Here is a 115343-nt window from a genome sequence, read left to right as displayed (position 1 = left end):
GTGTCCATAAATTTCTTAACCTCTGAGCTAACTTGAGAAAACATCGGCAAGAATGAAAGACCAAGCATTGGAATCAAACCATAAACCTGAGCCTGCGTTTGTGTCTCTGAAATAGCTCCAATTACTAGATTTAAGAGAATTGTACATAATGCTACCAGAGAAGCTACTACAAGGTATACAGGATAATCTTTTGCGAAATCCACTTCAACCATAATAGGGAAGGAAATAACTGAAGCCAAGGCAAAGATTACAGGATAAAACAACACGGAAACAAGATATTCTCCACGGCGAACTCCGCTTAAAATAAGTGTTTTAAAAATTCTTTTTTCTTTTTCCTCTGCAATAGAGTTTGAAATCATTGACCCAGAAGAAAATGAGAATGCCATTGTTAAAGAGCTATACAATAGTACTTTCCCTTGAGTGCCATCTGTATTCATAAAATTTTGGAAGAGTAGAACCAGAAAGAATGGGAATACTACCTGTACCAAAGTGTTTTTGTTTGTTAACAATACTTGTGTCCTCAACCAGATAAGGGCTAAAATTCTCTTAAACATCTAATTTTTCTCCTGTCAATTTAATAAAAATATCTTCTAAAGTTGGTTCACATGAGTGAATCGTCATCATTTTTTTATAATCTTCTTGCTGCAAGTCTTCAAAGCGCACTACCTTTTTAGTAGAATCACTATAAGTTACTGCAACCTTCTTTTCCGTGTTGTATTTTTGGATAATTTCGCTTGGGCTTCCTTGTTCAATAAGATCACCTTTATTCAAAAGAGCAAGGTTATCACATAATAAAGTCGCCTCATTCATATCATGAGTAGTTAAGAAAATGGTTGTTCCTCTTTCCTTTAACTCCTGTAGTAATTTGTGAATCTTCTTTGAGGTGGTGGGATCTAACCCACTTGTAGGTTCATCTAAAAATAGAACTTTAGGGTAATTGATTAAAGCACGAGCTAAAAGCATTCGTTGACGCATTCCTGTAGAAAGTTTCTCAGCTGGAGTGTCTTTACTATCATACAGACCAACTTGTTTTAGAATTTCTTCAATTCGAGATTTTGAAACTCCGTATAGTCTTGCAAATAGCAACAAGTTATTGTACAAACTTAATTTTTCGTAATAACCACTTGTGTCACCTACTAAACCTAACTCTTCAAAATCTGACGGAAGTAATTTTTGAGAATCTTTCCCTAATAATTCTGTCTTTCCGCTGTTAGCCTGTAGCTGTCCTGTAAGAATATTGATCATTGTTGTCTTCCCTGAACCAGATGGACCTAGGAATCCAAAAATTTCTCCTTCGTTTATTGAAAAACTAATTTGATTTAAAGCAATATTATCTCCAAATCGCTTTGTAACTCTTTCTACATTAATCATTTTATTACCTCTTTCTAATGATAAATTGTGTTTTAGAAACTTCACTCACTCCCATCGGTTATGTCAACAACTCTAATTCTAGGTTTTAAGTTGGAGTCCATTTTGATTTCTCTCATTTCATTTGGAAGTAAGAGAACTAATTTTAGTAGCTTCTCATCAAGTGTTACTTTACATAGGCGTCTGCTATCTAGACTATTTTTGATAATCAGATAGTCCTTTTTGACAAATTTTTCATCCATATAATAGTCAATTGTTTTTACCATATTTTCCTCCCGCCTGCTAATCTACATCCCTTTTAAATAGTAATGTTTCTAGCATTGCGCTCTTCTTAACTTATTTACAATAACAGTATATCCCTTATGAGAGTAAAAAAACAGGACATTTATGTCCACTGACATTTATGTCCTGTTTTTAAATTGAAATTATGGAAAATCCTTATTTTTTTCTTCTATTACTCTATCCCTAAATGATTTATCATTTAATAATTCCGATCCGTTTATTGCTTTATTATAGTAGTCCAAAGCAAGATCTTTATTCTGATTAGTATGAATATAATATTTGGCTTCAAAAAAATCTACTGTAGGTAGTAAAGCAAAATCTTGTATTTCATCTATTATTTCTCGTACAGCACTTAGCGTTTGGGGCATTAAATCATAATATTCAATATTAAAGTGATATAAAACAATTGATACAATAACCCTTTGAATCAAATGAATATTGTTGGCATCAGAGAAATTAGTTTGCTCCAAAATGTTAGAATAGATATTTTCAAATACATTATCAATTGGCTTGGCATTCAAAGTACACTTTAAGAAATACAAGTGTAAAATTAATAAATCATTAGTATCATAATTTGTTTTTAAAAGTAACTGCTCAAAATACTCCTCAATCAATCCCTCTCCAAATTCGGCATTTTCAGAAACATATACATCATCAATAGCTTGTAGAACCTCAACTGCTACTTGCTCATCTTCAGGCAGTTGGTCATAAAAGCTTTCCTGAATTTCTTCAAAGATAGCCTCACGTTGGCGGATTTTTTCTTCATCTCCATGAATAGATTGACGAATCAATTTTGTTTTTAGTTTTAAATACTCTTTAGGAACAATTAACAATCCTTCGTCAATTAACTGAGATATTGGAACTCCCAATACTTTGGCTATATAGTCTAGTTTCGCTAAACTGGGCAAGTTATTTCCAGTTTCAATTCGACCCAACTGACGAACAGTAAGTTCTTTTTCATCTCCACAAAAGGCCTCTCTACTCAATCCTTTTTCAGTCCGTAAGGTACGAATCCGTTTTCCTATTTCTAAATTACTCATATCATCCTCTTTATTGAATATTGAAATTCTTTAACTAACCGTTTAATTCTTGTTTAATATCCTTTTTACACATCAGGTAAGTCTTTTCTTAGTTCCTCTATCACTCGATTTTTAAAATTCATGTCATTCAAAAATTCTGCCCCATTGATAGCTTTTTCATAGTATTGCAGGGCTTTTTCTTTATCTTTTTCTCCGTATAAGTAATATTTTGCTTCAATGAAGTCTACAGTTGGTTTTAAACTAGTATCTCCGATGTCAATCATAATTTCTCTTAACATACTCAATATTTCAGGTATAAATTCATGATAAGCGATGTCAAGCTGATAAAGTACTAAACCTATTAGTACCCTTTGAAGCAAGTGAATATAGTTTGTATCATCATAATTTGTTTGAGATACAATATTTAGACAAACTTTGTTTAAAGTTACTTCATCTCGTTCTGCTTTAACCGCTAAAGATAAGAAATACAAGTACAATAGTAGTAGATCATTTGTCGAATATTCTGTTCGCAGCATTGTTTGCTCAAAATACTCTTCAATTAAACCTTCCCCAAATTCAGCGTTTTCAGAAACATACACATCATCAATGGCTTGTAGGACTTCAACTGCTACTTGCTCATCTTCAGGAAGTTGGTCATAAAAACGTTCCTGAATGTCTTCAAAGATAGCTTCACGTTGGTGGATTTTTTCTTCATCTCCATGAATAGATTGACGAATCAATTTCGTTTTTAGTTTTAAATACTCTTTAGGAACAATTAGTAAGCCTTCATCAATTAACTGAGACATCGGAACCCCTAACACTTCAGCTATATAGTCCAGTTTCGCTAAACTGGGCAAATTATTTCCAGTTTCAATTCGACCCAACTGACGAACAGTAAGTTCTTTTTCATCTCCACAAAAGGCTTCCCTACTCAGTCCTTTTCCAGTCCGTAAGGTACGAATCCGTTTCCCGATTTCTAAATTTTTCATCTTATTCCTCTGTAAATAGTCTTTTGCACATAAAAATAAAAGTACTTATGCTATTTATTATCATCTATTATTTCAAATATATTAACTTCTTCCTGAAAAAGCTACTTAGACTGCTTATCAGCCACCTCCACAATAAACAAAGAGATTTTTACATATCAGGAAACTCTTCTTTCATCTCCTCTATCACTCGATTTTTGAAATTCATATCATTAAAAAATTCTGCCCCATTGATAGCTTTTTCATAGTATTGTAGGGCTTTTTCTTTATTTTTTTCTCCATATAAGTAATATTTAGCCTCAAAGTAGTCTACCGTTGGTTTTAAGTTTGAATCTTGAATTTCCATCATAATTTCTCTTAGAAAACTAAAAATGACAGAGATATCTTCGTAGTATTCGTTCCTCATTTGATACAACAGTATTGCAATTAATACTCTTTGTAGTAGATGCATGTAAGTGTTATCTGAACAGTCAATTATGGTCACGATATTATTTCTTACTTTTTTAAAAATTTCATCATGTCGTTTGAAACTAATAGCACTTGATAAAAAATATAAATATAAGATCAATAAATCATTTACAGAATACTCCGTTTGTAGCAAAGTTTGATTGAAATATTCCTCAATCAAGCCCTCTCCAAATTCGGCATTTTCAGAAACATATACATCATCAATAGCTTGTAGAACCTCAACTGCTACTTGCTCATCTTCAGGCAGTTGGTCATAAAAGCTTTCCTGAATTTCTTCAAAGATAGCCTCACGTTGGCGGATTTTTTCTTCATCTCCATGAATAGATTGACGAATCAATTTTGTTTTTAGTTTTAAATACTCTTTAGGAACAATTAACAATCCTTCGTCAATTAACTGAGATATTGGAACTCCCAATACTTTGGCTATATAGTCTAGTTTCGCTAAGCTGGGCAAGTTATTTCCTGTTTCAATTCGACCCAACTGACGAACAGTAAGATGCTTTTCATCTCCACAAAAGGCTTCTCTACTCAGTCCTTTTTCAGTTCGTAAGGTGCGAATTCGTTTCCCTATTTCCAAATTACTCATAATGACCTCTTTAAATTCTAATTTGATAGTCAAACAACTACTTGTATACGTTTCCATTTTAACACACTTTCCTACAATTTTCAGAAAAAATAATTATAAGGAATAGTTTTAAGCCACTACCCTATATAAGTGACCCATTTCAATAAAGTATCTGAGGTCTATTTCTACTCAAGTATTCAAAAAAAGCGAATTTCAATCGAAATTCGCTTTTTTACAAAATGTATTCGTATAAATCTTGTATCTTAGTTCAAGTGCCAGATATCTTCGTTGTACTGAGCGATTGTACGGTCAGAAGAGAAGAATCCTGCTTTAGAAATGTTAACGATGACTTTATCCAACCATGCGTCACGGTCTTCGTAATCAGCCAACATTTGCTCTTTGACTTTGATGTAATCTTCTAAGTCAAGAAGAGTCATGAACCAGTCTTTGTTGATCAATTCATTGTAAAGACGTTCCAAGCGCTCTTTGTTTCCAGCTGCAAGAACTGCATCGCTAACGATGAAGTCAACCAATGGTTTGATAGCTTCACGAGCGTAGAATTCGCTTGATTTGTAAGCTGCTTTTGCGTAAAGGTCGATAACAGTTTCTGAATCTTCACCGAAGATGTAGATGTTCTCGTCGCCAACCAACTCAGCGATTTCCACATTAGCTCCGTCCATAGTTCCAAGAGTCAAAGCTCCGTTCAACATGAATTTCATGTTACCAGTACCTGAAGCCTCTTTAGAAGCAAGTGAGATTTGTTCTGAGATATCACATGCTGGGATAAGGAAGCTTGCTGCAGTAACGTTGTAGTTTTCAACCATAACTACTTGCAAGTGTGGAGCTACTGCTGGATCGTTAGCAATCACTTCTGACATGCAAAGGATCAAGTGGATAATGTCTTGAGCAATTGTGTAGGCTGGAGCTGCTTTACCACCAAAGAAGATTGTAATTGGGCGAGCAGGGATGTTACCAGCTTTGATGTCAAGGTATTTGTGGATAACGTACAAAGCGTTCATTTGTTGGCGTTTGTACTCGTGAAGACGTTTGATTTGGATGTCAAAGATAGAGTTTGGATTGATTTCCACACCTTGGTGTTCTTTCAAGTGACGAGCCAATTTACGTTTGTTGTGAGCCTTGATGCTTTCCAATTTTTCTTTGACAGCTGCTTTGTCTTCATAAGACAAAAGTTTTTCAAGCTCATCTGCTTCATGGTGCCAACCATCTCCAAGAATCTCATCCAAGTAGTGAGACAAGCTTGGGTTAGCATGCATGAGCCAACGACGGAAAGTGATACCGTTTGTTTTGTTGTTGAATTTTTCTGGGTAAAGGTCGTAGAAGGCTTTCAACTCAGAGTTCTTCAAGATTTCAGTGTGAAGTGCTGCTACCCCGTTAACGCTGTATCCGTAGTGGATATCCATGTGAGCCATGTGAACACGTCCGCTCTCGTCAATAATTTGAACAGCTGGATCTTTGTATTCTGCTTTCACGCGACGGTCCAATTCTTCGATGATTGGTACCAAGTGAGGAACCACTTCTTGCAAGAATTCAAGAGGCCATTTTTCAAGGGCTTCAGCAAGAATTGTGTGGTTAGTGTAGGCAGTCATGCTACGAACGATTGAGATTGCTTCGTCAAGCTCGATACCACGAGCAGTCAAAAGACGGATCAACTCAGGGATAACCATTGATGGGTGAGTATCGTTGATTTGTACAACTGCGTAGTCAGCAAGGTCATGCAAGTTGCTTCCTTTTTCGATTGCTTCTTCGATGATCAATTGCGCACCGTTTGAAACCATGAAGTATTGTTGGAAGATACGGAGCAATTCACCTTGACGGTCACTATCATCTGGGTAAAGGAAAAGAGTCAAGTTGCGAGCGATATCTGTCTTGTCAAAGTTGATACCGTCTTTAATGATTGAAGAATCAACAGAATCCAAGTCAAACAAACGCAAGCGGTTCTTAGTTTCTGTCTTGTAACCAGGTACATCGATATCGTAAAGAGTTGATGTCAATGTGAAGTGAGCAAATGGCACTTGGTAGCTACGGTTTGAGCGAACCAACCAGTTTTGCTCTGTCAACCATGCATTTGGAATTGTTTCTTGTTGGTTGTTTTTAAGAACTTGTTGGAAAAGACCATAGTGGTAGTTAAGACCAACACCGTCACCGTTCAAACCAAGAGTAGCAATTGAGTCGATAAAGCAGGCAGCCAAACGTCCTAAACCACCATTACCAAGAGATGGTTCCAATTCAACTTCTTCTACTTCGATTAGGTCTTTACCTGCAGCAGCAAGTTCTTTTTTAACATCGTCGTAAAGACCAAGGTTGATCAAGTTGTTTGACAAAAGTTTACCAATCAAGAACTCAGCTGAGATGTAGTAAACTTTTTTCTTACCAGTATTAACTGGTTTTTTGCTACTTGCAAGCTTGCTGTAGTTAAGAAGAGCAAGGTAAAGCTCTTCATTGCTACATTCTGCAATGGTTTTATTGTAACGATTTTGTACAAATTCTTGTAGTGATAACATGTTTAAGGTGTCTCCTGATATTGTATTATTTCTTTAATTCTACCAAATTTTCATTGATTCGGCGATAAATTGTCGTCAAGTCAAGCAAAGTTTCTTCGACAGCTGGTGTCAATTGATCTTCAGTCATACGCCAAGACCAGTTTCCACCAAGGGTAGATGGGAAGTTCATACGAGCTGCCTCATCCAATTCTAGCAAATCTTGCATAGTTGCAATTGCCATGAAGCTAACTGATGAAAAGACTGTACGAAGCATAGCATGTGGCACTGTTTCGTATTCTTTGCGGTTAGTGTAGCGAGCCATGTATTCACGAGTCGCATCATCGATCTCGTTACGGTACCAACCAAGGACCGTATTGTTATCGTGTGTTCCTGTGTACATAACTGAGTTAGCAGGTGCCAAGTGTGGGCTATCGATGCTTTCGTCTTCTGGGTTGAAGGCAAATTGAAGAATCTTCATTCCTGGGAAGCCAGTACGTTCACGCAATTCGATAACTTCGTCTGTCATGAAACCAAGATCTTCTGCGATGATGTTTAACTCACCAAGTTCTTCCTTAACGGCTGCAAAAAGCTTGTAGCCAGGACCTTTCACCCACTCACCAGGTGCTGCTGTATCGGAACCAGCAGGGATTTCCCAGTAAGATTCGAAGCCACGGAAGTGGTCGATACGAACGATATCGTAGATTTTGAAGCTTTCACGCAAGCGTTCAATCCACCATTTGTAGCCGTCTTTGTCCATTGCTTCCCAGTCATAGATTGGGTTACCCCAAAGCTGACCAGTTGCAGAAAACTCATCTGGTGGGCATCCTGCGATGCAAGTCGCCTTACCGTTGACATCTGTCTTGAAGAGATGTGGATTTGCCCACATATCGCTTGAATCTTCCGCTACGTAGATTGGCATGTCCCCAACGATTTCAATATGGTTATCGTTAGCGTAGGCTTTCAATTTCAACCATTGTTGGAAGAAGAAGTATTGAGTCACACGGTGGTAAACCAACTTGTCTGACAATTGCTCACGATAGCTTTCAAGTGCTGAAGCTTTACGAGCACGAGCATCTGCATCTGGCCATTCAGTCCAAGCAAGATTGTCAAAATGCTCTTTGATGGCCATATACTCTGCAAAGAGTTCAAGCCATGATTGGTTGTCTTGAGCAAATTTTTCAAAATCTTTAACATCTCCTACTTCCAAGAAACGTTTTACCGCTTTTTCTAAAAGAGGACGACGTGCATAGTAGATTTTAGCATAGTCAACTTCAGACGCATCGCTACCAAAGTCAACTCCTTCAAGGTCACTTGCTTGCAACAAACCTTGTTCCACCAAGATATCCAAATCGATAAAATGAGTGTTTCCTGCGAAGGCTGAGAAAGACTGGTAAGGAGAGTCTCCGTAACTAGTTGTTCCTAATGGAAGGATTTGCCAGTAACGTTGTTTTGTGCGAACCAAGAAATCAACGAAGTCGTAAGCACTTTTACCAAATGATCCGATTCCGTATGCTCCTGGAAGAGAAGAAATGTGCATCAACACACCACTTTGACGTTTTTTCATAATAAGCACCTCATGTGTTTATAGTTAGATATTACATTTTTACGAACGCAAACGTTTGCGCTATTATTAGTATATCTCATTTTTTTGATAAATGCAAGCGGTTTTAAAAAACTTTTTTGATTATTTTTTTAAAAGTTTTTCTTCATACTTGTATATATATTCTTTATAAAAAAATAAAATCCTCTAGATAATTTCTCTTACTCCATCTAAAAAAACAGTAAACCTATTTTCCATATATGGACCAAGCAATCGTTTTCTCTCTATTTGAATTATTCATAGGAGGAAAATATTTTATAATCTTTCTTCTATTATATAGCGTTTAAGCGTTTACCTTTCTGCCAAATTTTTTAAAATTTTTTCAAAAAAATGCTTGCAACCGTTTTCTATTTGTGTTATACTAGTGCCATAAAGGAAAACGTTTGCGTTTCCTCATTATAAAATTTGTTATTCTTTAGGAGGAATACACTATGTCATCTAAATTCATGAAGAGCGCTGCTGTGCTTGGAACTGCTACACTTGCTAGCTTGCTTTTGGTAGCTTGCGGAAGCAAAACTGCTGATAAGCCTGCTGATTCTGGTTCATCTGAAGCGAAAGAAATCACTTTCTACGTTGAAGATCAATATAAAGCATTTGCTGAATCAGCTGCAAAAGCTTACGAAAAAGAAGCTGGCGTAAAAGTGACTATCAAAACCGGAGACCAAATGGGTGGTCTTGACAACCTTTCTCTAGATAACCAATCTGGTAAAGCTGCTGATGTTATGATGGCACCATACGACCGTGTAGGTAGCCTTGGTACTGACGGACAACTTTCAGAAGTGAAATTGAGCGACGGCGCTAAAACAGATGATAAAACTAAATCTCTTGTAACAGCTGCTAACGGTAAAGTTTACGGTGCTCCTGCCGTTATCGAGTCACTTGTTATGTACTACAACAAAGACTTGGTAAAAGAAGCTCCAAAAACATTTGCTGACTTGGAAAACCTTGCTAAAGATAGCAAATACGCATTCGCTGGAGAAGATGGAAAAACTTCTGCTTTCCTAGCTGACTGGACAAACTTCTACTTTGCATACGGACTTCTTGCTGGTAACGGCGGTTACGTATTCGGACAAAACGGTAAAGACGCTAAAGACATCGGTCTTGCAAACGACGGCGCTATCAAAGGTGTAGAATACGCTAAATCTTGGTATGAAAAATGGCCTAAAGGTATGCAAGATACTGAAGGAGCTGGAAACCTAATCCAAACTCAATTCCAAGAAGGTAAAACAGCTGCTATCATCGATGGACCTTGGAAAGCTAAAGCCTTCAAAGACGCTAAAGTAAACTACGGTGTTGCAACTATCCCAACTCTTCCAAACGGAAAAGACTACGCAGCATTCGGTGGTGGTAAAGCTTGGATCATCCCATCAAGCACTAAGAACCTTGAAGCTGCTCAAAAATTTGTAGACTTCCTTGTTTCAACTGAAGAACAAAAAGCCTTCTACGATGCAACTAACGAAATCCCAGCTAACACTGAAGCTCGTTCATACGCTGAAGGTAAAAACGATGAGTTGACAACAGCTGTTATCAAACAGTTCAAGAACGCTCAACCAATGCCAAATATCTCTCAAATGTCAGCTGTTTGGGACCCAGCTAAAACAATGTTGTTTGAAGCTGTAAGCGGTAAGAAAGATGCTAAAACTGCTGCTAACGATGCTGTAACATTGATCAAAGAAACAATCAAACAAAAATTTGGTGAATAAAAAATTTGTTCAAGGGGGGTGGAAATCAAATCCCCCTTTGAATTTATCAACAAAAACACAAATAGTTTAGGTTTTATCTAGAAACCAGTATCCTATGAAAGGAGTTATTATGGAAAAGCAACAACCTAGTAAAGCAGCACTGCTGTCTATCATTCCTGGGTTAGGACAGATTTACAATAAACAAAAAGCCAAAGGTTTTATCTTCCTTGGTGTAACCATCGTATTTGTCCTTTATTTCCTAGTACTTGCAGCCCCTGAATTGAGCAATCTCATCACTCTTGGTGACAAACCAGGTCGTGACAATTCCCTCTTTATGCTGATTCGTGGTGCCTTCCATTTAATCTTTGTAGTTGTTTATGTACTCTTTTATTTCGCAAATATCAAAGATGCACATACAACTGCCAAACACATTAATAATGGTATTCCAGTAGCACTTACCTTTAAAGAAATGGTCAAAGGAATCTATGAAAATGGTTTCCCTTACCTCTTGATCATTCCATCTTACATTGCCATGACTTTTGCGATTATCTTCCCAGTTATCGTAACCTTGATGATCGCCTTTACCAACTACGACTTCCAACACTTGCCACCAAACAAATTGTTGGACTGGGTTGGTTTGACCAACTTTACAAACATTTGGAGCTTGAGTACCTTCCGTTCTGCCTTTGGTTCTGTTCTTTCTTGGACTATCATTTGGGCTTTATCTGCCTCAACTTTACAGATCGTGATTGGTATCTTCACAGCCATCATTGCTAACCAACCATTTATCAAAGGAAAACGTATCTTTGGTGTTATTTTCCTTCTTCCTTGGGCTGTCCCAGCCTTCATCACTATCTTGACATTCTCAAATATGTTTAACGATAGTGTTGGTGCTATCAACACTCAAGTCTTGCCGATCTTTGCTAAATTCCTTCCTTTCCTTGATGGGGCTCTTATTCCTTGGAAAACAGACCCTACTTGGACAAAGGTTGCCTTGATTATGATGCAAGGTTGGCTTGGATTCCCATACATCTACGTTTTGACTTTGGGTATCTTACAATCTATTCCTAACGACCTTTACGAAGCAGCTTATATTGACGGTGCCAATGCTTGGCAAAAATTCCGCAACATCACTTTCCCAATGATCTTGGCTGTTGCGGCACCTACTTTGATTAGCCAATACACCTTCAACTTTAACAACTTCTCTATCATGTACCTCTTCAATGGTGGAGGACCTGGTAGTGTCGGAGGGGGAGCTGGTTCAACCGATATCTTGATCTCATGGATCTACCGTTTGACAACAGGTACATCTCCTCAATACTCAATGGCGGCAGCTGTTACCTTGATTATCTCTATCATTGTCATCTCAATCTCTATGATCGCATTCAAGAAACTACACGCATTTGATATGGAGGATGTCTAAGATGAATAACTCAATTAAACTCAAACGTAGACTGACTCAAACCCTTACTTACCTCTACTTAATTGGCCTATCAATCGTGATTATCTATCCACTTTTGATTACCATCATGTCAGCCTTTAAAGCAGGTAACGTCTCAGCCTTTAAACTAGATACTAATATCGACCTCAATTTTGATAACTTTAAAGGCCTCTTCACTGAAACCTTGTACGGTACTTGGTACCTCAACACTTTGATTATCGCCTTAATTACTATGGCTGTTCAAACAAGTATTATCGTACTTGCTGGTTATGCTTATAGCCGTTACAATTTCTTGGCTCGTAAACAAAGTTTGGTCTTCTTCTTGATTATCCAAATGGTGCCAACAATGGCCGCTTTGACAGCCTTCTTCGTTATGGCACTTATGTTGAACGCCCTTAACCACAGCTGGTTCCTCATCTTCCTCTACGTTGGTGGTGGTATCCCGATGAATGCTTGGCTCATGAAGGGCTACTTCGATACAGTGCCAATGTCTCTAGACGAATCTGCAAAACTAGACGGTGCAGGACACTTCCGCCGCTTCTGGCAAATTGTTCTTCCACTTGTTCGCCCAATGGTTGCCGTACAAGCTCTCTGGGCCTTCATGGGACCTTTTGGAGACTACATCCTCTCTAGTTTCTTGCTTCGTGAGAAAGAATACTTTACTGTTGCCGTAGGTCTCCAAACCTTCGTTAGCAATGTGAAAAACATGAAGATTGCCTACTTCTCAGCAGGTGCTATCCTCATCGCCCTTCCAATCTGTATTCTCTTCTTCTTCCTACAAAAGAACTTTGTTTCAGGACTTACAAGTGGTGGCGACAAGGGATAATCTATCCCTGCCACCCTTTTCTTATTGCTACAAAATATATACCAACAACAAGCAATTTACCCCCTAGACTTGAAATAAAGCACATTTCTCTATATAATAATACTCATATAGAAAACACCTTTTAGAAAGATACAAATGCTTCCATATCCATTTTCATATTTTTCAAGTATTTGGGGATTTCGTAAGCCCCTGTCCAAACGTTTCGGACTCAACTGGTTTCAACTGCTCTTTACCAGTATCTTCCTTATCAGCTTGTCTATGGTACCCATTGCTATTCAAAACAGCTCACAGGAGACTTATCCGCTAGAAACCTTTATCGATAATGTCTATGAACCTCTGACGGATAAGGTTGTCCAGGATTTCTCTGAGCATGCTAAAATTATTGATGGTAAGTTAACTTATACAGGAACAGCTAGTCAAGCGCCTTCTGTTGTGATTGGTCCAAGTCAAAGTAAGGAATTACCGAAGGACTTGCAACTGCATTTCGATACAAAAGAACTGGTCATCAGCAAGGAAAGTAAAGAACTGACCCGTATCTCTTACCAAGCCATTCAGACTGAGAGTTTCAAAAGCAAGGACAGCTTGACCCAAGCAATTTCTAAAGGCTGGTACCAACAAAATCGTGTCTATATCAGTCTCTTCCTAGTTCTCGGTGCGAGCTTCCTCTTTGGTTTGAATTTCTTCATTGTATCTCTAGGAGCTAGTCTTCTCCTTTATATCACTAAGAAATCACGCCTCTTTTCATTTAGGACCTTTAAAGAGTGCTACCATTTTATCTTGAACTGTTTAGGATTACCAACTCTGATTACGCTTATTTTGGGCTTATTTGGCCAAAATATGACAACCCTCATCACTGTACAAAACATTCTTTTTGTTCTATATCTGGTCACTATTTTTTATAAAACACATTTCCGTGATCCAGGTTACCATAAATAGGAGATTTTTATGCCCGTTACGATTAAAGATGTGGCCAAGGCTGCTGGTGTTTCACCTTCAACCGTAACCCGTGTTATTCAAAATAAATCAACCATTAGCGACGAAACAAAAAAACGCGTTCGCAAGGCTATGAAGGAGCTCAATTACCACCCCAACCTCAATGCCCGTAGCTTGGTAAGTAGCTATACTCAAGTTATCGGCTTGGTGCTTCCTGACGACTCAGATGCCTTCTATCAAAATCCTTTCTTCCCATCTGTCCTCCGTGGTATTGCCCAAGTCGCCTCTGAAAATCACTACGCCATTCAGATTGCGACAGGTAAAGATGCCAAAGAGCGTCTTAAAGCTATTTCTCAGATGGTCTATGGTAAGCGTGTAGATGGTTTGATTTTCCTTTATGCTGAAGAGGAAGATCCCCTGGTCAAACTGGTGGCTGATGAACAGTTCCCCTTCCTCATTCTAGGAAAATCCATTTCACCCTTTATCCCTCTTGTCGATAATGACAATGTCCAAGCTGGTTTTGATGCAACCGAATATTTCATCAAAAAAGGATGCAAACGAATTGCCTTTATCGGAGGTTCTAAGAAACTCTTCGTTACACAAGACCGTCTAACTGGTTACGAATCCGCGCTCAAGCAATACCAACTGCCTCTTGATGGCAATCTGACCTACTTTGCAAATGAATTTCTAGAGGAAAAAGGATATCAGTTTAGCCAACTCCTCTTTCAGCATGACCCACAAATCGATGCTGTCATCACAACCGATAGCCTCCTAGCTGAAGGGGTCTGTGACTATATCGACCAACACCAGCTAAATGTACCGATTCTCAGCTTTGACTCTGTAAACCCAAAGCTCAACTTGGCAGCCTATGTCGATATCAATAGCTTGGAACTTGGTCGTGTTTCCCTTGAAACCATCCTCCAGATTATCAACGATGCTAAAAGTAATAAACAAATTTGTTACCGTCAGTTAATCGCCCACAAAATTATTGAAAAATAAAAACCAGCTCGAGCTGGTTTTTTTGGTCACTAATTATCAGTTTCAACGAATCGTCCCAGAATATGAACATTCTCCGATACAGAGACAAAGGCGCTTGGATCCACCTGTTTCATAATCTGTTTAAATTCATTAAACTCTGCACGTGTAATGACAGTAATTAAAACTGCCTTTCTTTCGTGATTATAGGTTCCTTCTGCATCGTGGATCATAGTTGCTCCGCGATGCAATTTTTTATGGATTTTTTCAATGACCTTGTCTGGATGATTGGTCACAATCATAGCCTGCATCCGTTTTTGCTTGGTAAAGACTGCGTCTGTCACACGGCTAGAGACAAAGATGGTAATCATAGAGTAGAGAGCGTATTTCCAACCAAAGGTCAAACCAGCTATCAGCATGATAGTCCCATTTACCAAGAAAGAAATACTACCGACATTCTTACCCGTTTTCTTGCGAATGGTCAGACTGACGATATCCGTTCCTCCACTGGAGATATTGTTGCGAAGAGCAAAACCAATCCCCAAGCCCATGACAACACCACCAAAAAGGGCATTGATAATGGGATCCTCCGTCAAAGTCGCCACAGGGACAAACTGGATAAAGAAGGAACTCATGGATACCGTGATAAAGGTAAAGACCGTGAATTTATGTCCAATCTGATACCAGGCCAAGACCATCAAAGGAAAATTAATAGCGTAGAAAGCCAATGAAATTGGAATATGAAAACCAAACCAGTGATTACTCAAGGCAGAGATAATCTGTGCCAGACCTGTCGCACCACTCGAATACACATGTCCTGGTTGGAAAAAGAAATTGACCGCTACTGCTGATAAAAATCCATAGACCAGAGAGGCCGAAATCTTCTCATCATATTTTTCGCGAGAGATGCTTTGTAAGACACGTAAAATTTTTATCTGATAAGCAAAGCGACGCAGATAATAGCGCCACCGCTTAATTCGTTTTGCTTGTTTCATCTTCTTCTACTTGTAAGCTGAGTTCCTCTAGTTGTTTGAGAGCTACTGTTGAAGGAGCTTGTGTCATTGGGTCAGTTGCCTTATTGTTTTTAGGGAAAGCAATGACTTCACGGATGTTTTCTTCTCCTGCAAGCAACATGACAAAACGATCAAGACCGATAGCCAAACCACCGTGTGGTGGGAAACCATAGTCCATGGCTTCAAGAAGGAAGCCAAACTGGTCATTTGCTTCTTCGGCTGAGAAACCAAGAGCCTTGAACATGCGTTCTTGAAGGTCTTTTTGATTGATACGAAGGCTACCACCACCAAGCTCATAACCGTTCAAGACGATATCGTAAGCAATGGCACGAACCTTAGCCAAATCACCTTCTAATTCGTGAGCAGTTTCTTCCTGTGGAAGTGTGAATGGATGGTGGGCGCTCATGTAGCGGCCTTCTTCTTCAGACCATTCAAACATTGGCCAGTCAACCACCCAAAGGAAGTTGAATTTATCGCTATCAATCAAACCAAGCTCTTTGGCAATACGTCCACGAAGGGCACCAAGAGTTGCATTGGCTACCTCAAGCGTATCCGCCACAAAGAGAACCAAGTCCTTATCCTCAAGCGCAAGTGCTGCTGTCAATTCTGCTTGGATGCCAGTCAAGAACTTGGCAACTGGTCCGTTTAATTCTCCATCAACCACCTTGACCCAAGCAAGGCCTTTAGCACCGTACTGTTTGGCTACTTCTGTCATCTTGTCGATGTCTTTACGTGAATAGTTGTCCGCAGCTCCTTTGACCACAATGGCTTTTACAGCAGGTGCTTCTGAAAAGACTTTAAAGTCTACACCTTTGACCACTTCTGTCAAGTCCTGAAGCAACATGTCAAAACGGGTATCTGGCTTGTCAGAACCGTAAAAAGCCATAGCGTCATCGTATTTCATACGAGGGAATGGAAGCGTCACTTCAAAGCCTTTGGTTTCTTTCATCACGCGCGCAATCAAACCTTCTGTGATATCTTGGATTTCTTGCTCAGTAAGGAAAGACGTTTCCAAGTCGACCTGGGTAAACTCAGGCTGACGGTCACCACGCAAGTCCTCATCACGGAAACATTTGACGATTTGATAATAACGGTCAAAACCAGCATTCATCAAGAGCTGTTTCGTGATTTGCGGACTTTGAGGAAGCGCGTAAAAATGCCCTTTATTAACACGAGACGGTACCAAATAGTCACGCGCCCCTTCAGGCGTTGACTTAGAAAGGAATGGTGTCTCCACGTCGATAAACTCCAACTCATCCAAGTAGTTACGAATAGAGTGGGTCACCTTGGCACGAAGTTTCAGATTTTCCAACATTTCTGGACGACGAAGGTCAAGGTAACGGTAACGCAAACGTGTATCGTCATTGGCCTCAATCCCATCTTTAATCTCAAATGGTGTTGTCTTAGCTGTATTAAGCACTGTCAGAGCTGTTACGTTTAGCTCAACTGCACCAGTTGGCAACTTATCATTGGCTTGCTCACGCGCAGCGACCTGTCCAGTCACCTCGATAACAAATTCGCTACGAAGGCTTTCAGCTGTTGCCATGACCTCTGCAGATACTTTTTCAGGGTTGATAACCAACTGCATGATTCCTTCACGGTCACGAAGATCTATAAAAATCAAACCACCAAGGTCACGACGACGACCTACCCATCCTTTCAAGGTTATTTCTTGTCCGATGTGTTCCTCACGAACACGACCAGCATACATACTACGTTTCATTGTTTCTCTCCTCTTTTATTCTGTTACTATTTTACCATAAAAGCGCAGGCTCTTCATTAAAATCAGCAGAAAAGTTTACCTGTCTTTAAAAATCAAATGAAGGCTCTAAAAATTAGCGCCCATACAAAAATCCGATGAACTTCACCGGACTCTTTTATTTTGAATTTTTGCCTGCTTTACGCTTTTCAGCGATTTCGGCTGCCTTTCTCGGCAAGACGATTTCCGTTGTGTAAGCTGTCCCAAAACGCCAGATACCGGCAATAGGGGCAAAGACCACTGCTAGATGGCTGTAGAAGAAATCTCCCTTAAAGGCATAAGCTAGCGCTCCAATAATGAAAAATAGAACGACTGCTTGAATCACTGCTAATAAAATTACTCGTTTCATGTGACCTCCTGACTCTATTATAGCATGAGAATCATCAAAAAGCCGACTAAATTATTCAAAGCGTGGAGAGAAATACTGTAGATCAGACCTTTTCGGCTTACATAAGCCAAGCCCAAGCTAAAACCAAGACTAGCATAAACTAAAAACTGTTGCAAAGTTCCTGGAGAATGAATCAAGGCAAACAGAACACTGGATACCAGAAGAAAAATCAGAGTTTGTTTACTATTGTCCTGCTTAGGAAAGAGATAGCGTGCTAACATCCCTCTAAAGATGAGTTCTTCCGTCAAAGGAGCAAAAATATTAATAGCAAAGAATGAGAAAAGTGGCTGAGCCAAGGTCAGGTCTGTCGCTGTTTGCTGATTTACCGAAGGATTATCGGGCAGGAAGAATTGAACGACAAGAGATAAGAACCAAACCAAGGCAGGGAGCCAAATAAATCGGTTAAAACCACTCTTCTCAATATGGACAGGAGCTTTCTGGTACCATTTATAAATGACGTACACATATACTCCAGCCAAGGCCACATAAAGCAAGGTAGTAGCATAGGGTGAAGCGCCTAGATTCAAAGCTTCTACAGCCCCACTCTGAACGGTACCATAGATAAACACAAAGGATAGAAGGGCTAGAAAAAACCAGCCAAAGTTTTTAAGTAATTTCATAAAGATCTCCTATTTAAAATAGCGTTTCACCATAGGTAACTGCATCACATTGATATAAACATGGATGACTCCGACAAGCAAGAAGGCTAGTAACTGAATCTCTCCTGTCAAGAAAGAAATGATAATAAGAAAAACATATAAGGCTGGTAAGACATATTGGTTTAATTGGAATAAAATTCGAAAACTCTGTTCCAAATTAGCCTGGCGCTCCCCTTCATCATAGGAATTTATATAGTCCAAGACATCCTTTGGTGTAGAGAAAAGAGCCAAATCAAACTGACGCACAATCGCAATTGTTTTAAAAAGAGATTTTTGAGCGATTAAGGATAGCACAAAGACTAAGAAAGAGAGGGAAAATGTTTGGTGGTCTGTATGCAATATAACCACTTCATTTAATGAGAGAAAAATAGACAATGAAATTGCTACGCTTGCAATATTAAAAGCAATGGTTCCAAACTCTAGATTCCGATACATCTGCACATAATAGGTTTCATTCAGATCATCATCCATTTCCTCTTGATACAAGGAATGAAATTTTCTGCTTTTCTTTAGGAAATTGAAAGTCAAAAAAAGAATAATGACGGCTAGTAGTAAACTGATAGCTGATAGCCATGGTATCAAGGGTTTTACATCTAACATAATTCCGTTGGATTCGGCATCTGCCTTAAACATCCCTACAAACATGCCCAAGAAACCTCCCAAGACAATAGACATCAAAAATAACAATCCACCTTTCTTTTTCTTTTTCATATTCATTCTCCTTTTTCACTTGCTAAATTGTTTGCTTTCTTTTCAATCCAGTCAACAACTGGGATAAGAGCAAAGTAGGCCCAGATAAATTGGTCGCTGTAATAGAGATCAAACCATCCTAGATTTGTTCCAATTAGTAGACACACGCTGACTAATAAAGCTATGGCAACTACATAATAAATCACTTTATACTTGTTCATCACTCGTCCTCCTCCAAGCGAAATACCGATTCGACTGTTTCGTTGAAAATCTGAGATATTTTCAAGGCAATCACAACGGACGGGGTGTATTCGTCCCGTTCTAATAGGCTGATAGTCTGTCTGGAAACCTCTGCTAGCTTGGCTAGTTCGGTTTGATTGAGGCCATCGCGAGCCCGCAGCTCTTTTAGACGATTTTTTAGTTGCATGTTACACACCTACTTTCCGTCAAATTCAACAGTTTGGATATCCTCAATGCGTTGTAGTTTGAATTTTTCTTTTCCTTTTTTATTAACACGACGTAGCTTGACCCATTCCTCATCTACATCTACAACTTCCCAGTTGTCTGTTCCAAAAACTTGTCCAACGATTGTCGGTGTTTTCCCAATCAATTCTTTTAAAATTCTTGACATTTCTTTATTTCCTTTCTGTTTTTGCTCAATTCTTTTGATTTTATTCTCTAGTTTCTTGACCTTTTGGGAATGGTAGATATAATACATAATCACAAGAGGTACAAATCCTAATGCCCACATAATCGTTCCTTTCTCCTTTTCTCTTAACTTGCTTATATTGTAACACATCTTTTTCTTTTTGACAAGCATATTTGTCAAAAAGTTTATGATTTTTGTCATTTTGCAAAAGAAAAAGGTCAGGAGTAGGTTCCTGACTAATTTTTCTACTATTAATACTCTTCGAAAATCAAATTCAAACCACGTCAGCTTCACCTTGCCGTACTCAAGTACAGCCTGCGGCTAGCTTTCTAGTTTGCTCTTTGATTTTCATTGAGTATAAAATCCTAGTTTTTCAAAAATTTCTGAGAAGTTTTGGCTGATTGTCTCAAGTGACACTTGCACTTCTTCTCGTGTTTGATTATTCTTGACCGTCACTTGTCCGCTTTCGACTTCACTCTCTCCTAGGGTGATAAGGGTCTTAGCAGCAAAGACATCGGCTGACTTGAACTGAGCTTTGAGCTTACGGTTGAGGTAATCACGCTCTGCTTTGAAACCTTGTTGGCGAAGAGCTTGTACTAGTTCTAGAGCTTTGACATTTGCTCCATCACCCAAGACTGCGATATAAACATCTAGAGCGTTTTCGATAGGGAGGGCCACACCTTGCTTTTCAAGAATGAGAAGCAAACGCTCTACACCGAGTCCAAAACCAAATCCAGCAGTTTCAGGGCCACCAAAGTAAGCAACCAAACCATCGTAGCGACCACCCGCACAGACTGTCAAGTCATTGCCCTCAATCTCTGTGATAAACTCGAAAATGGTGTGGTTGTAGTAGTCCAGACCACGCACCATATTAGTATCGATGATGTAGTCTACTCCAAGATTTTCCAACATCTGACGCACAGCATCAAAATGAGCTTGACTTTCTTCATCAAGGAAGTCCAAGATAGAAGGCGCATTCTCGACTGCTACCTTGTCTTCTTTTTCTTTAGAGTCCAAGACACGAAGAGGATTTTCCTCCAAACGACGTTGGCTATCCTTAGACAAGGTCTCCTTGAGCGGTGTCAAATAGTCAATCAAGGCTTGACGGTAGGCTGCACGGCTCTCAGTATTTCCAAGAGTGTTAAGATGCAATTTGACACCTTGGATGCCGATTTCTTTCAAGAAATGGGCTGCCATAGCAATCGTTTCCACATCGGTAGCTGGATTACTAGAGCCAAAGCACTCAACACCAATCTGGTGGAACTGGCGCAAACGCCCTGCCTGTGGACGCTCATAGCGGAACATAGGGCCCATGTAGTAGAACTTACTTGGCTTTTGCACTTCTGGAGCGAAGAGTTTATTTTCCACATAAGAACGGACAACTGGCGCAGTTCCTTCTGGACGGAGGGTGATATGACGGTCACCCTTGTCATAGAAGTCGTACATTTCCTTGGTTACGATATCCGTTGTATCTCCGACAGAGCGACTGATAACCTCGTAATGCTCGAAAATAGGCGTACGCACTTCCGCATAGTTATAGCGCTTGAAAATCTCACGGGCAAAGCCCTCAACATACTGCCACTTGGCAGACTCAGCAGGCAAGATATCCTGCGTTCCTTTTGGTTTTTGTAATTTCATAGGGAGTCCTCTTTAAACTTAATAGTCTTATTTTACCATAAATAAAGGGATTAAAACAGTAAGAAAAAAATTAGGATTTAGATATCATTTTTGAGATTAATAACTGTCAAAAGAATAGCTAGCAAGGAAAGACCAACAAATAGCATCCAAGTCAACTGTATATTCCATACAGCTACAAGTGAAAAACAGGCTGTTCCCACAGGTATGGATAAGGTAAACAATAAACCTAAAAAATTACTGGTACGAGCTAGAACCTCTGGAGCTAGATTTTTCAGGAGCATGGCACTAATCTTTGGTTGAACTTTACCAGACACATACAGAGTTGAACAGAGAAATAGTAAACCAAGTACGACTTGATTGAATACATTAGCTAGACCAACTAGACTGAGTCCTACGGTCACCCACATCATCAATCTAGGCAAGGACTGCTTCCCAAAATAATCATTGCCTGTAAGGCTACTGATGATGATTGCTAACAAAGCACAGAATTGACTGATAAATAATGCCTCTGTGTAAGAAAAGTCCAAAAGAGAATGGCTCAAAAAGAAGATGTTATAGATGCTTCCTAAAGCGCCACCCAAGGCATTGATAAGCAAGACAGCAAAGATCATGAATCCAAAGTTTTTCTGTCCACCTTTAAGAAAAACGAGACGTAAATTTCGATAAATCGTTAGGAACTGCTCTTTGATCGGAAGCTTCTCATTTTTTAGAATTTCACCATCAGCAGATGACATTGACAGGCTCAATTTGCTTTTTCCTAAAAAGAGGATGACGGCTGATACTAGGAAGAAACAGGCATTGATTCCCGCAACGAGGGAAAAATTGTTGACCGATAGACCTAAGAGCCAGACTCCAAAAGCTTGACCACCAATAGCTGAAATATAGGTGATAAACTGGTTAAAAGAATAAGCCTCCATCAGATCGTCTTCAGCTACTTTTTCCTTAATGAGAGGCATGCGCAAGCCACCTGCAAAATCACTGATGACATCACTAATGACATTGATTAAACACAGGCTAGAAAAGGCAAAGAGACTAGCTTGCTGGACAACTAGGGCTGCCAGAAAAAATAAAACCGCCTGAAACAAACCGCTATAAACCATCCATTGGACCTTGGCCCTCGTGTAATCTGCCCGAATCCCTACAAAAACTGTAAAGAGAGTCGGAAGAATCATGACAATATTCGCCATAGCAACCGCAAAAGAGGCTTGTGGCAAGGTCGATGCATAAACGATAAATACCAGGTTAAAAATTGAAGCACCAAAAGCATTGAAGAATCGTGACAAAGTCAAGAGACGATAAGCTTGATTTCTGAACAATAGTTTCATAGGTAATCTCCCTTCTTGTTCGAAGTTTTATGTGAAGTATGACTATAGTATAGCACTTAGAAATTTTAGAGGAAAAACTTTTGAATATATGCAACAAATAAAATGAGCAAAAAGAAACGAGAGAATTTCTCCAGTGACACGAGAGAGCCCAACAATTCTATCACTTAAAATTTCAAATTATTTTCTTAGTTTGCAGATATTCAACAATCGGTCGTTTTTCTATAGTATTCGGCAGATTTATTACAGCCAAGCATCTCAAAAATACGGACAGCATCCTCCATCTTTTTCTGACCTTCCTTGACTCTACCTTGCTTGCTATCAAGGAGACCTTCCGCCCACAAATAGACCGTTCGGAAATAGGTTTCATTTTCATTGTAGAAATGCTCTTCGATAACACGTTTAAAATAAGAGGCATTGGTAAATTCTTCACACTCAATGCTGGCTAAAAAGCCATTCAATAGTATAGTGTGAAACAGGTTTCGATTGCCAGACATTTCCATTAGAAAATCAGATTTACGTACCATTTCTCTAACATACCTAGTGAAAAGAGAAACAGATAGAAATGGTGAACTGACTGAAAATAAATTGAGTTCATAGATTCCCCAGATCTCGGTAGAAAACAAATAATCATGAAGGACTTTCCCTTCCTCTGCCGTTAACTCTACGCTTTCATCCATACTCTTCATATAAGACTTGATAAGAATGGCATTTAGAATATGTTTCTGTTTGTTTTGAGAATGGGCATGCTTTTGATACTCCCTGCGATACAAGTCCTCAAGCGGAGCTATGTTCTTTGGATCCAAGACATCTATGATTTCTTTTCTCAACTCAGAATCTGTATCATACTGGAAACCTCTCGCAAGAAAGAGGATTTCCTCCACACTGGCAGATATATTTTCTAGGGCAAATAGAAACTTTTCCACCGAAAGCTCACTCTGACCAGTTTCAAATCGGGACAACATAGACGGCGAAAATTGTCCCCCAGTTGCTTGTCTCAGCGAGATATTTCTTGACTCTCGTAATTGTCTAAAGACTTTTCCAATCTGCTCCATAGGCTTCCCCTTGATTCCGTATTTTCTTCATTTTATCATATTTTTCAGAAAATTCATCAAAAACTTGCCAAATTGTCAGAATTATGAGAAAATAGAGGATATTTATCACGTGGAGGGACTGTAATGAGAGAGGATATCAAAATCAATGACCGTGCTTTGGCCTTACAAGACCAAATTATCGAAAAACTAGAGAAGGTTTTTGATACAGATGTGGAATTGGATGTTTACAATCTAGGGTTGATTTATGAAATCAATCTGGATGAAACAGGTCTCTGTAAGATTGTCATGACCTTCACCGATACTGCCTGCGATTGTGCCGAAAGCCTGCCTATCGAAATCGTGGCAGGTCTCAAACAAATCGAGGGTATCGAAGATGTCAAGGTTGAAGTTACCTGGTCACCTGCTTGGAAAATCACACGAATCAGTCGCTACGGCCGTATTGCCCTTGGACTACCACCTCGTTAAGCAGGAAAATTACTTTTGAAGATGAAAAGAAGCAAGCCGAAGTTGGCTTGCTTTTTGAGTTTATTTTTTACCTGACTTGTCCATATTCCAGAAGTCTGTCACGGCTCCGCGTGAAGCAGATGATACGATGTGGGCATATTTACCAAGAACACCACGGCTGTAAAGTGGTGGCAAGGTTGTTTCTGCCTTGCGTTTTTCAAGTTCTTCTTCCGATACAGCCATAGAAATTTCTTTGGTATCTTGGTCAACTGTAACGATATCGCCTGTACGAAGATAGGCAATTGGTCCACCATCCTGAGCTTCAGGAGCGATATGTCCAACAACGAGACCATAAGTACCACCAGAGAAACGTCCGTCTGTCAAGAGTGCAACCTTGTCTCCTTGACCTTTACCAACAATCATTGATGAAAGTGACAGCATCTCAGGCATACCAGGACCACCCTTAGGTCCAACGAAACGAACAACGACTACATCGCCATCAACGATTTCATCTGTCAAAACGGCCTGAATCGCATCTTCTTCTGAGTCAAAGACCTTAGCCGGTCCAACGTGACGACGCACTTTAACACCTGATACCTTGGCAACTGCACCGTCAGGAGCGAGGTTTCCGTTTAAGATAATAAGCGGACCATCCGCACGTTTTGGATTTTCAAGTGGCATGATGACTTTTTGACCTGGGGTGAGGTCTGCAAAGTCAGCTAAGTTCTCAGCAACAGTCTTACCAGTACATGTGATGCGGTCTCCATGAAGGAAACCATTTGCCAAGAGATATCTCATAACCGCAGGCACACCACCGACTTCGTAGAGGTCTTGGAAGACATACTGACCAGATGGTTTCAAGTCAGCCAAGTGAGGCACACGCTCTTGGATCGTATTGAAGTCCTCAAGTGACAAGTCAACATTGGCAGCATGGGCAATGGCAAGCAAGTGAAGAGTGGCATTTGTAGAACCACCGAGAGCCATAGTTACAGTAATGGCATCTTCAAAGGCTTCACGAGTCAAGATATCTGATGGCTTGAGACCAAGTTCCAACATCTTAACAACAGCACGTCCTGCTGCTTCGATATCTTCTTTCTTGTCAGCTGATTCAGCTGGGTGCGAGGATGAACCTGGCAAACTCATACCGAGAACTTCGATAGCAGTCGCCATGGTATTAGCAGTGTACATACCACCACAGCCACCAGGGCCAGGGCAGGCATTACATTCGAGACGTTTCACGTCCTCAGCCGTCATGTCACCGTGGTTCCATTTCCCGATACCCTCAAAAACAGAAACCAAGTCAATATCTTTGCCATCAAGATTTCCCGGTGCAATGGTTCCACCATAGGCGAAAATAGCTGGAATATCCATATTAGCAATGGCAATCATAGAACCCGGCATGTTCTTGTCACAGCCACCGATAGCGACGAAGGCATCCACGTTGTGACCACCCATAGCCGCCTCGATTGAGTCCGCAATGATATCACGAGATGTCAAAGAGAAGCGCATACCAGGCGTTCCCATGGCAATCCCGTCCGCTACAGTGATAGTCCCAAATTGTACAGGCCAAGCACCTGCCGATTTGATACCTTCTTTGGCTAATTTCCCAAAATCATGCAAGTGAATGTTACATGGTGTATTTTCCGCCCAAGTCGAAATAACCCCTACAATCGGTGTTTCAAAGTCCTTATCTGTCATACCAGTCGCACGAAGCATGGCACGGTTTGGTGATTTAACCATGCTGTCATAAATGCTACTGCGGTGACGTTTATCTAATTCAGTCATCTTATCCCTCCCATTTCAGTTTTTACTATTATAGCACATTTTAAAAGCAATGAACAGAAGAAAATTCTTGAATTTTCAGAAAATTCTATATACATCTGAAATATTTAAAATTAAAAACAACAAAGCGGATCAGGGCACTTTCTGATGACCAGAATATGCTTTTTAATCCGCTTGCTTTAAATAACGTAATGTAATTTTTACAGAAATTCTTTCAGATAAGTGTATTTAACATCTATCTTGCATTATAAAACTCTAGAACCTTCTCTTTTATATTCGATTCACTCAAACCATACTCATTAAGAAGATAATCCATTTTCCCTACTTGACCAAATTTTTCTTGAACACCCATCCGATGAATTTTTGTTATTCCATCATCAGAGAATAATTCACATAAAGCACTGCCGATTCCACCTATCTGATTGTGGTTTTCTACAGTAAATACAGTTTTTCCACTTAACATTGTTTTTATCTGTTCTGGTATTGGTTTGATTCTAAATAAATCTATGACACCTACTGAATAACCTAATTTAGACAGTTCATCCGCAACTCGAATACTTGGAGCAACCATTATTCCAGAAGCAACTATTACAACATCTTCACCATGTCTTAACTCAATATAACCTTTAGAAAAATCTTCTCCACCTTGATATACAGCCTCTGGAGCTTTTCTAATTGTTCGAATATATTTTAGTCCTTTTAAGTCTAATGTCTGATTCAAGATTTCACGAAATTGGATATCATCAGTTGCTTCGAAAATGATTGATTTAGGAATTAAACGTAACAATCCAATTTCTTCAAATGGCATATGTGTCCCACCATTCATTTCCGCAGTTACTCCTGCATCTGACCCAATCACAGTGGCATCCAATTGTGCGTATCCAAGAGAAATAAATAATTGATCAAATACTCTTCGTGAAGCAAAAGGGCCAAATGTATGAAGATAAGGTCTAAAACCCTGAATAGATAAACCTGCTGCAAGGCCTACCATTTCTGCTTCCATAATCCCAACATTCACATAACGGTCTCCAAAGTCCTTTTCAAGATTATTAGTAGCCATCGAACTTGACAAATCTGCTTCTAAAACTACTATATCAGAATAACTTTGGTTAGCCTCTAGAAGGAAATCTCTATACACATGTCGTAATTCTTTCGTACTTCTCATCATTCTGTTTCCTCCAATTCCTGACTTAATCTTTCTACAACTGAAGTTAACATTTGTCTCTCCTCTACAGTAGGGCGGAGATGATGATTGGATTTCATTTCTTCCAGCTCTTGAACCCCCTGACCTTTAATAGTATCTAATACAATACACTTAGGTGATGAATTATTTGACTGTTTTAATTGAACAATCCCTTCATAAATTTCTCTAATATCTGAACCATTGACCCTAATGGATTCAAATCCAAATGCTGAGAATTTTTCTACAAAATCTCCTGGATTACAAATATCCTTTGTAAAACCATCTAATTGTTTTTTGTTATCGTCTACAAATACAATTAAATTAGATAACTGTTGATGAGAAGCAAACTGTATAGCCTCCCAACATTGTCCCTCATTTAACTCACCATCTCCAACAATGGCATATGTATAAAAGGGACTTTTTCTTATTCTCTGACCATATGCAAGTCCGGTTGCGACACTAATTCCTTGTCCTAGGGAGCCAGTTGTCATATCTATGCCCGGCGTTAGATTTCTATCAGGATGAGACGGTAATTTGGTTCCATTTGTATTTAAAGAATATAAGAATTCTTTGTCAAAGAAACCATTCAAATAGAGTGTGCTGTACAAAGCTGGTCCAGCATGACCCTTGGATAAAACAAAATAATCTCTATCTCGTGATGCAAATATTTCTGGAGTCATTGGCATTATTTCACCATAAAGCACCGCTAAAACTTCTACTATAGACAGACTCCCTCCATAATGGCCGAATCCAAGATGATTCAATGTTCTAAGAGTATTTAATCGGATTTTCGTTGCAAATTTTCTTAACTCATCTTCTCTATTTTCACTTAAAATCATCCCTTATTCCTCCTTTGCAGATGGCTTTTTAATAAAGGATACTCCAAACATAACTGTTAGAATAAGAACAAGACCAATAATAATGCCTGCTTGTGAGCCAAATTGATTCAACATTCCTAAAACAATTCCTGATAGACCAAAATCTGCATCTGAGAAAGTTGATCCTTGGAAACCAAGTCCTCCCAAAACTGGCATTAAAAAGACTGGAAGAAAACTGATTAAAATACCTTGTAAAAATGCTCCAATAGTGGCTCCTCGAACACCACCAGATGCATTCCCAATGACACCTGCAGTCGCTCCACAGAAGAAATGAGGCACAACGCCTGGTAAGATAACAACTGTTCCTGAAGCAATCATAATTGCCATACTTACTAAACCACCAACAAAACTAGAGATAAATCCAATTAGAACTGCATTAGGTGCATAAGTATAAACAATCGGACAATCCAAAGCAGGTTTTGAATTAGGTACAAGACGCTCTGAAATACCTTTAAAGGCTGGAACAATTTCACCTAAAATAAGGCGAACACCTGCTAAAATAACAAATACCCCTGCTGCAAATTGACCTGCTAATTGTAAAGCATAAACTAGACCACTTGTACCACTACTGATTTCTTTTTCTATATATTCTGACCCTGCAAAGATAGCTACAATAATGTAGATAACTGCCATGGATAAAGTAATACTAACAGTACTATCACGTAAAAAAGCTAAACTCTTTGGAAATTTAATGTCCTCTGTTGATTTTGATTTGTCACCGATAAGGCTACCAGTAAAACCACTCAACCAATATCCCAAAGAACTGAAATGACCTAAAGCCACCTTGTCATTTCCAGTTAATTGAACCATATATTTTTGCACAAATGCTGGGGAAATACTCATAATAATACCGAGTGCTAATCCTCCTAGTAAGATAAGAGGCAAACTTGTAAAGCCAGCAACTGATAAAATGACCGCAATCATACACGCCATATATAGAGTGTGGTGCCCTGTTAAAAAGATATATTTGAATCGAGTAAAACGAGCGATTAAGATATTGAATACCATACCTGCAAACATAATCATTGCAGTAGCTGAGCCATATGTCGTTAAAGCTACAGCTACAATTGCTTCATTATTCGGAACAACTCCAGATAAATGAAAAGCATGTTCAAACATGGTACCAAATGGATTTAAAGAATTTTGTACAATTCCTGCACCACCAGATACAACTAAGAAACCAACAAATGTCTTAATTCCACCTTTAATAATATCAGGTAATTTCTTCTTCTGAAGAACTAATCCTAAGATTGCAATTAAAGCCACTAAAATAGCTGGTGTACTAACAATATCCAATATGAACTTCATCATGACGCTAGCCTCCTATATAAGTCCTTTCTCTTCACAAATTTTAGTAATTAATTCTCGTAGTTCGTCCATATCAATAATACTATTTAAGATACGAACATCTCCAAGATGACTAGCTGAATCAGCTAGATCACGACCAACAATCCAAATATCAGCTGCATTTGGATCTGCTCCACCTAAATCATAGTGTTCAACTTCTACATCTGAAACATTCAAATCACTCAATACAGATTCAATATTCATCTGTACCATAAAACTTGAACCTAATCCTGAACCACAAGCTGTACCAATTTTTAACATTATCTAATCCTCCTGTTTAATTATCATTTCAATGTCATCATAGTTTTTTGATGATATTAAAGTTTGAACATGATTTTTATCTCTTAAAATTGTTGTTAAATGTGACAAAGCCTTTAAATGACTCTCATTATCAATGGCTGCAATACAAATCAACAATCTTACCTCTTGTTCTGGATCATCCAATAAATAAATCGGTTCTTCCAAAACTAACATTGACATTCCTATTTCATTCACACCTTCATCTGGTCGAGCGTGAGGAATTGCTACTCCCTTCCCTAAATTAATAAAAGGCCCAAACTCTTCTACTTTTTGAATCATTGCCTCAGGGTAGTTCTCAGTTATCTTATGTTGATCCAAAAGCGGTTTAGCTGCTAAACAAATTGCCTCCTTCCATCCTAATTTTTTCGAACTAACCTGATAAGTTTCTTTTGTAATTAATTCTTCTAACAATGGTAACACTTCCTTTCTGTTCATTTCTTGATAGAGATACCTCTTTAATGCTAATTTTAACTCTAATTCTTGTGTGATTATACTATATCGTCTTACTATGCTAATTATCTGATTAAGCTCAATATCTCGATAACCTGTATCTGGGAAATCTTTTGATACCAATTCAACTAACTGCGTTGTTTGTTCTTCCGTCATCATAACAGAAACTAGATAATTTGGCTTCTCTGTTTCCACCTTTATAGTAGAAAAAACCATATCATAGTCACTACTAGTTTTCGCCTGTAAATCATCAATCTTTGAGGTTCCTATAAACTCAATTTGAGGAAATAATGCTAATAGATTCTCTTTTAACATCAATGAAGAACTAATCCCATTAGGACAGATAATTACTGCTTTATAACATTTTTGAGGCAAAGTATCTGCTTTCTTTAAATAACCTCCAAAATGGATAACAAAATATGCTGTTTCACTATCAGGTATGGGCTTGTCAATAGCGTCCATCAAGGGAGTCAAAGAATCTTTTACTAGTTCAAATAAATCAGGATAATGTTCTTTAACATGCAACACATATTCATTTGAACTAGGTAAGCCGAACTTTAATCTATAGTAAGCCGGTATAAGGTGGCGGCGAAGATTTTCTCTCAATACTTCCCTTTGTTTAAAATGTAACAAAGAAATATCTTCCATTCTACTTATAATAGCCTCTGTTAATTGATTAAAGTAAACCGGAGCAACATCTACTTCACCTTCAAAGCAACTTGATAATAAAACTGTGATATAGCGATAATCATCCTCTGAAAACACCGTATCTATAATTCCCAAATCAACCACTGTATCCAATAAAATAGTCGTTATATCTTGAATAGTAGGAGATACTAATGTCTCTGAAAGATATACTCTTTCAACATCTCTTTGATACCTACATATAATGAATACTAAACCGAAAAGGCAAACTTTTAATTGATTAACAATAGGTACTATCTGTAGCTTTTCATAATAATCTTTAACCACCTGATCAATCAAATCATAAGTTAATGAATAGCCCCAACTGGATAAAACATAATCCAAACCCCAAATCCCTATGGAGGATTCCAGCAACTCACTAACCATTTGAAAAGCTAAACGATGCTTATTCCACTCTGAACCGTGTAAAGTATAACCTTTTGCTCTACTGTACCCTAGCTCCAAATCATTATCTAACATAATCTTTCTTAATGATTGAATATCAGATAAGGTTGTATTCTTACTTACTTTCAAAAAGTCTTGGTAATGATTATTCGATATAAAATCTAATCGGCAAAAAGTGTAAAGATAGATTAATGCTAAGCGAGTCGACTTTGGTAAAACCAATTCATCCGACTTAATAATATCTGTCAAAGACTGCTTCGTACGATTTGATAAACTATAGCGACCTTGTTTTTTATCCAGTACTATCCCTTTATTAGCTAGATAAGGCACTAAATAATCTATTCCTTCTTTGACTTCCTTTATAGGTAAGCTCACCTTAACAGATAATTCATATAATGATAGCTCACAATGATCCATCAAAGTCATCAAAATAACTAGTGCTCTATAATCAAACATTTCTCTTCCTTTCTAACTACAATTATAGTGTAAAAGTTATAAGAATAAAAGAGTATTTCAGCACAATATAATCTCACCTCCTACAAGTAATTATTGGGCTGAAACTTTTTAGTAATTATTTTTCTACTGTTTCTTGACGTTATAAATTAAAGTGATATCATTTAGATATCAATTAATAGGAATGGTTGAAATCGCCCTGGAACGTCTCAATGAAGGGGAATTGGTAGAGCTTGATGAAGAACGAAAAGCTGCCATGGTTTCAAATCTCCTAGTCGTTCTCTGTGGCAATCATGATGCACAACCAATTGTCAACACAGGAAGTCTTTACTAAAGATGGCTGAAGCTAAAAAAAGCAGATTCCCCTTCGACTCTCAACAAAGTTATACGCTGCACTTGCATCATGGGCAGAAGACGACTTTCGTTCAGTCAATGGGCAAATCGAATATCTCCTCACAGAATGTGTCAAACAACGGAAGAAAGACGGAAAATACGTATCAGAAACCATTGACGAACCATTTGAGATTGATATTTAAGACCTTCTCCTGTCTGCTAGGTCAGACAGGAGAATTTTTTCATCTTTTTTTGTCAAGTAACTTTACTTTACAAAAAAAATGTGTTATCCTAGTATGGTTGATGAAAATCAGTAGATTGAATCGAATATAAATACCTAAAGGAGAAAGCAAAATGGCAGTACCTGCACGTCGCACCTCAAAAGCGAAGAAAAACAAACGTCGTACACACTACAAAGTAACAGCTCCATCTGTAAACTTTGACGAAACTACTGGAGATTACTCACGTTCTCACCGTGTATCACTTAAAGGATACTACAAAGGACGTAAAATCGCTAAAGCTGCATCAGCTGAATAATAGAAGGGAGATACTATGCGCGTAAATATTACACTTGAACACAAAGAATCTGGTGAACGCTTGTACCTTACTTCTAAAAACAAACGTAACACTCCAGACCGTCTTCAATTGAAGAAATACTCACCAAAACTTCGCAAACACGTTGTGTTTACAGAAGTTAAGTAAGCATTCAATACGAATCAATACAGAAGAAAAACGCATTCAAGCGTTTTTTCTTTTTGTTAACTACCTTATATTTCAATTCAAACTCTACTTAACCGATGTCATCATTTTTCACCTGTATTATATATGATGTATAAAATAGTTTTTTCATCATTTAACCTGTAAAATGGGGATTGGTGACACGGGTTCTAATTTCAGTGAAATGGATTCAAACTACAAACACACTCTGAGGAAATATCAAAACAAAAGCTTGAAATATCGGGGCTTATGTGTTAGAATGAAAACATAAAGGGAAAACAATGCTTCTAGCATATGTAACTAAAAAAGCCCCACCGTGCCACCGATGGGGTTTTTTGCTACCCTCTTAAGGTGTTAAAAGCTACTTGCTACGTTTCTTTATCCATAGCTTGAAAAGCTCAGATAGTACGTTAACAAGTAACGGAGCTAGAAAAAGGGAAAGTAACTCTAGCATATATAACACCTCCCTTCCTTAAAGTGAGGGGGCCAAAATATTATATCATACCAGATTTATATCATCAACATCGTGTCATTCTTTGAATAGATAGACTTAGATACACAAATAACCTTACTAGCAAATCTCTAAGCAAACCCAGCAATCAACGTTTTAAGACAAAGCAAAAAGCCCACTGTTGTAGGCTTTCTGTAAGATATTTCTTAAAATTAAAGCATCTTGTTGTAGAATTCAACGACAAGTGCTTCGTTGATTTCTGGGTTGATTTCGTCGCGTTCTGGCAAGCGAGTCAATGAACCTTCCAATTTTTCAGCGTCGAATGATACGAATGCTGGACGTCCAAGAGTAGCTTCTACTGCTTCAAGGATAGCTGGAACTTTCAATGATTTTTCACGAACTGAGATCACTTGACCTGGAGTTACACTGTATGATGGGATATCAACACGTTTTCCGTCAACAAGGATGTGACCGTGGTTTACGAATTGACGAGCTTGACGACGAGTAGTCGCAAGACCAAGACGGTAAACAACGTTATCCAAACGACGCTCCAAAAGAAGCATGAAGTTGAAACCTAGGATTCCGCCTTTGATTTTTGTAGCTTGTACGAACAAGTTACGGAATTGTTTTTCACCTACACCGTAAGTGAAACGAAGTTTTTGTTTTTCAGCCAATTGCAAACCGTATTCTGACAATTTAGAACGGTTGTTTGGTCCGTGTTGTCCTGGTACGTAGTTACGACGTGCCAATTCTTTACCTGTACCTGTAAGTGAAAGGCCAAGGCGACGAGCTTGTTTCCAAGATGGTCCTGTATAACGTGACATGTGAATGTCCTCCTGATATAAATAATATTTCGGTGGAAATAGTCACTTAGAAAGCCCTGATTCGTGCAGATGCCCTTCGCCTAAACAGCCAAGGTTACTTATCACAAGACACCTGTTGACGAGCTTCATGCTTTCCTGCTGATATTTCACACAAAATCCATTCTACCATGAATGGCTAGATTTGTAAAGGGGTTTTATCCTTTATTTTCATTGCCAGAGAGGTTAAGAACGAGAGTAAAGGTGCTTCCGAGGCCGTACTGGCTGGTAACTGTGATTTCTCCACCCAATTGATGGGCCAATTCACGCGCAATCGCAAGGCCTAAGCCATGACCACCTGTTTTCATATTGCGCGAAGTTTCGACACGATAAAGGCGTTTGAAAATATTCTCCAAGTCCTCTGGTGCAATGCCCTGCCCCTCATCGGTCACACTGATTGAAAGCTGGTTCTTCTCCAGTTTAGCTACCACCTCCAGCTTAGTTCCTGGAGACGAGTATTTAAAAGCGTTATTAACCAGATTCACCAAAATACGAGAAAGCTTAGCATAATCTCCCTCAATCCGGGCAGACTCTGGGATTACCTGCAAATGGACATCTCGCTCCTCCTGCTCAATCAAGAACTGAAACTCACTCATACACTCAATCAAGAGCTGATCCAGAAAAATACTGTCTTTACTAGTCTTCTCCGCCTGATTTCTAGCTGTGTTTAGGGTCAAAAAATTCAACTCTTCAACCAGTTTATTGAGTCTTTCTGTCTGGCGTCCAATGGTTGCTAGATAATGGGCTTGTTCTCCCTCCTTGATAACCCCGTCCAAAATCCCTTCTACCGTCGCTTGGATCGAAGTGATAGGGGTCTTGATATCATGCGACAGCTGGGCAATCATCAAGCCCTTTTCTCGTTCGCTTTCTTCTAATGAATCAAAGGTGGCCTGCAAATCATGGGACATTTCATTGAAAGCTTGGCCTAATTGCTGAAACTCCATAGGACCTTGAACCTCCAGATTTGAAGGGAAATCCTTGTCCGCCACCCGCTTGGCATGTTCCTTGAGTTTGCCCAATGATGTAAAGACAGGCGATAGGAGAAAGAGACTAATCCCAGCACCGACAAAACTAGCTATGAGAGTCATGCCAATCAGGAAATAAATCTCACTTTCTTCAATTAACATGCGCTGGATAGCCCAAAAAACCACGATAATTGTTAGGAGTGTTGAAATGATATACCCCACTAAAATATAACTTTTTAATTTCATTAACTACCTCGTGCTTTCTCAATTTTGTAGCCCAAGCCCCAGACAGTTTTGATGGTAGGCGTTTCTGAACTGGCATGTTTAGCCAACTCCTGTCGAAGAGCATGAATATGAACATTCAAGGTATTGGTATCATCTACGTAGTCTTCTTGCCAGACCTTTTCATAGAGGTCTGTCTTAGAGAAAACCCGCTCTGGATTACTAGCTAAAAGCCATAGGAGTTCGAAGGATTTGACTGTCAAATCAAGCGCCACATCTCCGACTTGGACCTCATGGCTACCGTGATTCATCCGTAAATCCCCGAGACTGACAACCTCTGTCTCACCTCCACGATGAAGGCGACGCAAGATATTGTGGACACGCAAAACCAGCTCACGTGGGCTAAAGGGTTTGGCAATAAAGTCATCTGCCCCTAAACTCAGGCCATAAATCTTGTCCTGCTCACTGGTCTTAGCCGTGATAAAGAGAAAAGGCTGATCTGGAGATTGATACTGGACCTCACTAATCAAGTCATAACCATCCATCCGAGGCATCATGATATCTGTAATAATCAAATCAATCGGTTTTCGCTTGAAGATTTCCAAGGCCTCTACTCCATCATGAGCCACCAAAACCTGATACCCTGCCTGAACCAGATAGCGTTGATGAATATCTGTGATTTCTACCTCGTCGTCAACGAGTAAAATTGTCTTTCCCATCTGTCTCTCCTTTGAAAAAAACAGTGCTATACCACAATAGTATAACACTATTTTAATCGCTTTACGAACATTCTAATCGCTATCTGGATTTTTCAAATCCTAGATAGAAAGTCTGTAGCTAGACTAGTCATTTTCCTCTTTTTTAGCTTTCAAACCGAGGCTACCTAACAGTCCAGCCAAAGCGAGTCCAAAGAATCCAAGAGTAGCCATTGATGTTTGGGCTTCACCAGTATATGGAAGCATGTCTTTTTGGTCTTTCATTTGATCAGCCATCATTGGACTTGACACCTTGTTAGTAGATGCCATCTTGCCTTCATCAGACATTTTGCTTGAGGCTGCTGGAGCTGGAGCTTGATCTTGTTTCATGCTTGGTGTTGCCATAGGCTGGCTAGCATTCATGGTTTTATCCTGCTCTTTGTTAGGCATCATCTTATCCTGGCTAGTAGCTGGCATTTGAGATTTCATCTCATCTTGATTGACACTTGGCATTTGAGCGTTCATCTTAGACGCATCTTGATGACTATTCATCATTGGAGTCGGCATAGCTGAACCATTAGAAGATGGGACGAAGCCTGATTGCATAGGAGTAAGAGACTGATGTCCATTCAAGTTTACTGTCAAATCCTTAGTCGCTACGAGATTGCTCAAGTCTGCCTTGCCGTCTTTCGCACCGTACACCTTGATAGTTGCTTTATAGCTTTGAGTGCCGTTTTGTTTCAAGAGGTCAAGTAAGTCTTTGTCTGATTTGCCTTGAGTGCCAGCCAAATCCACTTCATAGAAGTAGAGGCCTTTGCCCAATTTCTCTACTGGTGGAAGAGCTGGATTTTTAGCTGAACCATTGTCTGACCATGGAGCCTTGTCTGAGGCTTTCAAGATAAGGCGAGTCAACATACCATCACCAGCGAAGAATTCATATGGAATAACTTGGTTAACACCTGCTGTGAATGGACCAGGGAAATTGGCTTTGTCTAAGTAAGTGGCTGGGACATCCACTGTATCTTTGGTATTGTCAGCCACACCTTTTTGCACTTCAGCTGGAGTAGTCAAGCCATTCAAGTTTACTGTCAAATCCTTAGTCGCTACAAGGTTGCTCAAGTCTGCCTTGCCGTCCTTCGCACCGTACACTTTGATAGTTGCCTTGTAACTTTGAGTACCGTTTTGTTTTAACAAATCAAGTAGCTCTTTGTCAGATTTGCCTTGAGTACCTGCCAAATCTACTTCATAGAAGTAGAGGCCTTTGCCCAATTTTTCTACTGGTGGGAGAGCTGGATTTTTAGCTGAGCCGTTGTCTGACCATGGAGCCTTATCTGAGGCTTTCAAGATAAGGCGAGTTAACATGCCATCACCAGCGAAGAATTCGTATGGAATAACTTGGTTGACACCAGCTGTGAATGGACCAGGGAAGTTGGCTTTATCCAAGTATGTAGCTGGAACGTCTACTGTGTCTTTGGTATTGTCAGCCACGCCTTTTTGAACTTCGGCTGGAGTAGTTAAGCCATTCAAGTTCACTGTCAAATCTTTAGTCGCTACGAGATTGCTCAAATCTGCCTTGCCATCTTTTGCACCATATACTTTGATAGTAGCTTTATAGCTTTGAGTGCCGTTTTGTTTCAAGAGATCAAGAAGTTCTTTGTCAGATTTGCCTTGAGTACCTGCCAAGTCTACTTCATAGAAGTAGAGACCTTTGCCCAAGTTTTCTACTGGTGGGAGGGCAGGATTTTTAGCTGAACCATTATCTGACCATGGAGCCTTGTCAGAAGCTTTCAAAATCAAACGAGTTAACATACCATCACCAGCGAAGAATTCATATGGGATAACTTGGTTGACACCAGCTGTGAATGGGCCTGGGAAGTTGGCTTTATCCAGATAAGAAGCTGGGACGTCTACTGTGTCTTTGGTATTGTCAGCCACGCCTTTTTGCACTTCAGCTGGGGTGGTTGCTGGTTGAGCCTCACTTGCTTCACGGTCTTGTCCAGAGACTGCAGGAGCAGGTTTAACCGCATCTTCTGTTTCTTTCTTAGATTCTGGTTTTGCTTGCCCTTCTTCTTTTGGTGCTACTACTTGGTCTTTAGCAGCCACATCCGCTTTCTCTGGAGAGCTTGTAGTATCCAAGCTTGCTTTGGATGCTGAGTCTGCCTGTTCTGAAGGAAGAGCTGTATCGACTGCTTTCTTGAGAACCTCTGCTGGTAAGTCGCTCCTTTCACTCACCGAAGCTGCATCTGGTACGACTTGAGCAGGGGTTGGATTGACTACATCGGCACGCACAGAACTTGGTTGCCCAACTAGGACAAAGAAGCCACTGGCAACAACAACTGAGGCGACACCGACACTAAGACGGTGAATAGACCAACGAGTATATCTTTGATTTGGATTGAATTTCATAGGATTCTCCTTAGAGTTTTTCTTTATTTGATGATTCTAGTATAATCTCCTAAAATTAAAAAGGATTAAGAAAAAGTTAAAATTTTTCTTAAATCCCTCTTATAAAATACTTATATTAACTTTTTTACAAATTTAATTCTGCCAAGTCATCTAGATACTGGTTGTTAATGACCGCCAAGATATAGGCATCTGCTTTCAAGAGGTCATTAGGACCAAACTGGACATCCAGTTGTGAATTTTCTTGCTCACGAAATCCTAGGACATTGAGATTGTATTTGCCACGTAGATCTAGCTGGCTCAGGCTTTGACCTGCCCAAACACTCGGAATTTTCATCTCCACGATAGACACATTTTTATCCAGCTGAAAGACATCAACATTGTTATGAAAGAGAATGGTCTGCGCTAGGGACTGGCCCATTTCATACTCAGGTGAGATAACTGAGTCGGCACCGATTTTTTCCAGTACCTTCTTGGCTGTCTGGCTTTTGACCTTAGCAATAACCCTCGGCACACCCAAACTCTTACAATGCATCACTGCAAGCACACTCGACTCCAGATTTTCCCCTGTTGCCACTACAACCGTATCACAGGTATCAATACCTGCAGTTCTGAGGAGTTCCTCATCTGTGATATCACCCACAACTCCACGCGCCAAAACTGGCTCAAATTGATTGATGTGCTCGGCGTGGTCATCAATAGCAATGATATTCATATCTTGCTTGGCGAGGGCCGTCAGGACACTACTCCCAAAAATCCCCAAGCCTAAAATTCCAATCGTACGATCTGACATCGTTCTTCCTTTCTTATCCAATACTAATATCTGCTTTCATATACTGAATCAAATCTTTCTTATCAGGCTGGTAATCCGCTAGACTAACCAGCAAGGTCAAGGGACCGATACGGCCGATAAACATAAGCAACATGACAATGCTGAGGGCTAGCTTGCCCAATTCTGGTGTCAGATTTGCCGTTACCCCAACTGTCGCAAGAGCTGAAATGGTCTCAAACATGAGGTAGATAAATCGCGGTGTTCCTTCCGCTGTAATCCCCAGCAACATCAAGCCCAACAAGAAGGTCATCAAAAAGATAATGAAGACACTAAATGATTTTTGGACTGTTCGAGCCTCAATGGTTCTCTGCGCAACATTGGCATGAGGCAAGCCCAGCAATTCACTACGCGCAAAGACCAACAAGACGAAGAAGGTCGTAATCTTGAGCCCCCCAGCCGTCCCTCCAGGCGCCCCACCCAGAAACATCTGTAGGATATAGATGAATAAGGTCACAGGCCGAGCTTGAGTGTAATCAATAGAAGCAAAGCCAGCCGTTCTCATGCTAACGGTTTGGAAAAAGCTAACCAGCACTTTCTCTGGGACGCTGAGATTGCCAATGGTTCCAGGATTGTGCCACTCTGTAAAGAGCGTAGATACTGTCCCAAACAACAAAATCCCTGCGGTCAAGAAGAGGACCAGCTTGGTATGGAAACGCAGACGGCGTTTTTTCTTCTTGCCTAGCTGGGTTGCCAAGTCAAACCAGACCATAAAACCCAGACCACCCGTGATAATCAAACCAGCAATGACCAGATTGATTAAAGGATCCGTCTGGAAAGTCACTAAACTGCTACTGCCGAAATTATCAAAACCAGCATTACAAAAGGCTGAAATAGCTAAAAAGATAGAGGTAAAAATGCCTCGTCCCCAGCCGAATTCAGGAATAAAACGGAAACTTAGCAGGAGAGCACCCAAGCCCTCCACCAGAAAAGTCGTCAAAAAGATAGACCGCATAAAGGCCTTCAGTGACCGAGTCTCTCCGTAACTAAAACTCTCCTGAATGGTTTCACGGCTACGAAGACTGAGTTTTTGCTTCCCCTGAATATAAAAGACCCCGATAAAGGTCATGAGCCCCAGACCACCAATCTGGATCAAGAGCATACAAATCAGCTGGCCCCAGACATTATAGGTGGTGGCCACTGGTTGCGTAAAAAGTCCCGTCACACAGACCATGGAAACCGTCGTAAAAAGATGGTCAAAATAAGTGGCCTGCGAATCACTCGCCTGGACAAAAGGCAAACTCAAAAGGAGAGAGCCTATAAAAATAACTCCAGCAAAACTTAAAAAAATGCGACGAGCAGGCGAAAGTCCGCCAAAGATCCTTTCAAGTTTTTTCACAAATAATTTGAATAACATACATCCATTGTACCATAAAAAGAAGGATAGGAGTTAGATATGAAAGGCTATCTCAAGGCAGAGCTCCAAGGCCTTATCGAAAGCTTCTGAACCCCAGTCACGACTGTCATACTGGTCCAAGTCGGCTAGAGAGTCCGCTGTAAACAACAACTCTCCCCAGAGAACACCACGCAATTGAGCTACTGCCGCAAGCGTAGAACACTCCATCTCCACAACAGCACAGCCTTCCTTCTTGCGATAAGCCACCTTTTCAGCCGTTTCTCGGTAAAAGCCATCTGTAGACCAGGTCATGACTTCTTCATAAGGAATCCCTCTGTCTTCCAAAACTCGCTCAATGGCAGCAATAGCCTCTGGCTGAATTTCCATATAACGAGAAGGCGCCACATAATGGTAACTAGCCCCTTCATCTCGCAGAGCCCGAACTGGAACTAGAAAGGCATTTTCCTCTATATCAGCTAGCACACCACAGGTACCAGTGGAAATAATCTGCTCCACACCGTAACCAATCAACCAATCCATAAACTGGGCTGCTGGGGCAGAACCAACAGGAGCCTGAGCCAGACAAATTTCCTCGCCCTTGTAGTTCACGACATAGACTGGATAAGTCTTGGTGGCAGAAACGAATTCGCCAACACAATCCGCCCCTACTTCCTGAGCATAGCGGTCAATCTCCTCACCTAAAAAAGCATAGACACACTTCTTGGGCAAATGCAAATCCAGTTTCTCATGATCGGGCATGATGACCGCCTGAGGATTATCATCAAACTCTAAAATGGGAATCGCATGTTTCTGAATCATAACCCACCTCCTCTGATTTTGTACTATTGTATCAAAAGATGACAGAGTGTCAAGGAGGAAGATGAGGAACTGAGGAGAAAAAAGCATCCCACTTACGAAATGATTCTAAATTGATCAATGAAGCAGACTTGCTAAGAGAGAGTAGGTAAATATGGGCTGGGTAAAAGATGATGAAACCTACAAAAAAGAAACAACTTCCGCTGTTCCTTTTTACTTCTATTTAACAGATATCTCCTTAATCACGCGCGCAGGATTGCCAGCTAGGACAACGTTGTCGCCAAAGGACTTGGTGATTACAGCCCCTGCTCCAGCAACAACATTATTCCCCAGTGTTACTCCAGGAAGGACAATGACACCTCCTCCAGCCCAGAAATTATCTCCGATGGTAATAGGCTTTCCGTACTCGATACCTGAATTACGTTCCTGTGGATCCAGTGGATGGAGTGGGGTTAAAAACTGACAGTTAGGACCGATCATAGCATTGTCCCCAATACGAATCGGACAAACATCCAGCATGGTCAAGTTCCAGTTAGAGTAAAAATTTTCCCCTAGATGGATGTTGACACCGTAGTCCACCATCAAGCGAGTGTTGATATAAAGATTTTCCCCGGTCGAGCCAAACCAAGTCTTGATGATTTCGGCTCCCTTCAAGGGGTCCTCTTCCTTGTTAAAGGCAGCCTGTTTTTGGCGAGAAGCCTGAGCTAAGGCTCTCAGTTCTGGGTCTGATGGACGGTAAAACTCTCCTGCTATCATTTTCTGGTATTCGCTAGTCATTGTATTCTTCTCCTTATTCCCTACTATCATATCAAAATTTCTACATATCTGACTAGGATAATGGATACTTTCTACAGTTTATGCTCTGATTGTCATCACATCCTATCTAAACGAACACGAGTCACAATTCCATCTGGGTCTGTGATTTCCAACTGGCTAGATGTGATCCACTTGATTGGTGCATCAACTTCTTGTGCTCGTTGCACAATCGTTAACAGTTCTTCTTTACTAGAAACTTCAATGACATAATAGGCTAAGCCTGGAAGACCTTGCTTACGCGGAGCCAGCCCTTTTCCTCCCCATTCATTGACTGCCAAATGATGATGATAGTCCCCAGCTGCAATCCAACTAGCACTAGGTACACTGAATTTATCTTCTAGTCCTAACACCTTTTGATAAAACTGGCTGGACTTTCGACTATCCTTGACGGAAAGATGGATATGCCCCATTCTCGTACCCTCTGCTAGGATAAAAGGCTCTACCCTTTCTCCCAACTCATAGATATCCTGTGCCGCAAGGGCCTCAGTCACTCCTATAATGCGTCCATCTTCTCGAATATCCCAGTCCTCTACAGGCTTATCACGGTAAATTTCAATTCCGTTCCCTTCTAAATCTTCCAGATAGATTGCTTCACTGTAACCATGGTCTGCACCGCCGACTAAAGGAATCTGTAAATCTGTCAGGTGTTTCAAGACATCCGCCAAAGCCTTTCGTGTCGGCAAGAGAATAGCCAGATGGTAAAGACCATAATGTTCCCTTACTTCTCCGCTCTCTTGTGCTTGAATCAAGTGTACCAAGGCTTTTCCACCAATTCCTAGAATAACCTCTGTCTCCGTTTGAGATAAGATTTCTAAACCAATAATTTGCTGATAAAAGGCTGTTTGACTCCTCAAATCCTTTACATTTAAAACTGCCTCTGCTAAATAAATCTTACTATTGTATGCGTAGGTCATAAACGATTCTCCTTTTATTGTAATTATTGTTGTTACAACTATTATATAACTTCCATCAAGAAAGTCAAGCCAGACAACTTGAAGTCTCTATTCTAACAAGAAAGAGGTCAATGTTCGCCATCAACCTCTTTCTTATCATTCATTCTTTTTGCTAGTAAGACGGATAACTTACCTCTCACTCGACATATTCGGCCTAGTTTACCCATTCACCATTACCATTTACATGGTAACCATCTGGTGTTGTTGTGCTCACAGCCAAGGCTCCTGAGCCATATGCATAATACCAGTATTGGCCAACTTTAAACCAACCTGTCTTCATGATACCAGACTCATCAAGGTAGTACCAGATTCCATTTTCTTTGAGCCAGCCTGTTTTCATAGCTCCTGAGCCATCAAAGTAGAACCATCTGCTACCATCTGTCCCCCAGCCTGTAAACATAGCACCTGAACTGCTCAAGTAATACCAACTACCATCAACTTTAACAAATCCAGTCTGCATGACACCTAAATCATCCAAGTAGTACCATTTACCACCTGTTTTCACCCAGCCTGTCTTCAAATCGCCTGATTCATAAAAATACCAGTTACCGCCTGATTGTACCCAACCTGATTGGTCTGAACTAGAAGTTCTAAATTCTTTCAGTGCTTTTTCTACAACTGTTGCTTTACTTTTAACTGTCGACAAATTAGATGCAGTCACTTCTGCATACTGAATAGCAGGACCATAACTACCTACTAACTCTTCCGAAGTAGCAGCATCACCAAAAGTCTGGGCAATAGTTACTACTCTGTGTGGATTATTTGGATTTTTAAAGGCAGCAATTCCCATGTAGGTAAATTTAGGATTAATCAAAGACTCATAGTGACCAGATCCACCATTTGCTGAACCACCTGACTTTTTCTTCACGTAGTCTGCTTTTTCAGCACGCCATTCTTCAAGTGCTTTTAAGAAACCATCATAATTCCATCCCAAGTTTTCTCCCAGTACACTATTTCCAGATGGATAGGCACTCCAGATTTCTTTATTTGAAAGACGCTCATGCTTCATAGTAACAGAAGATTCCGTAGCTCTGGCAAACGCTGCCTTTTCTAGGTCAGTAGACCATTTGATAGGAACATACTTATCTACCAAACCTTCTTCAGCCGCTTCTTTACGGATAGCATTGATTGCATCTAAAATACTTTGTTTATGAGGAGTTAAAAATTCTCCTTTGATTCCTACCAAAACATTGCCGCTAGCAGGGTTAAGCACTTCTGAGCTCAAGACATTTTCATTTTTACCATCAGCAGATTGTGTCGCTACCAATCTGTCATTCGCAAAAACATCATTTGTCAAAACTGCTCCAGCCAAAGTCAAAGCTAAGGCGCTAGCAAATACAATTTTCTTCATCTGATTTCTCCTTTTGTCATTTGAATAGTATCTTGACAGACACTTTTCGATACTTGATTATATCATATTTTTCTACTACTTGTCTGTTTCTACTAATGCTATTCTATTAAAAACTCATCACTATTCTGCAAGAGTAGAAGCTTTCATTCTTTTATTTCACAACAAGCTCATAACGTGTCTTACTTGTGAAGTTTTGACCTGCTTTGAGAATGACTTGGTCTTTTAGGTCACTGTGAATGGCATCTGGTAAGGCCTGTGCTTCAAGGGAAATCCCATTGTGCTGTACCATTGGCTGACCTCCTATGATGACACTCTCATCCACAAAGTTTGCTGTGTAAACCACAAAACATGGAGCCTCTGTCTTGAAAAGCAAGAAGCGGCCTGAATTTTGGTCATAAAGGAAACCAGCATTGTCATGACCTGCAGGAAGAGCAAATGGATGATCCAAACCAGATACCAGCTGGATTTGCTCATCTTCCTCTACAAAGATATCCTTCAACAAAGCACCATTGTAGATGTGTTTGACCACATCACGATTTGAATCTGGAGTTTTTGCAGGAACACCGTCAGGAGCGATTGGATAAATGCCCTCTGTGTTTAGTTGGAAGACATGACGGTCAATTGTCTGCGTGAAATCCCCAGACAAGTTGAAATAGCTATGGTTGGTTGGATTGACCAGCGTATCCTGATCTGTCGTCACCTTGTAGCTGATTTCATAAGCACCAGTGTCTTCCAAGTGGTAGCTAATCCAAATCTTGAGATTACCAGGAAATCCTCCTGTCCCATCTGTACGCTCTGTATAGAGGGTCAAGCCATGATCGCTCACTTCAACTAGTTCAAACAAGCTAGAATCCCAACCTGTTGAGCCACTGTGGTTGCAGTTGCTAGCATTATTGACTTCAAGGTCATAGGTCTTACCATTGAGCTCAAAGGTCGCACCTGCAATACGGCCTGCCACAGGACCTACGCTAGCTCCATGCTTAGGACTATTGCCTACATAGCTATCAAAGTCATCAAAACCCAAGATAACATTGGCAAAATTTCCAGCCTTGTCAGGGGTGACATAACGCAAGATGGTCGCACCATAAGTCATGACCTCAAGCTGGTAACCACCGTCCGTCTCAAATCGATAGGCCAAGACATCCTTGCCCTCAGCATTTCCAAATACACGCTCTGTGTATGCTTTCATTCTCTTCTCCTTTTACTATTTCTTTCAAGCAAACAAACCATAGAAAGCCTACTGACAATCTATGGTTTATCTGATAATTTACAAACCCTCTTGTCAAGAATTCATAAACACTGTCTTATACTCAATGAAAATCAAAGAGCAAACTAGGAAGCTAGCCGCAGGTTGCTCAAAGCACCGCTTTGAGGTTGTGTATAGAACTGACGAAGTCAGCTCAAAACACTGTTTTGAGGTTGCAGATAAAACTGACGAAGTCCGTAACATCTATACGGCAAGGCGACACTAGCATGGTTTGAAGAGATTTTCGAAGAGTATTACTTTTGATATTCGTGGATGATCACACCTTGTACCACACGGTTTACTGTACCTGTAGGAGACGGTGTATCTGGTTTATTTTCTACCTTGAGTGAAGTCAATAGGGCAAAAAGTTGGGCATAAACGATGTATGGGAAGACACGGTAAATATCATTCAAGACACCGCCACAACCAAGGGCCACTTCTTTGACATTTTCAAGACCAAAGGCTTGATCGCTCAAAAGCACGACACGACGAGCAATCTGGTCTCCAGCAACTTCACGAACCAAGTCCAAGTCGTACTTGCGAGTGTAGTCTGTCGTTGTACCAAAAATCAAAACAACTGTATCTTCGTTGATAAGAGATTTTGGACCGTGACGGAAGCCGACTGGGCTTTCATACATGGTCGCCACTTGACCAGCTGTCAATTCCAAAATCTTGAGCTGAGCTTCATGAGCAAGTCCAAAGTAAGGACCCGCACCAAGGTAGATGACTCGGTTAAAGTCTAGGTCAACAAGCTCTTTGACATCTTCTGCATTGTCTAGGACTTTACGAGCAAGACTAGACACAACTTCAAAACGTTCAGCTTTCACAGCAAATTCTGTAGGATCAAAGACCAAGAGAGCTGTCAACATCATAGACGTAAAGCTAGAAGTCATGGCAAATCCAGCATCATTGGAAGCAGCTGGTTGCAAAAGCAAGAGATTGCGGTCATCATCGTGGGCTTGAAGAGCCAATTTCCCGTCCGCTGCACAAGTAATCGTCACTTGGTAAAGCTCATCCACCAAGGCCTTGGCCAAATCAACAGTCGCCACACTTTCAGGTGAATTTCCACTACGAGCAAAAGATACAAGGACAGTCGCCACATCTTTTTTCAAATAAGTTTCTGGATTGGCAACGATATCTGTTGTCGCAATGGCATTGAAATTCCATTTGCGTTCGTCATAGACTTCCTTAAAGTAAGGTACCAAGGTATCTCCCACATAAGCAGAAGTCCCAGCACCTGTCAAGATAACCTTGATATAGTCATGTTTATCAGCAATCCCTTGCAGGAAGGCTGCAATTTCTTCACGTTGTACTTGATAAGATTCAAAAGCTTCTTTCCATACATCAGGCTGTTGGTAGATTTCACGTGTAGTGATTTCTGCACCCAATTCGAGCAAATCTTCTTTTGTATAATGTAGCATTGAGTTCCTCTTTTTCTATCAAATATGGGAATGGGAGTAAGCCCCATTCCCATGTATATTCTATATAAGATGCTCTAACGATTTTAATGTTGTCACATCGTATACTCAATGAAAATCAAAGAGCAAACTAGGAAACTAGCCGCAGGCTGTACTTGAGTACGGCAAGGCAACGTTGACGTGGTTTGAATTTGATTTTCGAAGAGTATTATTCATCTTCGTCATCATCGAAATCCGCTAACAGGTCATTAACTTTCACAATGCTTTCTGCAGCACGGCTCCTATAGTCCGCATCTGCTCCTGTAAGGCTCGCATTGATAAATTCAATCACCATTGGAAGATTCATCCCTGCGTAAAGGTCAATATCACGACCTTCCATAATCAAACGGCTTACCACGTTACATGGTGTTCCACCGAGAAGATCCGCAAAGACTAGGAAATCATCCAATCCTTCAATAGCTGCTTCAAATTTTGCAGTAAATTCTTCTGGACCGTCTTCTGGAAGAAGAGCCACTGCATGAATATTGTCTTGTGGACCCATGATCATTTCAGTGCTACCTTTAAGTTCTTCACAGAAGCGACCATGACTCACCAAAATTAGTGATTTTACCATAAAGCTTATTTAGCTCCCATTCCAAGTGCAAAGTGACCAAAGGCAGAAAGAGCCAAAGCAAGTACGATAATAATACCAATAGCTTTAGTAGAGTTCATACCTTTCTTACCGAGCAACCAGAAGATAAAGGCCGTAAAGATTGCTGGAAGCAAGCGTGGGAAGATTTGGTTCAAGATGTCTTGGAAGTCAATCATCTTCTCACCGATTGCCCATTTGTAAGAAATTTCAAAGTTGATCATTGTTGCTACAAGAGCACCCATCATGAAGACACCAAGTACAGATGCAGCGTCAATCAAAGCTGTCAAGGTACTTTGCATGTTGTTGATAAGGTTAACCCCTTCTTTGTAAGCAAATTCCAACTGTTTCCAACGGAAGATGTCATAAGCAACTGCAACTGCGATCCAAAGGAAGATACCCCAAGGTTGGCCAGCAATAGCCATAGTTGCTGCGATTGATCCCATGATCGCAGGTACAAGTGAACCAAAGATAGTATCTCCAAGAGGAGCGAATGGTCCCATCAAACCTGTCTTGATACCGTTAACGGCATCTTTTGAACCTACACCATCTTTTTCTTCCATGGCAAGGTCAAAACCAGCGATAATGGTGTGGAAGAATGGTGAAGTATTGAAGAATTGAGTATGAACTTTCATCATTTCTTTCAATTCAGGAGTTCCATCCCCATACATTTTACGCAATTGAGGCAAAATCATGTAAAGGTAACCAGAAGCTTGCATACGTTCGTAGTTCCAACCCAATTGGAAAGTAAACAAGCTACGTTTATTGATTTGATTAAAATCTTCTTTTGTAAGTTTGTAATTAGAATTCGTCATCTTCGATTTCCCCACTTTCTGATGGTGTAGAAGGTGCTACCACAGCTACTTTTTGGCTATTTTTGAAGTGAAGCACTGCAAGGAAGATACCTACGATAGAGATACCAATCATAGACAATCCTTTGAAGTTGTTCACGAAACCAATTTTTTCAGCAACATCTTTAGGTAGAGTACCTACGATACCAGCAACAGCGCCACCAAGACCTGTTACATATGAGTAAAGAACAGTCAACATAGCTGTTAAACCGAATCCCATAGCAAGGTAGTGAAGGTTACGTTTAACTGGAAGGTAACGAAGCAAGATTGCAAATCCAAGACCTGGGAGCATACGACCTGCAAGTGTCAAACCATCTGCAACCCATTGGTATTCTTTAACGAAGTCTACAACTGATTGTACAAAGGCACCACCAAAGGCAAGCGCGAAGAAGACTGGAAGGGCACGAGATAAAGCCCAAGGAATCGCACCAAGCAAGTAGTTGCGTTCAATACCTTTATAATCAAAGCGTTCGATTGCTGCATCCACACGGTGAGCGAAGAAAGTAGTTGTCATACGACCAAGAACGTCGAAGTAAGTCAAGAGAGCTGCTACTGGCACAGCGATTGTTGTAATCGCAAGTGCTGTATCGATACCTTGCGAAACAGAGAAAGCTGTCGCAAGAACCGCACCAGAAGTTGCGTCGATACGAGAAGCACCACCGAAGGTACCAACCCCAAGAACGAATAATTGCAAGTTACCACCGATAAGTAGACCAGTAGTCACATCTCCCATGATTAAACCAGTAATGAAACCAGCAAATACAGGGGAACCTGCAGATGAAACGATCGTCAACTCATCACAGATTTGATAAGCTGAGTACAAAGTGAGAAGTAAAATTTGCCACCATTGTATCATAACAATGACCTCCTAAAAATTTTTTCCTATTTTAATAAGCTCAAAAAGTCTGAAACTGGATCATTTGGAACCATTTGAGCAGTAAGTTTAACACCTTTTTCTGCCAGTTTGTGGAAATCTTCCACATCCTTGTCCACTACGTTGATAGAACGTGTGATGGAACGAGTTTCTGGTGTTTGAGACATATTCCCAACATTAAGGGTTTCAAGTGGTACACCTGCTTCTACCAAACCAAGGAAGCGGTCTGGCTTACGAGCCACGATAAAGAGACGTTGGCTATCGTATTTTCCAGCAAGAATATTGGCTGCCGCTTTCTCAATTGGCAAAATACTCAATTTTACACCTGGTGGTGTCGCTAGTTTCAAACCACTCTTTTCAACGTCGTTGTTGACAACTTCGTCGTCTACAACCATAATACGTGAAACATTTAGTTTTCCAGCCCAAAGATTGGCTACTTGTCCGTGGATCAAACGTCCATCGATACGGCATCCTACAATTGTCATAAGTTTTCCCCCTTTATGTGTTTTAGTGTAGGTTTACGAGTTAAATGAATCTCTTCTTTATATTCACCTTCTGTTTCAAAGATAATGATGCGGTTGGTACCTTCCTTGAGATAACTATGAGGAATATAAAGCGAGAGGGTTGGGCCGACGTTCCAAAAACGTCCTAGATTCTGCCCATTGACAAAGGCAACTCCCTTACCAAACTCAGACAAGTCTAGGTAAGTATCTTTTGGCTCTTGGACTGTAAAGTCATAAGCGTAAAAGGCTGGTTGTCCTTGAGTCCATCCTTTTGAAAAATCAATTTTCTCAGGATTGTCTAGTGGGAGTGGATAGTGCTTCCAATTAAGTAAGAAGTGTAAATCCTTACAAACTCCTGTCCGAATTCCCTTACGTTGCGTATCAGCTAAGAACTTATGTCCATAGTTGACACGGCCCATATTTTCAATCAAGATGTCAAGTTGTGAAGCACCTTTTCGATTACCTTGACAGTAGATATCTTCTCCTATCTCTGTCTGGTATTGAGTGGCAATCCGTTGACCATCTACAAAGAGTTGAGCACGGTCACGTCCATCGATGATACGAAGACGTTCCTCTTCTGCATCCCAACTTGCCTCAGTACGATAGAGTAGATAGCCATAACTTTGTCCCAACTCCTCCATCTTTTGAGGATAGAGGCTTTCTATCGGACTAGATAAGCTATCCAATGTTTCAAATAAGGAAACTTTCTCAGCAAGTGGAATAGCGTCCACTTTCATGCTTTCCTTATAGAGTGGTTCCAACTGCGGATACTCTGGGAAGTGTGTCGCCATCATCTTCTTGACCGCCAGATATTTGGCAGTTGGATTTCCTTCTTCATCCAGAAGGGCATCGTAATCATAAGATGTAACTTGTGGCAGGTCCAAAGTCCCTCGAGCCGAGCAACCATTCATGAAACCAAAGTTTGTACCACCATGGAACATGTAGAGATTGATGGAACCTTGCTCCAATACCTCACGAACTGCATCTGCCAATTCTTTTGGATCCCTTGTGATAATCGGCTCTTTCCAACGATTGAACCAACCATCCCAGAACTCCATACACATGAGAGGCCATTTTTTGCCATGCTCATCAAAGAATTCCTGCATCTGTGAAAAGTTATATGGAGCCTTAGAACCAAAGTTCCCTGTTACAAAGAGATCATCTTCGATTAAAGTTCCAGCTTTCAGAGTAGCTCGCCATGGACCATCTGATGTAAAGAGGGGACAGGTTACGCCACGCTCTTCCATCAACTGTCGAATTGCTCTCAGGTAAGCCTTATCTTCTCCATAAGAACCATACTCATTTTCAACCTGCATCATGAGAATATTGCCACCATTGTCCAACAAATGTGGAACCAACCGTGACAAGAGTTGGTCATAGTAGCGACCGACAGCCTCAATATAGGCTGGGTCAGATGAACGAATCCTCATGTCTTTGGTTAAGAGCCAAGCTGGTAAGCCTCCGAATTCCCATTCTGCACAGATAAAGGGAGACGGACGAACTATAGCATATAGACCCAAATCTTGTGCTATCTGGAGAAATCTCTCCAAATCCTGAGCCCCTTCAAAGTGAAACTCACCTTCACGAGGCTCATGTAAATTCCAAGCTACATAAGTCTCTACAGTATTAAAACCAAGAGCCTTCAAATTATAGAGCGAATGATACCAATCTTCTGGAGGAACCCTAAAATAATGAATGGCGCCAGATAAAATCTTAAATGATTTTCCATCGAGATAAAAATCATCCCGTATCTCAAATCGTGTCATATTCTTACCTTCTGACAATTAAAGTTTACGCTTTCATTCGTTGATATAGTAAATATATCTCAATATCTTACATTTGTCAATAGGCTTTCACAATTTTTTTCATTTTTAACTAACTTTTACACAAAAAACTTATAAAAGTCTCTAATTTATAACAATGTATACTTTAAAAACCATGTATAAAAATGTATGTTTTTCTATTAATTTCGATGTAAATTAACCTTATACCCTATTATTCTAATTTTTTTATTCAAAACTCTACTATTCTTTTCAATTTTATGGTAAAATTTTTAGTGGAAAAGGAAAATCGAGGTGAAAATATGGCAATTCCAAAGTATCAATATATTAAAGATGAGTTGAAGAACAAAATCATTTCTGGTCAATTTGCCAGTGGAGATAAATTCTACACTGAAGCAGAATTGATTGCAATGTATGATGTGAGTTCTATAACCGTTGTCCGCGCCTTAAACGACCTTGCCAAAGATGGCTATATTGTCCGTCAACAAGGAAAGGGTACATTCGTTTCACGCGCACGCAAACATAAACTCGTAGAGTTTTCAGATGTAGAAGTTTTTGAAACTAAAGATGATAAAGTTACTGTCCTTTCTATTGAACGTGGCAACAAATTAAACTACTTAGAAAAACTTGGACTACGTGGTGATCAGTTCTACTACAAGATTGAACGTATACGCGAAACGAATGGTGTCGTATACATCTACCACACATCTTACATTCCAGAACAATACATCAACGCAAATTATCCAAATCTTGAATATTATAGCTCTATCTATAACCGTTTCAAATTGGATTACCACATTCATATGAATGATGAACATTTTGAAGAAATCAATGAAATAGCATTTCCAACTCCAGAACATGCGGCTTCGGTCCTAGGGGTCGATGAGCAATTTCCAACCGTTTTACAAACCAAGACTACTAAGTTAGAGTCTACTGGTCAGGTTCTCGCATACAGCGAAACATATAAACGAGCGGATTACTACAAGATTAAATTCATTTCATGTGACCGTGATCATTAAGAAGAAATCCTGAGCCTTGCTTGGGCTTTTTCTATGCTTGTTGGATGACATTAAAAATGTATTTTCTATATGTAAGTTAAGATAGATTAAATTTGTTGAAATTTTACTAAAATATTGGTAATCTTTTTTATCAAAAAGCTTTAATAAACAAAAAAATCGAAGTTCTTCTACTCCAGTAAATAGAGTAATAGAACCTCGATTTTATTTTAATTATCCTAAACCAAGACGTTCAAAGATATCATCCACTCGTTTAGTGTAATAAACTGGGTTGAAAATTTCATCGATTTCTTCTTGTGTGAGACGTGATGTTACTTCTGGATCTGCCTCAAGAAGTGGCTTAAAGTCTACTTGGTTGTCCCAAGAGTAGGCTGTTTTTGGTTGTACCAGGTCATAGGCTTGCTCACGGGTCATTCCTTTTTCAATCAAGGTCAACATGGCACGTTGGCTAAAGATAAGACCAAAAGTAGAATTCATGTTGCGGATCATGTTTTCTGGGAAGACTGTCAAGTTCTTAACGATGTTTCCGAAACGGTTGAGCATGTAGTCAATCAAAATAGTCGTATCTGGTGTGATGATACGCTCAGCTGATGAATGGGAAATGTCTCGTTCATGCCAGAGAGCGACGTTCTCATAGGCCGTAATCATGTGACCACGGATGACACGCGCCAGACCTGTCATGTTCTCAGAACCGATTGGGTTGCGTTTGTGAGGCATTGCTGAAGACCCTTTTTGTCCTTTGGCAAAGAATTCTTCCACTTCGCGTTGTTCTGATTTTTGCAAACCACGAATCTCAGTCGCCATACGTTCGATTGAAGTCGCGATGCTAGCAAGAACCGCAAAGTACTCAGCATGAAGGTCACGAGGAAGGACCTGTGTAGAGATTTCCTGAGCACGGATACCCAATTTGTCGCAGACGTATTTTTCAACAAATGGTGGAATATTAGCAAAGTTCCCAACCGCACCAGAAATCTTACCAGCTTCCACACCAGCAGCCGCATGCTCGAAACGCTCGATATTACGCTTCATTTCGCTATACCAAGTTGCCAATTTAAGACCAAAAGTTGTCGGTTCAGCGTGCACACCGTGGGTACGCCCCATCATGATAGTGAACTTGTGTTCTTTCGCTTTGTCAGCGATGATGTTGGTGAAGTTTTCAAGATCCTTACGGATGATGTCGTTGGCTTGTTTGTAAAGGTAACCGTAGGCAGTATCGACTACGTCAGTAGAAGTCAAACCATAGTGAACCCACTTACGCTCTTCACCAAGAGTTTCAGAAACCGCACGCGTGAAGGCAACCACATCGTGACGAGTCTCCTGCTCAATCTCCAAAATACGGTCGATGTCAAAGTCCGCTTTCTCACGAATCAAAGCCACATCTTCCTTAGGGATTTCCCCCAACTCAGCCCATGCCTCGTCAGCCAAGATTTCCACCTCAAGCCAAGCACGGTATTTATTTTCTTCACTCCAAATATTCGCCATCTCAGGGCGAGAGTAACGGTTGATCATGTTGTTAATTTTTCCTTTCTTCTTAAGCTGTTGGGAATAAGCTATCTAGGTAATCCAAGATTTCTACTCAAACTCCCCTTTTCCAATACACACAGATGGATAATGAGAAAGTGTATTCAAATCAATATCTAATGGCAAATCATAAATTGCTAAATAGTTTTCAGGGTATCGTGCAGCTAGTTCTTCATATTTAGCTTGCACCTTATCTTGGTCAGCACTAGCAAACAAGACTTCAACAACTGCTCCAGTCTTATCTTTTTCTACAAAAGCATTAACAATAATTTGTATCATAGGCTTGTCCTAAAAATCAATCCCTTTCCCAAACTCCTCAACTTCATCTGGCACATCACTAAACAAAGTCACATGTCCCATCTTGCGGTTGTGCTTTGCTTCTATTTTACCATACATGTGGAGGTGGGCGCTTGGATTTTCTGTCACATATGTTTCAGCAGCTTCGACGTGTTGACCGAGAACGTTGAGCATGACAGCTGGCGCATGTAGTTTAATGGCTGGCAATGGTGCTCCTAGAACTCCTAAAATGTGGGTATCAAACTGAGAAAAGTCGCAGGCTTCGATTGAGTAATGCCCTGAGTTGTGTGGACGTGGCGCAATTTCATTGACAATGATGTCGTCAGCTGTCGCAAACATTTCCACACAGAGGGTTCCAGACAACTTGAGTTGTTCTGCGATTCGCACTGCCATTGTTTTGGCTTTCTCAGCTAGATTATCAGAAATGCGAGCTGGCACGATGGTCTTAGACAGGATATTGTTGCGGTGAATATTTTCCTGAACTGGGAAAACCGTAACGTCCTTGCCGTTACCAGACACGATGACAGAAATTTCAAGGTCAAAGTTGACGAATTCTTCCAAGACGCAGTCGGCTGAGTCGGCTAGTACATAGGCTTCTTCCAAGTCTGCTTCTGAACGAATGACCTTTTGCCCATGCCCATCGTAGCCACCTGTTGCAGTCTTGAGGACATAGTTTTTCGATAGGTCCATATCTGCCAAATCTTGACTTGAGATCACAACCTTGTAAGGTGCCACAGTGACTTGAGCCTTATTTGAGAGAAAGTCCTTTTCAAAGATGCGATTTTGGGAGATGCGAAGCAGGTCAGTTCCTTGAGGAAGTTGTCCATCCTTGATAACCGCATCCAGACCGTCAGCATCGACATTTTCAAACTCATAAGTGAGAACATCACATCGATCTGCCAACTGACGGAGGGCATCTACATCGTTATATGGTGCCACGATGATCTCCGCCACGCGAGAGGCCGGGCAATCCGCCGCAGGATCCAGCGCGATAACCTTGTGCCCCATGTAGATAGCAGAAATGGCCATCATCTGCCCCAGCTGACCACCACCGATAATTCCGATTGTTTTAGATGAGCTCATTTGTAGACTCCTCTGCAATTTTTCCTTGTTCTTCTGTGAAATCTGCCAAAGCTGTCGCGATAGCCTGATCTTCTACTGAGAGGAGACGGAGGGCAAAGAGGGCGGCGTTGGTCGCCCCTGCTTCACCGATAGCCATTGTCGCTACAGGCACACCGCCAGGCATCTGTACGATAGAGTAGAGCGAGTCCACGCCACTAAGAGCACGTGATTTAACTGGTACACCAATGACTGGAAGAGTTGTTTTGGCAGCTACCATTCCTGGCAAGTGGGCTGCGCCTCCAGCACCTGCGATGATGACCTTGATACCACGACTACGCGCTTCTTCGGCATGCTTGAACATGAGGTCTGGTGTGCGGTGGGCAGATACAACCTTCTTTTCGTAAGCCACACCGAAACGGTCTAGGACTTCTGTTGTTTTTTGCATGGTTGCCCAATCGGATTTTGAGCCCATGATAATGGAAATAATTGGTTTAGTCATAATTTTTCCTTTTTTCTTCTTTTTTGATAATGGTCTTAGGTGGTGGGGACGGAAGCAAACCTTCGGTTTCATTCCTAAAATTTGAGCCTAAGGTCTCAAATTTTCCCTAGATCAGAACAGATACTGTTCTGGTCTTTTCACCACGACGACCATTATCGTGTTTGGCGACTGCGTCGCTTTTTCTTATATCTTTACTTAATTGCCTTGCTTCCGATATCTGCTCGGTAGAAAAGTCCTTCTATTTTTTGTTTGGATAGTTCTTGGTAGATGGTGTCTTGGGCTTCTTTGACGGCATCTGCTGTGGTGACGAGCATATAAACACGTCCGCCGTTTGATAGCAGTGCTCTGCTATTTTCCGCAAACTTAGATCCGGCATAGTAGGTGATGATGTCGCCATCGGTTTTGGCTGGAAGCTTGACACCTTTCTCATAATCCAGTGGGTAGCCCTTGGATGCGACAACCACACCCAGAGTCACACCCTTGTCCGTCCATGTGATCTTCGGCTCCTTGCCATCGAGAATATCCGTAATATTTTGTGCAAAGTCAGACGTCAGACGAGGCAAGATAATTTGCGTTTCGGGATCTCCGAAACGAGCGTTAAACTCGATAACCTTAGGTCCATCAGCTGTCAAGATAAGCCCTGCATAAAGAACACCAAGATAGGGGCGCCCTTCCTGGATCATGCCCTCAAGGACTGGCTTGACAATAGTCTCAACCGCTGTATCTATTACACTCTGTGGCAAGTGAGGAACTGGTGCATATGCTCCCATACCTCCCGTGTTAGGACCCTTATCGTCATCGTAGGCACGTTTGTGGTCCTGAGCCGTTGGCATGATGTAGAATTTGTCTCCATTGACAAAAGCAAAGAGAGAGAACTCTTCTCCGTCGAGGAATTCCTCGATAACTACACGCGCACCTGAGTCACCAAATTTATTGTCCAAAAGCATCTCGTGAGCTGCTTCGACTGCTTGCTCAACCGTCTCCGCAACGACGACACCTTTCCCAAGTGCCAAACCATCTGCCTTGACTACGATAGGCGCACCCTGTTTTTCGATATAGGCCTTGGCTTCCCCGAAATCTGAGAATGTGGCATAGGCTGCTGTCGGAACGCCGTATTTGACCATGATTTCCTTAGCAAAATCCTTGGACCACTCCAGCTCCGCTGCAGCCCTAGTCGGACCAAAGGCCTTGAGTCCAGCTTGGTTAAAATCATCCACAATTCCAGCAGCAAGGGCATCATCTGGACCGATGAAGGTCCAAGCAATATCGTTGACCTTTGCAAATTCAATCAATGCAGAATGTTCGGAAATAGAGATATCTACCAATTCCAGACCATCTAGAGTCATCCCGTCATTCCCAGGAGCCACAAAGACTTGTTCAACGTCTTTTGATTCAAGCAACTTCTTAGCAATCGCATGTTCACGACCACCCGAACCGACAACTAACAGCTTCATTCCTCAACCTCTTTTGCGAATTATTTAATAATATTATATCACAAACATTCGTTTTAATCTAATTATATCTACAAGTAGAAAAATACAACATAGAGTAAACTTACTGAAGCTAGTTCATTTTTTAAATCTTTAAACACTTAATGAGGCTGGGACAAAAAAAATTTTGACTTTAGAATAGATTTAGTATAAATTACACTTTGTTATGCTTTATAAATGTTGATTCTGTAGTATTTTTAGAATTTACATATTAAATAAAATAGATTAAACTTTACTCCAAGTGGACAAAAAGGAGTACAAATTTCATGGTGATGAGTTCAGTAGGCAAGTAAGAAGTACCATTTAGATACTTTTTATTTTACTCTATTCATCTTGTAGATTAAGGTTGTATATTTACTTTAGTTAAAAATTATTAAAAAGCATTAACTAATGTATATATAACTGTGGTATAATTAGGGTAGTGTTTAACAATATTTTAAACATAAATATAAAACAGGAGTCTTTTTATGAATAAAAAGAAAATTGAGAAATTTGCTAACTATTTTAGTGATATTTTCTCTTTTAGGTTTTTGGTTTGCTCATATAATAGAAAGCAATAGTAAGCAAGAATATGCTAAAGATACGGAACGTGTTACTAAGTTAGTTGAAACACTAGAAAATGACACAGAAAATATTAAACCAAATATAACGCTAGAGGAAGCTTTGAAGCTTGTTTCTGATGATAGTGAATTGTCATCTGTTAAAAAGGAAATTAAACACCTAAAAGATACACATCCAACCGATTATGAGGTAAAATTTGGTAACTTGTCTTACCGTGTAGATGAAGTGGAATTGAAACTTAATAAACAAATCGAAAAGATTAAAGAAGAAAAGGAGAGACAAGAACAAGAAGAACGGGAAAAACAGAAAAAAATCTAATGAAGAAAACAGAAAAGTAGATTTAGATGCTTTCTATAATGCAATTCAAGAGGGTGTAGATAAAGTAAATACACAATTAGGAGCAAATATGCTTGAAATGGAAAAAACATCTGTAACACCTGGCATCAGAATCATTCTCACAGAAAATAATGCTTCGTATTCAAATAAAGAACTTAGAGCAATTATCAGTGCGCTAAACAAATCTTTATATAAAATTGCTAAATCCCACGGAGTAAATAGCCCTATATTCTATTACACACTCAGCGATGAAGAAGTCGCTGTGAATCGTTATATAATGGCTCCTGATGAAGTTAAGTTTTCTGGAATATTAAAGTAGTAAATTGATAAGAACAGTAGAAATTTTTACTTTTGTAATTACAACAATTATTAGGGTTCTTCTAACAGGTTCCCCTATATAAGAGATAACACATTTTTAAGGTAATAGATAAGCACTGGATACTTAGATTCAGTGCTTTCTTTTTTATTTTTATTTTTTAATCGACTTCTTCAATAAAGAAAAATAATTCTCATTCCTTATCTGAATAATGTAACCTATAATCCTCACAATATACAAAAAGTACAGATAATTTCTAATCGCCCGACCTACAGATTACTATTAAAAATCACTTCGAGAGAGACTCTAATAATTTTAAGCATGATGAAATAGTAATAGATACTAAAGTAACTATATATGGTTGGATAGATTTAGTATAAATTACACTTTAGTACTTTTTATCACTAACTATCTTGGCTTAATTCAAGTATTTCCATCACCTTATGAACAATCATCTTATGCTGTGGGTGTTTCTGAATCTTCAATAATAGTTCCATCATCTCTGTATCTTGTGCCACAGAATAAGGTAAGAAAAAATCACTCAATGGAACTTCCAAAGCATCAACAATCTTCACAAAAGTTTCCAAAGAGATATTTCTGTGGTTATTCTCTATCTGACTGATATAAGGAACACTTAGATTTGTTCTTTCTGCTAATTCTTGCTGTGTAATCTTCTTTGAAACTCGTAAATCTCGTATCTGATTACTTATAGTTTCTAATATATCATCCATTCCTTCACCCTCTATGTTAAATCTACTATCTATCTTATAGATTAAACAATCAGGTTTACATTCTCTATAGTTTAATATTTGTTAAAAATATATTCTATTGTTAAAGTTTGTGTGATATAATTATAACTATTAGGAAATATTTCTTTTATTTCATTAAATAAAGTTAAATATCAGGAGGATATATATGCTTAAAAAACTTAAGGAATTAAGCAAAGAACAAAAGATTATAGGTATTATTGTACTATTGCTTATCCTCATTTTGTTCTTCACACTATTAACTAGCGGTAGCACTAAACACTCACAAGTTCAAACTAAGGCTAATGATTCTGTCAAACAGTCTTCACAAGTTAAACAGTCTAGTTCTTCTTCCTCTACTTCATCATCTAGTAGTGAAACTAGCTCTAAAATAGAGAAATGGTCTCCAACTGGACATATAGCCGTAGATGCTTATCTAAATACACCACAAATTAAAATCATACTGCGAGCTAAAGCACTGAGAGAGGTAGCACACAAACTCTCTAACACAGATAAACTCTACGAAGTTGAAGCTGAGGTAATTGGGATTGAAGAAAAAGATGAATACCGTGAGTACAACATAACAGGTAAGAAGCTTCTTATCCGTACACCTGAATCACTAGCTGTGAAAATGAATGAACTTATGGTCTATACAGGAAATACAGTATCTATAGAAAAATATGATTCAATCGGTAAAGGCTCTTTAGTAATCAGTGAAGTAAGAAAAACAGAGAAAGCACAAGAAGAGGAAAAAGCAAGTATTGAAGCCTCTAAATCAAAAGAGGAGGAAAGGAAAGCATCTTCACGAGAAAAAGAACAAGAGCAAGCTTCATCTCACACTACAACTACTCCTACACAATCGTCTACACCTGCTCCACAATCAAATTTAAGACCGTTCAAAAACTGTAAGGAAGCACGAAAAGCAGGACGTGTAAATATACCTGCTAGTGACCCCCAATACGGTCCATGGTTAGATAGAGACAAAGACGGATACGGATGCGATGAATAGTAAAAAAGTTCTTATTCTACTTTCACTACTACTTATTATCATTGTCACATTCACAGCATACTTAACCACTCTGCCACAAACAGACTACCAGATAGCTGTAAATAGACTTCAAAAGATAAGTTTAGAGGCTGTGGAACAAAAAATACAACATCAAGAAAGTTTTACCTATACACAGGGAGAGAGAGTTGCCCATATTGTCAAGAATTTGTTCCAAAGCTTGCGGAAGCAGTAGATAAAACTGGGACAACTGTGTATTACTTGGATAGTGAGAATATGGATAAGACTAGTTGGAATAACTTCAAAACAACTGTAGGATTCAAAACAATCCCCAATCTCACTTACTTCACAAATGGTACAGTATACGACATATTACCGAAAGCAAGTCAAGCTAGTGTTGAAGTGGTTGAATCATTTATAAGAAAGGAATAAATAATGAATACATACAAAATACTTAAGGACAATATTGAAACGATATATCTAGGTAAGGCTGATGGTAGTCTCCTAGAGATAGAAAGAAAATACTTTGATTTCCTCCCAGAGGTTGGAGAAGAGGTGGAAGTCTTTGGTACTGATGGAAACTACATCATTACTAGGAAACTTACAACAAATTCAAATAATCCAAATAATACTAAAACGTTGAAAATATGGGGATGGATTTGCACAACAACTTCTCTACTATTTCTCCCTTTTATTTTTGGAGTAATAGGTATTGTTTTAGGATATCTCATCAGAAGCAGAGGTGATAAAGAACAAGGAACTGTTATAATGATTTGTGCAACTGGTGCTATGATTTTTGGAATGTGGTTAGGAATCATTGTATGGGGGAGTATATAAATAATGAATAAAGGAAAAATTATTAAAATAATTGAAGATACTGCTTACATAGGTTATGAAGATGGAAGTTTAAAGGAAATTGCCATTAAATCTTGTGACTTTGAACCTACAATAGGGGATTATGTAGAGGTTTATGGTGATATTGTTATAAGGGTTGAAGATAGTAAGGAAAGTACCACAGTAAAAAAGCATAAATCTAGAAAAAGTAAGATAAAACCTATTTTAATAGCTCTTGTAGTTATTGTTTTGTCAATTAGTGCATATTTTATAATGAATCAAATAACTACATCACAGAATACCTCTAGTTCTTCTAAGTCCTCTACGTCTTCATCTAAGAGTAGTTCTAGCTCTTCATCTCAAGAAAGTAGCTCTAGTTCTACAAAATCTTCGATATCAGGACTTGTTCCTAAGTCTTTATTAACAATCGACGATGAAGAAAGGATGGATAAGCAGAAATATACCTCGTCATTTGACTATGATAAATGGATTCATGATGAATTACCTCGCTATATGAAAATACGAGTTAGTGGGGAAGCTGTACAAGTAAAAGATTCAGAGGATAAAGGTACTGTAATACAAATTGTTTCAAATGAATTAGGTTCAGGATATGGGGAACCTATTGCTGTTTTTATTCCTAACGGTTACTTATCAAGAGTCATAGTAGAAGGTGATAAATTAGTGTTGTATGGAAAAACTTATGGAGTTCTGCAGACTACAAAAGATAATTCTGTAATACTACGACCATTTATGATTGCTTATCTGCATGAAACAGACAATTAGGAGAAGTTATGAAACGGTCTTCAAAGCCACAAAAACACTACCTCTTATGATTGCCTATATGTATGAAAACTAATACTACATGAAAAAGAAAATATATAACCAAATTATTCACATTTCAGATACACATGTTATCATTCGACTCCACACAAATGAGACTCTAAATGTTCCTATAAATGAGTTAACTTTTCATCCTAAAGTAAATGATATTGTTGAAGTTTATCAAAATCAGAATCACGTAGTAGTTTGTCCTCTACCACAGAGCAACAAGCTTTGGATTCTTATAACCTCAATTACACTTCTAATTCTTATTGTTATAGGAACTACTTTTTTACTCTTTAGACAGCCAGATAGGAATATAGAAACAGCAGATAATCAATCTTCACAACAAAGCTCCTCTACTACTTCTAGTTCCTCTGCACCATCCAGCTCTTCTTCCAGCATATCTACCACAAGTTCTAGTTCAACTGAAGATAGTATAATAGATACGACAGCCGAAGAACTTCGAGATATGGAGAATGATGGTAGATTAAAGACTGGTCAACTATACCGCTTCACAGCAGAACTAACACGCCAAAAGTTTTGGGAAGCATACGTAGGACATTTTAAAGCTCTAGAAACATACCATACTATTTGGGTAAAAGCTAGTAATGCTCCTATGACTGGTGTACAAGTACAAATTAAGAAATCTATGATTGAGGGATGGCAAGAAGGAGCAACCGTTACTTTCACAGTCAAAATCATGGAAGACTCTGAAAAATTTCAATTCTGGGTTGCTACTGATGCCACACTTATCACGACTCCCACAGAAGAAAAGCACACAGAAACTGAGCCACTAAAACTTGACTCACAGGCTATTTTACAAGGAGACTACTCAAGTATAGCTGGTACGTGGAGAAACGGATTTGGAGAAGAAATAGCATTTGATAAAAGTGGTTTAGTAAATGGTGAAATAATTACAATTCCAACGATTGGGAACCAAGGTGTCATCAGTTTTAGTATGAGATTAGATTCGGTAAAAGGTGGCATCATGATTTACCCGCCTAAATCTACTATCATTACTAGGAGTGGTGACAGTTCGGATAAAAACCAAATTAGAATTATGGTCATAAAAGATGCACCCCGCTCTAGTAAAGAAGCTTACTATTACGTAGGTAAATAAATCGTTCTTACTTACAGTAGTAACCTGTAAGCACTTGATTATATAACGTATGCAAAATCCCTGCAATTACTCATTGCAGGGATTTTGTATATCCGTTACATCACATGAATCTCTTTCAGACAATTCCACATTACTAACATATTTTTGATATAGAGAGTTAATCGCTGAATAGCTAAATTCACATACATTCATTCCTATTCTATTTTTTAATCGACCCTTAGAAATCCCATTATCACGCGCATTATTAATCACAAACACAAATAGATAAATTGATACAATTGTACAGTAAAAACTGATAGCTGAATCAAGTCAACACTACAAAAACATGAAATCCTATAATGTAAAACATCTTTAAATAGCTATTTTTATTCTCTAATTTATCTCATAAGCATACGCCTTTATGCCGTGAAAGCAAATTGACAGTAAGTAGGCGCAAAGTACTCTAAGAACGTCTCAGACGAAAGGCTTTAATTTTTCGGATGGACAGTTCATTTGTTGTAGGAATTCTATACGATAAATTCTTATACTTGGTAAATGAAATAAAAAAGCGAACAAGAAAAAATTCTGATTGTCAGAAAACTATCTTTGTTCGCTTTTTATATTTAAGGCTAGACTTTTGTCCCAAGCTCATTAAGTGCGGAATATCTCTAAAGTATGTAGCCATGTTTTATATCTACCAGACATAGGAAATCTGATTTATTCGTTTCATTTTTATATCAATTACATCAAAACACTCTGGTGTGAATATAGCTAAATTGAAACCTTCTAGATTCATAACACTACGGAATTCAATTCCTTGAAAGGCATATTGTTCAGGATATTCTTCTGAGACTATAGATCTGACAAAATCAGCTATATATTGAGTTGGGAGATAATCTAAAACATCATCAGACTTTCTCATTACTCTCCCCATCTCATAATCAATTTGTTTTAGATGCTTTTTATTAATTGCCAACTCAGCAATGTCATCAATAATCCCATCTTGAAAGGGACTAATTTCATTGATTTTTTTAAAATCAATAACTGTTATAGGAGACTTTAATTCAAAAGTTCCAATGCAGACATGGTCATATAAACCTGTTCTAGTTTCATGTAATGCTGTTTTTTCTGTATCACCCAAATATAACGTCACAATCCCTCTTGCATTCGCTCTTCCATCAGCAGATTTACCTTTAGGGGGTGCACCTATTTCTTTCGGCTCAAATTGTTTTCCATCTTTTGCAATTCTACATCTAAAGAATTGTTCTCCTCCTGAATAAGTCTTTTGGATAGCTTCACAATACTTTGCTAAAATACCTTTATTAATCTGGTTAGAATGAAAACGATTATTATATTTAATATCTTCAACAAAACATTCCCAACCCTTACTGAATAACGAATGCTCCTGTAAATAGATAGGATCATACATTTTATCTACTCCAACAGGTGAGTTTAACAAGTTTGGAATTTCTTCAAACAGTTCTTTACAAATTTCTGAAAGCATTTGATAAACCTTATACTCATCATTAGTAGTAAATATGTTCCAATTTGTTGCTACTTCAGTTTTTAATAGCGTCTCTTGACCAGATTGGAAATTTTCTATTTTTTCTATTGGAGAAAAAATAGAAATAAATGAACTAAAATAATCAATTAAATAATTATCTTTCTGCGTATCATAAACAAAGTCATTCGCATTATTACATAAATCACAGCTAGACTGTCTTCTAGCTATGACTACTTGAGATTTAAGAATTTCATCTGCAAAGCATTTTTGACAAAACTTCATTAACTATCTGTCTCCATTTATTTGATCAAGATATTTACCAACCAATTCAATATGATGCATCATGGTTAATTTTTTAATGGTGCCAAGCCCTGGATATGTTTTGGTATCGGACAATCGTTGAAACTCTTTGATCGCCATTGTCTGTGATATTTTACCTTCTTCAATAGCATTGATTAACTTTTCGAGAGCCTCCTCAAACTTACCCGCTTGGTTTCTCTGCTTTTCATTTGTATTAGATACAAAATGATGAATTCTTAAATCTTGTTTTTCGTTAAAATAAACGATATGAATAGCTATAGCAGTGGGGGCAAATCCTGAATCACTGTAGCTCTCGCCAACAATAGAGTAATCCGAAAACCCCTTATACCCATCCTTTAAAAAATATTTATGATCTTCTGAGAAAAATTCATCTGTTTTTTTAGCATAATCTACATTTCTTGGCGCTTTCTTAAATCTGTCACTAATTTTAACTTTGCTCCCGCTAACCTCTCTGTTTAACTTACTGTCTTCCCCAATAATATTGTAGGCTGTTAGTTCTGTATTATAATTATCTTCGTATCCATTTAAATCATCAGGATCTTTACATATTGTGATTTGCTTACTCATGTCATCATTCTGCTTGAAATTATCAGCTTTTTGATAATCTGTGCTCATCAGTGAGGCAAAGTACAAATGCTCACTCTGCTCAATCACTTTGTCTAAGCGGCTTGCTCGATTTTTTTCGTTTTTGCTGTATTCCTCATTAAAGAACCCTACTGCTGGATTCATGATGAGGGCACACGGTTGCTTCTTCGTTGCAAATGCTTCCAAAGTACTGACCAGAGTTGGGGATAATCTCACTGGTTCAATAATTGGAATAACATTGTTGCTTAACTTATTATTTTCTAATAACTCTCTGAGCGCTATTAATTCATATTGCCGACCTCTTAGGTATGGAAAATACATACTTTGCTCCTCCTATTTTTGTAAAAATTGTGCAAGTGCATCATAATCCTTTGGTTTAAAGTTCATGAAATACACCAAAAACTTGAGTTCATATGGGACCGCCGCAAACAATTCTTTATTGATTGGATTTCTTTTTTTCAGTTCAATTAAAAAATCTGAATAAAATTGTTCTAGTCGAATATCTTCAGTTAGTTGCCTACAAACATCGTAATAATCGAATTGAGAGACCTGAGGTAAAGAACCAAAATGCTTCTCAATAATACTTTCATATTCGCGTTTCCGAAGAATACTGAAAATGACATCTCTATCTAAATCATTATTGTATTCCTTGGGTTCCATCACTGTTTTAATTTTTACGTTTTTTTGTAAAATATATAAACCAATAGGTTTATTAATCTCATCAATTTTTCTTTTCGCCATTTCTATGTTCTTTTCGTATGTCAAAATGGCAACATGGTTAAAAGCTTTATAATATTCATTGATTTGGTTTTCAAGTCTGTCAAAATTGTCTAATTCTGTTTTTATTTCATACACAACCGCCTTTCCGTTGATTAAAATAAAATCTGGTTTTGCTCGACCGACAGGTATCTCTGTTAAAGCTGTTGTAGTATTGACACTATGTATTCCTAATAAACGTTTATTTAAAAGAGTATTCTTATAGAAGTATTCGTTCCGATACGACCGAGATAGTTTATTATAAACATTTTGAATAGTGGACAAATTATTTTCTAATTTATAATGTTGCGAAACACGCTCAAAAACTGAATCTTTTTTATTTTGTACGAGATTTTTGATAGTATTTCTGGAAAAAAATCTATTTATTAAATAATTTTTTTAATTTCCAAATCAATCCCCTCCTTGATTGCGCTCTGCTAACATCATTATATCAAAAATATTTACTTCTAACATAGTTTATCATAACTTTATTTATTACCTTGCTGATAAAATTATGATGTTTTCTAATTTACAAATAAATTCGCTTCTCGTAATCTTTTTATTAATCTATTATTTCATTTCAAAAAAAGGAAAGAAACTGTTTTCTTCCCTTTTGTTTCTTAATGTCTAAAATGTCTCACTCCTGTGAAGACCATAGTCAAGCCGTATTTGTCAGCAGCTTCGATGGATTCCTGATCACGGACCGATCCACCTGGCTGTATAATAGCCTTAATACCTGCTTTGGCGATTTCTTCCACATTATCCGCAAATGGGAAGAAGGCATCCGAAGCAAGCACAGCGCTGTCAAGACGGTCTTTAGCTTGGTCAATAGCGATGCGAACAGAAGCCACACGGTTGGTTTGACCTGGCCCAACACCAAGCGTCATGTGGTCATTGGTGATGATGATACCATTTGATTTGACATACTTGATAGCTTTCCAAGCAAACTCAAGAGCTGTCGCTTCTGTCTCAGTTGGCTGGCGTTTGGTCACCACTTGCCAGTCAGCTGGGCTTTCTTTGACCACGTCTTGGTTTTGTACCAGAAGTCCACCGACAACACCTGTGTATTCTGCTTCCGCTTCGCTAGCCTCTTGAGCATCAAATGGCAAGGCAAGGATACGCAAGTTTTTCTTTTTATTGGTCAAAATAGCTAGCGCTTCATCCGTATAACTTGGTGCGATGATGATTTCAAGGAAAACACCATGCATCTTGTCAGCTGTCGCAGCATCCACCTCACGGTTAAGAACGACGATACCACCGAAAATTGATACTGGATCAGACTCATAAGCGTAATCCCAAGCTGTTTCTATATCATCCGCCTGACCAATTCCACATGGATTCATGTGTTTGAGAGCTACAACGGTTGGACGGTCTTTAAAATCACGGATGATACGAATAGCCGCATCCGCATCACGGATATTGTTAAAGGATAATTCCTTACCGTTAAGCTGTTTGGCTGAAGCAATGGAGTAGTCTGTCGGCAAAGCTTTTTGGTAGAAGTCCGCGTCCTGTTGAGGATTTTCCCCATAGCGCATAGCTTGCTTGAGGTCGTAAGTCAAAGTGAGTTTTTCAGGTTTGCTTTCGCCCACTTGAGCTGTGAAGTATTCCGCAATCAAGGCATCATAAGCCGCAGTGTGGCGGAATACTTTTGCTGCTAAATGTTGACGAGTTTCATAAGTTGTTTCACCATTTGCTGACAATTCGTTAAGCACCACATCATAGTCAGCAGGGTCTACCACAACTGTTACGCTAGCATGATTTTTCGCAGCTGAGCGAAGCATAGATGGGCCACCAATATCGATATTCTCCACAGCATCAGCATACTCTACACCCGGTTTAAGGATAGTCTCTTTAAATGGATAGAGGTTTACCACCACAAGGTCAATCAATTCAATCTTATTATCTTTGGCCGCTTCCAGGTGACTATCCAAGTCACGACGAGCAAGGAGCCCACCGTGGATATTTGGATGAAGGGTCTTGACACGACCGTCCATCATTTCTGGAAAACCAGTCACATCATCGATAGCAATGGTGTTCACCCCAGCATTATCAAGGGCAACCTTGGTTCCACCTGTCGAGATAATCTCCCAACCAAGTTTTTTAAGTTCTTGGGCAAACTCAACAATGCCCGATTTGTCTGAGACACTGATTAAGGCGCGTTTAATCATTTGGATTCTCCAATCTAAACTGTTGATTATAGCGGTCTACCAAGATTCTAGTTTCTTCTTCGTTAAATTTTAGTGTGCACAAAGTAGGATTTTCCCCCTCAAGATAAGCAATAAATGATAGCATCCCAAAACTTCTTCTTTTTTCGTCATAGGCACTCTCATATTGATTTACTGAATTATTAAAAATATAATCTCGAATAACAGCTGGTAATTGAAATGTAAGTCTATATTGACCATAATTTCTAGTTGGTCTAACTATCCATACATCATTCTCATTTTCATTCCATGTGATAGTTACTTCTTGATGTGGGTTTCTAAGTAGAGAATTACGAAACTCATCATCATTATCAGGTATAAGTGCTATGATTTGTGAACTCTTTGTACTCGCTATATAAATACTTCTAACATTTTGCATTTGGTGTACAAATTCATCCACAACTAATTGTCTATTGTCAGAATCAAACCATCTATAAAGTTGATGATAACCTAAATTATTAATCCAACTAGAAAACTCTTCTTTAAAATCATTAAAAATATCACTGCTAATATCTTCTCCACGAAGCCTGTTAATGGCAAACAATCTATCTACAATTTGATTTATAAAATCTCTAATCCACTTGTAATAGCCAGATGATAAATCCATTAAATAAATCTTATGAGCTATGGCCAATCTTTGAGCATCATCTGTAAATCCTGATGTAGAAAAAATAGCATAATTATAATTATATTTATGTAACCTTAACTCTTCACTTGTCATCTCAACTGTGGAATAATTAGTATTTACATCTTGTAGAATACCTATTCCCATTCTAATTCTATCTATACCAACCTTATTATTTGTATAAAATTTAGCCTCTAAAAATAAACGTATAGGATATACAAATGGTGGCGTGATACGGAACGTTCCTAAAGAGTCAAATTGATGATAACCACCTCTTCCTTTGACATTTAAACCATTCCTTTCCAAGAACCTAATTTCATTATCAGAGCTTGTTACTAAATCATATCCGTTAACTTTTAATAACTTAGCCAATACAATTTCTAATAAATATCCTTTTGCTTGTGATTTCTTCATGATTTCCTCTCCACTCCCAAACTATCCAACACCTCTGGATACAGCTTGTACTCCGCCTCATGAATGCGAGCTTCAAAGTTTTCGATGGTATCATCAGCTAGCCGTGGCACACGCACTTGTTTGATGACCTTTCCTGTATCCACACCCGAATCTACCCAATGAATGGTCACGCCGCTCTCAGCAACGCCAGCATTCCAAGCATCCTCAATCCCATGAGCTCCTGGAAATTCTGGCAGGTAGGCTGGGTGAATGTTGATAATCCGACCTTCATAAGCCGCCAATAAGGTTGGCCCAACGATTTTCATGTAGCCTGCTAGACAAACCAAGTCAATCTGGTGCTCTTCTAATAGCTCAACAAGTGCTGCTTCGTAGTCTATCTTGCTCTCAAACTCCTTGAGTTCAAAAGCATAGGACAGAACACCGAGTTTGTCTGCACGTTCGAGCACATAGGCATCACGATGGTCTGAAAAGACAAACTCCACTGGAAATTCTTCGGCAATCACCTGAAAATTTGAGCCATTACCCGAGGCAAAAACCGCTATTTTTTTCATTTGATGATGACACTTTCGTTTTCTTTCTTGACGATGCGACCAATTTCATAGACTGGTTCATCCAACAATTCCTTGACACGACTTACATTTTCAGGGCTAACTGCAAACATAAGTCCCACACCCATATTGAAGATTTCAAACATTTCTTCATGCTTGATTTGACCATATTTTTCAAGGGCTTTAAAGATTGGCAAAACTGGTACCTTGCTTTCCTCAATCTCAGCGGCCAAGTCAGTTGCAAACATACGAGGGACATTCTCGATAAATCCACCACCTGTGATGTGGGCAATGCCGTTTACCAAGCCTTCCTTGATGAGTGGCAAGACAGCCTTGACATAGATACGAGTCGGTTCAAGAAGAACTTCCTTGAGTTTCTTGCCTTCCAATTCTGGCAGGACTTCTTCACCTGTATAGTCGGCAAAGACACGACGGACGAGAGAGTAACCATTGGAGTGAATCCCACTTGAAGCAAGTCCGAGAAGAACATCGCCTTCTGCCACCTTTGAGCCGTCAATGATTTGAGATTTTTCAGCCACACCGACCGCAAAACCAGCCAAGTCATAGTCATCTTCGCCGTACATGCCAGGCATTTCAGCCGTTTCCCCACCAATGAGGGCTGCGCCTGCCTGCACACATCCTTCGGCCACACCAGCGACAACTTGTTCTAGCTTAGCTGGTTCATTCTTCCCTGTCGCCACATAATCGAGGAAATAGAGGGGCTCCGCACCTGCAGCGATGATGTCATTGACACACATAGCCACACAGTCCTGACCAATGGTATCGTGCTTGTCGTACTTGATAGCCAGCATGAGCTTAGTTCCAACACCGTCAGTCCCTGAGATCAAGACGGGCTCTTTGATACCAGTTTTTGAAAGGTCAAACATACCACCAAAGCCACCCAGAGCTCCCATAACACCTGCACGCTCCGTACGAGCCACGTGCTTTTTGATTCGTTCAACAACTTCATAACCCGCTTCAACATCCACACCAGATTGAGCGTACGCATTTTTATTTGCCATTTTATTTTTCCTTTTCTTTTATGGAGAAAGACTGCGACGTATTTTTAGATAAACCATCTTTTTATCTAAAAATACTAGTCAGGGCTCTAGCTTTGGTCCTATAGGACAAAGCGTCTACTGACAAATGCTTTAGCTTTTAGTCAGTAGTGAGACGTGAAGCATAAGCATTTTTTGTCATTTATTTATTCCTTTTCTTTAATGGAGAATCTGTCATCTATTTATAAAAACTGGTCTTTTCTTCCAAACTTCTACGATAATCTTCTTCGTAGTCATAGAGAGGTGTCGGGTAGTCACCGTCAAAGTAAGCGACACAGAGACCACCATTTGGCGCATCTGTTTCAATCCCAATCGAATCAATCAACCCCTCAACAGAAAGATAGGTCAGGCTATCCGCCCCAATAATTTGGCGAGTTTCTTCGACCGTATGATTGGCCGCAATCAGCTCCTGACGGGTCTGGATATCAATCCCGTAGAAGCACGGATAAGCTAGCGCTGGACTACCAATGGCAACGTGAACCTCAGTCGCACCCGCTTCTTTCAAGAGCTGGACGATACGGCGAGAGGTTGTCCCACGAACAATGGAATCATCCACCATGACCACACGTTTGCCTTTAACAACGCCTGAAACAGCAGACAGTTTCATCCGCACCCCTTGCTCCCGCAATTCTTGAGTCGGTTGAATAAAGGTACGTTGAGTGTATTGATTCTTAATAAGTCCCATTTCGTTTGGCAAACCAGATTCTTCTGCAAAACCCATAGCTGCGCTGAGGGAAGAATTGGGTACACCGACCACGATATCTGCCTCATGCTTAAATTCACGCGCTAATTGGGCACCCATACGTTTACGTGCTGTATGAACATTGACACCATGAATGTTAGAATCAGGGCGAGCAAAATAGATATACTCCATAGAACAGATTGCTAACTGGGTATCATCTGTATAGCTATCATACTGGATGCCCTTGTCATCAATGATCACAATCTCACCTGGCTTCAAATCACGAATCCATTCAGCACCAATAACCTCAAAAGCACAGGTTTCAGAGGAAACAACCACCGCTCCATTAGCCATTTTCCCGATAGAAAGTGGACGGAAACCATTTGGGTCAAGAGCCGCAATCAACTTGTCCTCAAACAGCAGGATATAAGCAAAGCCACCTTTGACAAGGCTGAGCGCTTCCTTGATTTTGCCCATCAGGCTAGGATTATGACTTCGACGAATGAGATGAGCCAAGATTTCCGAGTCCGAAGTCGCGCTGAAAATGGCTCCTCTTTCTTCTAACTCCTTCTTAAGAGAGGTTGCATTGGTCAGATTCCCATTATGAGCCAAGCCAAACTGCATATCGTGAAAACGGAAGAGGAAGGGCTGGATGTTATCTACAGAAGCTTCGCCAGCAGTCGCATAACGCACATGCCCAATCGCACCAGTTCCTGTCAATTTATCTAAGTTAGCAGGATTTCTGAAGACTTCTGATAAAAGTCCCATGTCACGATGGCGCTTCAATTGTCCCTGATCATTGGAGAGGATTCCTGCCCCCTCCTGACCACGGTGCTGAAGACTATGGAGACCAAAATAGGTCAATTTAGCAGCATCTGGATGTCCCCAGATACCGAAAACACCGCATTCTTCATTAAGAGATTTTACTTCGTATGTCATTTTTTATACCTAATTTTCATTTGTGTATCATTCCTTCAGTAGAGCGGAATGATACGGTAGGAGCTCGCTTCACTCGCAAAACAAAACATTTGCAATCATCATGAGCTAGACCTACATGACTTTTACATTATTGATACTATCTATTAGAAAATCTGCAAGTCTTATTTTCCAGTGAAATATTTAATCGCCGACGCGAAGAGATGCTGGTCTTTATTTCCTGGAATGTTTTGGAAAAGACCGTCTTCATAACGTTCAGAGTGTCCCATCTTCCCAATGATTTGACCGTTCTTGCTGGTAATTCCTTCGATGGCATGGATAGAACCATTCGGATTGTACTTAGAATCCATGCTAGGTTTGCCTTCGAAGTCAACGTATTGGCTGAAAATTTGTCCATTGTCACGGAGTTCTGCAAATTCCTCAGCCGTCACGACAAACTTCCCTTCCCCGTGCGAAACAGGAATGGCATGAATCTCACCAACTTCCACTCCAGCAAGCCATGGTGAGTTAGTATTGGCAATGCGAGTTTCCACCATCTTGGCCACGTGTTGGTTGGCATCATTGTAGAAGAGGGTTGGGCTAGTACTAGTGGCTTCTTCAAAGTTCCCGTATGGAAGAAGACCTGATTTGACCAAAGCCTGAAATCCATTACAGATACCGATAATCAAGCCACCACGAGCGATAAAACTATCAATAGCTGCACGCACTTTTTCATTGAGCAGGATATTGACAATAAACTTAGCTGAACCATCTGGTTCGTCCGCAGCTGAGAAGCCACCTGCAAAGAAGAGAATGTTAGCTTTACTGATGTTGTCAACCATAGTTTCAACTGACTTGACAATAGCCTCTTCATTCAAGGTCACAAATGGTACCAAGTTGACCTCTGCACCTTCTTTTTCGAAGGCCTTGGCTGAGTCATATTCCGAGTTGGTTCCTGGGAAGACTGGGATATAAACTACCGGTTTTTCAACCTTTTCTTTGGCTTTAATCACAACATCTGATGCCACAGCTGGTACTTCAGCCAGTTCTTTGGCTTGGGCAAACTCTGTTGGGTAAACTTCTTCCAGTTTTCCTTGGAAGGCACTGTCAAGTTTCTGTCCATCTAGCTTCACACCGTTTACAGTCAGTGTAAAGTCTGCACTTGTTTGACCGATTTTCTCTACTCCAGCAATTTCTTCAGGAGATGTGAAGACAAATCCGCCTAATTGAGCTGTCAAAGCCGTTTCAAGTTCAGGCAAGGTTACTTCTGCACCGATATGATTTCCAAAAGTAGCAAGTGCCAAACTTTCAACCACACCACCATATTTGACAGCTGATGCAGATGTCACTTTGTGTTCAGCTTGTATAACTTCAAATTGAGCAAAATTAGACTTAATCAAGTCAAAATCAATCTCTGCAGCAAGAGCTTGACCTGGAATGTAGTAAATGTTTTCACTGGCAGTCTTGAACTCAGGAGAGAGTACCTTACGGCTATCCGCTGTCGTCACCCCAAAAGCGACCAAGGTTGGCGGTACTGTCAATTCTTCAAAGGTACCAGACATAGAGTCCTTCCCACCGATAGATGGCAAGCCAAGCTGAATCTGAGCTTCGATAGAACCTAGGAGAGCTGCTACTGGCTGACCAAAACGCTCAGCTTGTTTATCCATGCGCTCGAAATACTCTTGGTAAGAGAAACGAGCCTTAGACCAGTTGGCACCAGCAGCAACCAAACGAGCAGTTGCTTCGATAACCGCATAAGCAGCACCGTGGTATGGAGACCATTCAGCTACATATGGGTTGAAACCTTGAGCCATGACTGACGCAGTATGAGTCACACCGTGTTGAACTGGCAATTTCTGTACAGATGCCTCAGTTGGAGTGAGTTGATAGCGACCGCCAAGTGGGTGATTGACCGTTGAACGACCGACCGAACAGTCAAAAATGGTTTGCAAGCCTTTTTGACTCGCATGGTTCAAATCAGACAGAACCACAAGAGTATCTGCTTCAAGTGTGTCAGCGCTTGTTGTACGCTCTTCTGGGAGTTTGACATCCTTATCCACAACCTTAGCATCGACAACCACGCGCACACCATTGGTATCCAGGAAACGACGTTCCAAGTCGACAATGGTTTCACCATTCCAGTGCATGACCAAATTTGGTTTTTCAGTGACTGTCGCTACCACAACAGCATCAATATTTTCTTTGTTACATTCTGCAACGAAGGCATCCACATCTTCAGGACGAACCACGACTGCCATCCGTTCTTGAGATTCAGAGATAGCAATTTCGGTACCATTCAAGCCTTGGTATTTAAGAGGCACCTTGTTAAGGTCGATTTCAAGACCGTCTGCTAATTCACCAATAGCTACACAGACACCACCAGCGCCAAAATCATTTGATTTTTTGATAAGACGAGTCACATCGCCATTACGGAAAAGTCGTTGAATCTTGCGTTCTTCGATGGCATTCCCTTTTTGCACCTCAGCTCCAGCAGTCTCTACAGACTCAACTGTTTGAACCTTAGAAGAGCCTGTCGCACCACCGACACCATCACGGCCTGTCTTCCCTCCAAGGAGAATAATCATATCACCCGCTTCTGGTTTTTCACGAACCACATTTTCCTTAGGAGCCGCTCCGACAACAGCACCTAGCTCCATACGTTTAGCTACAAATCCTGGGTGGAAGTACTCACGAACATAAGTTGTCGCCAGACCAATCTGATTACCATATGAAGAATAACCGTGAGCCGCTGTTTTAGAAATGACTTGTTGTGGCAATTTCCCAGCGCGAGTTTCCGAAATCGGTGCTGTAATATCACCAGCACCCGAGATACGCATAGCTTGGTAGACATATGAGCGACCTGACAATGGGTCACGAATGGCTCCACCGATACAAGTAGCCGCGCCACCAAATGGTTCGATTTCTGTTGGGTGGTTGTGGGTTTCATTCTTGAACATGAGGAGCCAAGGTTCCTTGACACCGTTAACGTCTACTTCGATTTCAATCGAGCAGGCATTGATCTCATCTGACACTTCCATGTCGTCCAAACGACCATTAGCACGCTCATAACGACCGAAAATAGTCGCCATATCCATCAAGGTTTGTGGTTTTTCAGAACGACCTAATTCCTCGCGCATGGCAATATACTTGTCATATGTTGACTGCAATTGCTTTTGGAATTTAGAAGCTGAGAAGTCGATATTTTTCAACTCTGTCTCAAACGTCGTATGACGGCAGTGGTCAGACCAGTAAGTATCCAAAACCTTGAGCTCAGTTTCCGTCGGCACGCGCCCGATTGACTTGAAATAGTCTTGAATAAATAGCAAATCATCCACTTCCATTGCCATCCCTTGCTCGGCCTTGTAGCGGGCAAAATCTTCTGCCGTATAGCTTTCAAAGAAAGTCAATTTCGGAATGGTCTTGTTCGACTCTGAAAATTCCTGCTTGGCAATCCCTGTCGTGATATCCTTGAAACGAGAATCAACTGGATTGAGCAAGTAGTTTTTGACTGCTTCCAACTCAGTCTCATCAATATCTTTATTGACCAAGTACAGTTGGGCTGTATTGACTGTCACATCACTCGAACTTCCCAGTAAAAGCAAGGCTTCCTGTGAAGAAGCCGCACGCTGATCAAACTGCCCTGGCAGACTTTCAATAGCAAAGAAAGCATAGTTAGCAAGATCCGCTTGCACTGCCGCTTCGTCCAAGACATGGTCTGTCACCTGCTCAGAGAAAATGTGTTTTTCTGCAGGCGCAAACAAGTTTTCTGCCAAATCAAAAACATCATAAACCTGCACGATGCGAATACTTTTTAAAGTTGACAGTCCCAAGTTGTGCTGGAGCTCTCTTACCAAACTCTCTGACTTGACCTGAAAATCAGCCTTTTTTTCAACAAAAATACGTTTATTCATCAATTCTTATTCCTTTATTTCAGCTCTTGCAATGTTCCAACGACCTTGAGGTTGTTATTTCAATTCTTGCAACTTTTCCCAAACAATCTCGTAGACATCAATTAGTTCACCTAGTCCCCTACGGAGTGAAAAGGTCTGGGGGACCTTTTCAGCCTGAGTTCTTTTAGTTGAGAGACGAAGGTTTTCCGTTGCAAACAGATTATTTCAAACCTTGCAGCTTCTCCCAGACAACTTCATAAACATCGGTTAATTCACCTAGTCCCCTACGGAAAACATCCTTATCCATGTGGTTGCCATCTGCATCCCACAAACGGCAATTATCTGGTGAAAATTCATCTGCCAAGATAATCTTGCCATCCTTGTCAAAACCGAACTCTAGCTTAAAGTCAATCAACTTAAGCCCAATCTCAGTAAACCAGACTTTCAAAAGTTCATTGATACGACGGGTTTCTTCCTTCAAGTAGGCAATCTGCTGGTCATCCGCAATTTGTAGAAATTTCACATGCTCGTCATTGATAAATGGGTCATCCAAATCATCATTTTTGTAGTAAAATTCGACAATCGGAGTCTCAAAGGCGATTCCCTCATCCACACCAAAACGTTTTGAAAAGGAACCAGCAGTATAGTTGCGGAGCACGACTTCCAAAGGAATGATTTCCACCTTTTTATTGAGTTGTTCCGTATCTGAAAGTTTCTCCACAAAGTGAGTCGCCACACCAGCCGCATTTAATTTCTCAAAAATAAAAGATGAAATCTGATTATTCAATACTCCCTTGCCCGCAATCTGCTCCTTCTTGACACCATTGAAAGCAGTCGCCTGGTCCTTGTAAGTTGAAATAATAAGATTTTCATCCTCAGTTGTATAGATATCTTTAGCTTTTCCCGAATAGATCAATTGTTTTGACATTTTAAAGTTCGCCTTTCGTATTACTTGAGCACATTCTACCATAAAAAACCTAAAATTACAAGAATTTAACCGAATAAATAACGTAGTAATCTCAAAAATCATAAAGAAAAAACCGCAAGAAGAATCTTTCTCACAGTTTTAAAATCATTTAACTCTAAAAACACGAACATTACTCTTTGTTCAAAAATTGATCCAAATAATAACGTAGGTAACTTTTCTTGCCTGTAATCATCTGCAGGCGACCTTCCACCCCATATCGAAGTTTTTCAGCCTGCTCCGAAGTTAGATTAGTCTCCGCCTCGATTTTAAAGAAATTCCCTTTTTCAGTCTTGGTAGCTGTCGCATCAACACTTGTAATAGTAGAATCTAGGAAAAGTTGATTCTTGGCATCATGAGTCGTCGTATAACGAACAGAATCACCGACCTTGATTCTTGCTACATCTTTTGAACTTAGATAAGCTGTGAGTTTGGCTTTCCCTTCTTTTTCCAAGGACGGATAGAGTTGGGCTAGTAGGGCACCTTCTGCTACCATGGTAGAAGTACTGGTCTCAGGATTAAGATGAAGCACCCCATCCTCACTCGCCGTAATTTTCCCCTTGTCTAAAAGATTTCCCTGTACCTTCCTACCTGACTCTGCCTCCAAGATTTTCTGGTCTAGAAGGGTCAATTCCTGACCAACCTTTGCTAAGTGTTGGGATTTAAGAGACTCCAATTGACTGCTTAAGCCTGACGTATAGGCTTGCTGGGTACCTGAACCTGCATACTGAACACGGTAAGTAGCAAGACTAGATTCTAACTGAGAAAGCTGCGCTTCAACCTGCGCCACGGCCTGAGCCTTAGCTTGCGGATTTTCCTCCCCCTGAGACTTGTAGGACTGGTAGAGAGAGTAGGCTAGATTCTGACTGGCCAAGGAAGCGCCTGTTTCAATAGCTGACTTAGCTGTCTGGTAATCGCGAATTTTAGCCTCTGTTTGGCTGATGAGGTTACCGATTTCGGCTTGGGTTTGACTAGCTGCTGCATTCTGGGACGCGATGGTCTCATTTTGTTGCGATGTACTAGCCCTAAGACTACCTGCTTGACTGAGGTAGTCACGAAAGGTAGCTTGATAGCCAAACTTATCCTCCTCTGGAAAGTGGTTCTCCCCTTCTTGCAAGCTCTTCTGCAAATACTCCAATTGCTTTTTTTGATCCTTGAGCATGTCCAACTGACTGGCATAGGCCTCTGCTTGGACACCCTCTACCCCTTCCTGATATTGAAGCAGAATCTCCCCCTTCTTAACCAGCTTATTTTCTTCCAAATGATTGACAAGAATGCGATTATTGCTAGTGGACTGGATATTTGTCAGGACACGACTAGGCTCGACAGTAGCTCTAGTAGACAAACTCATCTCCTTCTCTGCCAAAGTTGCAAAGCCAAGTAAAAACACGAGCAGAAGGGACATGGGCACAATCACCCGACTGGAAAAATTATGGTAACGACGATTATAAAACTCCGCACTTTCTAAAAATTCTGGTTTCATCCTCTCCTCTTTCTAGCTATTCACCAAATGGGCGTAAAAGCCGCCCTGTGCAAGCAAATCAGCATGCTTTCCTTCTTCAACAATCTTGCCCTGATCCAAGACAACAACCTTCTCTGTCCGCTCAGCAATGGTCAAGCGGTGAGCAATGAAAATCAAGGTCTTGTCTAAAGCCATAAGATTATCGACAATTCGCTTCTCTGTCAAGATATCCAGACTGCTAGTTGCCTCATCCAAAATCAAGACTGGTGCATCTGTCAAGAGAGCACGCGCCAAAGCGATTCTCTGACGTTGACCACCTGAAATCCCTGCCCCATCCGAAGTCAATTCTGTCTGGTAATTCAGTGGCATGCGCTCGATATCCTCCCGAATCTCTGCCAATTCGACCGCCCTTAAGATATCCTCTTGAGTCGTCCCCTCCTTGGCTCCCAAAAGAAGATTGTCCAAAATCGTTCCGTTAAAGACATAGGGCTGTTGAGGCAGATAGTTAATATACTGGCGCAGAGCCTTTTTATCAATCTGATTGAGATTGACACCACCCAGACTAATCTCCCCTTGACTTGGATCGTAAAAATTAACCATCATCTTGGCCAAGGTCGTCTTACCTGACCCCGAAATCCCCACAAAAGCCACCTTAGAGCCTTGGGGAATAGTCAAATTGATATCTGACAAGACATCTCGACCATAGCCATACTTGTAGGAAACCTGCTTGAAGGTCATATCTCCCTTCATCAAGCTCAAATCCTCAACCGTTTTCTTCTCCTCAAACTCAGAAGCTACCAGATAAACCTCATTCAGACGGTTATTGGCAACCTGCGCTGTCTGAAGCTTGGTTTGCAGGTTGATGATATTTTCCAAAGGATTGGTAAAGTAAACCAGCAAGGTATTATAGGTAATCAACTGCCCCAAACTCATCTTGCCATCCATGACCAGAACAGCCCCCATCCAGAGAATACCGACATTGAGCAAGAGATGGGCAACTTTTTTCAAAGCCTTTTGTTGACTCTCTGCCCGACTATAGGTAAAAGATTTTTTCAGATAATCTACAAATTCCTTGTCAATTTTTTGGTAACGCTGACTTTCACTGGTCAAGGACTTGATGGTCTCAATACCATTGATGTCTTCAATGATAGAAGAAGACAGAACCGCATTGGCTTCCATGGTGTCCCGATTCATCTTTTCAAACGGCTTCATAAAGGCAAAGATAATCACTGTGTAGATAGGGAGCGCCAATAAAGTCATGAAAAAGAGATTGGTATTTTGTGAAAATAAAACAAGGGAAATAATGACAACCGTTGACACATCTAGGAAAATCGAAAGAATGGTCGAAGCCAGCGCATCGATGATACTGTTAGCATCCGTGAAACGAGACACGATTTCCCCTGTTCTGCGTGTCGCAAAGAAGGACATAGGTAGGTGAAAAACATGCTTGATGTAGGATAAAATCACATCAATCGACAAGCGTTGCCCCAAAACAAGCAAAAGATACTCCTGAGCGTAAGACAAGACCTGCTGGAGAATATAGACGATAACCAGCCCAATAGAAATAATCCCCAGCGTCGAACGCATCTGATCTGGCACATAGGTATCAATGATAGACTGCAGATAGTAAGAACCCACAATGTTAATCAAGGTTACCAAGAGTGTCGCCAAAACGATATTGGCAATCAAGCCACGCTGTTTCACTAATATAGGGATAAAAGATAGCAGACCATTTTTTTGATCCTTATGAGGCTTGTAGTCTGGACTAGGTGCCATAAAAAGAGTCACTCCTGTCCATTCTTCCGCAAAACGCTCACGTGGCAGTTTGATCAATTTCACTCCAGGATCTGGATCAGCAATATGAATGCTGTCCTTATCCTGCCCAGTCACCACATAGTAGTGGAGCAATTTCCCTTCCTTAAGCACATGGGCAACAAAAGGAAAGGTCAAATCTGGCAAGTCAAAGAGTGTCATATCCGCCTTAATCGCTCGCGTCTCAAAGCCAATCTCCTCTGCCACCTTGACCAAGCCCAAAGCCGTCGTCCCATCCATGGTCGTCTTGGCCAATTCTCGCAAGTGAGCCAAAGAATAGTAACTACCATAGTAGCCAAAGACCATAGCTAATGAAGCTACACCGCAGTCCATCTGATCCACCTGCGGACGATAGTGACGTTTCCCAAATTTCATATTCATCTCCTTTTCCTAATACTCAATGAAAATCAAAGATCAAACTAGGAAACTAGCCGCAGGTTGCTCAAAGCACGGCTTTGAGGTTGTAGATAGAACTGACGAAGTCAGTAACATCTACACGGCAAGGCGACGTTGACGTGGTTTGAATTTGATTTTCGAAGAGTATAAACTCATCTGATAATAACTATCTTACCCCAATCACAAAACAAAAACTGTACTTCCTCCCCAAATGCGCCTATCTCCCTCCCAACTGCACTTTTAGGATAAAGAAAATAGGCAGAACAAACGTCCTACCTAAAATATATATTTATTTCTTTTTCTTCCTAATTATTTTGTCAATCATATATAAAACGATAATCGAAAACAGCGGTGGTACAATATAACTCTTTTCACTCATTGTCAGTTGAAATCCCAGAGTTGCTAGTATCTTAAAGATGAAAATATTCATCAAAAATAGAAAAACAAATACTAAAAAATATCTTAAAACCTTCTTCATTCCTTTTCTTCGACTTTCCTAATTTCTATACCTATTTTATCAAAAATACATGTAAAACTCCAAATAAACTCCAAACGATATAAATAAACACCTCAACTGCACTTTTGAGATAAAAAAATAGGCAGAACAAGCGTTCTACCTACTAAAAATATGGTATGAAAGGAAATTGATTTTTTACTGTCACCCTAGGCAAGCTTGGGACAAATAAATCATTGATAGTAACCTTTACGACATCCTATTTAAAGTTACTTCAATTTCTAATGTCCCTGCTATTTCTAAGCCACCTCTGGTATGATCTATTCCTAGTCAGAATAGATAACACCGTTCTAAATTACGATTCATAGTTACTCCTTTTTTTGATTCGTTACTATAAGACACCTATTCCCTATAGAGCGTCTACCGCTTCAAATCTATCTATTCTTTTTTTCTTTACTTCTGTATAAAAGAATGAAGACCATCATAAATAATGCAACCGTGGGTATATTAAGATTATCAAACCAAGTAGGTAAAGATACTTTATTTATGTCAGCTACTAATCTGATGATTATATAAGACATTGAACTAAGTAATACCATGATTTCAGGCAAAACTTTCAATACTGATTTAACGAATTTCATATTAAACTCCGATGTGATGCATTCTTAGATTCTACCCTAACCGTTTTCAGCGTAGACTAACAAGTCATTCTTAACCACTCACTCTACTCGCTTTTTATTGACCTTATATCCTAGATAAAAGAGCCCAAATAAAACAGGGTAAATTTCTGGATAAAATAGGGTATTGATTGGATTTCTCAAAATCAAATACGTTGCGATGTAGATTATGAGCGATACGATAAAATAACCCTCAGCAAAACCTAATAAAAATGTTTTCATGTTAGACTCCTATTTACTAAAAAACAATCTACCATCTTTTTATCCACCTCGTGATGCCGACTGATAACCATTATACGCACCCCAAGCTAACAGTCCGACAGCCAAAATACCACCACCAACCAAAAGTAACACTCCTCCACCATCAACTTCTTGCAGTTCAATATCACTTAACGTAGTATAATTTTGTTCAATAGTTTGTAAATTTGACATATTTATCCTCCATTTTAATAATAAAAATTAGTTTTCTTTTAATACACCAATAATAATCATCAATACACTCATAACAAATGCAGATAACAGTCCTTTAGTAGTACTATTGAAAAAAGGTCTATTAAAAACGTAATAATTATATGCAGACAATCCTAAACCAACGGCAGTCACCACAATTGTAATAACGAGTAGTATAATCCAAAATGTTTTCTTGCTCATATTTATCAAATACTATGGATGAGTAATATAGTAGAATGTTTTACCAGCAGCTTCACCAGCTTGGTAAATCCCCCAGCTAATCGCAATACCCAAAGAGACTACCTCCCAAGCAATTCCCCCATCCACATCCATCAACTCTTCTTCTGTAAGAGCTACAAAGTTCTGTTCCATTTTGTCAAAATTTGTCATCTTTTTTTCTCCTCAATTTTTATGTTTTGTTATATCTTTAATGTTTAGCCTCTAAGCCACTTAAATAGCCAAGTTGGATAAATAGCTGAAATAATCATTTCTAATCTCCTTTCCTCTTCTTCTCACTTATCTATTCGAAAAAAATTTCGAAAATGAACAACTAAATTAAAGTTTATTTGAAAAATAATTTAGTAAACCATGGATAGAAAATTGGTAGATACATAAACCAGACTCCTTTCTTTTCCTCTTACTTATCTATTCGAAAAAAATTTTCGAAAATGTACAACTAAATTAAATTTATTTGAAAAATAATTTAGTAAACCACGGATAAAAAATTGGTAGATACATAAACCAGGCTCCTTTCCTTTTCCTCTTACTTATCTATTCGAAAAAAATTTCGAAAATGTACAACTAAATTAAATTTTATTTGAAAAATAATTTAGTAAACCATGGATACAAGATTGGTAGATACATAAACCAGGCTCCTTTCTTTTCCCTCTTACTTATCTATTCGAAAAAGAATTCAAAAAAATAAGAATATCAGAAAATTTTCCGACATTCTTATTGATAAATTGATTCAAGTCTAACAGATATTAGACATTAAGGTGTTTTTTAAGGGTTCTTCTGGCTGTCCGTGATACGGGGAAGTGCAGACCTTCTAACAGGGTCACTTCTGTCGCAGTCATCTCTTCAATGGCCTGTAAACTGACCAACGTATTGCGATTGGCATAGGCAAAGTAATCTTTTTCAGCCTTAGCAGCGATATCCTTGAGACTGCCATAAATGGTCTTGATAGAATGATTGGCATAGTAGACCTTGATACGGTGGGATTCCACTGAGGTTTCAAAGGCTAAAATCTCATGGTAGGGCAGAGTAAAGCCCCGTCTCCCCTCAAAACTATAGGTAAAGAGACGCATATTTTCCCTCTTATCCACTGCCAGTACATAGTCCAGACAGCGCTCCAGCTGATGACGGTAATCCTCCTCAGGCTGATCCTTGGAAATAAAATCCAAAGCAGACAAGTGGTAGCGAAAAGCTAGAGGCAAGGCCTCCGAGTGCGTGGACACAAAGACAATGCTTGTAAAAGGATCCCGCTCCCGAACCTGTTGAGCAACCTGAAAGCCCCGTTCACGCTCTCCATCAATCTCTAAATCCAATAAATAGAGCTGGTAATGGTCAAAATACTGAGAATACTTTTCAACATCTCCATAGTTTTTGGCAATATCAATTTCCAATCTTAAATTACGAGAGCGACCGATATCTAGTAAAGTCTGCTCTATCCGTCCTTGCTGGACTCTATCGTCTTCCAAAACTAAAATTCTCATTCCTCTCCCCCTCGTTTCTCATCCTTAAATGGCAATTCTAAATCTTGTCTAAAAGTCGTCTCTCCTAGCTGAGTATCTAAGGTTAAATCATAATGAAAAACCATATCCTCCAAGGTCGCTAAGCCCAGTCCACTGTGGTTGCCCTTGGTCGAATAACCCTTTTGACTGAGAATGCTGGGATTCAGTTCTTCTTTCTTACGAGTGTTTTCAATGATAAAACGGACACTCCTATCACTTGCCAATAAAGCAACTCGAATCTGCGGATTTTCCGCCTCACTCGCTGCCTCCAAGGCATTTGTAGTAAGAATAGAAAGGATACGGATAGCCTCCAACATAGGTAATGCCAGCTCTTCTACGACCCCCACCGTCTCCAAACTAAAATGAATTCCCTGATTATCTGCCACAATCATGGCTTTTGCCAAGGTATTGCGAATGGCTATGTCATGGATATTGTGAAGATTAAAGGCTGTGTAATCTGCCTTTCTCAGCTTTTCATTGGTCTTTAGAAAGACATCTTGATAAATGGTAGACACCTCGGCCATGTCTTGATTCGCTATGGCAGGCTCCATGCTAGCGACAATTCCTGCAAAATCATGACGAAAACCTCGAACTTCATCATAGAGATGACCCAGCTTATCCACCATTCCTTGCAAGGAACGATTTTCTTCTTCCTGTCTCTGAATGGTCTGATCATCACGATAAGCCTGCTCCAAATGCTTGATATAAAAGAGCCAAGAGAAAAAGAGAATGAAAATCAGAAGAGAAATGGTCGTGTCAAAACGAACGTAGAAAGAACTATTTCTATTGGTCATAAATGAAGAGAATATCCTAAATCCAGTCAGAGGTAGGATAATGAAAAAACTCTTATGATAGTGGGTTTTGAAAGCATCTGAAAAGAATAAATCCAAATCCAAAGACCAACGCTTCATTATTTTACAACATAGAAATATTGATAATAAATCAAATACAGATCTATATAATGTGGAAAACGAATCTACAAAACAACAAGGCTCACCAGATAATACACGAATCCAAATTGTCAAAAATAAATAACGAATACTTTGAAAGAATAGGAAAAGATACAGAGAAAGGAAAAGAGATTCCCCTTTTCTCTTGTGCAATACTAGTAAAAAAATACAATAAAAGAAGAGAATGATTCCTATATGAAATAATTCTCCAAATGTTTGACGAGCAGATAAACTAATTAAAAATACAAGGACCCAATAACGTTTTTTATAAAATTCTGGGGAAATTTGAGCACCCAAATAAATAGTAGGCACCATGGTTGAAATAACTACCAATAGTATATATAGCACAGAAACTAAGAATTCTAAAATAATCATAAATAAATCTAATCTCTAACGAATACTGTTAATTTAAGCAAAGTGTCTACCCGTACTAAATAACTTATCGCACCATTTTACGGCATCTTCAAAAATCCCTCCACCATTCACTTCCTCCAATACCTCTAGGGTTAACTCTTCAAATTGTTTCAATTCTTCAAATGTATTTTTCATTTCCATGACAGACTCCTTTTCATTATTTTATAGATAACTCTATCCCCTGCTTCATCTACAAAAGGCTTTAGTTTCCTTTTAAAATACAAGAAATCTAAAGCCTCCTGAAAATGATTTGCACGTTTTATTTTTTATATTCGTTGTGAAGATTGCTTATCTATTTATTTTACCACAAGAACCTTGTAATATTCATACTTATTTGGCTGTGTAATCTTAATTTTTTGACCATAGAAACCATCGATTTCTTTGTCAAAATAATCTGAAAATCTTGATGGCAAGCGTTTCATTTTAAGAATTTCACCAGATTGATCTGCATAGGCGAGAACATGATGGCTACTAGTCGTTGCTCCATCATCAATTAATACAAAGTAACCTGTTGTGAGCTTACCTTGTTCATTTTCTAAATGGTATAGTTTATTGTTATTGATTGTAAATCTGGTACCTACAAGACGAAGTCGTGCACCTGGATTTTCTAAATAGACATCATTGCCAACTTTTTTAATCTCTGAATAGGTGGTCATTTCTGGTAAATTTGTTACGCGACGACCATCTGCCCCAAAGTAATACCTGTTTGGTAAGTTTTGGAAATTCTTTATAACAGCTTTAGGATCAATTTCCTGTCCTTCTTCTTTATTATCTATTAAAGCCAACGTCGTATTTGAAACGTGATCCCCGTATTTGTCGGAAAACTTCTTGAACTCAGGTTTGATATACCAAGTGTTTTTATCCACGATAACATCAGTAAAGTTATTTCCGTCAAATTTTGCTGTAATCAGATATTCATATCCATCGCCTAAACGAACAATGTCACCATGTTTATAAGGGTTATTTCGTAAAGTGAACATATGGCCATCCTTACTGAGAATATAGCCTGTCCCATCACTAGAATTTACAACTCTATCAGAGGCCATTGCACCTGATTGTTCAAAATAATACCAATTACCATCTATGAACACCCAACCTGTCATCATAGAACCACTAAAATGAAGATAGTACCAGGTGTTTCCTTCTTTGTACCATCCAGTACGCATAGCGCCACTATCTGCTAGTGAATACCAGGTATTGCCTTCCTTGTACCATCCAGTACGCATAGCGCCACTATCTGCTAGTGAGTACCAAGTATCACCGTCTTTGAGCCAGCCTGTCTGCATATTACCAGAATCGTCAAAATAGTACCAAGAACCAGCATTTTGTACCCATTTATTTTTAGCAAGACTGCCATCTTGTGAAAGATTCCAGTCAGAACCATTTTTAACCCAAGTATCTGCAGCCTGTGCTTGGTTGATTGACAAAAGCAGACCAGCACCTGCAAGCAAACCAAGAGTGAATAGTTTAGATTTTTTCATAGCCATTTCCTCCTTTATTGAATAGCTATAAGAGGACTTCCCTCTTTATTTAGCTATATTCTAATACTTTTCATTGTCAAAGTCAATAATATTGTGAAAAATTAGACAATATTACCAATATCTACGAATTGTATTTTGATCCATTCCGTATTGATTCATATAAGAAACTTTCTGACCTTCAATTGGGGCATGAACAACTTTTCCACCTCCAACGTAGATACCTACATGTTGATTTGAACCTTGGTCGCCATTGTACAATATTAAATCTCCAGGAAGTTGTGAGCCACTATATATAAATTTCCCTCCTTCAGCTTGTTCTCCAGTCGTTCTACCAATATAAATATCGAACTTAGCATGAATAGCCATCGTAAATCCTGAGCAATCTACACCCTTATCCAAGTCTGCCCCACCCCAAACATAGGGGATTTTATCTACAAAGGTTTCTGCACACTCAGCGATTGCCTGCCCCTGATTTTCTACGCAAACACCGTTAGGTCTGAAGAAATAAGGTTTCCCATTAACTCTATTGTAATCAGTTAGTATGGAACCATCATTTGAAAGATAATACCAATTACCATCTGGGTTAATCCACTCATTTGATTTCATCCAACCTTGATCATCAAAATAATACCATTTCTCATCTAAGTATTCCCAATGTTTAGCATACCCACCTGAAGTATATTTAAACCACCAGCGACCATCTGTTTGCATCCAAGTTCCTTTTGGATCTCTATTTTGATTAAATGCTATTTTTTCTTGATTACTTTCTTCTTGAGTTAATTCTCTAGGAGAAAATCCTACCAACTTAACTTGTTCTGCATCTTCAACCTTAATTTTACCTTCTTTAACAAGTTGATCAATTGCTTCTTTCTCGCTTGTATACTGTGAAGTTGTTTGTGATGTAGCCACTTTAGTGGTAGACGTTGTAGTTTCTGCATTAACTACATAAGTAGTTGATAACAAAGCTCCTGAAGTAAGTAATAAAGCTGCATAAGTAATATATTTTTTCATCATAAAAGTCCTTTCTTTTTTCTCCTTTTGGGAGATTGATTTTTCTGATTTCATTATATCCCTTATTTGTCCTCAGATTTCTCCTGTCCCTAGAAAGACTAAATCTGTTCCTAAACGGTCACTTATATTCAATGAAAGTCAAAGAGCAAACTAGGAAGCTAGCCACAGGTTGCTCAAAGCACGGCTTTGAGGTTGTAGATAGAACTGACGAAGTCAGCTCAAAACACTGTTTTGAGGTTGCAGATGGAAGCTGACGTGATTTGAAGAGATTTTCGAAGAGTATTAAGCCAAATAAAAAATTCCAAAGCAAGTGCCTTGGAACTTCGATTTCTATTTTGCTTGAATGATTTTAACTACATCTCCTACACTTTGCAGTTGGTCAATTTCCTCATCACTGATTTCGATGCTAAATTCATCTTCCAGTGTCAAGATAAACTCCATCAAGTCAACTGAGTCAGCATCCAAGTCGTCTTTCAGACTCAAGGATTCTGTTACGACAAAGTCCTCTCCCTGTCGCTCTTGGATAATGGTCACAATACGGTCAAAAATTTCTTTTTCTGTCATCTCTTTTATTCTCCTGAAAATTCACGCGCAGTCTGGGCAACTACGTCTGTTTCTAGCATGGTACGAATCTGGCGGATTGTACTATAAACAGCCTTGGCATCGCTTGAGCCATGAGTCTTGACAACAGGTGCCTTGACACCAAACAAGACTGCTCCACCAACATCTGAATAGTTGAGCTGTTTTTTCAAACCTCTGAGGCTATCCTTGAGAAGGAGGGCGCCTAGTTTCGCTCGAAGACCACCACCTGTAATAGCGGTCTTGAGCAAGCCCATGATTCCCATAGCTGTCCCTTCAATGGACTTGAGCACAGCGTTTCCCGTGAAACCATCTGCCACAACAACATCCGCAACACCATTCATCAAATCACGCGCTTCCACGTTTCCGATAAAGTTCAAACTTTCATCAGCCGCTAGTAATTCATAGGTTTCCTTGCGAAGAGGGTCACCCTTACTACTCTCTGTTCCGTTGTTGAGTAGACCAACGCGTGGTTGCGCAATTCCACGGACATTTTTAGCATAAAAGGAACCTAGAACCGCGTATTGATGGAGGTGCTGAGCTGTATTTTCCGCATTGGCACCGAGATCCAGCATGTCAAACCCCTTCCCATCTACAGTCGGCAGAGTCGACATAAGCCCAGGACGATCGATGTTCTTGATACGACCCACGATGAAGAATCCTGCTGCTAGTAAAGCACCTGTATTCCCAGCTGAGAGAACAGCATCTGCTTCACCCTCTTTGACAGCCTTGGCTGCCAATACCATACTGGCATTTTTCTTCTTCCGAATAGCTCTCGTAGGTTCATCGTCTGAATCAATCTTTTCATCCGTATGGATAATGCTGACGCGCTCTGTCGCTGTCAGATATTGCTTGATTTTACTTTCATCTCCGTAGAGTTGAACCTCAATGTCTGAAAAGTCAGCCAGGGCTTGATTGACACCCTCAACGATGGCCTGAGGTGCATAATCGCCCCCCATAGCATCTACTGCGATTTTTTTCATTTGTTTTCCTCTTTTAGTAATTGACCCCAGTCTGCTAAGGAATCAATAAATTTCTTTGATTTTAGGTGAATCCCCACGTACTCTTCGTAGAGCTGATCCATAAATTGGCGTAGCTCTTGCTTGATTTCAGGCTTGAGCGAAATGGTCTCCAAGGTCTCAAAATCAATGGCTTGAAATTGATTGAGTAGATAAGGGATATTGGGATTGAGATGGCAACGTCTCTCATCCTCATGATAATGGTCTGGGCAAAGGCAGGCTCCATATTTAAAAGAAAAGTCAAAAGCCTGACCAACCCGATGACAAAAGACACACTCATTAAAATTGAGACTGATTCCAAATCGGGTCAAGATTTGGATTTCAAAAATGTTGGTCAAAACCTGATAATCCAAGCCTGCTTCCATCAACTCCAAAGTCTTTTGCAAAAAAGCAAACAAGGGAGCATCCTGCTGATTGTCCTGCAAACTCGCATCTGCAAGAGCTGCCACATAGGTCGCATAGGCCATGACAAAGAGATCACTATTAATCTTAGGAAAGGTCATGACCTCATGATAGTCCTCGATGTAGCTGAGCCCGTCATCGTTGATTCGTAAGAGAAATCGTGCCAGCACCAAGGGTTGAATAACAGGAGCTAGCTTAGACTGACCAGCGTGTTTGACGAAAAACATGCGCTTGCCAGCCTGCTCTGTAAAAATCTTGACTAGCTTGTCATCCTCACGAAAATTGCGATTGTAGAGCACCAAGCCTTCACTCGTGATAGACTGAATCATGCTTCTCTCATATACTCCTCAAGTCGTTTCATAGCTTCTTTGATAGTCTCCATGCTGGCTGCATAAGACAGGCGAACATAACCTTCCCCGTAACGCCCAAAGGCTGCACCAGGGATAAAGGCAACAGCCTTCTTCTGGGCAAAATCCTTCAGAAAAGCAAAGGAATCTTGATTGTAACCCGCTGGAATCTTAGCAAAGATATAGAAGGCACCGTCTGGTTTGATAATCTCAAAACCAAGAGCAGTCATTTTCTCGATAATATAATCCCGACGCTGGATGTATTCCTTCTTCATAGGCTCTGCATCGTTTTTACCAGCCGTCAAGGCTTCTATCGCAGCGTGTTGAGCCATGGTATTTGCGGCAGTAACCAAATACTGGTGACTCTTGATTAACTGGGCTGTAAAGGCCGCAGGAGCGAAAATCAGCCCCAAACGCCAACCTGTCATAGCATGCGACTTCGATAAACCATTGATAATAATTGCCTGATCTCTCAACATAGTTCCCAGAGACACATGGGCTTCCCCTGTATAGGTCAATTCTGAGTAAACCTCATCACAGACAACGAAAATTTCATACTTGCGTAAAACAGCTGCCAAGGCCTCCAACTGCTCTCGACTATAGGTAATTCCTGTCGGGTTAGCTGGATAGTTGAGAATAACCGCCTTGAGCTTGTCCCCCTGCTCCAAAATGGCCTTTTCCAACATCTCTGGAGTCAAGACAAAAGCATTTTCAGTTGTGTCAATCTCGACAATCTCTGCCCCAACTAGATTGACAATCGGTTCATAGCCTGGATAGGCAGGAGCTGGCAAGAGCACCTTGTCTCCCTCTTCCAAAATAGCCGTCAAAGTAGCAGATAGAGCCTCTGTCGCCCCAATTGTAACCAAGATTTCATTTTCAGGAGCATAGTCCAGTTGGTACTTTTCCTTAACAAAATCACTGGCTGTCTGACGTAAGGTCAGCAGACCACTCATCCCTGTATAGTAGGATTGGTTCTGGTCAATCGCCCGCTTGGCCGCCTCCTTGACATGGTCTGGCGTTGTAAAATCAGGTTCCCCCAAGGTCAAACGCAAGACCCCAGGAATCTCCGAAATAGCCTGGTCAAACTGACGAATCAATGAAACTTGAATCTTATCTAACTGTTTATTAAAGCGCTTAGTTAAGTCCATAGATACCTCCTACTTTCAAAACGTATCTCTATTATACTACAAAAGCCCTCCGACCGCAAAAATACATGATAGAATAACGCTAGCATAACAAATTGAAGTGTGTTAAAATGAATTTGTCGCAACTCCACTAACGAACTTAGTTTGGAGGTGAGTTTTTGCTAATCTTCGTTACAGTTATTCTAGCACCGTTACTGATTACTATTATCGGTAATGTCATTTCTGAGTGGATAGTCAGAAAGTGGTTAGATAAGCGCGACAAAAAAATATAACCTGAGTTTAGTTTTAATGTAACTGGACAAAAAGAAATACCAGAGGTGGAGCTCTGGTATTTTTGTTTTTGCCAAGACTTCGTTACAGTTCTTGTAAGATTATTATTACATAATTAGCACTACTTGTCAAATAATTGTTAGCTCCACTTTCTATTTTACTTTTCCTGTTTACAGATCTATAATGGTAACAGATTCTATTTGGAGGTTTTTATGTCATTTCTATCCAAAAATGGAGCAGGCATCTTGGCCTGCCTTCTCATTTCTATCGTATCTTGGTACTTAGGAGGATTCTTCCCTGTCATTGGCGCACCCGTTTTTGCCATTTTCATAGGTATGCTTCTCCATCCCTTTCTCTCGCCCTATAACCAACTCGATGCGGGATTGACCTTTAGTTCAAAAAAATTACTCCAATATGCCGTTGTCTTGCTTGGTTTTGGTCTCAATATCTCGCAAGTCTTCGCAGTTGGGCAATCTTCGCTCCCTGTCATCCTGTCCACCATTTCAATAGCCTTGATTGTTGCCTACCTCTTCCAGCGTTTCTTTGCACTGGACACAAAACTGGCTACCTTGATTGGAGTGGGTTCTTCTATCTGTGGGGGCTCTGCCATTGCGGCAACAGCGCCCGTTATCCATGCCAAGGAAAAGGAAGTAGCCCAAGCAATCTCCGTTATCTTTTTCTTCAATGTCTTGGCTGCACTCATCTTTCCAACTCTAGGAAGCTGGCTTCACTTATCAAATGAAGGCTTCGCCCTCTTTGCAGGAACTGCGGTCAATGATACCTCCTCTGTAACCGCCACAGCCAGCGCCTGGGATAGTCTTTACCAGACCAATACCCTCGAATCCGCAACCATTGTCAAACTCACGCGGACCTTAGCAATCATCCCCATCACTCTCTTTCTCTCCTACTGGCAAAGTCGCGAACAAAAAAATAAGCAAGGCCTGCAACTGAAAAAAGTCTTCCCACTTTTTATCCTTTACTTTATCCTGGCATCTCTTCTAACCACCCTACTGACCTCTCTCGGTATGTCCAGTAGTTTCTTTACCCCACTCAAACAACTCTCCAAATTTCTCATTATCATGGCCATGAGTGCAATCGGTCTCAAAACAAATCTGGTCGCTATGGTCAAATCCAGCGGAAAATCTATTATTCTCGGAGCCATCTGCTGGATTGCCATCATTCTCACCAGTCTTGGTATGCAGACCCTTATCGGCATTTTCTAATACTCTTCGAAAATCTCTTCAAATCACGTCAACGTCGCCTTGCCGTATGTATGGTTACTGACTTCGTCAGTTTCATCTACAACCTCAAAACAGTGTTTTGAGCAGCCTGCGGCCAGTTTTCTAGTTTGCTCTTTGATTTTCATTGAGTATAATACAAAAGGTAGCCCACCAGCTACCTTTTCTTATGCTTCCTCAATCAAGCGTGTATGTTCTCTCTTGATACAACGATTCATCACGATGTCATCGCATCCACCAGCACGCAAGATTTCTTCCGCCTCTAGACTTTCAAGTCCTAGCTGCGCCCAAAAAATCTTAGCATCAGCCTTGAGAAAATCACGCGCCACATCTGGCAGAAACTCACTGCGACGGTAAACATTAACAATATCTACAGGAAAAGGAATCTCAGCGAGGCTGGCATAAGCCTTTTCACCCAAGATTTCGCCACCTGCCACCTTGGGATTGACAGGGATGATTTTATAACCTCGAGCTTGCATTTCCTTGGTCACTCGATTGCTGGTTGTTTCCTCACGGTCTGACAAACCCACCACAGCAAGGGTTTTACTCGTTGCTAGATACTGACGAATCACGCCATCACTTGGATTGATAAATTCTTGACTCATAGAAATCCTCCTTTTTCATCAGTATAGCATATTTTGAAAAGGCTTGCAGATTTTGACTACAAAAAAGGAGGACTAGCCCCCTTTTTATTTTGCCTCGTACCAGGTTGCCCCTTCATTCTCATCTGCGATGAGGGGAACACTGAGTTGAATGGTTTCTTCCATGGTTTGTTTGACCAATTTTTTCATCTCTGCTAGTTCCGATTTCGGAACTTCAAGGACGATTTCATCGTGCACTTGTAACAACATCTTGGTCTGATAACCACCTGCAACCAAGGCTTTATCCAGCTGAATCATAGCAATCTTGAGAATATCTGCCGCCGAACCCTGAATAGGAGAATTGATGGCAGTCCGCTCCGCAAAACCACGAATATTAAAGTTGCGCGAATTGATATCTGGCAACTCACGGCGACGCTTGAAAAGTGTCTCTACATAGCCCTTATCACGCGCCTCACGCACCACTTCATCCATATAGTTTTTTATGCCTGGAAAGCGTTCAAAGTAGGTATCAATGTAGGCTTTGGCCTCCTTACGGCTGATGCCCAGATTATTAGACAAACCAAAATCTGAAATCCCGTAAACCACTCCAAAGTTAACCGCCTTGGCATTACGACGGTCATTTGCAGTCACATCCTCAGGACGTTCAATACCAAAGACACGCATGGCTGTCGAGGTATGGATGTCCGCTCCCTCTTGGAAGGCCTTAATCAAGTGCTCATCCTTAGAAATATGAGCCAAAACGCGCAATTCAATCTGTGAATAGTCCGAACTGAGCAGCACACTATCCTCCCACTCAGGCACAAAAGCCTTCCGAATGAGACGGCCTTGCTCCAAACGCACAGGGATATTTTGCAGGTTAGGATCCACACTAGACAGACGCCCTGTCTGGGTCAAATCCTGCACATAGCGAGTATGAATCTTGCCATCAGCCAAAATCCAGTCCTGCAAGCCAATTACATAAGTCGATTGAATCTTGGCAATCTGACGGTAATCGAGAATTTTCTTAACAATCGGAGCAATAGGAGCCAGACGCTCCAACACATCAACCGCTGTCGAGTAACCTGTCTTGGTTTTCTTGGTATATTCTAGAGGAAGGCCCAACTTCTCAAAGAGAAGCACACCTAACTGCTTAGGCGAGTTAATATTAAACTCCTCACCAGCCAGTTCGTAAATCTCTTGAGTTAGTTTTTCAATAACAAGCTCATTTTCAGCCTGCATCTCAAGCAAGGTCTCTTTCTTAACCGTAATCCCAGCAATTTCCATCTTAGCAAGAACAAAGGCTAGAGGTTGCTCTATATCATAAAGAAGCTCTAATTGCCCATTTTCACTGAGTTTCTCAAGTAAAACAGGCTCAGTCTCTACCAAAACGGCAAGCTTACGCGCCAAATGTTCCAAGAATTTCTCGCGTTCAGGAATGGCCTTCTTGACACCCTTACCATAGAAAGTCTCATCATCGACCAAATAAGTCTGGCCATAAAGACTAGCGATGGTCGCAATTTCATTGTCCTCCACAGTCGAAAGGAGATATTTAGCCAAACGGCTGTCAAAAGCAGGCGCCTGCAAATCCACACCAAAGCGATTCAAGAGAACTTTAGCCTTCTTAAAGTCATACACTCTCAGAGGTGTTTTTTCTAGAAAATCCTTAAAAATCGGGTCTTGCAAAAGTTCAAGCTTGTCTGTAGCATAGAGCTTTTCCCCACAAGACCAAGCAAAACCAACCAAATCATCCGTATGGTAATTCTCACCAAAAAGTTCAAAATGGAAGATAGATTCTTCACTCAGCATATCTTGACTGACTTGGTCAACGATAGTAAAGTCCAAACTCTCAGCCACATCAGCTGACGATGCATTTAAAGCCTGCTTAAGCTGTTTGAAGCCCATCTCATCATAGAATTTCCCAAGATTTTCAACATCTGGACCACTATAGACCACATCCTCTAAACCAATCTCAATCGGTGCCTTGATATCAATGGTCGCCAGTGTTTTCGACAAAAAGGCTTGTTCCTTATCATTGATGAGATTTTCCTTCATCTTAGAAGCCTTCATCCCATCGATATTCTCATAAATCCCCTCGAGCGAACCATGCTCCAGCAAAAGCTTGATACCTGTCTTTTCACCAATCTTGGTCACACCAGGGATATTATCCGACTTATCTCCCATAAGCGCCTTGAGATCGATAAACTGAGTCGGTGTGAGCCCCATCTTTTCCATGAGATAGTCCGGCGTAAAGGCCTCAAACTCAGCCACACCTTTCTTGGAAATCTCAACCACCGTATGCTCATCCGTCAGCTGAATCAAGTCCTTGTCCCCACTGACAATGGTAATATCAAAACCAGCCTGCTCTGCTAGCTTATCCAGCGTCCCAATGATGTCATCCGCCTCATATTGAGCCAACTCATAGTGACGAATCCCCATATGATCCAGCAACTCACGAATGAAAGGAAATTGCTCACGAAACTCATCAGGAGTCTTAGCTCGACCACCCTTATAGTCCGCATACATCTCTGTACGGAAGGTCGTCTTCCCCGCATCAAAAGCCACCAAGATATGACTCGGCTCAACTCGCTCCAACAAATGACTCAACATCAACTGAAAGCCATAAATCGCATTGGTATGCAAACCAGCCGCATTCTTAAAACGGTCCAACTGCTGATAGAGCGCAAAAAACGCCCGAAAGGCCACAGAAGACCCATCAATCAATAATAATTTTTTCTTATCCATACACCCATTATAAAGGAAAGCACCAAAAAATACCATTGGAAAGAGCCAGACCAAGTATTTTTCAAACTTTTTCCGAATAAATAGATAGAGGCAGTGAATCTAGTAAACCTAGATTTAATACTCTTCGAAAATCAAATTCAAACCACGTCAACGTCGCCTTGCCGTACTCAAGTACAGCCTGCGGCTAGTTTCCTAGTTTGCTCTTTGATTTTCATTGAGTATAAGACTGTGGTATAATAGAAGGAGGAAATGAATGACTGTACGTCATCCGGGCATTAGCCCGACTAATGACTTGGTTGCTAAAAAAATCTTTAGCAATCCAGAAATCACTTGTCAATTTATCCGCGATATGCTGGATTTGCCAGCAAAAAATGTGACCATTTTGGAGGGAAGTAATATTCACGTCTTGCCTTCCCTGCCGTACTCGACACAGGATTTCTACACTAGCATAGATGTCTTGGCGGAGTTGGACAATGGCACGCAAGTAATTATTGAAATCCAAGTTCATCATCAGAATTTTTTCATCAATCGTTTGTGGGCTTATCTATGTAGTCAGGTCAATCAGAACCTAGAAAAAATTCGTCAGCGAGAAGGTGATACTCATCAGAGTTACAAACACATCGCACCAGTATACGCAATCGCTATTGTGGATAGTAATTATTTCTCAGATGACCTGGCTTTTCATAGCTTTAGCATGCGAGAGGACACGACAGGTGAGGTCCTAACTATCACAAATAATGGACAAGAAAATCATCTAGTCAAGATGGCTTTCTTGGAACTAAAAAAATACAGAGAAACCAGCAAAGATAAGGTTCGCAAGCCGTGGTTGGAGTTTTTCGGGAACAAACCCTTTACACAGCAACCCGAGCGAGCCATCAGCCAGGCAGACCGACTGCTAGACTATAAGAGCTGGTCCGAGGAGGACAGGAAAATGTTTAGTCAACTACGTATGCGCGAAGAACAAGCATTATTGGCTCATGATTATGCCTTGGAAACTGCTAGGGCAGAAGGGATTGAACAAGGCATCGAACAAGGGATTGAACAAGGTTTAGAGCGCGGCCGTGCTGAGGGGATTGAACAGGGACTGGAGCGTGGGAAAGTTGAAGGAAGTTTGTCTATGCTACTAAATCTAGTCCGTCAAGATCTTCTGACTTCCGAGGTTGCCAGCCAGCAGTTAGGTATGACTGTCTCTGAGTTTGAAGAACTATTGAAAGAACATCACAAATAAGAACTCAAAAAATACAGAGAAACCAGCAAAGACGAGGTTCGCAAGCCATGGTTGGAGTTTTTCGGGAATAAACCCTTTACCCAACAACCTGAGCGAGCCATCAGCCAGGCAGACCAACTGCTAGACTACAAGAGCTGGTCCGAGGAGGATAGGAAGATGTTTAGCCAACTACGTATGCGAGAAGAACAAGCCTTGTTAGCGCAGGATTATGTCTTGGAACGAGCCGAAGAAAAAGGTTTAGAGCGTGGACGAGTAGAGGGAGTTGAACAAGGTCTAGAGCGTGGGAAAATCTTTACCTTTCTAGATTTAGTACGCCAACATGTTCTAACTTCCGAATTTGCGAGTGAGCAATTAGGTATGACTCTCGATGAGTTTGAGGCGCTGTTGTAAATTTATAAACATAAAAGTGAACAAGACTGAATCATCGTTTTGTTCACTTTTTTCTTCTTTTTAACAGAACTCTCACTATAACCCATATCACAAAAAGAGAAGGCAACAAATCCTTCTCTTTTATATCTTCAAAAATTAGTTTTTACGTTTCACAAATGGAAGGGCACCAAGGAGCAAACCTAGGAATCCTAATGATGCAACTGCAACGTTATCTTTACCACCAGTGTTTGGAAGTTCTTTCTTATCTTCTGATTTTGCAGCTGGTGCTTGATAAGTGTTGTCTTGGCTAGTTCCTGCTACAGCTGGTGTTGCTGTCTCTGTAGAAGCTGGAGTCGGTGTCTCTGCAGAAGCTGGAGCTGGTGACTCTGCTTGAGCTGGAGCTGAAGCTGGTGACTCTGCTTGAGTTGCAGCTGGTGTTTGTGTTGGTTTGTTAATAATATAACGGTCACCTGGGTAAGGGCCACCATTATTTGGTAATTTAGGTTGCTCTTGTTTAGGTTGCTCTGATTCAATATAAGGAAGAAGTTCTGGCTGAACAAGTGGTTTTACACCATTTAAAGCAATATCAAGTTCTTCTTCTAATGCTTTAGTATCTTTTCCAGCAGCTTTATCTGCTGCAATTTGACTAGTTAAAACACGTACTTCTTCAAGTTCACGATCAGCAACATATGAATAGTAATCTTCATCCGCTTGATTCAATGCTTCTTCAGCATCTTTCAAATCTTGATCTGCTTGTTTTAAAGCTTTTTCTGCTTCCTCTTTTGATTTAGAATCTGTTGCAGCTGCTAATTCCTCTTGAGCTACTTTAACATTTTCTTTAGCTGATTCTACAGCTGCTTTAGCTTCTTCTCTGTTAGATTCAGCTTCTTTTTCATCATGTTTAGCTGCAGATAGTCTCTCTTCAGCATCTTTAACGTCTGTTTTTTCTGCATCTAAACTTTTGTTAATTTTATCTTGAACGTCAGCAGAAATTCCACCATTTACTGGTTTAACTTCTGTAACTTCGCCTGATTCGTTACGAACCAATTCAGCACCTGGAGCATGAGTAGGGGCTACAGTATCTGATTCTGTTTGGCTAGTTTTTACTAAATCTTTTAGCACATCTTCAGGGCTAATTTGATTTTCATCAATAGCTTTTAACAAATCCTCTTTACCGATAGCTGCTTTAGCTGCTAAGATCGCTACCTCTTTATTAGTAATCTTATCATTTTCATTGATAGCTTTTTCAGCTTCTTTTTCTAAATCTGTAAAGTATTCAGCAACATCCTCCTTAGTCAAAGTAGCTGCTTCTTCAGCCTTCACAACTGATGGGTGAGAAGCAAGGAAACCTGCTCCCAGAACGGCTACACTTGCTAAGCTAGCAGTGAGAAGTTTTTTCTTATCCATAAAGTATTTACCACCTTTAATATCTTTTTGCCATCATTCTACCATTTTCTTTCGGAAAAATCAAGAAATAAGACCCTATTGACAAAAAATAAGAGGAATTTCCTCTTATTTCTTTATTATATATACTAAACCCATTCACCATTGGCATTTACAGTGTAACCATCAATGGTTGTGTTCACAGCCAAAGCTCCTGATGAGTATGAGTAATACCATTTACCACTAACTTGGTACCAACCTGTCTTCATAGCGCCTGAACCAGCAAGATAATACCATGTACCGCCTTGGTTCAACCAACCTGTTTGCATAGCACCTGAGTCATTAAGGTAGTACCATGTTCCACCTTGGTTCAACCAACCTGTCTGCATAGCGCCTGAGCCGTTGAGGTAGTACCATACTCCCCCAACTTTTTGCCAGCCAGTCTGCATTACACCAGATTCATCTAGATAATACCATGATCCATCTTTAACCCAACCTGTCTTCATGCTATCTTCCGCATCATAATAGTACCACTTACCATCAATTTTATTCCATCCTGGCTTGCTACTAGCACGATCCGCTAAACGATAAGTCACACCGTCAATAGTGATAGAACCTGTTTTACGTTCACCTTCTGGAGTAAGGTAATGATAAGCACCATCACTATCTTTTACGAGACCAACTTTTCGGTCGCCATCATTTGTAATATAGTACCATTTCTTATTTGTATCTTGAACAAGACCTGTTTTACGGCTACCGTCTGCCAATAGATAATACCACTTGTTATCAATCTGTTGAAGACCTGTCTGTTGAATCCCCTCTTTAACGTAGTAAATCTTCTCACCTTTTGCAATGATAGTAGTTGGTTTAGAACCATCATCAGTAATATAGTAATCCTTATCACCTTCATTGACCCAACCAGTTTTCATAAGACCATTTTCATCAAAGTAATAACGTTTATCTTTGATTTCTAAAATCCCAGTCTTCATAAAACCATTTTCATCAAAATAATAAGTCTTGCCACCAACAGTCTGCCAACCTTTAACTAAATTATTATTAATATAAAGCTGGTATTTCCCAGAAACCGTTAACCATTTATACTCGTCTTTATCGATATTAGATCCTGTACTTGTATCTGCATTTGACCCAGTGTTGTTGCCTGTGTTTGCATTTGACCCAGTGTTATTGCCTGTGTTTGTACTTGACCCAGTGTTGTTACCTGTATTTGCACTTGAACCAGTTGTTGATGCTGAGTCTTTTACATAATAATGAACCCAAACTCTTCCACCATTATCAGGTTCACTATGGTCAAACTTATAACCTGAGATAGCTTTAGGTTCCTTGTATGAGTCGTCACTAGAAACATTAGGGATTTCAGCTGAACCATACGCGCCGCCTATAACTTTATAATATGTACGAGTGACAGCTGAAGGATCTGATGGTTTAGCTGTAGCTTCCGCAGCATAGACTACTCCTTGCCCTAAAAGAGCTACTGATAAAGTACTAGCTCCAAGTAATGTTACCCCTGCAGCTCCCACTGCTAAAATATGTTTTGCTTTCATTTTTTTACCTCTTTATCACTTATTCCGTGTATAATGTTACACCCACTCACCATTTGCATTTAGAGTGTAGCCGTCAATCGTTGTATTTACTGCAAGAGCGCCTGAACTATAGGCATAATACCACTTGCCACCTGCTTGGAACCAACCAGTCACCAGATCTCCAGAAGTATTTAGATAGTACCAGACACCATCTACTTTTGCCCAACCAGTAGCCATTGCACCATCAGAATGCAGATAGTACCACTTGCCACCTTGGTTTAACCAGCCTGTCTGCATAGAACCAGCACTATTGAGATAGTACCATTTACCAGAGATAAACTTCCAACCTGTTTGCATACTGCCATCTGCCGCTAGGTAATACCAGCTGCCATCACTAACCCAGCCAGTTTTCTTCACACCATCTTGGTCAAAGAAATACCACTTATCAGCGATATATTGCCAACCTGTACGTTTCTCTTCCACTTTTTCAGTTCCAGTAACACTATCGTCTTTTACAAACCAATGTTTACGAACTCCTTGGTCAATCTTAGTTTCTACAAAACGATAACCTTTAAATGTACCATGTTCAACTTCTTCAGCTTTTTTGGCAGCATTAGCAGGAAGAAAAGCTTTTAATTCTCTACTAGTTCCATCTGATTCCATTACCAACCAAGAAGTCCCTTTGACTGTATCTTTAAATGGCTTTACAATATCAGGCTTTACAGAAAGGCCATCTACCTTATCTCCTGTAACTGTCACTGCCGGCTTAAAGTAATGCTTTAATACCGTTCCATCTATTGAAGAAGTATCAAATTGATATCCTGAAAAAGTACCTGGAGAAGATGTTTCAGGTTTTGATGAATCGTAAGATTGCGCATTCCTTAAAATCTTTTCCTTTCCATCTTCCTGTTTTGTGACCCAAACAACTGTCGTATACACATTCGTTTCCGAAGCCTTTACATCGGCTGCTTTTGCGCCAAGAAGAGCAGCACTTGCCAAGGTCACACCTAATAAAACGTTTATCACTTTTGATTTCATTGGAAACCTCCTATTATTTTAAACTATTATAATACTTATATAAGATAAATGCAAGAAAAAACAGGAGATAACTCTCCTGTTTTATGTTTCATGTATTAGGATTATACCCACTCACCGTTTGCGTTTACGTTGTAACCGTCAACAGTTGTGTTTACTGAAAGGGCACCTGAACCGTTTACATGGTACCATTTACCAGAAACTTCAAACCATTGGCTAGCTTTCATAGCACCTGTTGATTCAAGGAAGTACCAAGTTTCACCATCTTTCAACCAACCAGTTTGCATAGCACCTGATTTGTTTAGGTAGTACCAAGTTCCGTTAACGTTTACCCAACCAGTTTGCATTACACCTTTATCGTTTAGGTAGTACCAGTTGCCATCAACTTGTTTCCAACCTGAAACAGCTTTAGCGTTTTCGAAGTATTTCCATCCTTCAGCTGTTTTAGCCCAACCATATTGAGCAGCTGCAGTTGGGTTACCGATTTTTGCAGCACGATCATCAAGTTTGTAAGGCAATGTGATAGTTCTGTTAGTGAACAATGAACCTGCATACTCATTTCCACCTTCAACTACAAACTCATCTACTAATTCAACTGCTTCTTTGAAGTCTGTTGCAGTTTTAGCAACACGGTATTGAATCACTTCACCAGCTTTGAAGACTGTTGGAAGTTCAGCATCACCTGATTGATTAGTTGTAGCAGTGAAGTATTCTGGTTTCTTTTCACCTGAAGCTGGTTTCAAGAAGAAGTCTACTTCTACGTTTGGAACTGGACGTCCACCACCATCAACAACAGTTACACGGACACGACGGTTAAATCCATGTGCTGCATCACGGTCGTAACGGATGTATTTAGCACCAGTTGCAAATCCGTAACCAAAACGGTTATGAGCAGTTGAATTATCTGCGCTGATAGCATCATGAGAATGATCTGGTTCAGCATTTGGTTGACGATATTTATCAAATTGTGAACCGAAACGGCTATTTGTTGTGTCTTCTGCTGAAACAGCTTGTACAGCACCAAATGCTGCAAGAGCGACTGCGCTTGTCAATAAAACTTTTTTCATCGTTTTATCTCCTTTGTTTTTCTTTAAAATATTTTTTCGTAAGACTATCTTACTACCATACAGTATATAAATATTTGCAGGATTTGTCAAGGGTTTTCTTCGAGTTTTTAAACTTTTTCCCTATTTTTTCAAAAAAAGGTTAAAAAAACGCCTTTGTGAGATGAAATACCCTTCAAATACCGTATCTCCCAAGTGAAAATCTCACAAATTGCTTAAACCCTGAGTCAAACCTCGCATATCTAATCTACATAGACAGTTGGACAGAACTCACTTCTATGGTATTATCCTATAACCCCTCCCAAATGTCAAGCAAAAATGGCAAGTATTTTGAAAATAACTCGCCATTTCATTAACTTTCTACCATATTAAACTGCGACCTCATAGCAAGGAATCAAACTCAGAGACAGTTATACCCAACTGCTGACTGGCAACCTCAGATGTCAGAAGACCTTGACGGACTAGATTTAGTAGCATAGACAAACTTCCTTCAACTTTTCCACGCTCCAGTCCCTGTTCTAAACCTTGTTCAAGACCTTCTGCACGCCCACGTTCCAAACCTTTTTCTTCAGCTTGTTCCAAGGCATAGTCCTGCGCTAGCAAGGCTTGTTCTTCGCGCATACGTAGTTGACTAAACATCTTCCTATCCTCCTCGGACCAGCTCTTGTAGTCCAGCAGTTGGTCTGCTTGGCTGATGACTCGCTCGGGTTGCTGGGTAAAGGGTTTGTTACCAAAAAACTCTAACCAGGGCTTGCGAACCTTGTCTTTGCTGGTTTCTCTGTATTTTCTAGTTCCTATTTGTGATGTTCTTTCAATAATTCTTCAAACTCAGAGACAGTCATACCCAACTGCTGACTAGCAACCTCAGAAGTCAGAAGGCCTTGACGAACGAGATTTACTAGACCTACTTTTAATCCCTCTTCAATGCCTTCTGCCCTAGCAGCTTCCAAGGCATAGTCCTGTGCTAACAAGGCTTGTTCTTCGCGTCTGCGCTGTTCACTAAACATTTTCCTGTCCTCCTCGGACCAGCTCTTATAGTCCAGCAGTTGGTCCGCCTGGCTGATGACTCGCTCAGGTTGTTGGGTAAAGGGTTTATTCCCGAAAAACTCCAACCACGGCTTGCGAATGCTATCTTTGCTGGTTTCTCTGTATTTTTTTAGTTCTAAGAACGCCATCTTGACTAGATGGTTTTCTTGTCCATTGTTTGTGATGGTTAAAACCTCACCTGTCGTGTCCTCGCGCATACTAAAGCTGTGAAAAGCCAGGTCATCTGAGAAATAATTGCTATCCACAATTGCGATAGCATATACTGGTGCGATGTGTTTGTAACTCTGGTGGGTATCACCTTCACGTTGACGAATTTTTTCTAGGTTTTGATTGACCTGACTGCACAGGTAAGCCCACAGGCGATTGATGAAAAAATTCTGATGATGCACCTGAATCTCAATAATAACTTGCGTTCCATTATCTAGTTCAGCCAAGACGTCTATACTGGTATAGAAATCCTGCGCTGAGTACGGCAGGGAAGGCAAGACGTGAATATTACTTCCCTCCAAAATGGTCACATTTTTTGCTGGCAAATCCAGCATATCGCGAATAAATTGACAAGTGATTTCTGGATTGCTAAAGATTTTTTTAGCAACCAAGTCATTAGTCGGGCTAATGCCCGGATGTCTTAAAGTCATTCATTTCCTCCTTTTATTATACCACAGTCTTATACTCAATGAAAATCAAAGAGAAAACTAGGAAACTAGCCGCAGGCTGTACTTGAGTACGGCAAGGCGACATTGACGTGGTTTGAATTTGATTTTCGAAGAGTATTAAATCTAGGTTTACTAGATTCACTGCTACTATCTATTTATTCGGAAAAGAGACGAAAAAACCTGAGAATTATCTCAGGCTTGGTCATTAAATCTTTTTCTCAATACTGAAAAGTGGAGAAAGTGGGCGTTTTTCATGAATACGCACGATAGCATCCCCTAATAGATGAGCGATTGAAATCTGCTCAATCTTGTCAATCAAACGCTCTTCTGGCAGATAGATAGTATCCAAAACAACCAATTTCTTAATAGCTGATTTTTGGATATTGTCCATAGCGGGACCAGAAAGAACTGGGTGCGTACAGCTTGCATAGACTTCAACAGCACCAGCTTCCGCAAGAGCATCTGCCGCATGACAAATGGTTCCAGCAGTATCAATCATATCATCAATCAAGATACAAGTCTTGCCTTCAACCTTACCGATGATGTTCATGACTTCACTAGTATTCATCTTATCAACGCTACGACGTTTGTCAATGATAGCAATAGAGGTTTTCAAAAATTCTGCCAACTTACGAGCACGAGTCACCCCTCCATGGTCTGGGCTGACAACCACATAGTCAGAACCAACCATGCCACGACGCTCAAAATAATCCGCAATCAGAGGAGCTCCCATCAAGTGATCCACAGGAATATCAAAGAATCCTTGAATCTGCGCAGCATGCAAGTCGATTGTCAATAAACGATCTACTCCAGCTACTTCAAGCATATTTGCGACCAGTTTTGAAGTGATTGGCTCACGCGCTCTCGCCTTTCTATCCTGACGTGCATACCCATAGTAAGGCATGACAACATTGACAGATTCTGCACTCGCACGCTTCAAAGCATCTACCATAATCAAAATTTCAAGCAGATTGTCATTTACAGGCGAACTAGTTGATTGTAGGATAAAGACGTGTTTCCCACGGATTGATTCTTCAATGTTGACCTGAATCTCTCCATCTGAAAATTGACGAACACTTGATTTCCCCAACTCTATCCCAATCTCCTGCGCCACACGTTTTGCCAATTCTTGATTAGAAGAAAGGGCAAACAGCTTTAAATCAGAAAAAGACATGATTTCCTCCGGTATATATGTATCGCTTGTGCTTTTCACAAGATTTTCCATTTACCATTGTAGCGCTTTTTGCACTATTTTTCAATCAAAAATAAAAGAAGGGCACCATATTTGTACCCTTGCATCATTCTTTTGAAAAATATTCTAGTTCATCAACTCATTGTGCTTCTCAACAAAGCAATAAGCCTGATAAAAACCATAAAGAGTAATAGCCGTAACCACTGGAACTGCTAAAGGCAACTCTGTCTCCAATTCCACAAAAGGGGAGTTAAACAAGAAGTGAGTTCCTAAAGCTAAACCTAGGAAAATAAGCCCCTGTTTCTTGCCAGCCATCTGCCCTTTATAGGCTCTGTAAAGCAAGTAAACACCTACTACAGCCAAACCTGAAAAAGTCCAGTGAGAGGCAATTCCTGAGATGATACGCTCTAAAATTCTAGAAATGGTAAAGTCAAATCCCTCTGGCAAATCCGTACGAATATAGCCAATATCCTCAATCATTTGGAATCCCAAACCAGAAGCAATCCCAAATAAAAACAAGGATTTTAATTTGCGCACAGGAATCAAAGCCAAAACAAAGACAAGTGGCAATAATTTAAGCGGTTCTTCTATCAAAGGAGCCACAATCGCACTTTCAAAGGCATTTAAAAAGGCACTATCTGGGAAAAGAACACCCAGCAAATCATGGATATAGGTATTCGCAAAGCTAGACAACCAACCTGAAAGGAACATCCCGCCCAATAAAGACAAAATCAAAGCATTCTTTGGCAATTCCCATTTTTTCCCAATACGGAAGAGGAAATAAAGAGCCGGAATCATGTAAAAGAGAGCTAGAAAGATAGAAACTCCCATGAGTCCATATTCCGCGCCTGACATCGAACCATCCGTATAGTAGATGGTTTCATACTGTACACCAATACATAGCAATAAAATAAAAATAAATAGAATACTGTTTTTCTTCATACACTTTCTTTCTAAATGAAGTGTTTATAATTCTACAACTGTCATACTTCCTGTATCCACATCGTAAATGGCACCAGAGATAATGACATCATCTGGTATTAGAGGAGACTCGATAAGGGCTTGCATGTCCTCGCGTACACTCTCCTCTATATCTTGGAAGGGCAAGAAGTCCTGGTCTGACACATCAACACCTAGTTCCTCTTTCAGATACTCTTGAAAAGAACCATTTTCAAAGGTCTGAGCACCACAGTCTGTATGGTGCAATACCACAATCTCTCTTGTCCCCATCTGTTGCTGGGAAATAACTAGCGAACGAATCATGTCCTCAGTCACTCGACCACCTGCATTCCGCAAGATATGAGCATCCCCAAGTGCCAAGCCCAGAGCTTGCGCAACGTGCAAACGTGAGTCCATACAGGTCACAATGGCAACTCTTGTTTTGGGTTTAAGTGGCAAATTTAACTGCCCATGTAGGGCAACATAAGCCTGATTGGCTTGCATAAACTGTTCAAAATACGACACGATTCCCTCCTAGAAAATTTGATAGTCAAATATTTCTCCTATCTTATCATTTTTAAGAGGATTTGTCACAGATTAAGCAAATACCTTTTTCAAAACTTCCTGGATCGTTGTCACACCAATGACCTGAATTTCCTTGGGTGGAGTGATTCCTGTCAAGGAATTCTTAGGTACATAAATCTTAGTAAATCCCAGTTTAGCAGCTTCATTGATGCGTTGTTCGATACGATTTACGCGCCGAATCTCTCCAGTCAAGCCTAACTCTCCTACAAAACATTCCTGAGGATTGGTTGGCTTGTCTTTGTAGCTCGAAGCAATGGCAACAGCAACGGCTAAGTCAATGGCAGGTTCATCCAATTTGACACCGCCAGCAGATTTGAGATAGGCATCCTGATTTTGCAAGAGAAGACCTGCCCGTTTTTCTAAAACAGCCATAATCAAGCTAGCACGATTAAAATCAAGTCCCGTCGTCGTACGCTTGGCATTTCCAAACATGGTCGGTGTTACCAAAGCCTGAACCTCCGCCAAAATCGGACGCGTCCCTTCCATGGTCACAACGATTGACGACCCAGTCGCTCCATCCAAACGCTCCTCTAGGAAAACTTGACTTGGATTGAGGACCTCAACCAAGCCACCCGACTGCATCTCAAAAATCCCAATTTCATTGGTAGAACCAAAACGATTTTTAACAGCTCGCAAGATTCGGAAGGTATGGTGGCGCTCCCCTTCAAAGTAAAGCACCGTATCCACCATATGCTCCAGCATACGAGGACCAGCCAAGGTTCCTTCCTTGGTCACATGCCCTACGATAAAGATGGCAATGTTATTGGTCTTAGCCAGCTGCATGAGTTCAGCGGTCACCTCACGCACCTGAGACACAGACCCCTGCACCCCTGAAATCTCAGGAGACATAATGGTCTGGATAGAGTCAATAATGAGGAAGTCTGGCTGGATTCTCTCTACCTCAGTACGAACACTCTGCATATTGGTCTCTGCATAGAGGTAAAACTCGCTATCAATATCACCCAAACGTTCTGCTCGTAGCTTGATTTGCTGGGCAGACTCCTCCCCACTGACGTAGAGAACCGTTCCCACTTGAGACAACTGGGTTGAGACTTGTAAGAGAAGGGTTGATTTCCCAATCCCAGGATCCCCACCTATGAGTACGAGACTTCCCGGTACCACTCCTCCTCCAAGTACACGGTTGAATTCCTCCATCTCTGTCTTAGTTCGATTGACATTGATGGAAGTCACCTCAGCCAGTTTCATAGGCTTGGTTTTCTCACCTGTCAAGGACACACGCGCATTCTTGACCTCGGCAACCTCAACCTCTTCTACAAAGGAAGACCAAGACCCACAGTTGGGACAACGTCCCAGATATTTAGGGGAATTATACCCACAATTTTGACATACAAATGTCGCTTTTTTCTTTGCGATGATAAACCTCTTTCTATATCTCTAACTCACACTCAATCACTTGGCAAAAATCAATCTTCTCATTTGGTACAAACTGACGCATGAGCATTCGATGGGCTACAACTACCACAGTTTGATGTTCCCGATACTTAGCCATGCATTCTAGAAAACGAGACTTCATCTTTACAGCTGTCTCATATTGAACAGGAGAATTTGGGAGCAACTCCCCCTTGTTTTCTAAAAACAAACATCTAGCTGTTTCAAAGTTCTCTATACCTGTTTCATAAACCTGCCATTCATGCAATAATGGCTCTACCCTCAAAGGAAGGCCAGTAGCACAGGATACATAAAAAGCCGTTTCTAAAGCTCGCGTCACTGCAGAAGACACCAGGATATCAGCTGAGCCAAACAAAGGATTTTTGCAAAGTTCCTGAGCTTGTTGTCTTCCTTTCTCAGATAAGGGTGCCAAATCTATCCCAAATCCAGTATAGGAACGCTCCTCTAACTCACGGTAATTTGGCTCCCCGTGACGGATAAAAATAATTTTCATATTAAGATCCCCATAAAACTATCCAATCTTGATTCCGCAATCTTGCCACTGCTTCAGTGTTTTAGAGAATTTCTTCTGGTTGGCAACTCCGACAGCAGACAAATCGACAGAAACCTGATAATTCTCCTTGGTAGCTGCCAAAACGGAAGCCTTAACACAGCCATTGCCATCTACCCCTATAAACTCTATGCTTTTAGCACCGTTTCCCTCTAAAAAATCTTTTAAATCTGGATTAGTAAAGCAAGAAGCCCGACGCTTCTCAAAGATACGAGAAGAGACAAGCAGCAAGTCGGTCGCAAATTTCTTCTTTCTGTCTTTTCTCCCCCGTCAAGGACACACGTGCATTCTTGACCTCTGCAACCTCAACCTCCTCAACAAAAGAAGACCAAGACCCACCGTTGGGACAGCGCCCCAGATATTTAGGGGAATTATATTCACAATTTTGACACACAAATGTCGCCTTTTTCTTTGCGATAATAAACCTCTTTCTATATCTCTATCTCACATTCAATCACTTGGCAAAAATCAATCTTCTCATTTGGCACAAATTGGCGCATGAGCATTCCGTGAGTTACAATGATAATAGTTTTATAATTTTTATATTTTTCCAAAGCTCTTAAAAAACGATGACGCATCTCTAGATCAGTTTCATAGCGATAAGGAGAATCTTCAGATAAACCTCCTTGATGTTTTAGATAATATTCATGAGCTACCAATACACTAGTTAAATCAGAGTTAGTGCCATCTAAGTCTGGACGCCACTCATGAAAAAACGGCTCCACAAATAAGTCCAATCCTGTTTCAACTGCTATATAATGTGCTGTTTCTAAAGCCCTCGTCACAGACGATGAAATAATAATCTCTGCCTTTCCAAAACATGCAGTTTTAGCAATCTCTTTTGCCAGACTGCGACCTTTTTCTGTCAATGGTGCTAAATCACGACCAAAACCACTATATAGTTGCGGATTTTCAAGTTTATCAAGCATACTATAATCTGGCTCCCCATGACGTACAAAGATAATTTTCATCCTAGTGCCCAGTCGATCCAAATCCACCAGTTCGAACGCCATCAGCCGCATCCCCATCTGCAATTAAGAAAGGAGCAAAGACAGCCTGAATCACACGTTCCCCAACTTCAAGAACAACCTCTTGGTCTGTGATATTCTTCATCTGAGCAAAAATATGCCCTTCATTCCCAGGATTTCCATAATAATCCCCATCAATGACCCCAACCGAGTTAATCAAGACCAAGCCCTTCTTACGAGGATTTGAAGAGCGATCATAAAGATAGAGAACCTCAGTCGGCTGCATATAAGCCTTAACCCCTGTCGGAACCAAGACAATCTCTCCTGGTGCAATAACTGTACGCACAGCAACCTTTAAGTCGTAACCAGCCGCATGCGCTGTCTCACGCTTGGGCAATAAATTTTCATCTGTAAAACTAGAAACCAATTCAAAACCACGAATTTTCATCATCTTCTCTTTTCTATTATCATTTATTCTAGATTATTCTATCTTATTTATTCGAAAAAAGCACGAAAAAAAGAGCACACAATTCAAATCGCTTAGGGCTGCTGGATTCCTCCCCTGACCCGCTTCACGCAGAACTGTTGCTCCACTATTTATTATATCACATTCCTATTCATTTTAAAAGCAAAATTATTTTTTCCGTCTATTTCTAAAAAAATCCTGCATGATAGCTGCGCATTCATCTTCCAAAATTCCCGTTTCAACCTCCACACGATGATTGAGACGCTCATCTGTCAAGATATCGTACAAACTCCCCGCAGCGCCAAATTTCTGGTTTTTAGCCCCATAGACCACGTTTGGGATACGAGCCAACCCAATCGCCCCACTACACATGACACAAGGCTCAATGGTCACAAAAAGCGTGCAATCCAACAAGCGCCAGCTCTCCTCACTCAAGTTCGCATTCTCTATAGCCATAATCTCTGCATGCATAACCGCTCGCTGCAACTCCTCACGAGCATTATGCCCACGACCAATGATTTCGCCATCCTTGACAATCACACAACCAATTGGAATTTCATCGTGTTCAAGAGCAATCTCAGCCTCTCTCAAAGCCTCCCTCATAAAGGCTTCTTTTTCTTCAACTGTATAATTCATCAATTTCCCTTTTCCTACTTATCAATTTTATTATTATATCATGAATCCCAACACAAAAAAAGCCACCGAATGCGGTGACTCTATAGGGAGATTATTATGAAAAAGAAAAGTTTAGGATATTTGTTACAACAAGTTAGGAGGTCTTCTTGTAACTGTCTATAGTATATCCGACCTATCTTAAACAAATCTTAAAAATCTCTTACGACCAAACACTTTCTAAAATATTTGTTTGTTCACGACCAGGACCTACTGAGAAAGTAGAAATACGAACGCCAACCAATTCGCTCACACGACGAACATAGTTACGCGCATTCTCAGGAAGATCCTCCAAATTACGAACTCCAGTGATATCTTCTAACCAACCTGGCAACTCTTCATAGATAGGCTTGCAACGTTTTAATTGCTCAAGACTAGCTGGATAGTAGTCAATGCGTTGACCATCAAGATCATAGGCCACACAGATTTTCACTGTGTCCAAACCACTCAAAACATCGATAGAGTTCAAAGAAAGGTTAGTAATACCAGAAACACGACGACTGTGACGCATCACAACCGAGTCAAACCAACCCACACGACGTGGACGACCAGTTGTTGTACCATATTCATGACCTACTTCACGAATACGTTCTCCCACTTCGTCAAACAACTCAGTTGGGAAAGGACCATCTCCCACACGACTCGTATAGGCTTTACATACACCTACAACCTTGTCAATCTTACTTGGACCAACACCTGAACCAATGGTCACACCACCAGCCACAGGGTTTGAAGACGTAACAAATGGATAGGTACCTTGGTCGATATCTAGCATAACACCTTGTGCACCTTCAAAAAGCACACGTTTACCATTATCAAGCGCATCATTCAAGATAACAGATGTATCGGTCACATATTTCTTGATTTGTTGACCATATTCGTAATATTCTTCAAAAATATCATCGAAAGCAATCGCTTTACTGTCATACAATTTTTCAAACAGACGATTCTTTTCAGCAAGGTTACGTTCTAAACGCTCACGGAAAATATCTTTATCCAAAAGATCTGCGATACGAATTCCCACACGAGCAGCCTTGTCCATATAAGCTGGACCAATTCCCTTGATTGTAGTCCCAATCTTATTGTCACCCTTGGCCTCTTCTTGCAAACGATCCAACTCGATATGATAGGGCAAAATAACATGCGCACGATCAGAAATACGCAAGTTATCAGTTGTCACACCTTCCTCATGAAGATAGCTCAACTCTTTCACAAGAGATTTAGGATTTACAACCATACCATTGCCAATAACAGAGATTTTTTCAGGGAAGAAAATCCCAGATGGAATCAAGTGCAACTTAAATTTCTTACCATCAATCACAATCGTGTGACCTGCATTATCACCACCTTGGTAACGTGCAATCACTTCTGCATTCGCTGAAAGGAAGTCTGTAATCTTCCCTTTACCTTCATCACCCCATTGGGTACCTACAACAACAACTGAAGTCATAATCTTGTCTGAGCTCTCAGGCTCTTCCTTTCTCACATACATGGCAGGAATCTCACCCGCAATTATATCTTACAATTTATTATAAGAAAAAATCGCCTTTTTATCAAGAAGAAACAATAGAAAGATTTGCTATTTCCAACTATTAAAAAATGATTTAGAAAAATTACCAGCTATTTATTGTTATATTGCCATAAAAAAGTAAGTTTGTTCGGAAATTTACTAAAATTACCTCAACAAGAAATAAAACCCCGATTCATTATCATCTTTTCAAGATACAAACGATAAGCAACACGATAATGGTAAACAATAAAATCCCGATGATTCTCAATGCTATATCGGAAAAGATAATAAATCAAAAATTTAAAATGAAAATGTTCCCACTCCCAACTATCACCAAAGAAAGTAGCATACTCTTCTTCGATACTGTCATAGAAATCAGTCATCTGATCATAAATTCTTTGTAGCATAAATATATACTCCTTTTCTTTTTATAAGCTTATTCTAACAAAAAATTTTAATCATATATTATCAATTCCTGAATTGTTAAAATATCAAGCTCAACAAGATAAAAAATAGGAAAAGTTGACAGAATAGAATAAATATCTTATATCAAAAATAAACTATTAAATCCCAAAAAATAAAAAATTTCCTATAAATGATTGAAAAAATTATCCTTATTACAAATCATCCTGTACGGTTACCATTGCATTGAATCTTTCTCAGTTTAAGCTATAAAGTGATTGAATAGAAATGAAGCACTTAATAATTATTAAAAAGAAAAGTAACTATAATATTTGTAGTGGGTAAATCCCCTATAGATATTATGGAGCTTATTTTTGTTTAGAAAAAAAGTCCCATATGACCTATAATGAAAAGCCACCAAACCATCATTACAAAGAATCATATGGAATAATTACACTTTATCACAAAATTACTAGACCTTACAGACCCTAATTTCTAAATTATGGATATCATCAATAGGGGGACACATAAGGAAATCATCGCTAAACTGGACTACGACGCCCCATCTTGCCCTGATTGCGGAAGTTAAATGAAGAAATATGACTTTCAAAAACATTCTAAGATTCCTTACCTCGAAACGACTGGTATGTCTACTAGAAATCTTCTAATAAAGCGACGTTTTAAGTGCTATCAGTGTTAGAAAATGATGGTAGCTGAGACTTCTATCATCAAGAAAAATATCACTTGTCATTAGGGGCAAGACAGATTATTAATTACATAACAAAAAAAGAGGTCGAAACCTCCTTTAATTAACTACTCCGCCAGTAGGACTCGAACCTACGACATCATGATTAACAGTCATGCGCTACTACCAACTGAGCTATGGCGGAATAAAGCTAAGCGACTTCCATATCTCACAGGGGGCAACCCCCAACTACTTCCGGCGTTCTAGGGCTTAACTTCTGTGTTCGGCATGGGTACAGGTGTATCTCCTAGGCTATCGTCACTTAACTCTGAGTAATACCTACTCAAAATTGAATATCTATTCAAACCAAGAAAACCTCTCGCTTTCATATTCTCAGTTACTTTGGATAAGTCCTCGAGCTATTAGTATTAGTCCGCTACATGTGTCGCCACACTTCCACTTCTAACCTATCTACCTGATCATCTCTCAGGGCTCTTACTGATATAAAATCATGGGAAATCTCATCTTGAGGTGGGTTTCACACTTAGATGCTTTCAGCGTTTATCCCTTCCCTACATAGCTACCCAGCGATGCCTTTGGCAAGACAACTGGTA

The 115343-nt window shown here is 40.1% G+C and carries 110 protein-coding genes, 1 tRNA gene, 2 rRNA genes, 1 other RNA gene and 6 pseudogenes (1 of these 120 running past the window's edge); 22 read left to right on the top strand and 98 right to left on the bottom strand.

The window, feature by feature from the left end; genetic code table 11:
* The 8 genes from SK642_RS00585 to malQ form a co-directional block, all read right to left on the bottom strand.
* Positions 1 to 554, bottom strand: partial view of an ABC transporter permease gene (locus SK642_RS00585; protein ID WP_033682929.1) — the 5' portion only. It extends 154 nt beyond the left edge of the window; only the first 554 of its 708 coding nucleotides appear in the window; its start codon is at positions 552 to 554; the stop codon falls past the left edge of the window.
* On the bottom strand, positions 547 to 1371 hold the full coding sequence (locus SK642_RS00580; RefSeq protein WP_033682928.1) for an ABC transporter ATP-binding protein: 825 nt from the start codon (positions 1369 to 1371) through the stop codon (positions 547 to 549). The genes SK642_RS00585 and SK642_RS00580 overlap by 8 nt, the downstream gene beginning before the upstream one ends.
* Before the next feature lie 41 nt (positions 1372 to 1412).
* Positions 1413 to 1634, bottom strand: a complete 222-nt coding sequence (locus SK642_RS00575; protein ID WP_033679542.1) for a hypothetical protein — start codon at positions 1632 to 1634, stop codon at positions 1413 to 1415.
* Between the two features lie 159 nt (positions 1635 to 1793).
* Positions 1794 to 2690, bottom strand: a complete 897-nt coding sequence (locus tag SK642_RS00570; protein ID WP_033682927.1) for a helix-turn-helix domain-containing protein — start codon at positions 2688 to 2690, stop codon at positions 1794 to 1796.
* Between the two features lie 65 nt (positions 2691 to 2755).
* Positions 2756 to 3658, bottom strand: a complete 903-nt coding sequence (locus SK642_RS00565) for a helix-turn-helix domain-containing protein (RefSeq protein ID WP_033682926.1) — start codon at positions 3656 to 3658, stop codon at positions 2756 to 2758.
* Positions 3659 to 3806: 148 nt separating this feature from the next.
* Positions 3807 to 4709 carry a helix-turn-helix domain-containing protein gene (locus SK642_RS00560; protein ID WP_033682958.1) on the bottom strand — a complete coding sequence of 301 codons (903 nt, stop codon included), beginning with the start codon at positions 4707 to 4709 and terminating at the stop codon, positions 3807 to 3809.
* A gap of 242 nt (positions 4710 to 4951) precedes the next feature.
* On the bottom strand, positions 4952 to 7210 hold the full coding sequence (glgP, locus tag SK642_RS00555; RefSeq protein WP_033682925.1) for a glycogen/starch/alpha-glucan family phosphorylase: 2259 nt from the start codon (positions 7208 to 7210) through the stop codon (positions 4952 to 4954).
* Between the two features lie 25 nt (positions 7211 to 7235).
* The gene (gene malQ, locus SK642_RS00550) at positions 7236 to 8753 is read right to left on the bottom strand and encodes a 4-alpha-glucanotransferase (protein WP_033682924.1); all 1518 of its coding nucleotides are present in this window, start codon (positions 8751 to 8753) and stop codon (positions 7236 to 7238) included.
* 467 nt (positions 8754 to 9220) lie between these two features.
* On the opposite strand from malQ, the gene SK642_RS00545 reads away from it, so the two are divergent.
* From SK642_RS00545 to SK642_RS00525, 5 genes are all read left to right on the top strand, one after another.
* Entirely contained in the window at positions 9221 to 10492 is a 1272-nt protein-coding gene (locus SK642_RS00545) for an extracellular solute-binding protein (RefSeq protein WP_033682923.1), read from the top strand.
* A 109-nt stretch (positions 10493 to 10601) separates the two neighbouring features.
* Complete coding sequence (locus SK642_RS00540) at positions 10602 to 11894, top strand: carbohydrate ABC transporter permease (protein ID WP_033682922.1); 1293 nt, start codon at positions 10602 to 10604, stop codon at positions 11892 to 11894.
* A 1-nt stretch (position 11895) separates the two neighbouring features.
* Entirely contained in the window at positions 11896 to 12738 is an 843-nt protein-coding gene (locus SK642_RS00535) for a sugar ABC transporter permease (RefSeq protein WP_004236955.1), read from the top strand.
* Between the two features lie 135 nt (positions 12739 to 12873).
* Positions 12874 to 13674, top strand: a complete 801-nt coding sequence (locus tag SK642_RS00530) for a DUF1189 domain-containing protein (RefSeq protein ID WP_033682921.1) — start codon at positions 12874 to 12876, stop codon at positions 13672 to 13674.
* Positions 13675 to 13683: 9 nt separating this feature from the next.
* Positions 13684 to 14670 carry a LacI family DNA-binding transcriptional regulator gene (locus SK642_RS00525; protein ID WP_033682920.1) on the top strand — a complete coding sequence of 329 codons (987 nt, stop codon included), beginning with the start codon at positions 13684 to 13686 and terminating at the stop codon, positions 14668 to 14670.
* Between the two features lie 29 nt (positions 14671 to 14699).
* On the opposite strand, the gene SK642_RS00520 is transcribed toward SK642_RS00525, so the two are convergent.
* The 11 genes from SK642_RS00520 to rgg form a co-directional block, all read right to left on the bottom strand.
* Positions 14700 to 15641, bottom strand: a complete 942-nt coding sequence (locus SK642_RS00520) for a YitT family protein (RefSeq protein ID WP_033682919.1) — start codon at positions 15639 to 15641, stop codon at positions 14700 to 14702.
* Positions 15619 to 17382 (bottom strand): aspartate--tRNA ligase, encoded by a 1764-nt coding sequence (aspS, locus tag SK642_RS00515; protein WP_033682918.1) that lies wholly within the window; start codon positions 17380 to 17382, stop codon positions 15619 to 15621. Before aspS ends, SK642_RS00520 begins: the two co-directional genes overlap by 23 nt.
* A 154-nt stretch (positions 17383 to 17536) precedes the next feature.
* Positions 17537 to 17767 carry a hypothetical protein gene (locus SK642_RS00510; RefSeq protein WP_033682917.1) on the bottom strand — a complete coding sequence of 77 codons (231 nt, stop codon included), beginning with the start codon at positions 17765 to 17767 and terminating at the stop codon, positions 17537 to 17539.
* A 17-nt stretch (positions 17768 to 17784) separates the two neighbouring features.
* Positions 17785 to 18426 (bottom strand): CPBP family intramembrane glutamic endopeptidase, encoded by a 642-nt coding sequence (locus SK642_RS00505; protein WP_033682916.1) that lies wholly within the window; start codon positions 18424 to 18426, stop codon positions 17785 to 17787.
* Between the two features lie 9 nt (positions 18427 to 18435).
* Positions 18436 to 19182 carry a DUF3169 family protein gene (locus SK642_RS00500; protein ID WP_080708879.1) on the bottom strand — a complete coding sequence of 249 codons (747 nt, stop codon included), beginning with the start codon at positions 19180 to 19182 and terminating at the stop codon, positions 18436 to 18438.
* Complete coding sequence (locus tag SK642_RS00495) at positions 19179 to 19376, bottom strand: hypothetical protein (protein WP_033682914.1); 198 nt, start codon at positions 19374 to 19376, stop codon at positions 19179 to 19181. The genes SK642_RS00500 and SK642_RS00495 overlap by 4 nt, the downstream gene beginning before the upstream one ends.
* A complete protein-coding gene (locus SK642_RS00490) occupies positions 19376 to 19582 on the bottom strand; it encodes a helix-turn-helix transcriptional regulator (RefSeq protein WP_001176233.1) in 207 nt (68 codons plus the stop codon). Before SK642_RS00490 ends, SK642_RS00495 begins: the two co-directional genes overlap by 1 nt.
* Positions 19583 to 19591: 9 nt before the next feature.
* Complete coding sequence (locus SK642_RS00485) at positions 19592 to 20056, bottom strand: hypothetical protein (protein WP_033682957.1); 465 nt, start codon at positions 20054 to 20056, stop codon at positions 19592 to 19594.
* 96 nt (positions 20057 to 20152) lie between these two features.
* Positions 20153 to 21442 (bottom strand): histidine--tRNA ligase, encoded by a 1290-nt coding sequence (gene hisS, locus SK642_RS00480; RefSeq protein WP_033682913.1) that lies wholly within the window; start codon positions 21440 to 21442, stop codon positions 20153 to 20155.
* A 77-nt stretch (positions 21443 to 21519) separates the two neighbouring features.
* On the bottom strand, positions 21520 to 22767 hold the full coding sequence (locus SK642_RS00475) for a transporter (RefSeq protein WP_033682912.1): 1248 nt from the start codon (positions 22765 to 22767) through the stop codon (positions 21520 to 21522).
* A 200-nt stretch (positions 22768 to 22967) separates the two neighbouring features.
* The gene (rgg, locus tag SK642_RS00470; protein ID WP_033682911.1) at positions 22968 to 23819 is read right to left on the bottom strand and encodes a quorum-sensing system transcriptional regulator Rgg; all 852 of its coding nucleotides are present in this window, start codon (positions 23817 to 23819) and stop codon (positions 22968 to 22970) included.
* A gap of 123 nt (positions 23820 to 23942) precedes the next feature.
* Here rgg and SK642_RS00465 point away from each other — a divergent pair, with 123 nt between their 5' ends.
* A complete protein-coding gene (locus tag SK642_RS00465) occupies positions 23943 to 24284 on the top strand; it encodes a metal-sulfur cluster assembly factor (RefSeq protein WP_001206380.1) in 342 nt (113 codons plus the stop codon).
* 60 nt (positions 24285 to 24344) lie between these two features.
* Here SK642_RS00465 and ilvD read toward each other — a convergent pair whose 3' ends face one another.
* The 6 genes from ilvD to SK642_RS00435 form a co-directional block, all read right to left on the bottom strand.
* Positions 24345 to 26048, bottom strand: coding sequence for a dihydroxy-acid dehydratase (gene ilvD / locus SK642_RS00460; protein WP_033682910.1), 1704 nt, complete (start codon positions 26046 to 26048; stop codon positions 24345 to 24347).
* A gap of 232 nt (positions 26049 to 26280) precedes the next feature.
* The gene (locus tag SK642_RS00455; RefSeq protein WP_033682909.1) at positions 26281 to 27213 is read right to left on the bottom strand and encodes a transketolase family protein; all 933 of its coding nucleotides are present in this window, start codon (positions 27211 to 27213) and stop codon (positions 26281 to 26283) included.
* Entirely contained in the window at positions 27210 to 28067 is an 858-nt protein-coding gene (locus SK642_RS00450) for a transketolase (RefSeq protein ID WP_033682908.1), read from the bottom strand. The genes SK642_RS00455 and SK642_RS00450 overlap by 4 nt, the downstream gene beginning before the upstream one ends.
* A 3-nt stretch (positions 28068 to 28070) precedes the next feature.
* Positions 28071 to 29417: a PTS ascorbate transporter subunit IIC gene (locus SK642_RS00445; RefSeq protein WP_033682907.1), complete on the bottom strand. Its 1347-nt coding sequence runs from the start codon at positions 29415 to 29417 to the stop codon at positions 28071 to 28073.
* 12 nt (positions 29418 to 29429) lie between these two features.
* Positions 29430 to 29714, bottom strand: coding sequence for a PTS sugar transporter subunit IIB (locus SK642_RS00440; RefSeq protein ID WP_000912474.1), 285 nt, complete (start codon positions 29712 to 29714; stop codon positions 29430 to 29432).
* Positions 29715 to 29717: 3 nt separating this feature from the next.
* The gene (locus SK642_RS00435; RefSeq protein ID WP_033682906.1) at positions 29718 to 31748 is read right to left on the bottom strand and encodes a BglG family transcription antiterminator; all 2031 of its coding nucleotides are present in this window, start codon (positions 31746 to 31748) and stop codon (positions 29718 to 29720) included.
* 181 nt (positions 31749 to 31929) lie between these two features.
* Between SK642_RS00435 and SK642_RS00430 the strand changes: the two genes are divergently transcribed.
* The 4 genes from SK642_RS00430 to rpmG all read left to right on the top strand — a co-directional run bounded on the left by SK642_RS00430 (position 31930) and on the right by rpmG (position 32780).
* Entirely contained in the window at positions 31930 to 32079 is a 150-nt protein-coding gene (locus tag SK642_RS00430) for a hypothetical protein (protein ID WP_235230851.1), read from the top strand.
* A gap of 25 nt (positions 32080 to 32104) precedes the next feature.
* The gene (locus SK642_RS00425; protein ID WP_033608448.1) at positions 32105 to 32281 is read left to right on the top strand and encodes a PTS ascorbate transporter subunit IIC; all 177 of its coding nucleotides are present in this window, start codon (positions 32105 to 32107) and stop codon (positions 32279 to 32281) included.
* A gap of 151 nt (positions 32282 to 32432) precedes the next feature.
* Positions 32433 to 32615 carry a 50S ribosomal protein L32 gene (gene rpmF, locus SK642_RS00420; protein ID WP_000290417.1) on the top strand — a complete coding sequence of 61 codons (183 nt, stop codon included), beginning with the start codon at positions 32433 to 32435 and terminating at the stop codon, positions 32613 to 32615.
* A 15-nt stretch (positions 32616 to 32630) separates the two neighbouring features.
* Positions 32631 to 32780, top strand: coding sequence for a 50S ribosomal protein L33 (gene rpmG / locus SK642_RS00415; protein WP_001265622.1), 150 nt, complete (start codon positions 32631 to 32633; stop codon positions 32778 to 32780).
* 678 nt (positions 32781 to 33458) lie between these two features.
* Here rpmG and rpsD read toward each other — a convergent pair.
* The 17 genes from rpsD to SK642_RS00330 all read right to left on the bottom strand — a co-directional run bounded on the left by rpsD (position 33459) and on the right by SK642_RS00330 (position 51778).
* Positions 33459 to 34070: a 30S ribosomal protein S4 gene (gene rpsD, locus SK642_RS00410; protein ID WP_033682905.1), complete on the bottom strand. Its 612-nt coding sequence runs from the start codon at positions 34068 to 34070 to the stop codon at positions 33459 to 33461.
* Between the two features lie 194 nt (positions 34071 to 34264).
* On the bottom strand, positions 34265 to 35317 hold the full coding sequence (locus tag SK642_RS00405) for a sensor histidine kinase (protein WP_033682904.1): 1053 nt from the start codon (positions 35315 to 35317) through the stop codon (positions 34265 to 34267).
* Positions 35317 to 36012 (bottom strand): response regulator transcription factor, encoded by a 696-nt coding sequence (locus SK642_RS00400; RefSeq protein ID WP_000520651.1) that lies wholly within the window; start codon positions 36010 to 36012, stop codon positions 35317 to 35319. Before SK642_RS00400 ends, SK642_RS00405 begins: the two co-directional genes overlap by 1 nt.
* A 123-nt stretch (positions 36013 to 36135) precedes the next feature.
* Entirely contained in the window at positions 36136 to 38394 is a 2259-nt protein-coding gene (locus SK642_RS00395) for a YSIRK signal domain/LPXTG anchor domain surface protein (protein WP_033682903.1), read from the bottom strand.
* Between the two features lie 124 nt (positions 38395 to 38518).
* Positions 38519 to 39184, bottom strand: coding sequence for a potassium channel family protein (locus SK642_RS00390; RefSeq protein ID WP_033682902.1), 666 nt, complete (start codon positions 39182 to 39184; stop codon positions 38519 to 38521).
* A 13-nt stretch (positions 39185 to 39197) separates the two neighbouring features.
* A complete protein-coding gene (locus SK642_RS00385; RefSeq protein WP_033682901.1) occupies positions 39198 to 40577 on the bottom strand; it encodes a TrkH family potassium uptake protein in 1380 nt (459 codons plus the stop codon).
* Between the two features lie 33 nt (positions 40578 to 40610).
* Positions 40611 to 41375 carry a nucleoside phosphorylase gene (locus tag SK642_RS00380; protein ID WP_033682900.1) on the bottom strand — a complete coding sequence of 255 codons (765 nt, stop codon included), beginning with the start codon at positions 41373 to 41375 and terminating at the stop codon, positions 40611 to 40613.
* 216 nt (positions 41376 to 41591) lie between these two features.
* Complete coding sequence (locus SK642_RS00375; RefSeq protein ID WP_033682899.1) at positions 41592 to 42149, bottom strand: sugar O-acetyltransferase; 558 nt, start codon at positions 42147 to 42149, stop codon at positions 41592 to 41594.
* Between the two features lie 95 nt (positions 42150 to 42244).
* Complete coding sequence (locus SK642_RS00370; RefSeq protein WP_033682898.1) at positions 42245 to 43102, bottom strand: VOC family protein; 858 nt, start codon at positions 43100 to 43102, stop codon at positions 42245 to 42247.
* 193 nt (positions 43103 to 43295) lie between these two features.
* The gene (locus tag SK642_RS00365; protein ID WP_033682897.1) at positions 43296 to 44492 is read right to left on the bottom strand and encodes a CAP domain-containing protein; all 1197 of its coding nucleotides are present in this window, start codon (positions 44490 to 44492) and stop codon (positions 43296 to 43298) included.
* A gap of 151 nt (positions 44493 to 44643) precedes the next feature.
* Positions 44644 to 45681, bottom strand: coding sequence for an aldose epimerase family protein (locus SK642_RS00360; protein ID WP_033682896.1), 1038 nt, complete (start codon positions 45679 to 45681; stop codon positions 44644 to 44646).
* A gap of 311 nt (positions 45682 to 45992) precedes the next feature.
* A complete protein-coding gene (locus SK642_RS00355; protein ID WP_033682895.1) occupies positions 45993 to 47159 on the bottom strand; it encodes an SIS domain-containing protein in 1167 nt (388 codons plus the stop codon).
* A 205-nt stretch (positions 47160 to 47364) separates the two neighbouring features.
* Complete coding sequence (locus tag SK642_RS00350) at positions 47365 to 47769, bottom strand: PTS sugar transporter subunit IIA (protein ID WP_080708878.1); 405 nt, start codon at positions 47767 to 47769, stop codon at positions 47365 to 47367.
* A gap of 5 nt (positions 47770 to 47774) precedes the next feature.
* Positions 47775 to 48599: a PTS system mannose/fructose/sorbose family transporter subunit IID gene (locus SK642_RS00345; protein ID WP_033682894.1), complete on the bottom strand. Its 825-nt coding sequence runs from the start codon at positions 48597 to 48599 to the stop codon at positions 47775 to 47777.
* The gene (locus SK642_RS00340) at positions 48586 to 49491 is read right to left on the bottom strand and encodes a PTS mannose/fructose/sorbose/N-acetylgalactosamine transporter subunit IIC (RefSeq protein ID WP_033682893.1); all 906 of its coding nucleotides are present in this window, start codon (positions 49489 to 49491) and stop codon (positions 48586 to 48588) included. Before SK642_RS00340 ends, SK642_RS00345 begins: the two co-directional genes overlap by 14 nt.
* A gap of 26 nt (positions 49492 to 49517) precedes the next feature.
* The gene (locus SK642_RS00335) at positions 49518 to 49994 is read right to left on the bottom strand and encodes a PTS sugar transporter subunit IIB (protein ID WP_000156974.1); all 477 of its coding nucleotides are present in this window, start codon (positions 49992 to 49994) and stop codon (positions 49518 to 49520) included.
* Positions 49991 to 51778 carry a glycoside hydrolase family 35 protein gene (locus SK642_RS00330; RefSeq protein WP_033682892.1) on the bottom strand — a complete coding sequence of 596 codons (1788 nt, stop codon included), beginning with the start codon at positions 51776 to 51778 and terminating at the stop codon, positions 49991 to 49993. The genes SK642_RS00335 and SK642_RS00330 overlap by 4 nt, the downstream gene beginning before the upstream one ends.
* 317 nt (positions 51779 to 52095) lie before the next feature.
* On the opposite strand from SK642_RS00330, the gene SK642_RS00325 reads away from it, so the two are divergent.
* On the top strand, positions 52096 to 52812 hold the full coding sequence (locus SK642_RS00325; protein ID WP_033682891.1) for a GntR family transcriptional regulator: 717 nt from the start codon (positions 52096 to 52098) through the stop codon (positions 52810 to 52812).
* Between the two features lie 210 nt (positions 52813 to 53022).
* Here the strand turns inward: SK642_RS00325 and purB are convergent, their stop codons facing one another.
* The 5 genes from purB to purD all read right to left on the bottom strand — a co-directional run bounded on the left by purB (position 53023) and on the right by purD (position 57642).
* Positions 53023 to 54318 (bottom strand): adenylosuccinate lyase, encoded by a 1296-nt coding sequence (gene purB / locus SK642_RS00320; protein WP_033682890.1) that lies wholly within the window; start codon positions 54316 to 54318, stop codon positions 53023 to 53025.
* A 63-nt stretch (positions 54319 to 54381) separates the two neighbouring features.
* Positions 54382 to 54609 carry a hypothetical protein gene (locus SK642_RS00315; RefSeq protein ID WP_033682889.1) on the bottom strand — a complete coding sequence of 76 codons (228 nt, stop codon included), beginning with the start codon at positions 54607 to 54609 and terminating at the stop codon, positions 54382 to 54384.
* 9 nt (positions 54610 to 54618) lie between these two features.
* On the bottom strand, positions 54619 to 55710 hold the full coding sequence (gene purK, locus SK642_RS00310) for a 5-(carboxyamino)imidazole ribonucleotide synthase (RefSeq protein ID WP_033682888.1): 1092 nt from the start codon (positions 55708 to 55710) through the stop codon (positions 54619 to 54621).
* Positions 55697 to 56188 (bottom strand): 5-(carboxyamino)imidazole ribonucleotide mutase, encoded by a 492-nt coding sequence (purE, locus tag SK642_RS00305; RefSeq protein WP_033682887.1) that lies wholly within the window; start codon positions 56186 to 56188, stop codon positions 55697 to 55699. Before purE ends, purK begins: the two co-directional genes overlap by 14 nt.
* 191 nt (positions 56189 to 56379) lie before the next feature.
* Positions 56380 to 57642 carry a phosphoribosylamine--glycine ligase gene (gene purD, locus SK642_RS00300; RefSeq protein WP_033682886.1) on the bottom strand — a complete coding sequence of 421 codons (1263 nt, stop codon included), beginning with the start codon at positions 57640 to 57642 and terminating at the stop codon, positions 56380 to 56382.
* A 528-nt stretch (positions 57643 to 58170) separates the two neighbouring features.
* On the opposite strand from purD, the gene SK642_RS10840 reads away from it, so the two are divergent.
* Both SK642_RS10840 and SK642_RS10835 read left to right on the top strand, forming a co-directional pair.
* Positions 58171 to 58557 (top strand): hypothetical protein, encoded by a 387-nt coding sequence (locus SK642_RS10840; RefSeq protein WP_235230850.1) that lies wholly within the window; start codon positions 58171 to 58173, stop codon positions 58555 to 58557.
* A gap of 88 nt (positions 58558 to 58645) precedes the next feature.
* Positions 58646 to 58894, top strand: a complete 249-nt coding sequence (locus SK642_RS10835) for a hypothetical protein (RefSeq protein ID WP_235230849.1) — start codon at positions 58646 to 58648, stop codon at positions 58892 to 58894.
* Positions 58895 to 59295: 401 nt separating this feature from the next.
* On the opposite strand, the gene SK642_RS00290 is transcribed toward SK642_RS10835, so the two are convergent.
* The gene (locus SK642_RS00290; protein ID WP_033682885.1) at positions 59296 to 59622 is read right to left on the bottom strand and encodes a helix-turn-helix domain-containing protein; all 327 of its coding nucleotides are present in this window, start codon (positions 59620 to 59622) and stop codon (positions 59296 to 59298) included.
* 184 nt (positions 59623 to 59806) lie between these two features.
* Between SK642_RS00290 and SK642_RS00285 the strand changes: the two genes are divergently transcribed.
* The 5 genes from SK642_RS00285 (at position 59807) to SK642_RS00265 (ending at position 63419) form a co-directional block, all read left to right on the top strand.
* Positions 59807 to 60646: an excalibur calcium-binding domain-containing protein gene (locus SK642_RS00285; RefSeq protein ID WP_033682884.1), complete on the top strand. Its 840-nt coding sequence runs from the start codon at positions 59807 to 59809 to the stop codon at positions 60644 to 60646.
* A gap of 273 nt (positions 60647 to 60919) precedes the next feature.
* Positions 60920 to 61075 carry a hypothetical protein gene (locus SK642_RS10830; protein ID WP_235230848.1) on the top strand — a complete coding sequence of 52 codons (156 nt, stop codon included), beginning with the start codon at positions 60920 to 60922 and terminating at the stop codon, positions 61073 to 61075.
* Positions 61076 to 61078: 3 nt separating this feature from the next.
* Positions 61079 to 61480, top strand: coding sequence for a hypothetical protein (locus tag SK642_RS09700; RefSeq protein WP_051734056.1), 402 nt, complete (start codon positions 61079 to 61081; stop codon positions 61478 to 61480).
* Between the two features lie 3 nt (positions 61481 to 61483).
* The gene (locus SK642_RS00270; protein ID WP_033682883.1) at positions 61484 to 62260 is read left to right on the top strand and encodes a hypothetical protein; all 777 of its coding nucleotides are present in this window, start codon (positions 61484 to 61486) and stop codon (positions 62258 to 62260) included.
* Positions 62261 to 62339: 79 nt separating this feature from the next.
* Positions 62340 to 63419, top strand: a complete 1080-nt coding sequence (locus tag SK642_RS00265; protein ID WP_033682882.1) for a DUF6287 domain-containing protein — start codon at positions 62340 to 62342, stop codon at positions 63417 to 63419.
* Positions 63420 to 64092: 673 nt separating this feature from the next.
* Here SK642_RS00265 and SK642_RS00260 read toward each other — a convergent pair.
* The 26 genes from SK642_RS00260 to SK642_RS00135 all read right to left on the bottom strand — a co-directional run bounded on the left by SK642_RS00260 (position 64093) and on the right by SK642_RS00135 (position 92199).
* Entirely contained in the window at positions 64093 to 65184 is a 1092-nt protein-coding gene (locus tag SK642_RS00260) for an RES domain-containing protein (RefSeq protein ID WP_033682881.1), read from the bottom strand.
* A gap of 3 nt (positions 65185 to 65187) precedes the next feature.
* Complete coding sequence (locus SK642_RS00255; protein ID WP_000273872.1) at positions 65188 to 66129, bottom strand: sce7725 family protein; 942 nt, start codon at positions 66127 to 66129, stop codon at positions 65188 to 65190.
* 12 nt (positions 66130 to 66141) lie between these two features.
* Entirely contained in the window at positions 66142 to 66951 is an 810-nt protein-coding gene (locus SK642_RS00250) for a sce7726 family protein (protein WP_033682880.1), read from the bottom strand.
* A 233-nt stretch (positions 66952 to 67184) separates the two neighbouring features.
* The gene (purH, locus tag SK642_RS00245) at positions 67185 to 68732 is read right to left on the bottom strand and encodes a bifunctional phosphoribosylaminoimidazolecarboxamide formyltransferase/IMP cyclohydrolase (protein ID WP_033682879.1); all 1548 of its coding nucleotides are present in this window, start codon (positions 68730 to 68732) and stop codon (positions 67185 to 67187) included.
* Positions 68725 to 69807, bottom strand: a complete 1083-nt coding sequence (locus tag SK642_RS09695) for a hypothetical protein (protein ID WP_051734055.1) — start codon at positions 69805 to 69807, stop codon at positions 68725 to 68727. Before SK642_RS09695 ends, purH begins: the two co-directional genes overlap by 8 nt.
* Positions 69804 to 70358 (bottom strand): phosphoribosylglycinamide formyltransferase, encoded by a 555-nt coding sequence (gene purN / locus SK642_RS00235; RefSeq protein WP_033682878.1) that lies wholly within the window; start codon positions 70356 to 70358, stop codon positions 69804 to 69806. The genes SK642_RS09695 and purN overlap by 4 nt, the downstream gene beginning before the upstream one ends.
* Positions 70355 to 71377, bottom strand: a complete 1023-nt coding sequence (purM, locus tag SK642_RS00230; protein WP_033682877.1) for a phosphoribosylformylglycinamidine cyclo-ligase — start codon at positions 71375 to 71377, stop codon at positions 70355 to 70357. Before purM ends, purN begins: the two co-directional genes overlap by 4 nt.
* Positions 71378 to 71591: 214 nt before the next feature.
* Positions 71592 to 73034 (bottom strand): amidophosphoribosyltransferase, encoded by a 1443-nt coding sequence (purF, locus tag SK642_RS00225; RefSeq protein WP_033682876.1) that lies wholly within the window; start codon positions 73032 to 73034, stop codon positions 71592 to 71594.
* A gap of 161 nt (positions 73035 to 73195) precedes the next feature.
* The gene (locus SK642_RS00220) at positions 73196 to 76921 is read right to left on the bottom strand and encodes a phosphoribosylformylglycinamidine synthase (protein WP_033682875.1); all 3726 of its coding nucleotides are present in this window, start codon (positions 76919 to 76921) and stop codon (positions 73196 to 73198) included.
* 54 nt (positions 76922 to 76975) lie between these two features.
* The gene (locus SK642_RS11110) at positions 76976 to 77119 is read right to left on the bottom strand and encodes a phosphoribosylaminoimidazolesuccinocarboxamide synthase (protein ID WP_080708883.1); all 144 of its coding nucleotides are present in this window, start codon (positions 77117 to 77119) and stop codon (positions 76976 to 76978) included.
* A 1-nt stretch (position 77120) separates the two neighbouring features.
* Positions 77121 to 77828 (bottom strand): phosphoribosylaminoimidazolesuccinocarboxamide synthase, encoded by a 708-nt coding sequence (gene purC, locus SK642_RS00215; protein WP_033682874.1) that lies wholly within the window; start codon positions 77826 to 77828, stop codon positions 77121 to 77123.
* A gap of 169 nt (positions 77829 to 77997) precedes the next feature.
* Complete coding sequence (gene comB, locus SK642_RS00210; RefSeq protein ID WP_033682873.1) at positions 77998 to 79347, bottom strand: competence pheromone export protein ComB; 1350 nt, start codon at positions 79345 to 79347, stop codon at positions 77998 to 78000.
* A gap of 12 nt (positions 79348 to 79359) precedes the next feature.
* Positions 79360 to 81513: a peptide cleavage/export ABC transporter ComA gene (comA, locus tag SK642_RS00205; protein ID WP_033682872.1), complete on the bottom strand. Its 2154-nt coding sequence runs from the start codon at positions 81511 to 81513 to the stop codon at positions 79360 to 79362.
* Positions 81514 to 81823: 310 nt separating this feature from the next.
* A complete protein-coding gene (locus SK642_RS10820; RefSeq protein ID WP_033682871.1) occupies positions 81824 to 82012 on the bottom strand; it encodes a hypothetical protein in 189 nt (62 codons plus the stop codon).
* 695 nt (positions 82013 to 82707) lie between these two features.
* On the bottom strand, positions 82708 to 82887 hold the full coding sequence (locus SK642_RS00190) for a hypothetical protein (protein ID WP_033682869.1): 180 nt from the start codon (positions 82885 to 82887) through the stop codon (positions 82708 to 82710).
* A 39-nt stretch (positions 82888 to 82926) separates the two neighbouring features.
* Positions 82927 to 83097, bottom strand: coding sequence for a H354_08695 family bacteriocin-like peptide (locus SK642_RS00185; protein WP_000067699.1), 171 nt, complete (start codon positions 83095 to 83097; stop codon positions 82927 to 82929).
* Between the two features lie 231 nt (positions 83098 to 83328).
* Positions 83329 to 83505, bottom strand: coding sequence for a class IIb bacteriocin, lactobin A/cerein 7B family (locus tag SK642_RS00180; RefSeq protein WP_033682868.1), 177 nt, complete (start codon positions 83503 to 83505; stop codon positions 83329 to 83331).
* Positions 83506 to 84098: 593 nt separating this feature from the next.
* Complete coding sequence (locus tag SK642_RS00175) at positions 84099 to 84830, bottom strand: response regulator transcription factor (RefSeq protein WP_033682867.1); 732 nt, start codon at positions 84828 to 84830, stop codon at positions 84099 to 84101.
* Positions 84827 to 85642, bottom strand: a complete 816-nt coding sequence (locus SK642_RS10805) for a GHKL domain-containing protein (protein ID WP_235230846.1) — start codon at positions 85640 to 85642, stop codon at positions 84827 to 84829. Before SK642_RS10805 ends, SK642_RS00175 begins: the two co-directional genes overlap by 4 nt.
* 564 nt (positions 85643 to 86206) lie before the next feature.
* The gene (locus tag SK642_RS00165) at positions 86207 to 86353 is read right to left on the bottom strand and encodes a smi_0057.1 family bacteriocin-like peptide (protein ID WP_033682865.1); all 147 of its coding nucleotides are present in this window, start codon (positions 86351 to 86353) and stop codon (positions 86207 to 86209) included.
* Between the two features lie 155 nt (positions 86354 to 86508).
* Complete coding sequence (locus tag SK642_RS00160; RefSeq protein ID WP_033682864.1) at positions 86509 to 87693, bottom strand: N-acetylmuramoyl-L-alanine amidase family protein; 1185 nt, start codon at positions 87691 to 87693, stop codon at positions 86509 to 86511.
* A 111-nt stretch (positions 87694 to 87804) separates the two neighbouring features.
* The gene (locus tag SK642_RS00155; RefSeq protein ID WP_235230845.1) at positions 87805 to 88758 is read right to left on the bottom strand and encodes a C40 family peptidase; all 954 of its coding nucleotides are present in this window, start codon (positions 88756 to 88758) and stop codon (positions 87805 to 87807) included.
* Positions 88759 to 89034: 276 nt separating this feature from the next.
* On the bottom strand, positions 89035 to 89268 hold the full coding sequence (locus SK642_RS00150) for an acyl carrier protein (protein WP_000136448.1): 234 nt from the start codon (positions 89266 to 89268) through the stop codon (positions 89035 to 89037).
* 5 nt (positions 89269 to 89273) lie between these two features.
* Positions 89274 to 90266 carry a phosphate acyltransferase PlsX gene (plsX, locus tag SK642_RS00145; protein WP_020900475.1) on the bottom strand — a complete coding sequence of 331 codons (993 nt, stop codon included), beginning with the start codon at positions 90264 to 90266 and terminating at the stop codon, positions 89274 to 89276.
* On the bottom strand, positions 90263 to 91033 hold the full coding sequence (gene recO / locus SK642_RS00140) for a DNA repair protein RecO (RefSeq protein WP_033682863.1): 771 nt from the start codon (positions 91031 to 91033) through the stop codon (positions 90263 to 90265). The genes plsX and recO overlap by 4 nt, the downstream gene beginning before the upstream one ends.
* Positions 91030 to 92199, bottom strand: coding sequence for a pyridoxal phosphate-dependent aminotransferase (locus SK642_RS00135; protein WP_033682862.1), 1170 nt, complete (start codon positions 92197 to 92199; stop codon positions 91030 to 91032). The genes recO and SK642_RS00135 overlap by 4 nt, the downstream gene beginning before the upstream one ends.
* Positions 92200 to 92678: 479 nt before the next feature.
* Here SK642_RS00135 and SK642_RS00130 point away from each other — a divergent pair, with 479 nt between their 5' ends.
* Entirely contained in the window at positions 92679 to 93689 is a 1011-nt protein-coding gene (locus SK642_RS00130; protein ID WP_033682861.1) for a YeiH family protein, read from the top strand.
* Between the two features lie 182 nt (positions 93690 to 93871).
* Here the strand turns inward: SK642_RS00130 and SK642_RS00120 are convergent, their stop codons facing one another.
* Both SK642_RS00120 and polA read right to left on the bottom strand, forming a co-directional pair.
* The gene (locus SK642_RS00120; RefSeq protein ID WP_000076488.1) at positions 93872 to 94309 is read right to left on the bottom strand and encodes a CoA-binding protein; all 438 of its coding nucleotides are present in this window, start codon (positions 94307 to 94309) and stop codon (positions 93872 to 93874) included.
* Positions 94310 to 94393: 84 nt separating this feature from the next.
* The gene (gene polA / locus SK642_RS00115; RefSeq protein ID WP_033682951.1) at positions 94394 to 97027 is read right to left on the bottom strand and encodes a DNA polymerase I; all 2634 of its coding nucleotides are present in this window, start codon (positions 97025 to 97027) and stop codon (positions 94394 to 94396) included.
* A gap of 253 nt (positions 97028 to 97280) precedes the next feature.
* Between polA and SK642_RS00110 the strand changes: the two genes are divergently transcribed.
* Positions 97281 to 98255: an Rpn family recombination-promoting nuclease/putative transposase gene (locus SK642_RS00110; RefSeq protein ID WP_033682859.1), complete on the top strand. Its 975-nt coding sequence runs from the start codon at positions 97281 to 97283 to the stop codon at positions 98253 to 98255.
* A pseudogene (locus SK642_RS00105) lies at positions 98256 to 98645 on the top strand (hypothetical protein); the annotation flags it as partial.
* 135 nt (positions 98646 to 98780) lie between these two features.
* Here SK642_RS00105 and SK642_RS09780 read toward each other — a convergent pair.
* From SK642_RS09780 to comW, 19 genes and pseudogenes are all read right to left on the bottom strand, one after another.
* Positions 98781 to 100031: an LPXTG cell wall anchor domain-containing protein gene (locus SK642_RS09780; protein WP_080708874.1), complete on the bottom strand. Its 1251-nt coding sequence runs from the start codon at positions 100029 to 100031 to the stop codon at positions 98781 to 98783.
* Between the two features lie 125 nt (positions 100032 to 100156).
* Positions 100157 to 101569 (bottom strand): hypothetical protein, encoded by a 1413-nt coding sequence (locus SK642_RS11085; protein ID WP_033682857.1) that lies wholly within the window; start codon positions 101567 to 101569, stop codon positions 100157 to 100159.
* A gap of 36 nt (positions 101570 to 101605) precedes the next feature.
* Complete coding sequence (locus tag SK642_RS11080; RefSeq protein WP_051734054.1) at positions 101606 to 102586, bottom strand: N-acetylmuramoyl-L-alanine amidase family protein; 981 nt, start codon at positions 102584 to 102586, stop codon at positions 101606 to 101608.
* A 101-nt stretch (positions 102587 to 102687) separates the two neighbouring features.
* Positions 102688 to 102981 (bottom strand): annotated as a pseudogene (locus SK642_RS10790) (choline-binding protein); the annotation flags it as partial.
* Between the two features lie 1047 nt (positions 102982 to 104028).
* Positions 104029 to 104436: pseudogene (locus tag SK642_RS10785) on the bottom strand (hypothetical protein); the annotation flags it as partial.
* Positions 104437 to 104441: 5 nt separating this feature from the next.
* The gene (locus tag SK642_RS00075; RefSeq protein ID WP_033682854.1) at positions 104442 to 105332 is read right to left on the bottom strand and encodes an Rpn family recombination-promoting nuclease/putative transposase; all 891 of its coding nucleotides are present in this window, start codon (positions 105330 to 105332) and stop codon (positions 104442 to 104444) included.
* Positions 105333 to 105555: 223 nt separating this feature from the next.
* On the bottom strand, positions 105556 to 106524 hold the full coding sequence (locus tag SK642_RS00070; protein WP_033682853.1) for a ribose-phosphate diphosphokinase: 969 nt from the start codon (positions 106522 to 106524) through the stop codon (positions 105556 to 105558).
* Between the two features lie 144 nt (positions 106525 to 106668).
* Positions 106669 to 107484, bottom strand: a complete 816-nt coding sequence (locus SK642_RS00065) for a PrsW family intramembrane metalloprotease (protein WP_033682852.1) — start codon at positions 107482 to 107484, stop codon at positions 106669 to 106671.
* A 24-nt stretch (positions 107485 to 107508) separates the two neighbouring features.
* Positions 107509 to 108006: a beta-class carbonic anhydrase gene (locus SK642_RS00060; protein ID WP_033682851.1), complete on the bottom strand. Its 498-nt coding sequence runs from the start codon at positions 108004 to 108006 to the stop codon at positions 107509 to 107511.
* 72 nt (positions 108007 to 108078) lie between these two features.
* A complete protein-coding gene (gene radA / locus SK642_RS00055; protein ID WP_152548292.1) occupies positions 108079 to 109443 on the bottom strand; it encodes a DNA repair protein RadA in 1365 nt (454 codons plus the stop codon).
* Positions 109444 to 109453: 10 nt separating this feature from the next.
* Entirely contained in the window at positions 109454 to 109969 is a 516-nt protein-coding gene (locus SK642_RS00050; protein WP_033682850.1) for a histidine phosphatase family protein, read from the bottom strand.
* Positions 109970 to 109987: 18 nt separating this feature from the next.
* Positions 109988 to 110290 (bottom strand): annotated as a pseudogene (locus tag SK642_RS00045) (isochorismatase family protein); the annotation flags it as partial.
* Positions 110286 to 110447, bottom strand: a pseudogene (locus tag SK642_RS10435) (DNA repair protein RadA); the annotation flags it as partial. The pseudogenes SK642_RS10435 and SK642_RS00045, both read right to left, overlap by 5 nt.
* Positions 110448 to 110457: 10 nt before the next feature.
* Positions 110458 to 110997: a histidine phosphatase family protein gene (locus SK642_RS00040; RefSeq protein ID WP_033682849.1), complete on the bottom strand. Its 540-nt coding sequence runs from the start codon at positions 110995 to 110997 to the stop codon at positions 110458 to 110460.
* A gap of 1 nt (position 110998) precedes the next feature.
* Entirely contained in the window at positions 110999 to 111442 is a 444-nt protein-coding gene (locus tag SK642_RS00035) for a dUTP diphosphatase (RefSeq protein ID WP_033682848.1), read from the bottom strand.
* A gap of 56 nt (positions 111443 to 111498) precedes the next feature.
* An RNA gene (gene ffs, locus SK642_RS09760) (signal recognition particle sRNA small type) lies at positions 111499 to 111596 on the bottom strand.
* Between the two features lie 32 nt (positions 111597 to 111628).
* Positions 111629 to 112096 (bottom strand): tRNA adenosine(34) deaminase TadA, encoded by a 468-nt coding sequence (gene tadA, locus SK642_RS00030; protein WP_033682847.1) that lies wholly within the window; start codon positions 112094 to 112096, stop codon positions 111629 to 111631.
* Between the two features lie 199 nt (positions 112097 to 112295).
* On the bottom strand, positions 112296 to 113582 hold the full coding sequence (locus tag SK642_RS00025) for an adenylosuccinate synthase (RefSeq protein WP_033682846.1): 1287 nt from the start codon (positions 113580 to 113582) through the stop codon (positions 112296 to 112298).
* 230 nt (positions 113583 to 113812) lie between these two features.
* Entirely contained in the window at positions 113813 to 114049 is a 237-nt protein-coding gene (gene comW, locus SK642_RS00020; RefSeq protein ID WP_033682845.1) for a sigma(X)-activator ComW, read from the bottom strand.
* A 497-nt stretch (positions 114050 to 114546) separates the two neighbouring features.
* On the opposite strand from comW, the pseudogene SK642_RS09755 reads away from it, so the two are divergent.
* A pseudogene (locus SK642_RS09755) lies at positions 114547 to 114741 on the top strand (transposase family protein); the annotation flags it as partial.
* Between the two features lie 119 nt (positions 114742 to 114860).
* Here SK642_RS09755 and SK642_RS00015 read toward each other — a convergent pair.
* The 3 genes from SK642_RS00015 to SK642_RS00005 all read right to left on the bottom strand — a co-directional run.
* Positions 114861 to 114934, bottom strand: a tRNA-Asn gene (locus tag SK642_RS00015).
* A 5-nt stretch (positions 114935 to 114939) separates the two neighbouring features.
* Positions 114940 to 115055, bottom strand: a 5S ribosomal RNA gene (gene rrf / locus SK642_RS00010).
* Between the two features lie 76 nt (positions 115056 to 115131).
* Positions 115132 to 115343 (bottom strand): 23S ribosomal RNA (locus tag SK642_RS00005); the annotation flags it as partial.

It is taken from the genome of Streptococcus mitis (assembly GCF_000722705.1).
GTDB lineage: Bacteria > Bacillota > Bacilli > Lactobacillales > Streptococcaceae > Streptococcus > Streptococcus mitis_P.
The sequence above is the reverse complement of the archived record's forward strand: the minus strand, read 5'-3'. Positions and strand labels throughout refer to the sequence as shown.

What these genes read in the sequence shown, in the direction of transcription:
- SK642_RS00580 (WP_033682928.1), bottom strand. Translation starts at nt 1,371, where the DNA reads ATGATTAATGTAGAAAGAGTTACAAAGCGATTTGGAGATAATATTGCT.
- SK642_RS00575 (WP_033679542.1), bottom strand. Translation starts at nt 1,634, where the DNA reads ATGGTAAAAACAATTGACTATTATATGGATGAAAAATTTGTCAAAAAG.
- SK642_RS00570 (WP_033682927.1), bottom strand. Translation starts at nt 2,690, where the DNA reads ATGAGTAATTTAGAAATAGGAAAACGGATTCGTACCTTACGGACTGAA.
- SK642_RS00565 (WP_033682926.1), bottom strand. Translation starts at nt 3,658, where the DNA reads ATGAAAAATTTAGAAATCGGGAAACGGATTCGTACCTTACGGACTGGA.
- SK642_RS00560 (WP_033682958.1), bottom strand. Translation starts at nt 4,709, where the DNA reads ATGAGTAATTTGGAAATAGGGAAACGAATTCGCACCTTACGAACTGAA.
- glgP (WP_033682925.1), bottom strand. Translation starts at nt 7,210, where the DNA reads ATGTTATCACTACAAGAATTTGTACAAAATCGTTACAATAAAACCATT.
- malQ (WP_033682924.1), bottom strand. Translation starts at nt 8,753, where the DNA reads ATGAAAAAACGTCAAAGTGGTGTGTTGATGCACATTTCTTCTCTTCCA.
- SK642_RS00545 (WP_033682923.1), top strand. Translation starts at nt 9,221, where the DNA reads ATGTCATCTAAATTCATGAAGAGCGCTGCTGTGCTTGGAACTGCTACA.
- SK642_RS00540 (WP_033682922.1), top strand. Translation starts at nt 10,602, where the DNA reads ATGGAAAAGCAACAACCTAGTAAAGCAGCACTGCTGTCTATCATTCCT.
- SK642_RS00535 (WP_004236955.1), top strand. Translation starts at nt 11,896, where the DNA reads ATGAATAACTCAATTAAACTCAAACGTAGACTGACTCAAACCCTTACT.
- SK642_RS00530 (WP_033682921.1), top strand. Translation starts at nt 12,874, where the DNA reads ATGCTTCCATATCCATTTTCATATTTTTCAAGTATTTGGGGATTTCGT.
- SK642_RS00525 (WP_033682920.1), top strand. Translation starts at nt 13,684, where the DNA reads ATGCCCGTTACGATTAAAGATGTGGCCAAGGCTGCTGGTGTTTCACCT.
- SK642_RS00520 (WP_033682919.1), bottom strand. Translation starts at nt 15,641, where the DNA reads ATGAAACAAGCAAAACGAATTAAGCGGTGGCGCTATTATCTGCGTCGC.
- aspS (WP_033682918.1), bottom strand. Translation starts at nt 17,382, where the DNA reads ATGAAACGTAGTATGTATGCTGGTCGTGTTCGTGAGGAACACATCGGA.
- SK642_RS00510 (WP_033682917.1), bottom strand. Translation starts at nt 17,767, where the DNA reads ATGAAACGAGTAATTTTATTAGCAGTGATTCAAGCAGTCGTTCTATTT.
- SK642_RS00505 (WP_033682916.1), bottom strand. Translation starts at nt 18,426, where the DNA reads ATGAAATTACTTAAAAACTTTGGCTGGTTTTTTCTAGCCCTTCTATCC.
- SK642_RS00500 (WP_080708879.1), bottom strand. Translation starts at nt 19,182, where the DNA reads ATGAATATGAAAAAGAAAAAGAAAGGTGGATTGTTATTTTTGATGTCT.
- SK642_RS00495 (WP_033682914.1), bottom strand. Translation starts at nt 19,376, where the DNA reads ATGAACAAGTATAAAGTGATTTATTATGTAGTTGCCATAGCTTTATTA.
- SK642_RS00490 (WP_001176233.1), bottom strand. Translation starts at nt 19,582, where the DNA reads ATGCAACTAAAAAATCGTCTAAAAGAGCTGCGGGCTCGCGATGGCCTC.
- hisS (WP_033682913.1), bottom strand. Translation starts at nt 21,442, where the DNA reads ATGAAATTACAAAAACCAAAAGGAACGCAGGATATCTTGCCTGCTGAG.
- SK642_RS00475 (WP_033682912.1), bottom strand. Translation starts at nt 22,767, where the DNA reads ATGAAACTATTGTTCAGAAATCAAGCTTATCGTCTCTTGACTTTGTCA.
- rgg (WP_033682911.1), bottom strand. Translation starts at nt 23,819, where the DNA reads ATGGAGCAGATTGGAAAAGTCTTTAGACAATTACGAGAGTCAAGAAAT.
- SK642_RS00465 (WP_001206380.1), top strand. Translation starts at nt 23,943, where the DNA reads ATGAGAGAGGATATCAAAATCAATGACCGTGCTTTGGCCTTACAAGAC.
- ilvD (WP_033682910.1), bottom strand. Translation starts at nt 26,048, where the DNA reads ATGACTGAATTAGATAAACGTCACCGCAGTAGCATTTATGACAGCATG.
- SK642_RS00455 (WP_033682909.1), bottom strand. Translation starts at nt 27,213, where the DNA reads ATGATGAGAAGTACGAAAGAATTACGACATGTGTATAGAGATTTCCTT.
- SK642_RS00450 (WP_033682908.1), bottom strand. Translation starts at nt 28,067, where the DNA reads ATGATTTTAAGTGAAAATAGAGAAGATGAGTTAAGAAAATTTGCAACG.
- SK642_RS00445 (WP_033682907.1), bottom strand. Translation starts at nt 29,417, where the DNA reads ATGATGAAGTTCATATTGGATATTGTTAGTACACCAGCTATTTTAGTG.
- SK642_RS00440 (WP_000912474.1), bottom strand. Translation starts at nt 29,714, where the DNA reads ATGTTAAAAATTGGTACAGCTTGTGGTTCAGGATTAGGTTCAAGTTTT.
- SK642_RS00435 (WP_033682906.1), bottom strand. Translation starts at nt 31,748, where the DNA reads ATGTTTGATTATAGAGCACTAGTTATTTTGATGACTTTGATGGATCAT.
- SK642_RS00430 (WP_235230851.1), top strand. Translation starts at nt 31,930, where the DNA reads ATGGTTGAAATCGCCCTGGAACGTCTCAATGAAGGGGAATTGGTAGAG.
- rpmF (WP_000290417.1), top strand. Translation starts at nt 32,433, where the DNA reads ATGGCAGTACCTGCACGTCGCACCTCAAAAGCGAAGAAAAACAAACGT.
- rpmG (WP_001265622.1), top strand. Translation starts at nt 32,631, where the DNA reads ATGCGCGTAAATATTACACTTGAACACAAAGAATCTGGTGAACGCTTG.
- rpsD (WP_033682905.1), bottom strand. Translation starts at nt 34,070, where the DNA reads ATGTCACGTTATACAGGACCATCTTGGAAACAAGCTCGTCGCCTTGGC.
- SK642_RS00405 (WP_033682904.1), bottom strand. Translation starts at nt 35,317, where the DNA reads ATGAAATTAAAAAGTTATATTTTAGTGGGGTATATCATTTCAACACTC.
- SK642_RS00400 (WP_000520651.1), bottom strand. Translation starts at nt 36,012, where the DNA reads ATGGGAAAGACAATTTTACTCGTTGACGACGAGGTAGAAATCACAGAT.
- SK642_RS00395 (WP_033682903.1), bottom strand. Translation starts at nt 38,394, where the DNA reads ATGAAATTCAATCCAAATCAAAGATATACTCGTTGGTCTATTCACCGT.
- SK642_RS00390 (WP_033682902.1), bottom strand. Translation starts at nt 39,184, where the DNA reads ATGTCAGATCGTACGATTGGAATTTTAGGCTTGGGGATTTTTGGGAGT.
- SK642_RS00385 (WP_033682901.1), bottom strand. Translation starts at nt 40,577, where the DNA reads ATGTTATTCAAATTATTTGTGAAAAAACTTGAAAGGATCTTTGGCGGA.
- SK642_RS00380 (WP_033682900.1), bottom strand. Translation starts at nt 41,375, where the DNA reads ATGATTCAGAAACATGCGATTCCCATTTTAGAGTTTGATGATAATCCT.
- SK642_RS00375 (WP_033682899.1), bottom strand. Translation starts at nt 42,149, where the DNA reads ATGACTAGCGAATACCAGAAAATGATAGCAGGAGAGTTTTACCGTCCA.
- SK642_RS00370 (WP_033682898.1), bottom strand. Translation starts at nt 43,102, where the DNA reads ATGACCTACGCATACAATAGTAAGATTTATTTAGCAGAGGCAGTTTTA.
- SK642_RS00365 (WP_033682897.1), bottom strand. Translation starts at nt 44,492, where the DNA reads ATGAAGAAAATTGTATTTGCTAGCGCCTTAGCTTTGACTTTGGCTGGA.
- SK642_RS00360 (WP_033682896.1), bottom strand. Translation starts at nt 45,681, where the DNA reads ATGAAAGCATACACAGAGCGTGTATTTGGAAATGCTGAGGGCAAGGAT.
- SK642_RS00355 (WP_033682895.1), bottom strand. Translation starts at nt 47,159, where the DNA reads ATGCTACATTATACAAAAGAAGATTTGCTCGAATTGGGTGCAGAAATC.
- SK642_RS00350 (WP_080708878.1), bottom strand. Translation starts at nt 47,769, where the DNA reads ATGGTAAAATCACTAATTTTGGTGAGTCATGGTCGCTTCTGTGAAGAA.
- SK642_RS00345 (WP_033682894.1), bottom strand. Translation starts at nt 48,599, where the DNA reads ATGACGAATTCTAATTACAAACTTACAAAAGAAGATTTTAATCAAATC.
- SK642_RS00340 (WP_033682893.1), bottom strand. Translation starts at nt 49,491, where the DNA reads ATGATACAATGGTGGCAAATTTTACTTCTCACTTTGTACTCAGCTTAT.
- SK642_RS00335 (WP_000156974.1), bottom strand. Translation starts at nt 49,994, where the DNA reads ATGACAATTGTAGGATGCCGTATCGATGGACGTTTGATCCACGGACAA.
- SK642_RS00330 (WP_033682892.1), bottom strand. Translation starts at nt 51,778, where the DNA reads ATGACACGATTTGAGATACGGGATGATTTTTATCTCGATGGAAAATCA.
- SK642_RS00325 (WP_033682891.1), top strand. Translation starts at nt 52,096, where the DNA reads ATGGCAATTCCAAAGTATCAATATATTAAAGATGAGTTGAAGAACAAA.
- purB (WP_033682890.1), bottom strand. Translation starts at nt 54,318, where the DNA reads ATGATCAACCGTTACTCTCGCCCTGAGATGGCGAATATTTGGAGTGAA.
- SK642_RS00315 (WP_033682889.1), bottom strand. Translation starts at nt 54,609, where the DNA reads ATGATACAAATTATTGTTAATGCTTTTGTAGAAAAAGATAAGACTGGA.
- purK (WP_033682888.1), bottom strand. Translation starts at nt 55,710, where the DNA reads ATGAGCTCATCTAAAACAATCGGAATTATCGGTGGTGGTCAGCTGGGG.
- purE (WP_033682887.1), bottom strand. Translation starts at nt 56,188, where the DNA reads ATGACTAAACCAATTATTTCCATTATCATGGGCTCAAAATCCGATTGG.
- purD (WP_033682886.1), bottom strand. Translation starts at nt 57,642, where the DNA reads ATGAAGCTGTTAGTTGTCGGTTCGGGTGGTCGTGAACATGCGATTGCT.
- SK642_RS10835 (WP_235230849.1), top strand. Translation starts at nt 58,646, where the DNA reads ATGCTTGAAATGGAAAAAACATCTGTAACACCTGGCATCAGAATCATT.
- SK642_RS00290 (WP_033682885.1), bottom strand. Translation starts at nt 59,622, where the DNA reads ATGGATGATATATTAGAAACTATAAGTAATCAGATACGAGATTTACGA.
- SK642_RS00285 (WP_033682884.1), top strand. Translation starts at nt 59,807, where the DNA reads ATGCTTAAAAAACTTAAGGAATTAAGCAAAGAACAAAAGATTATAGGT.
- SK642_RS10830 (WP_235230848.1), top strand. Translation starts at nt 60,920, where the DNA reads ATGGATAAGACTAGTTGGAATAACTTCAAAACAACTGTAGGATTCAAA.
- SK642_RS09700 (WP_051734056.1), top strand. Translation starts at nt 61,079, where the DNA reads ATGAATACATACAAAATACTTAAGGACAATATTGAAACGATATATCTA.
- SK642_RS00270 (WP_033682883.1), top strand. Translation starts at nt 61,484, where the DNA reads ATGAATAAAGGAAAAATTATTAAAATAATTGAAGATACTGCTTACATA.
- SK642_RS00265 (WP_033682882.1), top strand. Translation starts at nt 62,340, where the DNA reads ATGAAAAAGAAAATATATAACCAAATTATTCACATTTCAGATACACAT.
- SK642_RS00260 (WP_033682881.1), bottom strand. Translation starts at nt 65,184, where the DNA reads ATGAAGTTTTGTCAAAAATGCTTTGCAGATGAAATTCTTAAATCTCAA.
- SK642_RS00255 (WP_000273872.1), bottom strand. Translation starts at nt 66,129, where the DNA reads ATGTATTTTCCATACCTAAGAGGTCGGCAATATGAATTAATAGCGCTC.
- purH (WP_033682879.1), bottom strand. Translation starts at nt 68,732, where the DNA reads ATGATTAAACGCGCCTTAATCAGTGTCTCAGACAAATCGGGCATTGTT.
- SK642_RS09695 (WP_051734055.1), bottom strand. Translation starts at nt 69,807, where the DNA reads ATGAAGAAATCACAAGCAAAAGGATATTTATTAGAAATTGTATTGGCT.
- purN (WP_033682878.1), bottom strand. Translation starts at nt 70,358, where the DNA reads ATGAAAAAAATAGCGGTTTTTGCCTCGGGTAATGGCTCAAATTTTCAG.
- purM (WP_033682877.1), bottom strand. Translation starts at nt 71,377, where the DNA reads ATGGCAAATAAAAATGCGTACGCTCAATCTGGTGTGGATGTTGAAGCG.
- purF (WP_033682876.1), bottom strand. Translation starts at nt 73,034, where the DNA reads ATGACATACGAAGTAAAATCTCTTAATGAAGAATGCGGTGTTTTCGGT.
- SK642_RS00220 (WP_033682875.1), bottom strand. Translation starts at nt 76,921, where the DNA reads ATGAATAAACGTATTTTTGTTGAAAAAAAGGCTGATTTTCAGGTCAAG.
- purC (WP_033682874.1), bottom strand. Translation starts at nt 77,828, where the DNA reads ATGTCAAAACAATTGATCTATTCGGGAAAAGCTAAAGATATCTATACA.
- comB (WP_033682873.1), bottom strand. Translation starts at nt 79,347, where the DNA reads ATGAAACCAGAATTTTTAGAAAGTGCGGAGTTTTATAATCGTCGTTAC.
- comA (WP_033682872.1), bottom strand. Translation starts at nt 81,513, where the DNA reads ATGAAATTTGGGAAACGTCACTATCGTCCGCAGGTGGATCAGATGGAC.
- SK642_RS10820 (WP_033682871.1), bottom strand. Translation starts at nt 82,012, where the DNA reads ATGAAGAAGGTTTTAAGATATTTTTTAGTATTTGTTTTTCTATTTTTG.
- SK642_RS00190 (WP_033682869.1), bottom strand. Translation starts at nt 82,887, where the DNA reads ATGAAAACATTTTTATTAGGTTTTGCTGAGGGTTATTTTATCGTATCG.
- SK642_RS00185 (WP_000067699.1), bottom strand. Translation starts at nt 83,097, where the DNA reads ATGTCAAATTTACAAACTATTGAACAAAATTATACTACGTTAAGTGAT.
- SK642_RS00180 (WP_033682868.1), bottom strand. Translation starts at nt 83,505, where the DNA reads ATGACAAATTTTGACAAAATGGAACAGAACTTTGTAGCTCTTACAGAA.
- SK642_RS00175 (WP_033682867.1), bottom strand. Translation starts at nt 84,830, where the DNA reads ATGAGAATTTTAGTTTTGGAAGACGATAGAGTCCAGCAAGGACGGATA.
- SK642_RS10805 (WP_235230846.1), bottom strand. Translation starts at nt 85,642, where the DNA reads ATGACCAATAGAAATAGTTCTTTCTACGTTCGTTTTGACACGACCATT.
- SK642_RS00165 (WP_033682865.1), bottom strand. Translation starts at nt 86,353, where the DNA reads ATGGAAATGAAAAATACATTTGAAGAATTGAAACAATTTGAAGAGTTA.
- SK642_RS00160 (WP_033682864.1), bottom strand. Translation starts at nt 87,693, where the DNA reads ATGAAAAAATCTAAACTATTCACTCTTGGTTTGCTTGCAGGTGCTGGT.
- SK642_RS00155 (WP_235230845.1), bottom strand. Translation starts at nt 88,758, where the DNA reads ATGAAATCAGAAAAATCAATCTCCCAAAAGGAGAAAAAAGAAAGGACT.
- SK642_RS00150 (WP_000136448.1), bottom strand. Translation starts at nt 89,268, where the DNA reads ATGACAGAAAAAGAAATTTTTGACCGTATTGTGACCATTATCCAAGAG.
- plsX (WP_020900475.1), bottom strand. Translation starts at nt 90,266, where the DNA reads ATGAAAAAAATCGCAGTAGATGCTATGGGGGGCGATTATGCACCTCAG.
- recO (WP_033682863.1), bottom strand. Translation starts at nt 91,033, where the DNA reads ATGATTCAGTCTATCACGAGTGAAGGCTTGGTGCTCTACAATCGCAAT.
- SK642_RS00135 (WP_033682862.1), bottom strand. Translation starts at nt 92,199, where the DNA reads ATGGACTTAACTAAGCGCTTTAATAAACAGTTAGATAAGATTCAAGTT.
- SK642_RS00130 (WP_033682861.1), top strand. Translation starts at nt 92,679, where the DNA reads ATGTCATTTCTATCCAAAAATGGAGCAGGCATCTTGGCCTGCCTTCTC.
- SK642_RS00120 (WP_000076488.1), bottom strand. Translation starts at nt 94,309, where the DNA reads ATGAGTCAAGAATTTATCAATCCAAGTGATGGCGTGATTCGTCAGTAT.
- polA (WP_033682951.1), bottom strand. Translation starts at nt 97,027, where the DNA reads ATGGATAAGAAAAAATTATTATTGATTGATGGGTCTTCTGTGGCCTTT.
- SK642_RS00110 (WP_033682859.1), top strand. Translation starts at nt 97,281, where the DNA reads ATGACTGTACGTCATCCGGGCATTAGCCCGACTAATGACTTGGTTGCT.
- SK642_RS09780 (WP_080708874.1), bottom strand. Translation starts at nt 100,031, where the DNA reads ATGGATAAGAAAAAACTTCTCACTGCTAGCTTAGCAAGTGTAGCCGTT.
- SK642_RS11085 (WP_033682857.1), bottom strand. Translation starts at nt 101,569, where the DNA reads ATGAAAGCAAAACATATTTTAGCAGTGGGAGCTGCAGGGGTAACATTA.
- SK642_RS11080 (WP_051734054.1), bottom strand. Translation starts at nt 102,586, where the DNA reads ATGAAATCAAAAGTGATAAACGTTTTATTAGGTGTGACCTTGGCAAGT.
- SK642_RS00075 (WP_033682854.1), bottom strand. Translation starts at nt 105,332, where the DNA reads ATGACTTTAAGACATCCGGGCATTAGCCCGACTAATGACTTGGTTGCT.
- SK642_RS00070 (WP_033682853.1), bottom strand. Translation starts at nt 106,524, where the DNA reads ATGTCTTTTTCTGATTTAAAGCTGTTTGCCCTTTCTTCTAATCAAGAA.
- SK642_RS00065 (WP_033682852.1), bottom strand. Translation starts at nt 107,484, where the DNA reads ATGAAGAAAAACAGTATTCTATTTATTTTTATTTTATTGCTATGTATT.
- SK642_RS00050 (WP_033682850.1), bottom strand. Translation starts at nt 109,969, where the DNA reads ATGAAAATTATTTTTATCCGTCACGGGGAGCCAAATTACCGTGAGTTA.
- SK642_RS00040 (WP_033682849.1), bottom strand. Translation starts at nt 110,997, where the DNA reads ATGAAAATTATCTTTGTACGTCATGGGGAGCCAGATTATAGTATGCTT.
- SK642_RS00035 (WP_033682848.1), bottom strand. Translation starts at nt 111,442, where the DNA reads ATGAAAATTCGTGGTTTTGAATTGGTTTCTAGTTTTACAGATGAAAAT.
- tadA (WP_033682847.1), bottom strand. Translation starts at nt 112,096, where the DNA reads ATGAATTATACAGTTGAAGAAAAAGAAGCCTTTATGAGGGAGGCTTTG.
- SK642_RS00025 (WP_033682846.1), bottom strand. Translation starts at nt 113,582, where the DNA reads ATGACTTCAGTTGTTGTTGTAGGTACCCAATGGGGTGATGAAGGTAAA.
- comW (WP_033682845.1), bottom strand. Translation starts at nt 114,049, where the DNA reads ATGCTACAAAGAATTTATGATCAGATGACTGATTTCTATGACAGTATC.